The 115,343-nt window shown below is 50.5% G+C and carries 108 protein-coding genes, 1 tRNA gene and 1 pseudogene (2 of these 110 cut by a window edge); 25 read left to right on the forward strand and 85 right to left on the reverse strand.

Annotation, left to right across the window (positions count from 1 at the left end):
- The 4 genes from rfbB to cysD all read right to left on the reverse strand — a co-directional run.
- Positions 1 to 997 carry the 5' portion of a dTDP-glucose 4,6-dehydratase gene (gene rfbB, locus E1H14_RS08905; RefSeq protein WP_149391113.1) on the reverse strand. It extends 98 nt beyond the left edge of the window, so only the first 997 of its 1,095 coding nucleotides appear in the window; its start codon is at positions 995 to 997; its stop codon lies off the left edge, out of view.
- An 86-nt stretch (positions 998 to 1,083) separates the two neighbouring features.
- On the reverse strand, positions 1,084 to 1,929 hold the full coding sequence (cysQ, locus tag E1H14_RS08910; protein ID WP_149391114.1) for a 3'(2'),5'-bisphosphate nucleotidase CysQ: 846 nt from the start codon (positions 1,927 to 1,929) through the stop codon (positions 1,084 to 1,086).
- Positions 1,922 to 3,829 (reverse strand): sulfate adenylyltransferase subunit CysN, encoded by a 1,908-nt coding sequence (gene cysN / locus E1H14_RS08915; protein ID WP_149391115.1) that lies wholly within the window; start codon positions 3,827 to 3,829, stop codon positions 1,922 to 1,924. Before cysN ends, cysQ begins: the two co-directional genes overlap by 8 nt.
- Positions 3,830 to 3,831: 2 nt before the next feature.
- Positions 3,832 to 4,728 carry a sulfate adenylyltransferase subunit CysD gene (cysD, locus tag E1H14_RS08920; protein WP_149391116.1) on the reverse strand — a complete coding sequence of 299 codons (897 nt, stop codon included), beginning with the start codon at positions 4,726 to 4,728 and terminating at the stop codon, positions 3,832 to 3,834.
- Positions 4,729 to 4,928: 200 nt separating this feature from the next.
- Between cysD and E1H14_RS08925 the strand changes: the two genes are divergently transcribed.
- Entirely contained in the window at positions 4,929 to 6,701 is a 1,773-nt protein-coding gene (locus E1H14_RS08925) for an SLC13 family permease (protein WP_149391117.1), read from the forward strand.
- Here the strand turns inward: E1H14_RS08925 and E1H14_RS08930 are convergent.
- The 24 genes and pseudogenes from E1H14_RS08930 to E1H14_RS09040 form a co-directional block, all read right to left on the reverse strand.
- Entirely contained in the window at positions 6,685 to 7,794 is a 1,110-nt protein-coding gene (locus E1H14_RS08930; protein WP_149391118.1) for a type II secretion system protein GspK, read from the reverse strand. The two genes, E1H14_RS08925 and E1H14_RS08930, sit on opposite strands and share 17 nt — an antisense overlap.
- The gene (locus E1H14_RS08935; RefSeq protein ID WP_149391119.1) at positions 7,784 to 8,431 is read right to left on the reverse strand and encodes a prepilin-type N-terminal cleavage/methylation domain-containing protein; all 648 of its coding nucleotides are present in this window, start codon (positions 8,429 to 8,431) and stop codon (positions 7,784 to 7,786) included. Before E1H14_RS08935 ends, E1H14_RS08930 begins: the two co-directional genes overlap by 11 nt.
- Positions 8,415 to 8,834, reverse strand: coding sequence for a prepilin-type N-terminal cleavage/methylation domain-containing protein (locus E1H14_RS08940; RefSeq protein ID WP_149391120.1), 420 nt, complete (start codon positions 8,832 to 8,834; stop codon positions 8,415 to 8,417). Before E1H14_RS08940 ends, E1H14_RS08935 begins: the two co-directional genes overlap by 17 nt.
- Positions 8,827 to 9,129 (reverse strand): hypothetical protein, encoded by a 303-nt coding sequence (locus E1H14_RS08945; RefSeq protein WP_235017429.1) that lies wholly within the window; start codon positions 9,127 to 9,129, stop codon positions 8,827 to 8,829. The genes E1H14_RS08940 and E1H14_RS08945 overlap by 8 nt, the downstream gene beginning before the upstream one ends.
- Positions 9,130 to 9,165: 36 nt before the next feature.
- A pseudogene (locus E1H14_RS13445) lies at positions 9,166 to 9,270 on the reverse strand (prepilin-type N-terminal cleavage/methylation domain-containing protein); the annotation flags it as partial.
- The gene (gene gspG / locus E1H14_RS08950) at positions 9,239 to 9,697 is read right to left on the reverse strand and encodes a type II secretion system major pseudopilin GspG (RefSeq protein WP_149391122.1); all 459 of its coding nucleotides are present in this window, start codon (positions 9,695 to 9,697) and stop codon (positions 9,239 to 9,241) included. The pseudogene E1H14_RS13445 and the gene gspG, both read right to left, overlap by 32 nt.
- 21 nt (positions 9,698 to 9,718) lie before the next feature.
- Complete coding sequence (locus E1H14_RS08955; protein WP_149391123.1) at positions 9,719 to 10,924, reverse strand: type II secretion system F family protein; 1,206 nt, start codon at positions 10,922 to 10,924, stop codon at positions 9,719 to 9,721.
- Positions 10,924 to 12,612, reverse strand: a complete 1,689-nt coding sequence (locus E1H14_RS08960) for a GspE/PulE family protein (protein ID WP_149391124.1) — start codon at positions 12,610 to 12,612, stop codon at positions 10,924 to 10,926. Before E1H14_RS08960 ends, E1H14_RS08955 begins: the two co-directional genes overlap by 1 nt.
- A gap of 48 nt (positions 12,613 to 12,660) precedes the next feature.
- The gene (locus E1H14_RS08965; RefSeq protein ID WP_149391125.1) at positions 12,661 to 13,221 is read right to left on the reverse strand and encodes a sulfotransferase family protein; all 561 of its coding nucleotides are present in this window, start codon (positions 13,219 to 13,221) and stop codon (positions 12,661 to 12,663) included.
- Positions 13,208 to 14,881 (reverse strand): sulfotransferase, encoded by a 1,674-nt coding sequence (locus tag E1H14_RS08970; RefSeq protein WP_160142053.1) that lies wholly within the window; start codon positions 14,879 to 14,881, stop codon positions 13,208 to 13,210. Before E1H14_RS08970 ends, E1H14_RS08965 begins: the two co-directional genes overlap by 14 nt.
- 32 nt (positions 14,882 to 14,913) lie before the next feature.
- On the reverse strand, positions 14,914 to 15,549 hold the full coding sequence (locus tag E1H14_RS08975) for a DsbA family protein (RefSeq protein ID WP_149391127.1): 636 nt from the start codon (positions 15,547 to 15,549) through the stop codon (positions 14,914 to 14,916).
- Positions 15,550 to 15,728: 179 nt separating this feature from the next.
- Positions 15,729 to 17,369 (reverse strand): hypothetical protein, encoded by a 1,641-nt coding sequence (locus E1H14_RS08980; RefSeq protein ID WP_149391128.1) that lies wholly within the window; start codon positions 17,367 to 17,369, stop codon positions 15,729 to 15,731.
- 319 nt (positions 17,370 to 17,688) lie between these two features.
- On the reverse strand, positions 17,689 to 19,842 hold the full coding sequence (locus E1H14_RS08985) for a type II secretion system protein GspD (protein WP_149391129.1): 2,154 nt from the start codon (positions 19,840 to 19,842) through the stop codon (positions 17,689 to 17,691).
- A 3-nt stretch (positions 19,843 to 19,845) separates the two neighbouring features.
- Complete coding sequence (locus tag E1H14_RS08990; protein ID WP_149391130.1) at positions 19,846 to 20,382, reverse strand: hypothetical protein; 537 nt, start codon at positions 20,380 to 20,382, stop codon at positions 19,846 to 19,848.
- The gene (locus E1H14_RS08995; RefSeq protein WP_149391131.1) at positions 20,379 to 20,960 is read right to left on the reverse strand and encodes a hypothetical protein; all 582 of its coding nucleotides are present in this window, start codon (positions 20,958 to 20,960) and stop codon (positions 20,379 to 20,381) included. The genes E1H14_RS08990 and E1H14_RS08995 overlap by 4 nt, the downstream gene beginning before the upstream one ends.
- Positions 20,960 to 22,024 (reverse strand): hypothetical protein, encoded by a 1,065-nt coding sequence (locus E1H14_RS09000; RefSeq protein ID WP_149391132.1) that lies wholly within the window; start codon positions 22,022 to 22,024, stop codon positions 20,960 to 20,962. The genes E1H14_RS08995 and E1H14_RS09000 overlap by 1 nt, the downstream gene beginning before the upstream one ends.
- Before the next feature lie 129 nt (positions 22,025 to 22,153).
- Positions 22,154 to 22,828, reverse strand: a complete 675-nt coding sequence (locus E1H14_RS09005) for an HAD family hydrolase (RefSeq protein WP_149391133.1) — start codon at positions 22,826 to 22,828, stop codon at positions 22,154 to 22,156.
- Entirely contained in the window at positions 22,828 to 23,568 is a 741-nt protein-coding gene (locus E1H14_RS09010; RefSeq protein ID WP_149391134.1) for a 3-deoxy-manno-octulosonate cytidylyltransferase, read from the reverse strand. The genes E1H14_RS09005 and E1H14_RS09010 overlap by 1 nt, the downstream gene beginning before the upstream one ends.
- Positions 23,569 to 23,573: 5 nt before the next feature.
- Positions 23,574 to 25,190 (reverse strand): aldolase catalytic domain-containing protein, encoded by a 1,617-nt coding sequence (locus E1H14_RS09015; RefSeq protein ID WP_149391135.1) that lies wholly within the window; start codon positions 25,188 to 25,190, stop codon positions 23,574 to 23,576.
- Between the two features lie 30 nt (positions 25,191 to 25,220).
- Positions 25,221 to 27,602 (reverse strand): glycosyltransferase, encoded by a 2,382-nt coding sequence (locus tag E1H14_RS09020; protein ID WP_149391136.1) that lies wholly within the window; start codon positions 27,600 to 27,602, stop codon positions 25,221 to 25,223.
- A complete protein-coding gene (locus tag E1H14_RS09025) occupies positions 27,599 to 29,008 on the reverse strand; it encodes a sulfotransferase family protein (protein WP_149391137.1) in 1,410 nt (469 codons plus the stop codon). Before E1H14_RS09025 ends, E1H14_RS09020 begins: the two co-directional genes overlap by 4 nt.
- The gene (locus E1H14_RS09030) at positions 29,005 to 30,333 is read right to left on the reverse strand and encodes an ABC transporter ATP-binding protein (RefSeq protein WP_149391138.1); all 1,329 of its coding nucleotides are present in this window, start codon (positions 30,331 to 30,333) and stop codon (positions 29,005 to 29,007) included. The genes E1H14_RS09025 and E1H14_RS09030 overlap by 4 nt, the downstream gene beginning before the upstream one ends.
- Entirely contained in the window at positions 30,330 to 31,136 is an 807-nt protein-coding gene (locus E1H14_RS09035; RefSeq protein ID WP_149391139.1) for an ABC transporter permease, read from the reverse strand. The genes E1H14_RS09030 and E1H14_RS09035 overlap by 4 nt, the downstream gene beginning before the upstream one ends.
- Positions 31,137 to 31,189: 53 nt before the next feature.
- The gene (locus E1H14_RS09040) at positions 31,190 to 32,431 is read right to left on the reverse strand and encodes an EAL and HDOD domain-containing protein (RefSeq protein ID WP_235017430.1); all 1,242 of its coding nucleotides are present in this window, start codon (positions 32,429 to 32,431) and stop codon (positions 31,190 to 31,192) included.
- A 171-nt stretch (positions 32,432 to 32,602) separates the two neighbouring features.
- Here E1H14_RS09040 and E1H14_RS09045 point away from each other — a divergent pair, with 171 nt between their 5' ends.
- On the forward strand, positions 32,603 to 33,250 hold the full coding sequence (locus E1H14_RS09045) for a TetR/AcrR family transcriptional regulator (protein ID WP_149391141.1): 648 nt from the start codon (positions 32,603 to 32,605) through the stop codon (positions 33,248 to 33,250).
- Positions 33,251 to 33,284: 34 nt separating this feature from the next.
- On the opposite strand, the gene E1H14_RS09050 is transcribed toward E1H14_RS09045, so the two are convergent.
- From E1H14_RS09050 to xdhA, 6 genes are read right to left on the reverse strand one after another with little or no spacing between them, the layout of a single operon-like run.
- Positions 33,285 to 34,490: a urate hydroxylase PuuD gene (locus E1H14_RS09050; RefSeq protein ID WP_149391142.1), complete on the reverse strand. Its 1,206-nt coding sequence runs from the start codon at positions 34,488 to 34,490 to the stop codon at positions 33,285 to 33,287.
- A complete protein-coding gene (gene guaD / locus E1H14_RS09055; RefSeq protein ID WP_200834076.1) occupies positions 34,484 to 35,788 on the reverse strand; it encodes a guanine deaminase in 1,305 nt (434 codons plus the stop codon). Before guaD ends, E1H14_RS09050 begins: the two co-directional genes overlap by 7 nt.
- On the reverse strand, positions 35,788 to 36,645 hold the full coding sequence (gene uraD / locus E1H14_RS13280; RefSeq protein ID WP_149391144.1) for a 2-oxo-4-hydroxy-4-carboxy-5-ureidoimidazoline decarboxylase: 858 nt from the start codon (positions 36,643 to 36,645) through the stop codon (positions 35,788 to 35,790). The genes guaD and uraD overlap by 1 nt, the downstream gene beginning before the upstream one ends.
- Positions 36,642 to 37,502, reverse strand: coding sequence for a xanthine dehydrogenase accessory protein XdhC (gene xdhC, locus E1H14_RS09065; RefSeq protein ID WP_149391145.1), 861 nt, complete (start codon positions 37,500 to 37,502; stop codon positions 36,642 to 36,644). The genes uraD and xdhC overlap by 4 nt, the downstream gene beginning before the upstream one ends.
- Positions 37,499 to 39,841, reverse strand: a complete 2,343-nt coding sequence (gene xdhB / locus E1H14_RS09070) for a xanthine dehydrogenase molybdopterin binding subunit (protein WP_149391146.1) — start codon at positions 39,839 to 39,841, stop codon at positions 37,499 to 37,501. The genes xdhC and xdhB overlap by 4 nt, the downstream gene beginning before the upstream one ends.
- Entirely contained in the window at positions 39,825 to 41,291 is a 1,467-nt protein-coding gene (xdhA, locus tag E1H14_RS09075) for a xanthine dehydrogenase small subunit (RefSeq protein WP_149391147.1), read from the reverse strand. The genes xdhB and xdhA overlap by 17 nt, the downstream gene beginning before the upstream one ends.
- Before the next feature lie 127 nt (positions 41,292 to 41,418).
- On the opposite strand from xdhA, the gene puuE reads away from it, so the two are divergent.
- Both puuE and prmB read left to right on the forward strand, forming a co-directional pair.
- Positions 41,419 to 42,357, forward strand: coding sequence for an allantoinase PuuE (puuE, locus tag E1H14_RS09080; RefSeq protein WP_149391148.1), 939 nt, complete (start codon positions 41,419 to 41,421; stop codon positions 42,355 to 42,357).
- Positions 42,358 to 42,443: 86 nt separating this feature from the next.
- The gene (gene prmB, locus E1H14_RS09085) at positions 42,444 to 43,361 is read left to right on the forward strand and encodes a 50S ribosomal protein L3 N(5)-glutamine methyltransferase (RefSeq protein WP_149391149.1); all 918 of its coding nucleotides are present in this window, start codon (positions 42,444 to 42,446) and stop codon (positions 43,359 to 43,361) included.
- On the opposite strand, the gene E1H14_RS09090 is transcribed toward prmB, so the two are convergent.
- From E1H14_RS09090 to E1H14_RS09105, 4 genes are all read right to left on the reverse strand, one after another.
- Positions 43,315 to 44,661 carry a GIY-YIG nuclease family protein gene (locus E1H14_RS09090; protein WP_149391150.1) on the reverse strand — a complete coding sequence of 449 codons (1,347 nt, stop codon included), beginning with the start codon at positions 44,659 to 44,661 and terminating at the stop codon, positions 43,315 to 43,317. The two genes, prmB and E1H14_RS09090, sit on opposite strands and share 47 nt — an antisense overlap.
- 113 nt (positions 44,662 to 44,774) lie before the next feature.
- Complete coding sequence (locus E1H14_RS09095; RefSeq protein ID WP_149391151.1) at positions 44,775 to 45,269, reverse strand: tetratricopeptide repeat protein; 495 nt, start codon at positions 45,267 to 45,269, stop codon at positions 44,775 to 44,777.
- A 137-nt stretch (positions 45,270 to 45,406) separates the two neighbouring features.
- Complete coding sequence (locus E1H14_RS09100) at positions 45,407 to 47,179, reverse strand: SulP family inorganic anion transporter (RefSeq protein WP_149391152.1); 1,773 nt, start codon at positions 47,177 to 47,179, stop codon at positions 45,407 to 45,409.
- Between the two features lie 89 nt (positions 47,180 to 47,268).
- On the reverse strand, positions 47,269 to 48,156 hold the full coding sequence (locus tag E1H14_RS09105) for an MBL fold metallo-hydrolase (RefSeq protein WP_149391153.1): 888 nt from the start codon (positions 48,154 to 48,156) through the stop codon (positions 47,269 to 47,271).
- Positions 48,157 to 48,805: 649 nt separating this feature from the next.
- Between E1H14_RS09105 and E1H14_RS09110 the strand changes: the two genes are divergently transcribed.
- Both E1H14_RS09110 and E1H14_RS09115 read left to right on the forward strand, forming a co-directional pair.
- A complete protein-coding gene (locus tag E1H14_RS09110; RefSeq protein ID WP_149391154.1) occupies positions 48,806 to 49,345 on the forward strand; it encodes a heme NO-binding domain-containing protein in 540 nt (179 codons plus the stop codon).
- A gap of 13 nt (positions 49,346 to 49,358) precedes the next feature.
- Positions 49,359 to 50,705 (forward strand): response regulator, encoded by a 1,347-nt coding sequence (locus E1H14_RS09115; protein ID WP_149391155.1) that lies wholly within the window; start codon positions 49,359 to 49,361, stop codon positions 50,703 to 50,705.
- 55 nt (positions 50,706 to 50,760) lie between these two features.
- Here the strand turns inward: E1H14_RS09115 and E1H14_RS09120 are convergent, their stop codons facing one another.
- From E1H14_RS09120 to purU, 11 genes are all read right to left on the reverse strand, one after another.
- Complete coding sequence (locus tag E1H14_RS09120) at positions 50,761 to 52,020, reverse strand: ammonium transporter (RefSeq protein ID WP_149391156.1); 1,260 nt, start codon at positions 52,018 to 52,020, stop codon at positions 50,761 to 50,763.
- A 370-nt stretch (positions 52,021 to 52,390) separates the two neighbouring features.
- Positions 52,391 to 53,290 (reverse strand): bifunctional methylenetetrahydrofolate dehydrogenase/methenyltetrahydrofolate cyclohydrolase FolD, encoded by a 900-nt coding sequence (gene folD, locus E1H14_RS09125; RefSeq protein WP_149391157.1) that lies wholly within the window; start codon positions 53,288 to 53,290, stop codon positions 52,391 to 52,393.
- A 49-nt stretch (positions 53,291 to 53,339) separates the two neighbouring features.
- Positions 53,340 to 54,668, reverse strand: coding sequence for an FMN-binding glutamate synthase family protein (locus E1H14_RS09130; RefSeq protein WP_149391158.1), 1,329 nt, complete (start codon positions 54,666 to 54,668; stop codon positions 53,340 to 53,342).
- Positions 54,669 to 54,693: 25 nt separating this feature from the next.
- Positions 54,694 to 55,377: a GltB/FmdC/FwdC-like GXGXG domain-containing protein gene (locus E1H14_RS09135; RefSeq protein ID WP_149391159.1), complete on the reverse strand. Its 684-nt coding sequence runs from the start codon at positions 55,375 to 55,377 to the stop codon at positions 54,694 to 54,696.
- An 11-nt stretch (positions 55,378 to 55,388) separates the two neighbouring features.
- Complete coding sequence (locus tag E1H14_RS09140) at positions 55,389 to 56,291, reverse strand: class II glutamine amidotransferase (protein WP_149391160.1); 903 nt, start codon at positions 56,289 to 56,291, stop codon at positions 55,389 to 55,391.
- Between the two features lie 53 nt (positions 56,292 to 56,344).
- Entirely contained in the window at positions 56,345 to 57,679 is a 1,335-nt protein-coding gene (glnT, locus tag E1H14_RS09145; RefSeq protein WP_149391161.1) for a type III glutamate--ammonia ligase, read from the reverse strand.
- A complete protein-coding gene (locus tag E1H14_RS09150; protein ID WP_200834077.1) occupies positions 57,676 to 58,236 on the reverse strand; it encodes a hypothetical protein in 561 nt (186 codons plus the stop codon). Before E1H14_RS09150 ends, glnT begins: the two co-directional genes overlap by 4 nt.
- Positions 58,236 to 61,151: a 2Fe-2S iron-sulfur cluster-binding protein gene (locus E1H14_RS09155; protein WP_149391162.1), complete on the reverse strand. Its 2,916-nt coding sequence runs from the start codon at positions 61,149 to 61,151 to the stop codon at positions 58,236 to 58,238. Before E1H14_RS09155 ends, E1H14_RS09150 begins: the two co-directional genes overlap by 1 nt.
- A complete protein-coding gene (locus E1H14_RS09160) occupies positions 61,135 to 61,413 on the reverse strand; it encodes a sarcosine oxidase subunit delta (RefSeq protein WP_149391163.1) in 279 nt (92 codons plus the stop codon). The genes E1H14_RS09155 and E1H14_RS09160 overlap by 17 nt, the downstream gene beginning before the upstream one ends.
- 13 nt (positions 61,414 to 61,426) lie before the next feature.
- The gene (locus tag E1H14_RS09165) at positions 61,427 to 62,668 is read right to left on the reverse strand and encodes an FAD-dependent oxidoreductase (RefSeq protein ID WP_149391164.1); all 1,242 of its coding nucleotides are present in this window, start codon (positions 62,666 to 62,668) and stop codon (positions 61,427 to 61,429) included.
- A gap of 20 nt (positions 62,669 to 62,688) precedes the next feature.
- Positions 62,689 to 63,561, reverse strand: a complete 873-nt coding sequence (gene purU / locus E1H14_RS09170; protein ID WP_149391165.1) for a formyltetrahydrofolate deformylase — start codon at positions 63,559 to 63,561, stop codon at positions 62,689 to 62,691.
- Positions 63,562 to 63,751: 190 nt separating this feature from the next.
- Here purU and E1H14_RS09175 point away from each other — a divergent pair, with 190 nt between their 5' ends.
- Positions 63,752 to 64,405: a helix-turn-helix domain-containing protein gene (locus tag E1H14_RS09175; RefSeq protein WP_456093777.1), complete on the forward strand. Its 654-nt coding sequence runs from the start codon at positions 63,752 to 63,754 to the stop codon at positions 64,403 to 64,405.
- 73 nt (positions 64,406 to 64,478) lie between these two features.
- On the opposite strand, the gene E1H14_RS13180 is transcribed toward E1H14_RS09175, so the two are convergent.
- The 3 genes from E1H14_RS13180 to E1H14_RS09185 form a co-directional block, all read right to left on the reverse strand.
- Positions 64,479 to 64,649 (reverse strand): hypothetical protein, encoded by a 171-nt coding sequence (locus E1H14_RS13180; protein WP_200834078.1) that lies wholly within the window; start codon positions 64,647 to 64,649, stop codon positions 64,479 to 64,481.
- A 61-nt stretch (positions 64,650 to 64,710) separates the two neighbouring features.
- Positions 64,711 to 66,036 (reverse strand): ammonium transporter, encoded by a 1,326-nt coding sequence (locus E1H14_RS09180; protein WP_149391166.1) that lies wholly within the window; start codon positions 66,034 to 66,036, stop codon positions 64,711 to 64,713.
- Between the two features lie 342 nt (positions 66,037 to 66,378).
- Complete coding sequence (locus E1H14_RS09185) at positions 66,379 to 68,718, reverse strand: DUF1989 domain-containing protein (protein ID WP_149391167.1); 2,340 nt, start codon at positions 68,716 to 68,718, stop codon at positions 66,379 to 66,381.
- Between the two features lie 317 nt (positions 68,719 to 69,035).
- On the opposite strand from E1H14_RS09185, the gene E1H14_RS09190 reads away from it, so the two are divergent.
- From E1H14_RS09190 to E1H14_RS09205, 4 genes are all read left to right on the forward strand, one after another.
- Positions 69,036 to 70,253, forward strand: coding sequence for a sensor histidine kinase (locus E1H14_RS09190; protein WP_149391168.1), 1,218 nt, complete (start codon positions 69,036 to 69,038; stop codon positions 70,251 to 70,253).
- Entirely contained in the window at positions 70,253 to 70,984 is a 732-nt protein-coding gene (locus E1H14_RS09195; RefSeq protein ID WP_149391169.1) for a response regulator, read from the forward strand. Before E1H14_RS09190 ends, E1H14_RS09195 begins: the two co-directional genes overlap by 1 nt.
- The gene (locus E1H14_RS09200) at positions 70,960 to 71,733 is read left to right on the forward strand and encodes a PAS domain-containing protein (protein ID WP_149391170.1); all 774 of its coding nucleotides are present in this window, start codon (positions 70,960 to 70,962) and stop codon (positions 71,731 to 71,733) included. The genes E1H14_RS09195 and E1H14_RS09200 overlap by 25 nt, the downstream gene beginning before the upstream one ends.
- 132 nt (positions 71,734 to 71,865) lie before the next feature.
- Complete coding sequence (locus E1H14_RS09205) at positions 71,866 to 73,239, forward strand: NAD(P)-binding domain-containing protein (protein ID WP_149391171.1); 1,374 nt, start codon at positions 71,866 to 71,868, stop codon at positions 73,237 to 73,239.
- 41 nt (positions 73,240 to 73,280) lie between these two features.
- Here E1H14_RS09205 and E1H14_RS09210 read toward each other — a convergent pair whose 3' ends face one another.
- The 7 genes from E1H14_RS09210 to E1H14_RS09240 all read right to left on the reverse strand — a co-directional run bounded on the left by E1H14_RS09210 (position 73,281) and on the right by E1H14_RS09240 (position 78,139).
- On the reverse strand, positions 73,281 to 73,607 hold the full coding sequence (locus E1H14_RS09210) for a DMT family transporter (RefSeq protein ID WP_149391172.1): 327 nt from the start codon (positions 73,605 to 73,607) through the stop codon (positions 73,281 to 73,283).
- A 13-nt stretch (positions 73,608 to 73,620) separates the two neighbouring features.
- Positions 73,621 to 74,640 carry a heme-dependent oxidative N-demethylase family protein gene (locus E1H14_RS09215; protein WP_149391173.1) on the reverse strand — a complete coding sequence of 340 codons (1,020 nt, stop codon included), beginning with the start codon at positions 74,638 to 74,640 and terminating at the stop codon, positions 73,621 to 73,623.
- A gap of 9 nt (positions 74,641 to 74,649) precedes the next feature.
- Entirely contained in the window at positions 74,650 to 75,600 is a 951-nt protein-coding gene (locus E1H14_RS09220) for a PDR/VanB family oxidoreductase (RefSeq protein ID WP_149391174.1), read from the reverse strand.
- The gene (locus E1H14_RS09225; RefSeq protein ID WP_149391175.1) at positions 75,597 to 76,118 is read right to left on the reverse strand and encodes a dimethylamine monooxygenase subunit DmmA family protein; all 522 of its coding nucleotides are present in this window, start codon (positions 76,116 to 76,118) and stop codon (positions 75,597 to 75,599) included. Before E1H14_RS09225 ends, E1H14_RS09220 begins: the two co-directional genes overlap by 4 nt.
- 47 nt (positions 76,119 to 76,165) lie before the next feature.
- Positions 76,166 to 76,519, reverse strand: coding sequence for a cupin domain-containing protein (locus E1H14_RS09230; RefSeq protein ID WP_149391176.1), 354 nt, complete (start codon positions 76,517 to 76,519; stop codon positions 76,166 to 76,168).
- A 232-nt stretch (positions 76,520 to 76,751) separates the two neighbouring features.
- A complete protein-coding gene (locus E1H14_RS09235) occupies positions 76,752 to 77,279 on the reverse strand; it encodes a lipocalin family protein (protein WP_149391177.1) in 528 nt (175 codons plus the stop codon).
- Positions 77,280 to 77,398: 119 nt separating this feature from the next.
- A complete protein-coding gene (locus E1H14_RS09240) occupies positions 77,399 to 78,139 on the reverse strand; it encodes a YdcF family protein (protein ID WP_149391178.1) in 741 nt (246 codons plus the stop codon).
- Between the two features lie 148 nt (positions 78,140 to 78,287).
- Between E1H14_RS09240 and E1H14_RS09245 the strand changes: the two genes are divergently transcribed.
- Positions 78,288 to 79,514, forward strand: coding sequence for an MFS transporter (locus tag E1H14_RS09245; RefSeq protein WP_149391179.1), 1,227 nt, complete (start codon positions 78,288 to 78,290; stop codon positions 79,512 to 79,514).
- A gap of 26 nt (positions 79,515 to 79,540) precedes the next feature.
- Positions 79,541 to 80,386 (forward strand): PA4780 family RIO1-like protein kinase, encoded by an 846-nt coding sequence (locus E1H14_RS09250; protein WP_149391180.1) that lies wholly within the window; start codon positions 79,541 to 79,543, stop codon positions 80,384 to 80,386.
- A 9-nt stretch (positions 80,387 to 80,395) separates the two neighbouring features.
- On the opposite strand, the gene E1H14_RS09255 is transcribed toward E1H14_RS09250, so the two are convergent.
- The 3 genes from E1H14_RS09255 to E1H14_RS09265 form a co-directional block, all read right to left on the reverse strand.
- Positions 80,396 to 80,923 carry a M48 metallopeptidase family protein gene (locus tag E1H14_RS09255; RefSeq protein WP_149391181.1) on the reverse strand — a complete coding sequence of 176 codons (528 nt, stop codon included), beginning with the start codon at positions 80,921 to 80,923 and terminating at the stop codon, positions 80,396 to 80,398.
- Positions 80,924 to 81,147: 224 nt separating this feature from the next.
- Positions 81,148 to 81,456 carry a type II toxin-antitoxin system RelE/ParE family toxin gene (locus tag E1H14_RS09260; RefSeq protein WP_149391182.1) on the reverse strand — a complete coding sequence of 103 codons (309 nt, stop codon included), beginning with the start codon at positions 81,454 to 81,456 and terminating at the stop codon, positions 81,148 to 81,150.
- Complete coding sequence (locus tag E1H14_RS09265; protein ID WP_149391183.1) at positions 81,444 to 81,701, reverse strand: type II toxin-antitoxin system Phd/YefM family antitoxin; 258 nt, start codon at positions 81,699 to 81,701, stop codon at positions 81,444 to 81,446. The genes E1H14_RS09260 and E1H14_RS09265 overlap by 13 nt, the downstream gene beginning before the upstream one ends.
- 213 nt (positions 81,702 to 81,914) lie before the next feature.
- Between E1H14_RS09265 and E1H14_RS09270 the strand changes: the two genes are divergently transcribed.
- Together E1H14_RS09270 and vapC are read left to right on the forward strand one after the other, a co-directional pair.
- Complete coding sequence (locus E1H14_RS09270; RefSeq protein WP_093479021.1) at positions 81,915 to 82,109, forward strand: type II toxin-antitoxin system VapB family antitoxin; 195 nt, start codon at positions 81,915 to 81,917, stop codon at positions 82,107 to 82,109.
- The gene (vapC, locus tag E1H14_RS09275) at positions 82,106 to 82,507 is read left to right on the forward strand and encodes a type II toxin-antitoxin system VapC family toxin (RefSeq protein WP_149391184.1); all 402 of its coding nucleotides are present in this window, start codon (positions 82,106 to 82,108) and stop codon (positions 82,505 to 82,507) included. The genes E1H14_RS09270 and vapC overlap by 4 nt, the downstream gene beginning before the upstream one ends.
- A 305-nt stretch (positions 82,508 to 82,812) precedes the next feature.
- Here vapC and E1H14_RS09280 read toward each other — a convergent pair whose 3' ends face one another.
- From E1H14_RS09280 to E1H14_RS09300, 5 genes are all read right to left on the reverse strand, one after another.
- On the reverse strand, positions 82,813 to 85,974 hold the full coding sequence (locus E1H14_RS09280) for a type I restriction endonuclease subunit R (RefSeq protein ID WP_149391185.1): 3,162 nt from the start codon (positions 85,972 to 85,974) through the stop codon (positions 82,813 to 82,815).
- Between the two features lie 254 nt (positions 85,975 to 86,228).
- Complete coding sequence (locus E1H14_RS09285; protein ID WP_149391186.1) at positions 86,229 to 87,653, reverse strand: restriction endonuclease subunit S; 1,425 nt, start codon at positions 87,651 to 87,653, stop codon at positions 86,229 to 86,231.
- The gene (locus E1H14_RS09290) at positions 87,650 to 87,946 is read right to left on the reverse strand and encodes a hypothetical protein (RefSeq protein ID WP_149391187.1); all 297 of its coding nucleotides are present in this window, start codon (positions 87,944 to 87,946) and stop codon (positions 87,650 to 87,652) included. The genes E1H14_RS09285 and E1H14_RS09290 overlap by 4 nt, the downstream gene beginning before the upstream one ends.
- A 211-nt stretch (positions 87,947 to 88,157) precedes the next feature.
- Positions 88,158 to 89,129, reverse strand: a complete 972-nt coding sequence (locus E1H14_RS09295) for an Abi family protein (protein WP_200834079.1) — start codon at positions 89,127 to 89,129, stop codon at positions 88,158 to 88,160.
- Between the two features lie 145 nt (positions 89,130 to 89,274).
- Positions 89,275 to 91,290, reverse strand: coding sequence for a type I restriction-modification system subunit M (locus E1H14_RS09300; protein ID WP_235017431.1), 2,016 nt, complete (start codon positions 91,288 to 91,290; stop codon positions 89,275 to 89,277).
- 82 nt (positions 91,291 to 91,372) lie between these two features.
- On the opposite strand from E1H14_RS09300, the gene E1H14_RS09305 reads away from it, so the two are divergent.
- Positions 91,373 to 91,651 (forward strand): HNH endonuclease, encoded by a 279-nt coding sequence (locus E1H14_RS09305; RefSeq protein WP_327436780.1) that lies wholly within the window; start codon positions 91,373 to 91,375, stop codon positions 91,649 to 91,651.
- A 246-nt stretch (positions 91,652 to 91,897) separates the two neighbouring features.
- Here E1H14_RS09305 and E1H14_RS09310 read toward each other — a convergent pair whose 3' ends face one another.
- From E1H14_RS09310 to zapE, 4 genes are all read right to left on the reverse strand, one after another.
- Positions 91,898 to 92,308: a hypothetical protein gene (locus E1H14_RS09310; RefSeq protein ID WP_149391189.1), complete on the reverse strand. Its 411-nt coding sequence runs from the start codon at positions 92,306 to 92,308 to the stop codon at positions 91,898 to 91,900.
- Positions 92,305 to 92,838, reverse strand: a complete 534-nt coding sequence (locus E1H14_RS09315; protein WP_149391190.1) for a hypothetical protein — start codon at positions 92,836 to 92,838, stop codon at positions 92,305 to 92,307. Before E1H14_RS09315 ends, E1H14_RS09310 begins: the two co-directional genes overlap by 4 nt.
- 2 nt (positions 92,839 to 92,840) lie before the next feature.
- Complete coding sequence (locus E1H14_RS09320; protein WP_149391191.1) at positions 92,841 to 93,302, reverse strand: hypothetical protein; 462 nt, start codon at positions 93,300 to 93,302, stop codon at positions 92,841 to 92,843.
- Between the two features lie 406 nt (positions 93,303 to 93,708).
- Complete coding sequence (gene zapE, locus E1H14_RS09325; protein ID WP_149391192.1) at positions 93,709 to 95,187, reverse strand: cell division protein ZapE; 1,479 nt, start codon at positions 95,185 to 95,187, stop codon at positions 93,709 to 93,711.
- A gap of 298 nt (positions 95,188 to 95,485) precedes the next feature.
- Between zapE and E1H14_RS09330 the strand changes: the two genes are divergently transcribed.
- Positions 95,486 to 95,728: a site-specific integrase gene (locus E1H14_RS09330; protein WP_149391193.1), complete on the forward strand. Its 243-nt coding sequence runs from the start codon at positions 95,486 to 95,488 to the stop codon at positions 95,726 to 95,728.
- Between the two features lie 92 nt (positions 95,729 to 95,820).
- On the opposite strand, the gene E1H14_RS09335 is transcribed toward E1H14_RS09330, so the two are convergent.
- Positions 95,821 to 95,897: transfer RNA gene (locus E1H14_RS09335), tRNA-Arg, on the reverse strand.
- Positions 95,898 to 96,123: 226 nt separating this feature from the next.
- On the opposite strand from E1H14_RS09335, the gene E1H14_RS09340 reads away from it, so the two are divergent.
- The gene (locus E1H14_RS09340) at positions 96,124 to 96,555 is read left to right on the forward strand and encodes a c-type cytochrome (RefSeq protein WP_149391194.1); all 432 of its coding nucleotides are present in this window, start codon (positions 96,124 to 96,126) and stop codon (positions 96,553 to 96,555) included.
- A gap of 100 nt (positions 96,556 to 96,655) precedes the next feature.
- Here E1H14_RS09340 and rep read toward each other — a convergent pair whose 3' ends face one another.
- Positions 96,656 to 98,671 carry a DNA helicase Rep gene (gene rep / locus E1H14_RS09345; protein WP_149391195.1) on the reverse strand — a complete coding sequence of 672 codons (2,016 nt, stop codon included), beginning with the start codon at positions 98,669 to 98,671 and terminating at the stop codon, positions 96,656 to 96,658.
- A 159-nt stretch (positions 98,672 to 98,830) separates the two neighbouring features.
- Between rep and E1H14_RS09350 the strand changes: the two genes are divergently transcribed.
- Entirely contained in the window at positions 98,831 to 100,363 is a 1,533-nt protein-coding gene (locus E1H14_RS09350; protein WP_160142054.1) for a putative bifunctional diguanylate cyclase/phosphodiesterase, read from the forward strand.
- On the opposite strand, the gene E1H14_RS09355 is transcribed toward E1H14_RS09350, so the two are convergent.
- Positions 100,329 to 101,840, reverse strand: coding sequence for a YifB family Mg chelatase-like AAA ATPase (locus E1H14_RS09355; protein WP_149391197.1), 1,512 nt, complete (start codon positions 101,838 to 101,840; stop codon positions 100,329 to 100,331). The two genes, E1H14_RS09350 and E1H14_RS09355, sit on opposite strands and share 35 nt — an antisense overlap.
- Positions 101,841 to 101,901: 61 nt before the next feature.
- A complete protein-coding gene (locus tag E1H14_RS09360) occupies positions 101,902 to 102,183 on the reverse strand; it encodes an accessory factor UbiK family protein (RefSeq protein WP_149391198.1) in 282 nt (93 codons plus the stop codon).
- Between the two features lie 316 nt (positions 102,184 to 102,499).
- Between E1H14_RS09360 and glnK (E1H14_RS09365) the strand changes: the two genes are divergently transcribed.
- The 3 genes from glnK (E1H14_RS09365) (at position 102,500) to glnK (E1H14_RS09375) (ending at position 104,648) form a co-directional block, all read left to right on the forward strand.
- Positions 102,500 to 102,838 carry a P-II family nitrogen regulator gene (gene glnK, locus E1H14_RS09365; RefSeq protein ID WP_149391199.1) on the forward strand — a complete coding sequence of 113 codons (339 nt, stop codon included), beginning with the start codon at positions 102,500 to 102,502 and terminating at the stop codon, positions 102,836 to 102,838.
- A 40-nt stretch (positions 102,839 to 102,878) separates the two neighbouring features.
- The gene (locus E1H14_RS09370) at positions 102,879 to 104,153 is read left to right on the forward strand and encodes an ammonium transporter (RefSeq protein ID WP_149391200.1); all 1,275 of its coding nucleotides are present in this window, start codon (positions 102,879 to 102,881) and stop codon (positions 104,151 to 104,153) included.
- A gap of 156 nt (positions 104,154 to 104,309) precedes the next feature.
- Positions 104,310 to 104,648 (forward strand): P-II family nitrogen regulator, encoded by a 339-nt coding sequence (glnK, locus tag E1H14_RS09375; RefSeq protein WP_149391201.1) that lies wholly within the window; start codon positions 104,310 to 104,312, stop codon positions 104,646 to 104,648.
- A 42-nt stretch (positions 104,649 to 104,690) separates the two neighbouring features.
- Here the strand turns inward: glnK (E1H14_RS09375) and E1H14_RS09380 are convergent, their stop codons facing one another.
- Complete coding sequence (locus tag E1H14_RS09380; RefSeq protein WP_149391202.1) at positions 104,691 to 106,007, reverse strand: sensor histidine kinase; 1,317 nt, start codon at positions 106,005 to 106,007, stop codon at positions 104,691 to 104,693.
- Positions 106,004 to 106,705 carry a response regulator transcription factor gene (locus tag E1H14_RS09385; RefSeq protein WP_149391203.1) on the reverse strand — a complete coding sequence of 234 codons (702 nt, stop codon included), beginning with the start codon at positions 106,703 to 106,705 and terminating at the stop codon, positions 106,004 to 106,006. The genes E1H14_RS09380 and E1H14_RS09385 overlap by 4 nt, the downstream gene beginning before the upstream one ends.
- Positions 106,706 to 106,842: 137 nt before the next feature.
- On the opposite strand from E1H14_RS09385, the gene E1H14_RS09390 reads away from it, so the two are divergent.
- Positions 106,843 to 107,232: a hypothetical protein gene (locus tag E1H14_RS09390; RefSeq protein WP_149391204.1), complete on the forward strand. Its 390-nt coding sequence runs from the start codon at positions 106,843 to 106,845 to the stop codon at positions 107,230 to 107,232.
- Between the two features lie 38 nt (positions 107,233 to 107,270).
- On the opposite strand, the gene trmB is transcribed toward E1H14_RS09390, so the two are convergent.
- From trmB to ftsY, 8 genes are all read right to left on the reverse strand, one after another.
- Complete coding sequence (trmB, locus tag E1H14_RS09395) at positions 107,271 to 107,996, reverse strand: tRNA (guanosine(46)-N7)-methyltransferase TrmB (RefSeq protein ID WP_149391205.1); 726 nt, start codon at positions 107,994 to 107,996, stop codon at positions 107,271 to 107,273.
- An 8-nt stretch (positions 107,997 to 108,004) separates the two neighbouring features.
- On the reverse strand, positions 108,005 to 108,808 hold the full coding sequence (locus tag E1H14_RS09400) for a thiazole synthase (protein ID WP_149391206.1): 804 nt from the start codon (positions 108,806 to 108,808) through the stop codon (positions 108,005 to 108,007).
- Positions 108,809 to 108,881: 73 nt separating this feature from the next.
- Positions 108,882 to 109,082, reverse strand: a complete 201-nt coding sequence (gene thiS / locus E1H14_RS09405) for a sulfur carrier protein ThiS (RefSeq protein ID WP_149391207.1) — start codon at positions 109,080 to 109,082, stop codon at positions 108,882 to 108,884.
- A 1-nt stretch (position 109,083) separates the two neighbouring features.
- On the reverse strand, positions 109,084 to 109,458 hold the full coding sequence (locus E1H14_RS09410) for a DUF423 domain-containing protein (protein ID WP_149391208.1): 375 nt from the start codon (positions 109,456 to 109,458) through the stop codon (positions 109,084 to 109,086).
- Positions 109,459 to 109,556: 98 nt separating this feature from the next.
- A complete protein-coding gene (rpoH, locus tag E1H14_RS09415) occupies positions 109,557 to 110,417 on the reverse strand; it encodes an RNA polymerase sigma factor RpoH (RefSeq protein ID WP_149391209.1) in 861 nt (286 codons plus the stop codon).
- 139 nt (positions 110,418 to 110,556) lie between these two features.
- Positions 110,557 to 111,534 (reverse strand): permease-like cell division protein FtsX, encoded by a 978-nt coding sequence (gene ftsX / locus E1H14_RS09420; protein ID WP_149391210.1) that lies wholly within the window; start codon positions 111,532 to 111,534, stop codon positions 110,557 to 110,559.
- Positions 111,527 to 112,192: a cell division ATP-binding protein FtsE gene (ftsE, locus tag E1H14_RS09425; protein WP_149391211.1), complete on the reverse strand. Its 666-nt coding sequence runs from the start codon at positions 112,190 to 112,192 to the stop codon at positions 111,527 to 111,529. Before ftsE ends, ftsX begins: the two co-directional genes overlap by 8 nt.
- Before the next feature lie 23 nt (positions 112,193 to 112,215).
- Positions 112,216 to 113,724, reverse strand: a complete 1,509-nt coding sequence (gene ftsY, locus E1H14_RS09430; protein WP_235017432.1) for a signal recognition particle-docking protein FtsY — start codon at positions 113,722 to 113,724, stop codon at positions 112,216 to 112,218.
- A 96-nt stretch (positions 113,725 to 113,820) separates the two neighbouring features.
- On the opposite strand from ftsY, the gene E1H14_RS09435 reads away from it, so the two are divergent.
- Positions 113,821 to 114,975, forward strand: a complete 1,155-nt coding sequence (locus E1H14_RS09435) for a hypothetical protein (protein ID WP_149391212.1) — start codon at positions 113,821 to 113,823, stop codon at positions 114,973 to 114,975.
- A gap of 42 nt (positions 114,976 to 115,017) precedes the next feature.
- Positions 115,018 to 115,343, forward strand: partial view of a 16S rRNA (guanine(966)-N(2))-methyltransferase RsmD gene (gene rsmD, locus E1H14_RS09440; RefSeq protein WP_149391213.1) — the 5' end (the start) only. Its footprint extends 334 nt past the window's final position; the window shows 326 of its 660 coding nt (coding positions 1–326); its start codon is at positions 115,018 to 115,020; its stop codon lies beyond the right edge, outside the window.

Genomic DNA, 115,343 nt, shown 5'->3' on the forward strand with positions numbered 1-115,343 from the left:
ACCATTGGACAGTTTTAGCCATTCCAGATTCAAATGATTCTGTTGGAGCCCAACCTAAAGATTGCGCCATCTTACTCGCATCAATAGCATAACGACGATCATGTCCTGGGCGATCTGTAACATGCTGTATTAAAGTACGGTATCCACCCTCGCGTGGCATGAATTCTTGCAGACAATCGCACAAAGTATGGATCACATCGATGTTCTGCCGCTCATTATGACCACCTATATTATAGGTTTCGCCTATTGCTCCCTGAGTCACAACCAAATAAAGAGCCCGAGCATGGTCTTCGACATATAACCAATCGCGGATCTGATCACCTGCACCATATACAGGCAAAGGTTTACCCTGAAGGGCATTCAAGATTATATGTGGCACCAATTTTTCTGGGAAATGATAAGGGCCATAATTATTTGAACAATTGGTGATGAGTGTAGGCAACCCATAAGTACGCTGCCAAGCACGTACAAGGTGATCTGAGCTGGCTTTAGATGCAGAATAGGGACTGCTAGGAGCATAAGGTGTCGTTTCAGTGAATAAATGCTCTAAAGCATCTACCTGCTCATTGGGATGTGGCAAATCTCCATACACCTCATCCGTAGAAACGTGGTGAAAACGAAATTGCGTTTTACGTTCGCTCTCCAAGGCTTGCCAGTATTTTTTTGCAACTTCAAGCAACTGATAAGTTCCAACGATATTCGTTTCAATAAATGCCGCAGGCCCATCGATGGAACGATCCACATGGCTCTCAGCAGCCAAGTGCATCACAAGGTCTGGCTGATGGACTTCAAAGACACGCTCTAATTCAGCTCGGTCACAAATATCTACTTGCTCAAAAGCGTAGCGTGAAGAGTCACTCACTGATTCGAGGTTTTCCAAATTCCCCGCATAAGTCAGTTTATCAAGATTAACAACTTGATCTTCAGTATCATTGATGATGTGACGTATCACGGCAGACCCGATAAAGCCCGCACCACCAGTCACCAAAATCTTCATAACAGTCCTCGGTACCTATGAGTTAAGCCAGCATTCTACCCGAACTAGCTTAGCTATTCACAATATAGAAATCCGTGCTTAAGCCTTCAAAGATCTAGACAGTTTTGATCATGCTCGAGGGGAGGCCTAACAGCTGGATCACCATAGGCAACGAAAGAAGGATTTAGAAAATTCTCATCTTGACGCCCATAAGTAAGCTCCTCCCTCGTATCTAATCGAATCAAGAAGCCACCGGCAGCACGCAGTACAGCATGCGCTGCAGCAATATCCCATTCACTGGTATGTCCTAATCGTGGATAAATATCTGCGCTCCCCTCAGCAATCGCACAGATCTTCAATGAGCTACCCATTGGCTCTGCTGTATAAGATTCTAAATAGCTTAAAAACGAAACTTCCGACTGTGCATGAGAACGACTGACGACTGCTCTCCAAACACTTCCTAAATGATTATAGGAAACATGGATCTCTTCAGAGTAGCCATCGTCTCGCCACTTACGAGCAGAAGAACCGACAAGACCCGAATACCCCAGACTAAGAGCCGGTACATAAACCACACCTAATACTGGCTCGCCATCAACGATCAAAGCAATATTCAATGTGAACTGACCATTTTTATGAATAAATTCTTTCGTACCATCCAAGGGATCAACCAACCAGAAACAACCCTCACTCAAGCTCAGCGAAGAACATGTACAATCCTCCTCTGAAACGATTGGAATTGAGAGACCTAAACTGGCTAAACCTTCAACTATAATATGATGTGACGCTAAATCCGCCTGTGTCAGCGGAGAGCCATCTACCTTCTCCACCATACTGATGTCATGAGAATAAATTTTTTTCACCACACGACCAGCAGCTCTGATGACATCCTCAACCAGCTCAACAAGCTTTTCTTCAATTACAATCTTCCCTCCAGAAATAACATTATTCATCACTCAGCACTCCCTCAGAATATAGCATAGCCATAATCTTATTGACTGACTCATTGGGTGATAAAATCATGGTATTTAATGTCAAATCTGCACAAAGAGGTTTTTCATATATTGAATCTATACCTGTGAAATTTTTTAACTCCCCCAAACGAGCTTTTCTATATAAGCCTTTTGGATCTCGTCGTTCAGCTTCTGAGAGAGTCACATCTACAAAAATTTCAAAAAATTCTCCATGCTCAAACTTAGACCTCGCTACTTCACGCTCACTTTTGAATGGCGAGATAAATGAGGAGATCACAATCAAACCTGCATCAACCATAAGCCGGGATACCTCAATAGCACGCCTGATATTTTCCACCCGATCTTCATCAGTAAATCCCAAATCTCTATTTAAACCATGACGAAGATTATCTCCATCAAGTAGATAAGTATGATACCCTTCTTGATAAAGACGCTGCTCTAACGTATTCGCAATTGTTGATTTCCCAGCACCAGACAATCCGGTCAACCACAACACACATGGCTTTTGCTTTTTCAAAGTCGATCTAAGTTTTTTATCTATAGCTATATGCTGGAGATGGATATTACGGCTACGCCTTAATGCAAAATTAATTACACCTGCGCCTACAGTCTGGTTAGTTGAACGATCGATAAAGATAAAACCACCTAGGCTTCTATTACTGGAATAGGGCTCAAAAGGAACATTTCGATCCAAACTTAAATTACATACTGCAATCTCGTTTAACTCCAGAACTTTAGCGGAAAGTGTCGTAAGGGTATTGACATCGACCTTATGCTTAATCAAGGTAATCATGCCATTTACTGTTAAAGATCCGAATTTAATCAGGTAGTTACGTCCAGGCATCAATGCCTGTTCGGACATCCATGTAACATTCACTTCAAACTGATCAGAAGCCTCAACCGGTGTATTTATCTCACAGATCAGATCCCCTCTAGAAACATCAACATCCGTATTTAAAAGGAGTGTCACACTTTCATCACACTGAGCTTTTTGCTTATATCCATCAAAGGTATAAATTGCCTGTATACTTGACTCAACACCTGAAGGATAAATTCTAACTCTGTCCCCTACACTTACGCTCCCACTGATCAAGCTACCAGCATATCCACGAAAAGAAGAATTAGGCCGGTTCACCCACTGCACCGGCATTCTAAAAGGCTTTTTTAAGTCCTCGATAACCTTGGGTGAATAAGTATCCAATATATCCAATAAACTCAGGCCTTTATACCAAGGCATTTTATCACTAAGAGTCACTAAATTATCGCCATTCAGTGCTGAAATGGGCAAATAGTCCACCTGACTTATAGCGACTTTAGTGTGAAAGTTATTAAACTCCTCTCGAATAGAATCAAACACCTCTTCGCTATAGCCTACTAGATCCATCTTATTGATTGCCACAATGACACGATTAATACCCATCAACCCCATCAAATAACTGTGTCTTTTAGTTTGAGTTTTCAAACCTTTTGATGCATCTATGATGAGAACAGCCGTATCTGCGTTCGATGCTCCCGTAACCATATTACGAGTATATTGCTCATGCCCTGGTGTATCAGCAACTATATAATTTCTTTTCCTTGTTGAAAAATAAATATGAGCAACATCAATTGTAATTCCCTGCTCACGCTCAGATACTAAACCATCAACTAAAAGTGCAAAATCTAACTTAGCGCCTTGAGTCCCATAACGCTTAGATGCCTCTATACCAGCCTGAATCTGATCTTCATAAAGACTATCTGTTTCAAATAGCAATCGACCAATTAATGTACTTTTTCCGTCATCAACGCTACCACAAGTGATAAATCTAAGAATATCCTTAGCAGCATATTCTTGAACCACCTCAGTTGCACTAAGAGTTTTTTCAGCTATAAATTCCATCACTAGAAATAACCCTCTTGTTTTTTCTTTTCCATCGATCCCATATTATCATGATCGATCAAACGACCTTGTCGTTCGGAATGTCGAGTAGAAACCATCTCACATAAAATATCTTCCAACGACTCAGCATTAGACTCCACTGCAGCTGTAAGCGGGTAACAGCCTAATGTTCTGAAACGCACTTTTCTTAACATTGGTGTCTCACCAGATAACAATGGCATTCTATTATCATCCACCATAATTAACTGCCCTTTCCGTTCGACCACAGGTCTTTCAGAGGCAAAATACAGCGGTACAACCGCAATGGACTCTTGATGAATATAGGCCCAGATATCAAATTCAGTCCAGTTCGACAAAGGAAAAACGCGGATACTTTCTTTAGAGCTCACACGAGTATTATAAGTACGCCACAATTCAGGTCTCTGAGATTTTGGATCCCAGCGATGCAGACCATTTCGAAATGAGCAAATACGCTCCTTGGCTCTTGACTTTTCTTCATCCCTACGCGCACCACCGAGTATAATATCAAACTGATACTTATCTAAAGCCTGCTTCAATCCCTGGGTTTTCATAACATCTGTATGAACTTCAGAGCCATGATCAAACGGGTTGATATTATGAGCAACTCCTTCAGAATTTACATGAATAATTAAATCAACGCCCGCTTCTCTTGTCGTTCGATCTCTGAATTCATACATCTCACGAAACTTCCAGCCCGTATCAACATGTAGCAACGGGAAAGGAATGTTAGCAGGAGCAAAAGCCTTCCGAGCAAGGTGCAATAAAACACTACTATCTTTACCTACCGAGTATAGCATTACAGGTTTTTTTGCTTCAGCAATGACCTCTCGAATAATATAAATACTTTCTGCTTCTAATCGCTGAAGATGCGTTAACATATTTAGTCCTAATTACAATCATTTGCCTTTGTCGATTTATTCTGCGTGATTCCAATCACGAATAGCAATTTTACAACCCATTAACGTCAGGTACCGGTGGTCATAGTCGCCATTATCACGCATTCTCTTTATAATTCGTTTGTGACGTTAAAAACACTCATTAAAATTTGCGACAACACACCTTATGAGGTTCTGCTTAGATGACACAAGAAGCCTGGATAGCTATTGTCACCACCTTATCAGTTCTTGGTTTACTGGCAGCTACTCGAATCTCAGCCGATCTGATTCTTATGGCCGCTTTAACCGTCTTACTCATCACAGGCACACTCACTCCAACGGATGCCTTATCTGGCTTTAGCAATTCAGGCGTTCTGACCATCGCAGCGCTCTTAATCGTTTCAGCTGGGCTGAAACAAACAGGCTCTGTTCAGTTTATAACGACTTTCATACTAGGACGTAGCAATCATATACCAAATGCACGAATGCGGCTTGTCGCCAGCGCCTCTCTCCTGAGCGCATTCATGAACAACACAGCTGTTGTCGCCATGCTTATACCGACAGTCCAAGACTGGTGTCAACGCATGAAAATTCCCGTTTCTCAGCTCTTACTCCCTCTGAGCTATGCTGCCATCCTTGGGGGCACCGTCACCCTCATCGGTACGAGTACTAACTTAGTAGTATATGGACTATTACTTGAGAATGGTGAGGTATCGTTGAACATCTTCGATCTGGCTTGGGTAGGCATTCCTGTGCTCATATTAGGAGGTGGGTTTATGCTGCTTTTCTCAAACAAGCTTTTACCTCTCCGACAGGGCATGGTGGATCGTATTGATCAGGTTAGAGAATACGAGGTGGAAGTACTGATAGACGCCAATAGCCCCTTAATTGGAAAAACGATCGCGGAGGCAGGTTTGCGCAATCTACAATACACCTATCTTGCTGATATAGAGCGTCATGGGCGTATTCTGACAGCCGTGAGCCCAGACACAGAGCTGTTCGCTCAAGATCGTTTACACTTTATTGGCGCACCGGAAGGCGCGAAAGAATTAAGAGCCATCAAGGGATTACAGCCTGCTGAGCGCGACATTCTTAAACTTAATCTTGCTCATCATCAGCGCTGTTTGGTAGAAGCCATCGTTGGCTATGACTTCCCATCTCTCGGCAAGACTATCAAAGCCTCACGGTTTAGAACACGTTATAAAGCCGTTATTCTTTCCGTTTCACGCGAAGGCAATCGATTACCAGGCAAGCTTGGAAATATCACACTTCAAGTTGGAGACACTTTACTTTTAGAAACCAGCCAATCGTTTATCGAACACTATCAGTTTCGCAAAGATTTCTTATTAGTCAGCGCCATTAACGACTCAACACCTCCCGATTTTCAGAAAGCACCCAGAGCCATTTGCATTCTCACAATGATGGTCTTAGCCTCTGTTTCTGGATTACTGTCTATTATGGAAAGTGCTTTTTTGGCAGCAGGTACGATGATCGCTTTAAAGTGCATGACAGCCAGCCATGCTCGTCGGGCACTGGATCTTCAGGTTTTAGTCGTGATCGCTGCATCATTTGCACTTGGCAAAGCCATGCAAACGACAGGCGCCGCTGCAATTCTGGTCGAAACACTACTTAACCGCCCAGAGGAGATGATGGCACCCTGGATCGCTCTTGGAATAATTTATTTACTCACATCCATTTTTACGGAGCTGATTACAAATAATGCGGCTGCCGTATTAATGTTTCCGATCGCACAAGCGGTTGCCAGCCAGCTAGGGGTCGACTTACTTCCTTTTGCCATCACCATTATGTTTGCAGCATCTGCAAGTTTTGTCACTCCACTGGGCTACCAAACAAACATGATGGTGTATGGGCCGGGCGGATATCGATTCACAGACTATCTTAGACTTGGCCTCCCTGTGAACTTTATCACCGCGATAACTGCAATCGCACTGATTCCTCTCATTTGGGGCTTTTAACTTCTTTCACCCCTCCACGAAACTCGATAACCTCATCAAAAAAAGGATGCTCAACATAGATTGGCATCTTCTTTTTCATCTCATCAGGTACCGGAACGCGCAACTGCCAATTCAACTGCACAGCATGAGTTCCAGATGCTAATCCTTCAAAACTATAATCATATACATGCGCAGAATGAGCCCCCTCCTCCCACCACCAAATACGCACCCCGTCGCGGGGCACTATTCCCAAGGAGCTGTCTTCGCCGGTTCCTAGAAGATTACTCAACACAAAAACACTTTCAAACGGAGCGACGGTTCGCTCTTCAATCAATGTCCGAGCATGCTCCTGACCAACCACCAACTCCAAAGCACCATAGCTTGCCGTATTTACATTGATAAAAGCATTACCATCCACACGAAATCGTTGCAAAATCCAAGCATCTGAACGCTCTGCTAACACGTTATCCCAGGCCATCACGTCTCGTAACTGAAGCGGTGTTTTCAACGCACCATTCGCAGGAGGCAACCGCCCAATGAGCTCATATTCTGTCAGCTCAGCTCCCTGTAAGCGACGGAAGTGATCCTCATCTAAATAATCCATCAATGTATCTCTCAAACGCTGAGGACTCACACTATGGTCTGACTGTTGCGCCAAAGACTCAAAGACCGATGAATTGTTTAAATCGGTCAAACCGATCAAGCCCCCTCGGTCTTGGACAACCATACGGAGTTGACCCAATGCATGCACAGAATCATCTAAACGGAGAAAACCCGCCTCCGTTCGTGCTTTTTGTTTAGGGGGTGCTCCACTCAAAAAATCATCCAGGCTGTCAAACATTAATGACTCATCATCTTTAACGTCTCCCGCAGCCGGCCAAGGAACACCTTGAACACCTCCTGAAGCGGTAATTCGAGTAAAAAGAAGCGCCTGAATTTGAGAACGCGCTTGAATGGTTGTATTCAAAGACTCTTGCTGTGCCATAGCCTGACGCACAGAGTGCTCTACCCATGCAGAAAACAAAGTCGCCGCCATTGTCATAGCGACAAGTAACCAGAGAACAGAAACTAAAACAAAACCCTGCTCAGAGGGCCGAGGATATTTATTGTTCATCGGGTTTCGGTGCTTGATAAGGCAGAGAGTTGCTAGCGATATGCACAACCCAAGTCAGTGGAAAACGTCCGCCCTCCACCACCAATTTAACGGCATCTGGTAGCTGTAGATTAGACCCTAATGACAGCAAAGTTTGTTCTTCGGGAAAACGCTCTCGCCATTCACCTTGAGAAAAATAAGAAAAATATCCATGCGTTCCTTGCCATTCACCCACCTGGAACCAGGGCCCCGCTTCTCCTCCAATATGCAGCTCACGGTAATAAACGCGAACATTCCTTTCATCCTGTTCGATGCGCCAAACTACCTCCACAGGGCGCGCCACCCCCCCGCTATAACTGAGACCCGTAGCAGTCAAACCTTGAAAGGATTGGCGCTCTCCTCGAAACGTTCGTACCGAAAAGCCCTCTCCGTCCACACCGTTTACAAGACTACGAGCCGAATCTTGAAACCATCCTCGCTGCAACGCAATCTGCGCCAATGCTTTTTGACGTCGTTCAACACTACCAAAAACTCCTGCCATATACAGAAAACTCTGCATTAAAACTGCTGCGATCAGAGTCGTTAGCATCAAAACAACTAGCATTTCCAGTAAAGTAAAACCACGCGAACGGGGCTTGCAATCAATCAAACAAGACATCGGTCACACTGCGCTCCTGCGACAAAGCCAAATGCCACATCTGAAACTGAGCCAAAGGGCGCTCCCCCTGTGAGACCTGAATCTGCACCTGCATCAAGTGTGCATCATTCACTGATCGAGTCCCACCCTGACCTAACATAGGTGCTCGATACTCAGTAGGTACAAAGCTCCATTCAACCAAAGCTTCCCCTAGTTGGATTTCTCCTTTTGGAAATTGCCTAGGGTCCAGTGCACTCACCCACTCTACAGCGTTATCCACATTTACCACGGCGCGATTAATGGCATCCACACGCTGCAAGGTTAATAAGCCCGTGTTAATCCAGGCATAAATTGCCATCGCACCGATAGAGAGAATGGCCAAGGCAACAATCGCTTCCAGCAATGAAAATCCTTGCTCACGCATCAGGAAAGGACCATTGGAGTTGACACGCAGGAGGTGCTAAGTATGCCGAGTAGGTTCGCCCCTTTAACTCAATGACGATCTCACCCCCAAAAGGGCAAAAACCCGAAGCGCTAATAAAGACAGGTGGATCCGCTTGAACCTGGATATTCAGCTCATGTAATTGCTGCATCCAAGCGGTCGTATAGTTAGGATCTGGAAGTTGCTTCACTAAGAGCGGCTGCCCCTGATCACGCACGCTCAATGCCAAACCATTCATCAACAACTCCGCTTCACTTAGCTCAAGAGAGCGCTGCATACTGCCCCCCATTCGCTGTAAAGCAGGCCAAGCTAAAGCCGTAACCATACCTGTAATTAAAAGAACAACTATTAGCTCAAGCAAGGTGAAGCCACTTTGAGAGCTTTTATTATTGACCGGGCAGGTAACCGATATCGGCATCTAAACCCTCCCCACCACGCTGACCATCCGCGCCTAAGGAATACAAACTAAATCTTTCTGTGGCACTCGCTTGTAAACTGTATTCATAAGGACGATTCCAAGGGTCTAGTGGAACCGATCCATCTAGATAGGGGCCCTCCCAAAAAGCGGAAACTCTTTCATCCGAAGGTGCACGCACCAATGCATTCAACCCCTCTGCTTCTGTTGGAAAACGACCTACATCCAAACGAAACGCATGCAATGCTCCTCGGATCATACTAATTTGTGTTTCAGCCGTTTGAACCTTAGCTCGATCGGCCTGACGAAATAAATTAGGACCCACAAGACCCGCTAAAAGCCCAATGATCACTAGCACCACAATCATCTCAAGCAAAGTAAAACCGCTTGCTCGGAAAGGATGTTTAGCGGGTATGCGATGTACTTTCATGAGCGCTTTTTCCTCTTCAACTTAAAATGCTAAATCATTTGCACTGGTGATTGCCAAAATGATGGCAATAATGAGCGTACCGATAGCGCCCCCAATCGCCAAAATAGCAATCGGTTCAATTAACGCTAAGGCCTTTTTCATGCGTTGTTGCCCCTGACGCGTATATAACTCCGACAAAGATTGCAGCATTTTATCCAGAGCACCTGTTTTTTCACCCACACGAACTAAGTTATAGCCAGTCTCATTCAGGCAATGCTGCTGCTCCAATGCAATAGATAAATGCTCTCCCTGCTTCACCGCCTTTGCTGCGTTCAAAAGTCGCTGACGCCGCCCTGGTAAACGTACAACCGAAGCGGCTAAGTGCAGGGCTGTCATCAGTTCAACCCGATTACGCATCATAGACGCCATGATCGCAGCCCAAGCCGCAATATCGGCTTGTATCAACCAACTCCCAACTACAGGCACCTTCTCCAACAAGGTCATCACTGATAGACGCACAGAAGCCAATCGCCATAACGCAATCGGAACAACCAAAAACATGACAAATAAACCAATTAAGACGATCCAATGATCATTCGCCCAACGTCCAGCCGATAACACCGCCCAAGCTAGCCAAGGCAACTCATTCGACTGGTCCAGCAGATTCGTAAAGCTTGGTACCACATACACAAACATCATCACCACAGCTAAAATACCAGTTAACACCAGTATGGCTGGATAGATCAAAGCATTGCGAGCTTCAGCACGCATACGTAATGCATACTCCATCTGCTCACAAGCATCTGCTAAGGCCTCCCCGAGATTTCCCGTCATTTCGCCCGCCTTAACCAACGACACTACATACTCAGGTAGTTTCAACTCAGCGCTTTCTAAACCAGAAGAAAAGTTACCGCCATGACGCAGAGTTTTGAGCATCTGTTTAAAGGCACGCCGTAACTGTGGATGCGCTGCTGAAAGCGCTTGAGACTCAACAGCCTCCGCAGCACTCACACCTGCCACCAGCATCGATGCGAGTTCATAGAGCGCCGTTAATGTATCGCGCTCACTTAAACGCTTCGTATGACGATCACCACTTTCTAGCTCTTCTGCCTGGCCCTCCAATAGAGTTAAAGGGACTAGGTTACGCGCATGAAGCTCCCGTAATGCTTGGCGTCGGCTATTCGCTTCGAGCTGTCCAGATACAGATTTTGTATCCTGATCAAGCGCTGTGTAATTAAATTTAGCCATTACTCCCCTAAACTCGTAACACGCAGGACTTCATCCACACTCGTCAGCCCCATGCGAGCTTTGAGCAGGCCATCAATGTAAAGGTTCCTAAACCCATCCATACGTGCTTGGCGTTGCAACTCACCTACCGAGGCACCCGCCAATACCTTCTCACGCAAACCTTCAGAAACCTCGACTAATTCATAAATGCCAACACGACCGCTAAAGCCTGTATGTTGGCAAGCCGCGCAGCCCACAGCCTCACGCCAATCTTCTAGTGACTCTGCTTGAGAAGATTCTAACCACTGAGATACCAGCATTTGTATCTGTGCGCTCGGTGTAGCTGGAACACTACAACTTGGACATAAGCGCCGTACTAAACGCTGTGCCTGCACAGCTATCACCGGCGTCGCCGCTAAAAACGGCTCGATACCCATATCGATCAAACGCGTAAACGCACTGAGTGCATCATTGGTATGTAAAGTTGAAAGCACCAAGTGCCCAGTCAAAGCAGACTGAACAGCAATCTCAGCCGTTTCCAAATCACGAATCTCACCAATCATAATCACATCAGGATCTTGTCGTAAAATAGCACGAAGTGCGCGAGCAAACGTCATTCCTATATCCGAGTGCACTTGCACCTGCGTCACATGCGGTAATTGAAACTCAACCGGATCCTCAACAGTTATAATCTTGCGCTGGCCGTCATTAGTTTCATCAAGTGTCGAATACAGCGTAGTAGATTTACCCGAACCCGTCGGACCCGTTACTAACACAATACCATGTGGACGATGCGCCCAACTGCGGATCAACTGCAAGTGATCAGGCAAGAAGCCCAATCTATCCAACTGCAACTCTCGTCGCTCTTTAGGCAACAAACGCATCACAATTGATTCACCCTGAACCCCAGGCAAAGACGACACACGAATATCCATTTCCTGACCATTCACGCGCATACTAATACGTCCATCTTGTGGTAAACGGCGCTCAGCGATATCGATACCCGAAACTAACTTAAGGCGCGAAGCCACTGCATGATAGCGTGATTTAGGTAAAGTTCGACGCGTATAAAGCACCCCATCAATTCGATAGCGAATATCAAAGGTATCTTCCTCCGGTTCTATATGAATGTCGGATGCGCGCTGCTCCATCGCCAAAGAAAAAGTATTATTCACCAACTCCACCACAGGTGCTTCCTCAGCCAACTCACGGAGATGTTGAATATCGGCCTCTTCAAACGCAGTTGAATCCTCCGTACTCATCAACGTCCGCAAGACACCCAAACAGGTCTCAAGCAGCTGACGCCGGCCTAACACCTGAATAACAGGCTGAGAAAGATGATGTAACACTTCATTTAACAAGGGTGCGAAACAGTCTTGAGCAAAACAATACAGCTGATCATTATGCAGCCAAACAATCGCCTCCTCCTGCAGCCACCATCCCGGATCAAATGCAAAACATTCCAATCCTGAACGTATTTCGACATCCGTTGGAATAGGCAAATCCTGCTCAAGCAATGGCAAGCCCAGTTGCAACCTGAGGCCTTCTAAAAGCTGTGTCTCAGAAACGGCACCAGAACGTACCAGCAAGGTCCCCAAACGTCCGCCCATTTCACGCTGTGCGACTAATGCCTTATCTAGATCACGCATATTAATAGCGCCGGCCGCTAACAAGACCTCACCAATTAATGCACCACTGGCTGTACTCATGAAACACTCTGACTGGCTAAAGAATAGACATACACCCTAGCACGCAAATTAATCACCTTTATTCTTATGCGGAAAGGGCATCTTAGGTAGGGGTTTGTGGAGAAAATCACACAGAGCTTTCCAGCCCGCCTCCTGCTCAAAATTGAGCTCAAGAAAATTTTCGGCCCCCTTAAACGCGGCACGCACCGCATTATTGTGCGCAGAGTAGCGCTGCAAATAACGCTGCTCATACCCTATCGGACTCGCCGCATCCTCACCATAAATCAGTGCTCGCATCGGCGTTTTTTGATGGCCGAAATAACGCACTGCGCTTGAGAGCCAACGATCAGCTTCACGCCAAGTCAGGATAAAACGAGCCTTAGGATAGGATGCTCGCAAAGACTCCCAAAGTAAGGGCCAAGGATTATCTTGGAAGGCATCATAGGCCTCAATCACACTGAAAGCACGCTCTTGTAACTGATCAAGACTCCGGCATACCTGCTGATCCTGAGTCCAAGCGGGGCCATGCACTCGGTAACCCAACTCAGTTAATGCCGCCGCAAGTGACTTTGTCCCGGTTTTATGGAAACCGATACAAAATATCTTTTCTTCAGGCTCAATAGAGCTCATAGCCAAACGCCCTCATCTCTTCCTGGCATAAATCCCCTAACACCTCTCGCTCATCATCCTCCCACATATGTGCACTGACTTGACGAACACTCTCTTTAGTACACCACAGGCTACCGGGTGCTCGTAAAGACCAGCGTAACCGCCTGAGCATAGCGGAGGGATTCTCAAGTATATCTTCATACTTCCAGAGCTGAAGAGAAGCCTCATGCCACAGCAACGTCCTCGCCAACATCCGCCAGAAAAGCACTCGGCGCACATGCGCTTCCTTTTCAGCCAGCAACTCCTTGATCGATTCACGTTGCCAGCCCTGCCATCCCGAATATTCAGGATTCGCCACCGGCAAAGTGTCCAATGTCACCTCACGTAAGTGCGCAAACGAGCGCTTCCAAGATCGCAAGGTTGGTTGGGGATGACGGACAAGTGCCACAATAGGCCAACCCAGTTTAGATAACTCAGGCAAAGCAGCCATATACGCCAACGTATTTTTACTGCCTAATCTAAAGTTCGCTGAGTTGAGTTCTGGATGATAAAAACTCCGTCGATCATCTGCCGCTGTATCATTAATAACACGGCCAGCATCCACCTTATTTTCAATTTCATCACCACGCAACAAAGCTTCACGTACTTGGCGATGCAATAATGTGATACCGGTTGCATCTTTACGCTGTGTCAGCTGGGAAAAAACCTCTCTGGGTTCATTAAGCACCACCCAATTTTTTTGGGCATCCAGTAACTGAGCCACAAAACTGGTGCCGCTGCGTGGAATGCCTGTAATTAAAAAATCATGGCGCCCGCTCCTTCCTGGCATACCCCCCAAAGCAGGCTGTAGCAGAGGCTTCCAGTTTGGAAAGCTGTACGCTAAGCGTTCGATTTGAGGCAAGGCTCGGCAGGCTCTTACAAACACATCGCGTAAGCGCGGCTCACGCAAGATCACTCCTGGACTGTGATAATGGCAAAGATGCACCCCTTTTTCAGGCAACGCCTTAAGATGAGCTGGAAAATTCCAACCCTCATTTAACACTTGCAGCGGTCCTTGGCTCATCAAACAGGGCGCTAAGGCAATTTGATCTAACCAAGGATAGCGCTGACCAAGATCTAAATCAGGATCGGTCAGGGTTCGAGTAGCCGCCTCCCAACGCTGAGCAAAGACTTGTGGTTGCCGCACCGCGACCAACCCAGCATTAAAATAGGGGAGCATTAAGTCCCCACTGACCGTCGCACGCACTTTTCGGCCACGCAATGAAACCCCTAAACGCGCATACACCCGCTGCCACCGTTCTGGTGAACCCCAAGTCGCCAAGTCAGCCGGTTTTGCAGCCCCTGAAAAATCCTCGGGTAATAGATTAGATAAAGGCTCTGCAGTGAGGCAGAGCATATCAGAATCCAGAAAGACAGCCGCTTCCTCTGCAGGCAAGAGCCCTAAAACACGTACCTTATTTCCGATCGGATATTCCGGTGCAAAAGGCGGCTGAAATCCTAGCGTTTTAACCCCTAGAACCTGCAAAGCCGAGCGTACCTCTGCACTCAACTCACCCCAGTCTGAGTACTCGGGAATCGCCGCAAAAAGGCGAGCCTCAGGATGCCGCTGGCGTAAAGACCAGGCCAGCAGCAACCCTTTCAGAGCTAACTCACCCTTTTGAACCACAAACACCACATTCATCATACAACCTAGTGACCCCATACAACTCTGTACTAATCATCAGAAAGGGTCTTTTGATTCAAGTAACTTAATAAAGCAAAAAGTTCATCTACGCTTTCAATGACAGGCAACTCAACTTTATAACGGCCTTGCACTACAAAAGCCGGTGTCGATTGAATTGCGGCTAACTGTGTCAGCATGTACGAACCGATCAAGCGGCGCTCCACGGCTTCGCTACCCCAAGCCTCCCAAAAAGCTTGTGGATCCACGGCATATTGCTGCAAAAATGCATTGATGCGATCTGCGCCTTGTAGTGACGTATTTTGTGCCTGAAACATCTGATATCCGATGGAATACTTAGCCTGCTCACCAATAACCGCCAATGTGTGAAAAATACGCGCAGCATCGACTAAATCAGTTTGTGAGTGCACAGGCACCCGCCCCAGCGCCACAGCCTCCGATTGACTCCACTGCGTAATCGCGTCGGTCAACTGATAGCATGTCGTGCAACCGTAATAAAAATATTCCAATACCGGTGCAACGCCTTCTGGCAAAGGCTGCGCAAGCTGGGTGTAATGTTGGTTCTCTTCAAACACATACAGAGGTGCCTGTACTGGAGTGGTTTCTTGTCCGGCACAACCCACCAGCAAAATAAGGCTTAACAATCCAAGCCCAAGCTTTTTATGCATTCCGACTCTCCTGCATCGACAGCCTCAAGATTTGGCCTGTCGAATGAAATACTCAAAATCTTTATGATGAAACACGAATCGCGCAACAAAATCATATTTTTTAGTTAACAAAAAAGCTCCCGAAGGAGCTTTTTATAAAGCACTCAATTAGCGAGTGAGCAGTAACTCAACTCAAGCAATTAGTTGCTAGAGTTAGAAGTACCATTCGCACTACGGTTGATCAGGTCATTCGTAGTTACAGCACCGCTGTAAGTTGTGCTTGTTACGTTAACCAGTGTTCCGTTCGGGCTACGAACCAGACCCAGAGCTTCACAAGATGGGAAAGCACCGTTCAGGACGATACGTGCACGACCTTCAGTCAGAGCCGCTAATTCTGGCAACTGGCCTGGCAGGTAAACACGGTTTGCATTGTCAGCCAGGTTAGCATTGGTGTGCAGAATCGCTGTACCATGCGCTGGGATAGAGATACCCAGATCAACTTCAGCTGACTGGTTACCCGCCTCATCATAGATGAATGCGCTGACAGGGCCTGGCAGTTCAGAAATGTTGCTCAAACGGATGAAGGCCTGATCCTGTGCACTTGGGTTAGGCACGTTGAACAGTGTCACTTCACAGCCGTTACGCACTAACTGACCGAATGGGCCGGCATTACCCGTAGAGTCCAGGTAACGTGGGTTGAAGTAGTTAACCAACAAAGTAGCAGCGCCAACACTGAAGTTTGGCATCTGGTTTACACCATCAGCAGTGAAACACAGATCATAACCTGCCTGCAGAGCAGAAGTTGTCTGGCCCTGAAGGTTGAAGTTAACCGTTGTACCGTTCACAGTTGTTGCGCCCAGCGGCAATGCATTGTTAACACAGTTATCTTTAGACAGGTACAGAGAACCAAAGGCACTGATGTCTGTAGAAGTGGTCAGAGAAACATTGATTTCATCTGAACCCTGGAAATCAAACTCGTCACCATTTTCTTTACGAACGCGACGCCCATTTTCATCCTCTGTACGAACAACAGCCAGAGTACCCAATTTAACAGTATCGACGTTACCCGAGGCATCAAAATCAACGAATGCCAGATCACCCACATCGCTTGTGAAGCTCAACAGGTTGTCCGCTGAGTCGATTGCAGGACGAACGGCAGAAGAAGTCTGAGTAGAAGTTAAATCCACACCCTTCTGAGACTGCAACACAACCAGAGCCTGAACTGTGTCTGTTACATCCTGTGTTACGTTACGGAACTCACCACCGAGGCGCACCTGGCCGATAGAGCTGCCTGGCTCCAGAGCATCTTTCAGGTTGAATACACGGAACTGGCCTACAGTTGCAGAAGCAAAGTTACCCGCACCATCAAACTGAGTAGTGTCAATCTTGAAGGTCACAGTGTTGTCATTTACTGCTCCGCCCTGATCAACAGTAATTGCTTGGCCAAGGTTGTTGTTCAGACCAGCTGGGTCTTCAATAGTGTCACCATTGTTATCGATGACGTAAGTCAGTCCACCGATCACAAAACTCAAAGTAGTTCCAGCCTGGAACCATTTCTGGATATCTGAATAATCTTCAGAGAAAACGGCACCTGCATCCAGGGTATACTTAACAGTCAGAATATTACCGAGTGCGTAAGTATTGTTGGTAGTCGCTGTAAAGACAGTCGTTGGTACAGCAACAGCCGTAGCATTAGAGCCTGTACCAAAAACTTCGTGGGCCAGAGTGTTTACAAAAGAGCCTGGTGCAAAAACATGGGTAGCAGCTGTTGCGTAGCTAACAGAACCTGCTGTGATTGCTACTGCCAGAGCAGACTTCTTCATCATCGCATTAATTTTCATTCAGATTTCCTTCCGTTGTTCTTACGTAAGTTTTAACGTTTTTGGCTGCAAAGCCCCTAGGAAACGTTTGTTATCAAAAGCTCCAAAAGTAATGATAACTTTAGCATTATAGAATTGCCCAACCTGGCCAAGCAAGCCCTTAATGCAATCATTTACTTAGCTTTTTAACTTAACCCAAGGCTTAACTCTATACTTTAGTTTCAATTTCAGATAAGACGTCAGAAACTTCCAATCCCCATATCACCTAACTGTATAGTTTGTGAGCAATCTACTGTGCTTCTGACGCTTTTGTCAAACACTCTTTTATCATGGCCAAGGCTTATCTAGGACTATATTGACGCGAATCAGATTCAATGGGCTCAATAAAGCGCAAACGACTGCGAAAGCTCTCTGTCAACTGCTCAGCCTGACGGCCATCTCGCACTAAATAGGGTACGATCAGCACCATCAACTCTGTACGCCCACCCTGTGTACTATCTACCCGGAAAAGCTGGCCTACACCCGGCAGATCACCCAAAAGAGGCACTCGCGAATCCCCTTTCGTTTCACTCGACGAGATCAAGCCGCCCAAGAGCACCGAACTTCCATCCTGTAAACTTAAACGCGTGTTGACATTGCGAGTTAAGATTGTGGGCGAGTTAATGTTACTCGTTTGGGTGGGCACCGCTTCACTCACCTCTTGGCTGATTTCAATATCGATACGCCCATCGGAGAAGACGACAGGACGCACCTGCAGTTGCACCCCGGTTGAACGGAACTGGACATCCTGAATAATGGCGCTCGTGCCTTCGACAGTTTCATCACCGGTTGCCTGTCTCGTAATAATGGGGACCTCGCTTCCCACTCGTACCGAGGCCTCCTCACCGCTGCGCACCAGAATACGCGGGGTTTGTAAAATAGACACTCGATTACTACTCGCGAAAGCATTCAATGCCAAACGCGTATTACCAGAACCACTGATCGACGCCCAACTCAAACCCCCTGAATCTAAACCCGCACCCGGTGCACCGGATCCAAACACGCTGCTCAGGCTCCCTACGGCACCGGCTGCAGAGATTTCACGTAATGCCCATTCAATACCAAAGCGAAACTCATCACTCAGGGTGACTTCAGCCACAACCACTTCGATTAGCACTTGCTCTGGCGCCACATCCAGCTCGCGTATCAAGGGCAGCAACTGCTGCCAACGATCCGACTCCCCATGAAAGAGCAACATATTACGCGCCTCATTCACGACAAACTGTCCAGACTGAGCTGTCTGAGCACCCTCTGGAGAACGCCCCTGGAGTCGTCGATCCTCGTCTGTCTCTCGGACTCCACCCACCTGTCGACCGCTACTCATTCCATTCAGGGTTGCAGCTAAATCTGAAGCGGTTGTATTCCGAACTCGATACCAAAACAAACCCTCTTTGCCCTGCTCACCCGCACGCGCAACTTGATCAAGCTCGGGAATCCACTGACGGATCAGGCTCAATATGCTCTGGCTTGGTGCAAAAACAAAAAGTGCCCCTAAGGCTTCAATCGGCACTAATGCCGTGTTGTTCGCAGCCGTTCCGATATCATAACCCTGCGCCTTTAATGTGCTGCTGAGTCGTTCAGCCAAGAGTTCAGCACCGATAAACTGTGGCTCAATACGCAGAGTATGGCGGCCACGCATCAAGGGCTGATCGAGCATATCCAAGACTTCTGCCGCCTGCTGCACGACTTCAGGAGGCCCCTGAAACCGCACAGCATTACGTGCGTTATCGCGCTCTATGGTGATGCGTGAATCTCGCTCAAAAATCGAGCGCAACATTCCATAAGCCTCGGCGTTTGTAATCACCTCCAGTCCACGAATAAAGATCACCGGGCGGTGACTTTCCGGCACACTCGGTAGTGCAGCACCCGTAATGATTAAGGGAGGTTGCGACGTCGCTTCCGTTTTGCCTAAGACAAAACGCAGATAGTCGCCCTGCCGAACTAACAGCACGCCATAAGATTCAAGAACTCCACGCGCTAATTCATAAATACCCTGTCGATTACGCGGGTTCGTGATACGCACGGTGACTAAATCTGTGCGGTCTGAAACATCGGGAGCCATTTCAAAATCCAGCTCCAAAGCATTGCCAAACACCTCATTGATAAAGGTTGGCAGAGGCAAGTTATGGATACTCAAAACGATGTCTTCCACTTCATCCTGTGGAAAGATACTGACAGGGGCTTTGGCTATTTCTCGTGTAGCGACGGGGCTTGCCGGCATTGGCAAGCCTGTAATCCGCCGCTGACGGACAACAGGCTCTGTTTCCTGTTCAGCTTGCAAAGCACCGGTTTCTTCATCTTGAGCCGCGCCTGGAAGCGCCAGGGGTGGGGGGGGTGCCAGATCTTCAGCGGGGATTAAAGTACATCCCGACAAGCTAAACAGTACTGTTAAAGAAAGGATTCGCATAGGCCGCAGTAGGCTCAAACTTTGGTGCGTGCGCTGTTTAGCACCCATACATCAAGGCTCCGTAGGATCGAATTCAGCTGATGGAAAAAGATTAAGTGTAAAGTAGGCCTGAGCTTCAGGTGTATTAGAAGCGATTTCTAAAATCAATCGATCTGCTCGAATATCCTGTATACGCCAGTTACTTTCAGGTATCACATCACCGGGATACAAAACTTGCACAACACTTATCTCTGCCGCTTCAGATTGAGGGCTGAAGATCACTCGCCAGCCTTCTTGATAAATAATTGCTTTAAGCTGTTGACGCAACTGGGTGACTTGCTCCTGCGTCAGCGCCTCGGATGGCTGATCAACAGGTGTATGCTCGACAGTTTCGGATGTGGAGATTTCAACGATCTCACCCCATACGGAACTGGATAACACACGATCCAATGATCCGAAACGTTGCTCAGGCAGCCCTATCAATGACCAGGTGTCTTGGGTATTTTGATGCGATTCTGGAAAGGGGTGATACCGATGAGCGACCATTAAAGCCCCGTTCACCAGTAAAATAAACAGTGCCAAGAGTGATATTAAACGCGGCTTGCTCATTCAGGCACCCTCCCCAAATCAAACCACGCACTGACACCCAAGCGGTAAATAGGACGACGAGGATTATCCCGGTTAATCATTTCAAAATCGATCAAGACAGGTGGTCTATCTTGTGAAATGGCAGAGACAAATCGTTGCCAGTTCCCAGGCGAATAAGGGCCGCTGAACTCTGCTCTCACCTGTGTAAGCTCGATCACTGCATCATAATGCACACTTAAATTGATTCGATCGAAGGTGATCTGGTGTTCGCGGGCGTGGTTTTGCAGTTGATCACGGAGACGTGCTTGCGCAGCGCCCTCGCTCGGCGCCTGCCACAAATGGGCGCGTAGCGCTTGCAGCGTAGTTTCGAGCTCATCCCTGCGGGACTGCCACTCAGTCTCGGTCGCGAGCTGCTGGAGATCAACGAACCGAGCATGATGCTGTAAAGCGGCTTGCTTATGCTGAATACGCCAAGCACTCAGCCCCTGATAGAGAGCAATCAGCATAATAACGAGAACAGCGGCCACTAGTCTTCTGAGCCGGTGATTGGTTTGCCATTCACGCTGCCACTGTATGAGTTGCTCATTCGATACTCGCATCATTGCGCACCCAATACACCGGCGTTCAGAAGAGCCTGAGGATGAGTATTCAATTGAAATAAGATTCGATGATGATCTGCTCGCCGCCAGGGTTCAACATTTACATTTTCTATGCCTTGTCCACTTAGTGCTGTCACTAACGCGAACACCTCTGTGAGCTCTGCTCGAATCACCACTTCAACTCGGTTGCCTTGCCTCTCCCATAAAATGACTTCGTACTCTAATTCAGGTGGCATCTTTTCCATAAAAAGCTGCTGAGCGGCAATCGGATCTGGCTGATAAAGCCGCGGTAATAGCTGCTCAATATCACGACGCTGTCTGCGTGCTTCTCCACGCAGACTCTGTACATCCATTACCACACCCTGTAACTGCTGACTCTTGGCCTCCAACTGCTTTGCGTGAAGCATCCAACTAAAACCCAGAGTGGCTTGGCTCGTGAAAAGAAATACCGCAAACAAAGCTGCAACGATCACTAGGGTATTCTGTTGCGCCTGCAACCAGCCCAGTGCTGAAGGGCGCGCACCTAACCAAGGCTGAATTTTTGTAGGCAGCTCAATCAGTTGTGCTGTATCAATTGCCGCGATTCCTTGCGCCCGACAAAACCATTGCACATCGGGCATACTAGGCATATGTTCAAACCACCGACTAGCAAGCAAGATCCCTTTGTTCCAATATTGCAGGTCATATCCTCGTGCACACTCAGCAAGATAGACACCATCCTGATCAGGCTTTGCAAAAAACACCATTTCAGGCAGTAAGCGCGTTAAACTTTGCGTAGGTAACACTTTCAACAACTGCTTGATAACATCTTGATTCCAAAGCCATACCTGCGCGGTTGATCCTTGCCAAACCGCACAAAAGCCAACTTCAGACCAAGGGCTTTTACTTTCCACATAGTGCTTGAGCGCTTGCGAGCGTTTAGATGAGGGAACTTTCGCTAAGTCGACACTGATAAAATGACAAAGATCACGACCCACCACCCATTCTTTCAATAGGCTGCAAGAGGCATGCGTCGTGAGCTCCGAAGCAGTCATCAAGGTACGTGGCGCGGCAAATCGTGCCACAAACCTATCCCACCATTCTGTAAATCTAGAAAGTACCAATGCAGCTCTCGAACATTAAGGGACGCTATATAGAATGAATACACAAAACGTCGACGTTTAATGGCTACTATAACAGAGTCTATGCCCCTCCTAACAGAAGGGGCCAGGATTCGCTCGAACCAGTTGCTCTAGCGCTCTTATACAAGGAATTGATTGATCTCGGAAAAAATCCAAACCGCCCTCGAACTCAGACCATTGGCTGACAAAGACAAAATCCAGATCATATGCCTGAGCAACTTCGTAATCATATCGACTATCGCCGATGAAAAGAATCGAAGAGGCAGGAGAGCCTGCGCGTAACAATTGCGATAGGATCATCTCTTTGGTATCTGGACTGCCATAAATGCCGATCTGAAACCAGTCCGCTATGCCTTTTTCCCGAAACACCTGGCGAAGTTCATTTTGATCACCGCCTGAAACAACGCCCCAAGATGCATCGGGAAATGTGCAGCGTAAAGTTTCTAATGATGGCTCAACTTGTGCTTGAAGAAGCCCTTCCATCACATGCGCTGCATAGGTGTGGACCAAATCATTGAATAGATTTTCTGATGGTGGCTGGTTGAGTATGTCAGTTAAAAAATATTTGAGTTTGACATAACGTGAGATGCCACCATGACCCACATGATACTCGACTAAGCGTGTAGCGAACTCTTCACCATAGGGCAGGGCCGTTTGGTAAAATGCTTGTGTTTTGATGCGATTGGAGTCGAGTATGACGCCATCACAATCAAATAAAACCGTCTTGTACTGGGAAAAATCTAACATTATTGGCTACCTATTGCTGCTAAAGCTGACTCAACCAGAGAAATATCACCTGGCACATCTACTGCCAAGCTACCTTTGGAGACAGGTACCATTTTTATAGACTTCCCCAACTCTAGAAAGCGCAAAATCTCTATGTCTTCGCTAAACTCCAGTGTGCTTTTGCGCCCAAACGCTGAAAAAGCCAGAAGTTCTTCTTTGTTGAAAGCATAAATGCAAACCTGCTTATAATAAGCAGAAGGTGCGTTTTTTATGTCTTTAAAACCAGGCAACGCTTGTCTTGACATATAGACCAAATTTCCTAATTCGTTAAAAATAACTTTAGGTAAATTAGGATTGTGAGGATCTTCAGAAGAAGAGATGGGTGTATAAGCGTTAATGACTTGATCCGGCGACTGAATCTTCTCAGCAATCACCCGATGAATATCCGTAGGGTTGAGCATAGGCTCATCACCCTGTACGTTAACGTAAATATCAGCATGAATCTGGGCGGCCACTTCCGCTAAACGATCCGTTCCTGTCGCGGCAGTTGAAGAAGTCATCGCCACTGGATAGCCTGCACCTTCAACAATAGAGGCGATACGCCTATCATCTGTTGCGATACAGATATTTTCTAGACCTACCGCACGCGCAGCAAGCTCTGCCACCCAAAGAATCATTGGCTTACCCAGCAACAAAGCTAAAGGCTTACCCGGAAAACGTGAAGAAGCATAACGCGCAGGAATCACAACCAATACTTTCATATCATTTATAAGCCATAAACCGATTGAATAGATAAGTCAAAGCAAGTAGGTGTTAGAGACACCAATTCGGGAGCACCTGGAGTGGATTGGTATAGATGCAAAAGACGAGCGATTTCCGTTGTTCTAGGATCATTATTTCCATAGCCATCTAAACCAACTAGATAAACCTTAGAAGACTTAGCGCCCGCAGCAACAGCCAGAGCATAAATTAAAACCAGATTAGAAGGGAGTGTACAGTTTACTGATCTGAAATCAAACGTATTCTCTTTCAACTCTATGCCATAATCATAGACTTCTTTACGGCTCAATAGGCTTTTGATTTCAGGCGTCAACATCGAAACAGAAGTAATTAGCGGTTGCGAAAAGCTAAGATACTCTTTGAAATCTGCAAGTAATCTAATTGGATGACATGCTGCACGCGCATTGATTAAAGAATCATCTAACACTTTCTGAGTATTCAAACCAATTACATAAGGCTTATACTCACGAATAAATGCCTCAATGGCCAATTTATGTTGCAGCAGTCCAGGACCATTACCCAGTACTAATACCTCACGGCCATGAACCGTTTGTTGTGGTTGCCAAGCCCCACCTGCCTCTCCTTGAAGGCTTAAACGTGAGGCTTCTAAAGACTCAATACTGTATTTACGTCCACCTGTATTACGCAAATAGTTCAATGCTGCAAGAATATCATCATCTGAATAACGGCTATCAGATAGCATCTCTTGAACATAGGTTGGATGTATTTCATATTTACCACTTAGGTAATAGAATGGATTCGTCCCCCACTTATGCTGTAACTGCATGGGCTTAAAATATTTACGAATAGTATCCAAAAGTTTGGAAATATTTCCTTTTCGAGCTCTCAGATCACTAATTGCTTCGACTAAAAACTCAGTTTGTACATTACCCGGCCCTCGTCCCATACCTGTTACAGTTGAATCAACCCACTCTACGCCTGCATCAATAGCAGCAAGTGTGTTTGCCATACCTAAGCACATGTTATCATGAGTATGTATTCCCAAAGATCCTTGCCAGTAAGTACGCAACAGAGAGATAATTTCCTTGACCCCACAAGGATCTAAACTCCCCATACTATCCGCGAAGTACAACACATCAATAGGATAGTCATTAGCCATCTGTGCTAAATGTAAGATTTTATCTGCCGTTTGACTGGCTATCTGCATGAGATTGAAACCAACTAGGTAGCCCTTTTCATTAAGCCAACTTGCTGCAGGCAAACATTGCTCGAATTCATGGACATGACAAGCAATTCTAACTAGAGTCACCCTTGACTTATCCGCTGGTATAAATAATTTTTCTAGGATTTCATTCATCGAAACAGATGGGTGTAATAATTCAGCGCCATTTACCATCACAGCGAGTCTTTTTTCCAATACTTCTGGAACCTGTATCTGCTGCAAAAAACGCTCGGTAGAATAAGCACAACCGCCACGGAAACCCTCACCCACTCGTGGCATGGCTCTCAGTCCGATCTCAACAAAATCCACATTTAAAGCTGCCATAGATTGCAGATAGTTTTGAATTAGTTCATCAGGAAAATCCCAATTTGTATAATAACCACCATCACGCAAGGTGCAGTCTAAAATATACGCACTCATTTTTAATCAACCCTAAATAAATTATAAAAATCATCGTCTATAACGCGCTAATGGATCGTTGAGAGAAAACGATCTAATTTCCTTAAAGTAGTTCGGGTAGCGTTGAGCGATGATTTTTCTATTTCGGCTTTTTTGTTCAGACTGCTCATCAGCAAAACTGACCCCACCGATATGCCCAACAAAAACATTAGGCTGAACAACATGGATATAACCTTGCATTCGTGCCCTTAAGCAAAAGTCAACTTCTTCCGAGTAGCCACGTCCAAAACTCAATTCATCAAAAACACCGACTGATCTTAGAACATTTCGACGTATATACATACAAAAACCATGACCCACCGGAACCACAGGGAGTAAGGAAAATGATGTTTTATGAAGCACCGAAGTTTTTTGATCTACATAAGAAATAGCATCTTCAATCGCCAAACTTTCACCTGGAGGATTGGGTAATGAAAAAATACTTGCATTATTAGAAAAAGGCGTAACTGTTGCAATCTTTGGATGACTATAAGCTGCAAGGCAAAGTTGTTCAGCAAAATTTTCAGCTACTATCGCATCACTATTCAGAATAATAACATCATTCGCATCACTCAAGCCAAAACCAAAATTTACTGTACCCACAAAACCAATATTTTCCTTATTAACAAACACCTTTAAAAAATCACTAGCTCGCTCAGATAGTTCTTTTATAAAAGCTGTCACGTCCTCAAAAGGACTAGCATCGTTAATCACTATTAATCGCATACGTTTAGAATCAATCGAGCTTAACACAGCCTCAACGGCAATACGTGTTATTCCTGCATCAGCATAAACAGGCATGATGATATCGATCTTAGGGAGGCTACTGCTATCCAAATCCCACTCAGCCAATTTAATTTCTCGAAAGCAATATTCTGGAACCTTTCCATCAACATTAGCAATGGATGCATTATGATTATGTACTCGATTTGAAATCAACTTAGAGAGTTCCGGTATGCCTCTACCCTGATCAAAAGGAAAGATAGAAAACAAGACCGAACTAAATAAACTGAGAAGATACCGTTCTCCAAAGGCCAACCTTGAATCAAAATCCTCTTTACTTAGCGCACTTCTCAACGCAGGAATCAAACAGGAGCGTGAATGCGCCTGATATGCAAACCCCTTATCTGTTAAATCATTATAGGTAAGCGTGACAAGCGGGATTTTTGACAATACACATTGTGCAACTGCCGTAGTCGTCAGAGTTATACAGACATCAGCTGTCGCGATTAATGAATTAATTTTGCCATTTTGAGTCACTAAAATATCTTGATTTTTTAGACTATTATATGCACCAGTATCAGCCGGATGCGGCTTTATAATCAGCAAAATCTTGTCATCAAGCCTCTCAATGGCCTTACAAACATCTTTCACCGCATCATAAGAAGAACGATAGTAGGGTGAATGATATTCAAAAGTCGCTGAACCAGAAAAAGCCACACCTGAGCCATTATCATTTCCACCCACAAAAAGTAAAACCTTGCCACCTTTCTGCTGATGCTCAGAAATCTTACTTAAAATAGACTCATCTGTATTATACTCTGAATATGCCACATGATTTTGCTGTAATAGGTAAGAGCGTATGCTAGACAATTGCGCTTCACTGTGCTCTTGAGCATAAGCAACTTCTTTAGCATACTGAATAGCATGCGCACCATGATAAAACTGACCTACCAAATCAGCGTATAAGGTACCCGAAAAATGACCTCTTTCTAAAATAATATATGGAATATTGAGCTCTTTGGCTATATATATCTGCAGACGACTGACTGGGCAAGTCGAACCCCATACAATAATACAGCCGGGCTTATTTCGTAGAAACGCATCCTTCCAGTAGCTGTAAGCATTATTAATATTTGCCTCTGACTGGGAGTGAATACTTGGATTTGAGCTCCAGCGCTCGATTAGAAACTTAAGCTCACTCAATAGCAGAGCCGGAGGCCGATATGAAACATTCGCTTTAGGCACACCATGCAAATAAATATTGTATTTCAAAGCATGAACAAATTCATTTTCCAACAAATGCGATGACGAGGTAATAACAAGCGTCCTAAAACCCTCACATTTTAAATGTGCCACCAGTTCAAGAATTGCATCATAAATTGGCTCTTTTTGATTCAACCAGCAACATAAATAAACATCAACCCTATCAAGACCAATTGAAGCTGAAGCTATTGCTTTTGCCTTTCTAGCATTATCTTCAGCTGATTTACTGATAAATCGACCTTCGCGATGCCCATGTAACAAATAATGAAGAATCGGATCCTGATCTGACTTTCTTACATCGGCATATTTTGCGAGATAGTACCTTCTATCAAAGCGATTACTCTTAACCAAATCATAATATCGCTTTGCAAGCTTAAGAAACTTGATCACCTTGACCTTGACGTTCATTTGTGAAAAATCCTTTTGACTACCTTCACAACAATTCGAAACAATCTAGTATAGCGCCAACTACGAGTAGTATGGATAGAAACAATTTCGTGTATCAAGCTCGATATTTTCCTATCCTTTTCTGAATTCTTCTCTAATAAGTGGTTATTTTTTCTGTTCAACTCATCTATTTTATTTTTATTTTCTTTATATTTATCCAGCTCATTCTTTAAATCTTTATTACTTCTTTCCAGTGTATCAAGAGATCTCTTAAGCTGAAGATTCAACTCTCTTTCAGCTTCTAATGCATCCTGCCTACTTTTGCATTTTTCTTGAAGACTTCTAACATCATTTTTTAGCTCAGCGATTCTATTCTTATTACTGACTAGCTCAAGCTGACCAGATTTATATTTTTCTTGTAGCCTACGAATATCAGTTTTAATTTCACTGATAGTGTTTTTAGTCAAAATAAGAGCATCGTTTTTCTCTACCACAAGCTCTTTAAAGTTAAGATGTAACTTTTGTTCTTTGCTATATGCTTCTTTAAGCTCTGAAATTCTTGCGTTTTTTATATCAATTTGATTTTTCAATTCATCAACAAAACCAACGGTATCAGCTCCGTAGAAAAAAGAAGCATGCCTAATATAATCCGACCTTATTTCATCTATAACACCAGTATAAAAATTTCTATTATTTAACTCAATAAAGAGTTTTTTTGTGAACTCAGGCACCTCATTTGAATAATCAGATTTCTTATATGTATGATGTCTTAAGCCTGGATCAACAAAGGATTCAATGCATTCCCTTAAGCTATCCTTATTCACCGCCGTATCTATATATGGTGGCTCCAGCACTTTTGCTTCTTGTAGAACTTGTACGGGACTTGTAAGAAAATTCTCATACGGAAATATATATCTCTCCTCTCCACGCGTCTGAAATTCAGACTCCAATATACTTGAAGTCCAAAGCAAAATACTTTTTTCAGGAGAAAATCCATTTCTCTTACGCAAGGAGCTTGCAATCTCTAAAGGATGTCTATATGGGATAAGAATCTTAATTTTAATTGAGAGTTTTTTAAGCGCTCTCAAATACAATGGTAATAAGTGGCAAATTCTGGGTTCTTTAATGTAAAACGTGCGAACACCATAAAACTCTTCTCGAATCAACTGAATAAGCTCATCGATATATTTATCAAATAATATATCTCTCACACTCAGCATTGGGTCATCCCAGGTTGCACCCGACTCTTTAAGAACTTTTTCATTAAATCTTAGAACAGATAAATTTTCGAAATGCCCTTTTTTATTGTCATCACTTCCTGGAAGTAATTCATTTCCGCCATATACGCCAATTTCATTTAAACATCCAGCAACAGATGAAGTACCGCTCCGATGCATACCAAGTACTAAAATACAGGCCTGGTTCATGCGTTGTCCTTTTGTATTTCTTTTATATTCGCCTTTTTAAACAAAGAGGTCAGCCCTGTATTGTTCACCGACTGATAGGATGTTTTACATACGTATCCATCCAGCACTCTATGCAGAAACACTAACTGATCATCTACTATGGATCTTACTCCTGCCGATATAAAGATCATTTCTGTATTAAATAAGTTTTCAAATTCAAATTGAATTAAATATTCTATTTTTGGATCAATTTCTAAGAACTCTGTCGTAGCGGGTGTCACATAACCTGCAAGTGAATGACCTTTTTCATCACGAATTTGTGTTGCAAAACGAGCTTTTTCTACATGACCTTCGAACTTTACTTTGTATTCAATTAGATAACCTAATCCAGATTTCAGGATATTAACAACTCTTCCTGAATGATCTCTAACCTGCAGATCATATATTTCTGCACCAATATTCTGATATGAAATTGTTGATTTTGGTTTTAATTTTTTATCGTAATACCCTGGTGCTTTTACATTTAACGCTTCATTTTTTTGATCTTTAACATTCGAAAAAAGCGCTTTGTATAACTTATTCATCTTTTCGCAGCAAAGATCTTTATCATTTATGTGCTTAGAATAAAGCCCAACCACTTCTTTTGGCTGGCCATCCAACACATATTGTCCATTTGATAACCAAATAGCTCTATCACATAGACTGATAATGCTAGATTCGCTGTGAGATACAAACAAAATAGTCGTACCTTTTTGCTTCAACGCTTCAATTTTTGCAAAACACTTACGTCTAAATGAAATATCTCCCACACTTAAAGCTTCATCGACAATCAATATATCCGGATCAAAATTTATAGCGAGCGCGAATGCTAGTCTTGCTTTCATCCCACTACTGTAGGACTTTACTGGCTGATCTATATATTTCCCCAGATCTGAGAACTCCACAACTTTCTTCACAACATCATCTTTATCTGCCTTTTTTATACCATTTATAGTGTTGAACAAGTGTATATTTTTTAGACCTGACAACTCTTGATTTAACCCAGCGCCTAGTTCTAATATTGCTGAAACACGACCTTTGACCTGTATACTTCCTGATGAAGGCCGAACTACCTTTGCTATAATTTTAAGAATAGTTGATTTACCACAACCATTTTTTCCGATAATACCAACTGTTTGCCCTTTATACACTTTAAATGAAATATCATCTAAGGCTTTATGAATACGATGGTATTTTTTATTTGAAAGAGATAGGGATTCTTTTAATCTATCGTATGGACTCGCGTAGAGCTGATAGCTTTTCGATATATTATTAACACTTATAACAACCTCTGATTCTCTGTTCATAACATATCCGCAAAGTGTGCTTTCAAACGTCTAAATAGAAACAAACCCAATGACAGAACCAACAGCACCCACATCAAGAAAAATAGATTTTGCGTTACGTTCAGCAACACCCATTCATTTTTAAATATACTTGACCTATATCCATCAATGATATAATGAAACGGATTGATACTCAGCAATATTTTAAATCTCTCCGGAACTAAATCCGTGCTCCAAAATATTGGCGTTGTCCAAAACAAAAACTGCATGATGATAATAACTATATTACTTATATCTTTAACAAAAACTCTTAGCGCAGAGAGCAGAAAGACAAAACCGCTTACAAGCAAAACCCCAAGAATCATAAAGTATGGAATCTGCACCCAATATATTGTTGGGTATATATCATTTACCAAAAGGGCGAATATTAAAATTACAAACAAAACAATATGTGTCATGCTTGCTGCTATAACACTGATTATCGGTAAATACTCAATCGTAAAGCCTGGCTTTTTTACTAAATAAGAACTTCTAACGACGCACTCAGCTCCCTTTCGTATACTTTCAGAGATAAAAAACCACACTATAAGACCGAGTAGTAACCATAATGCAAAATTTTCATTATTCTGGGTCAAATTGGCTCGCATACCTAGGGTCAACACAAACATAATTACTAACATGTAAAAAATAGGCTGCAAAAAAACCCAAATAACTCCAACATAACTCCCTAGATATTGCTTTTTGAATTCATAAAACACTAAGCCAATCAGCGCCTCTTTATCATTTATTATTTTTTTCAAGTACTTTTGAACTTTATTTGGCATAAATCAATCGCTTTTTCAGTCGAGTTTTCTACCATTATACATGATGCATAATTTCAGTTACTCATCGCTTGCAGAACCTGCTCTGCCCATTTCAAACTGTGCCGATAGGCCACTTCGTAAAAAGGTTTTTCCACCAGATGGTGCAGGGATTCAAACTCGCCTCGCTCGTAAATCTCTACCTCTTTCAACAACTTACCATGCTCGCCTAAGCGTCCTAACAGCGCATCTTTGATCGGTTGCTGCAACGGCACCTGAGTCATCAGGGTTTCCATATCGGTGTCCATCAGTACATCTAACTGGGACAACAAACCCACGATAAAATAATCCAAAGGCTCGGAATGCTGAGTCAGTTCTGCCAGGATTTCACACATACGCCCACGCACCAGCATATTGCGTGTCAGCTCATCGGGTTTACCGTTGTCACTTTTGCTGAGAAACAGCATCACCCAACGTCGGATCTGATCCATACCCAAAAGCGCAATCGCATGGGATAAAGAGCTGATTTCGCGCTGCATATTAAACGCCGCAGAATTCACGACGCGCAGAATTTTATAGGTCAGTGCAGCATCCTTGAGGGCGATCTGCTGCACCGATTCTGCAGTCGCGTTCGGACGTTGCAACTCGGTTAGAAGCTCCAGCAAGATCAACTTATTCCCGGTGATTTTGCGACCACGCACCAGTGTCGGTTTACTCAGGAAGTAACCCATGTAGAGCGCAAATCCCATCTCCAAACACTGGCGAAACTCATCCTGCGTCTCCACCTTGTCGGCCAATAGCTCAAGGTTAAAAGGTTTCAGCTTCTGCACCAAGCCAGGGATACGCTCCAGGCCGATCAACTGGATATCCAGCTTCAACACGTGGATGATTTTTAACAGCGGGAAGAATTTATTATCGGCGGGGTCAAAACCCGAAAGCGCCAAACGATATCCCGCCTGAGCCAACTCTTGTAAACGCTTGATCAGTACCGGTGTGACCTCAGTATGCGAAAGGAGCTCGAGGACAAAGCGGTGACGCGGCAGATCTGGAATCGACTCACTCAGCAGCACCTGATCCGTCACTTTCAGAAAAAAGGGTACACTCTCAGGTTTACCCTCTTTACTGATACCTGAGTAGGTATTCAACAACACCTCTAGGGTGGCATCGTCATCTTTAAGACCTTGGACAAAATTTCCCTCTTCGTCACGGAACAACAGCTCGTAAGCAGCCACATCCTGACTTTTGGTGTAAATAGGTTGCCGTGCCATTAACACGGGCAGTTGAGTTGCTTCAGAGGTCTGTGATGCTGCGCTTGCCACGTTTAACTCCCTTGCTAAACCTTGCTGCGAATGAATACCCATGAGGTTTTTGTTGAGACAGTCGCCTAGCATAAACAAAAGAAACTGGATAAGTCATCCATCCCGTTCAGACCCTTGGGTGTTTTTTCGTTATACTTCTGCCCCTCCAGATCTCTCGCTTAGGAGTCGCCCGTGTTTTCGAGTCTTGAGTTTCAGCCTGCTGATAAACCCGCTGGACGCATTCGCCAACAAAATGAAGCCCTGATTCTAAGCGCCGCAGAAATCGAGTTTGCCACTTGTGGATTTAAAGGTGCGAGCATCGGCAAGATTGCTCTGCGCGCCGGCCTGCCAAAAGCCAATCTGCACTATTACTTCAAAAATAAAATCAGTCTCTACATTGCCGTACTCAGCAACATCTTTGAGCTTTGGGATTCCACCCTAAGTGAACTACGAGCCGAGGACGAGCCGGCAACGGCTCTGCGTGAATATCTGCGCCAAAAAATCGAATTCTCACGTTTACATCCGATCGCTTCACGCATTTTTGCCAGCGAGATTCTGGCCGGTGCACCGCATATGCAGCGCTATTTCCATGAAGACTTTCAGGCCTGGTTTGAATCCCATACTCAGGTGTTTAAGACCTGGATGGATCAAGGCAAGATGGATCGAGTGGACCCGGCACATCTGATGTTTTTGCTCTGGTCATCCACTCAGCACTATGCTGATTTTGCCGTACAAATCGCCGCAGCGCTGGGCAAAGAAACGTTGGAAGATGAAGATTATGAGCAGGCTCTCGAAACCTTAACCCAGGTCTTGCTTAAGGGATGTGGCCTCTCCCCCTAGAGCACCCATCCCGCCATCCATCGAATCGAGCCGTTTAAGGCGCATCACTGCGCCTTAGCTGTGCGATCCAGCCTGCCAAGAGTGCACGCTCAGCATCCGTCATGCCTGTCTTGTTTAAAAACGGCATATCCTGAGTATGAATGCTGCGTGCTTCAATTCGATCGATAAGGCGCAGAATCGATGCTTGATCATGTAGGAAAATACCACCCGGCGAGACTCGAAAAATATCATCCGAAGGCGTAGGGCTATGGCAGGTCGCGCAGCGCTCCTGCACGATAGCCACCGCTTGTTGATCACTGACATGCACCTCACCCAGATCCGGCAGCTGTATCGGTGCCGGTTTTGCCCACCAGGCCAAAGCCATAAAAGCGCAGAACGCTGAGATCAGTATCCAGGGTTTGACGATGCCATGATGACGTAGATTAAAGAAATGCCGTGCCCAGGCACCGATCAACATTAAAGCCCCTAGAATAGCCCAGCCGTCTGGATGGGCATAGGTCATCGGAAAGTGGTTACTGAGCATGATCAGCAAAACAGGGAGGGTGGCATAGTTGTTATGAGTGGAGCGGCGTTTGGCTTCCAAACCATAGCGGGGATCCGGCGCTTCACCACGCGCCACCGCCGCCACCAGCGCACGCTGAGCCGGCATGATAGACCGCCAAACATTGCCCGCCATACAGGTTCCAATCAAAGCCCCGATATGGATATACGCAGCACGATCCCCCATCACTTGGCTTAAAGCCCAAGCCAAAGCGGTCAATAAACCCACGCAGACCAGCCCCAATTGCCAGCCCCGATGCGCCAGAGGCGTTCGACACAGGCCTTCATAGACACCCCAGCCTCCCAGAATCGACAAGACACCGATCAGGATCACCGCGCTTGTCCCAAGATCGGTTTTACTTGGATCAATCAGGTAACTACTGGCACCGACATAATACATCAGCGTCAGCAGCAACATGCCGGTGATCCAGGTGGAATAGGCCTCCCATTTGAACCAGTGTAGATGCTTCGGCATCTGCTTCGGCGCTAATTGATACTTGGCCACTTCATAAAAACCGCCGCCGTGAATCGCCCAAAGATCACCTTTAATCCCTTTTTTCTGTTTCCAGGCGGGAGGCGTTTCGAGCGAGTTATCCAACCAGACAAAATAAAAGGAGGCACCTATCCAGGCGATGGCCGTAATCACATGCAATAAGCGCAGTAAAAGATGTAACCATTCACTCCAATAAGGATCTAGCATGTAACCGCCCTCTTCCAAGCCAGCTCACCCAAAATATAAGTGGCGGCAATCACTCGATCATCACCGAGCAGATTCAACATAAAAAGTGTATCGGCTATCGATTGGCTCTGTGCATAACGCTGCGCCAACAAGGGCGTTGCTTGCGGATCCAGAAGAATAAAATCAGCTTCTTGCCCCGGTTGTAAACTGCCCAACTGCTGCTCCAGTGCTAGGGCGCGGGCACCGCCGAGCGTGGCCAGATAAAAGGCCTGCATCGGCTCTAACAACTCACCCTGCAACTGCTGCACTCGATAGGCATCCCCTTGTGTTTTTAACATGGAAAAACTGGTGCCCGCGCCCACATCGGTGCCAAGACTGATGCGAATACCCTGCTCCTGATAACGTCGCATCGGGAATAAGCCCGAACCCAAAAACAGGTTCGAGCTGGGGCAGTGCGCCAGCACCGAAGAGGTACGAGAAAGTTGTTGGCAGGCGCCCTCACAGAGATGAATGCCATGAGCCAAAACACTGCGCGCCCCGAGCAGACCAGCACGTTCATACACATCCAGATAATGCTGAGCCCCTGGGAACAACTCAGCGACCCAGCGCACTTCAGCTGTGCTCTCCGCCAAATGGGTATGTAAATAAAGACTGCTGTCGGCCTGTAATAAGCTTCCCGCCACGTCTAGGAGTTCCGGGGAGCAACTGGGCGCGAAGCGTGGTGTAACGGCATAGGCTAAACGGGCTTGGCCATGCCAACGCTGAATTAAATCCTGTGAGGTGTGATAGGCGGTTTCAGGCTCTTCACACAAGCCCGCTGGGGCGTGTCGATCCATCAAAACCTTACCGGCGATCATGCGTAACTTGCGTGCCTGTGCCGCGGTAAAAAAAGCCTCGACCGAAGCCGGATGGACGGTCGCAAAGACTAAAGCGCTGGTGGTGCCGTTGCGTAACAGCTCATCTAAAAAAGCCTCAGCGATCTGCAAAGCATAGTCATACTCGGCAAAGCCTAGCTCGGTGGGAAAGGTATAGGTCTCTAGCCAATCCAGCAGTTGTGCACCATAGGAGGCGATCATCGGTAACTGAGGATAATGCACATGGGTATCAATAAATCCGGGCGTCAGGAGATAACCCGAATAATCAATGATCTCCACACTCGTTGGCAGCGTCGGTGCCAGCTGCGCATAATCACCGACCTGCCGTACCCGACCGTTCTCGACCCAGAGTAGCCCCTCTTCATGGTACCGATAGGCCGCCGCCCCGACACGTGCCGGTTCATCTAGACAATACAAGATGGATGCTCGATACGCTTGAGTCATCATGATCCCCGATAGGTCGAGTAACCAAAGGGACTGAGTAACAGCGGAATGTGGTAATGCGCGCCGCTTTCCTCAACACAAAACTCTATCTCCACCTGTGGATAAAAAGTCCTCTGCTGCTGCGCCTGCCAATAAGGACTTAATTCAAAGCGCATCCGGTAACGTCCTGCAGGCAAACGCTGTTCTGGCAGTAACAGATCCATTACCCGACCATCGGTATTAGTGATGCCCAGCGCCAAAGGATGCCAAGCCTGCTCTCGGTGTTGCAAGAGATGCAAAAGAATACCCTGGGCAGGCACGCCGCGGGCGGTATCCAAGACGTGGGTGGTGATCTGGCCGGGCGCACTACGCGCTGAAGCCAAGGCCTGCAACAGGCGTAAGCGTGTAATTTTGCTTTGCTCTGCCGCTGCCAATCTCAATTCATCTTCACTCGAATGCAACAGGCGTGCACGCAACAAGGTCAACATCTCCAGCGCACTTTTTCCCTGCGCACAGACAATAAAGATGTAACCAAATCGATCCAAATACTCAGCATTGGCAGCGGCTAGAGCCTGCAACACTTCAGGACCGGCACTTTGCACAGCGCTCTGTTCAGCCGCAGCCAAGGCTTGGGTCTGTGCATAACGGGCCTGTAAAGAAGCCAAATCTCCGATCTGTGGATGCCCGGTAAAGGCTTCGAGATAGTCGGAAGCCTCCAGCTGCAACCAGATCTCTGCGGCTTTGACCAACAAATCATCTACATTCACAAAGGGTCGGCAAGCCAACATCGTTTGAATCCAGGCACGACTGACACAGCAGTTCGCCAGCAGCTCACGGGCTGAATCGGTCTCTGCTTGATTAAATTCGGCTAAGGTCATTTTGTTTCCCAATCCAGTAAAGAGGTGTGTTGTAGCTGCGTCCAGAGTGCTAAGTCCGCCGCCTCTAACCCCGCATGGCGGGGTTTCTCTGCCGCTGCGCTTTGGTAGTTCTGAATCAATTGACCGGCTATCGAGACCGCCACCTCCATCGGACGTTTACCGGCCACCTCAGGCAAGCCCACCGGACATTGCCAAGAAGCCAGCTGCTGCGTCTGGATACCGGCATGCCGAAAACGATGCCGAAAACGTGCCGCTTTTGTGCGTGAACCGATCAAACCGATCCAGCCCGGATGTGAGCGCTTTAAGAGCTGCAAGCACAGGTCATAATCCAAGTCATGGCGATGTGTCATCACCAAAACCGAATCCTGGGCGTTTATCTGATCCAGCAGATCCAATACCCGTTCCGGACAATGTACCTGCACTCCAGCAGGCAGCACCGCTGGAAACTCGGCAGCACGACTGTCGACCCAATGCAGACACACCGGCAACTCCGACAAGATCACAGACAAGGCACGCCCCACATGCCCCGCACCAAATAACCAAAGCTTGGCCTCAGCCGGAAAGACTTCAAACAAAAGTGTGGCTTGTCCACCGCAACACTGGCCTAAGCTGGCGGCCAGTGGGAACTGCTGTAAGCGCTGACACGCCTGTCCCGCTTGTAACAAAGTGCGGGCATAGGCCAAAGCACGGTATTCAAGATGTCCCCCGCCAATCGTATCCACCGCTTCATCGCGACTGACCAACATCTTGCTACCCGGCTCGCGTGGCACAGAACCATCACGGCTGATGACGCTGATCAGTACATGCGCCTGGCCCAACTGCTGATACCTAGCTAACGCCTCACTCCAAGGCTTCATGCGACACCGCCTAAGCGCCGCTGCAGATCTTCAATCGCCCAAAGGACTTTTTCCGGGGTCGCGGGAGGATCAAGCTCCGGGCTAAGGCGATAATCACTCAGGCTGCTGATGGCATCACGCAAGGCACTCCAAACCGAAATCGCTAACATCAATGGCGGTTCACCCACCGCTTTTGAGTGATAAATGCTGGCCTCGGGATTCGGACAGGGATAGAGGGCGACCTTAAAAATCGGCGGGGTATCCGAGATGGTGGGAATCTTATAGGTCGCCGGTGTATCACTGAGTAAACGCCCCTGGTCATTCCACACCAGCTCTTCAGATGTCAGCCAACCCATACCTTGAATAAAGCCTCCTTCGATCTGCCCGATATCCAAGGCCGGATTCAGACTTTCACCCACATCCTGCAAAATATCCGTGCGCAAAACACGATACTCTCCGGTGAGCCGGTCAACCAAAACTTCCGATACCGCAGCGCCCAAAGCAAAGTAGAAAAAAGGGCGGCCTTGAGCCTGAGCCCGGTTGTAATAGATTTTCGGAGTACGGTAATAACCGGTGGCAGACAGGGAGATGCGTGCCTGGTAAGCCGCCTGAACCAGCTCGGTAAAGGAGAGAGCTTGATCTTCGCCCCAAAATACCTGGCCCTGACTCCACTGGATCGATGTCTCAGGCACGCCTTGCGCCTCTGCCCAAAACTCGGTCAGGCGTTGTTTCAACGTCAGTGCTGCCGCTTGTGCCGCTTTCCCATTTAGATCGGCACCACTGGAGGCTGCAGTCGGGGAGGTATTCGGCACCTTATCGGTACGCGTTGCGGTGATCTGTATGCGTGATAAAGGTATGCCAAGCGTGCTGGCCACCACCTGCGCAACCTTGGTATGCAGTCCCTGCCCCATCTCTGTACCGCCGTGGTTCAGCTGCACACTGCCATCGGTATAGAGATGCAGCAAAGCACCCGCTTGATTCAGATGCTGCAGAGTGAAAGAGATACCAAACTTCACCGGTGTCAGCGCTAAACCTCGGCATAAACAAGGATGGGCTTGATTCCAACGCCTGATCTCCTGACGCCGCGCACGGTAATCACTGCTCTGCTCCAGTGCCTCGATCAAGGGCAGTATGGGCTGTTCGACCTTTTGGCCATAGGGCGTAATCTCACCTCGAACACCATAGAGATTACGCTTGCGTACATCGAGGGGATCCAGCGCAAGATGCCGGGCGATATCATCCATCGCACGTTCGATGATCAGCATTCCTTGAGGGCCCCCAAAACCTCGAAAGGCGGTATGCGACACACAAGCGGTGCGCACTCTATGGCCACGTATGCGGACCTGAGGCAAGTAATAAGCGTTGTCGGCATGAAACATCGCACGATCGACAATCGCATCGGTCAAATCCGGTGAATGCCCGCCATCTCCGATCACTTCAATATCGGCCGCCTGAATCTGTCCTGCGTGATCCATCGCCACGTGATAACGATTGATAAAAGGATGGCGTTTACCGGTCATGCGCATATCCTGCTGACGCGGTAGCCTCAGTTTCACCGCTCGGCCTGTTTTCTGTGCCATTAAAGCCGCCAAACAGGCCCAAGAGGCCGCTTGCGTCTCTTTTCCGCCAAAGCCTCCCCCCATACGTCGCACCTCAACCGTGACCTGACTAAAGGGGATCGCCAACACCTGAGCGACCAGCATTTGTACCTCAGTCGGATGCTGGCTGGAGGTAAAAATCAACATCCCACCCTCTTCGGTGGGTTGCGCTAAAGAGACCTGCCCTTCCAAATAAAAATGCTCTTGGCCACCTGCGTGCATCTCGGCCTGGAGTTGCCGCTCACTCTGCGCCAACACTGAATCTAGGTCTCCGCGTTGCATCTGATGACTCGGGCGTAATAACGCCTCTTGTGCCAGCGCCTCAAGCGGATCGAGCAAGGGTGTCTCGGGAGCATAGTCGATACGTGCCAATTGCGCGGCCTGGCGTGCCCGCCATTCAGACCGTGCGGCAACCAACGCAATGGGTTGAGCGTAATAGGCGATCTGATCAGATGTCAGCAGAGGATCACCGGGAAAGACCGGGCCAATATCATTCTCTCCAGGCACATCGGCCAGGGTTAGCAGAGCCTCCACATCCGGCGCTTGGCGCACAGCGTCCAAGTCCATCGACATGATCCGACCCTGCGCAATCTCACTGCAGATCACGGCCGCATAGAGTGTACCGCGCGGTTCAGGCAGATCATCCACATAGAGTGCTTGGCCGGTGACATGGCGCTGGGCACTGTCATGTGCGACCGCCTCCCCGACCTGCCCCTGCGGCTCATCAAGTGCTGTGTTGGCGGGTTTAGTCAACTGTCGCATATTGATCCACCTCCATAGAGTGGCCCTGCTCATACTCCAGCAACGCACGCTGCAAAAGATTTTGTACCAGTCGCAAACGATACGCCGCTGAAGCACGGACATCACTCAAGGGCTCACAGCTTTCCGCCAAGGCCTGCTGTGCCGCTTGCACCGCTGCCTGATCAAACACTTGCCCTTGCAGCGCAGACTCCGCGGCATAAGCACGAATAGGGGTTGCCGCCATGCCCCCCAAGCCGATTCGAACCGCAAGAATACGCCCCGATTCCAGGGTCAAATTCAGCGCCAGACAGACAGCAGATATATCATCATCCCGGCGTTTAGAAACCTTATACACGCGTTGAAACTGGCTCTGTCCAGGTGCCAGTCGGGGACGTGGAATTTCGATCCGCAGCAACAGCGCCGAAGGGGGTAAAGCGGTGCGCCGATAGGCCACAAAAAAGTCTGTCATCTGACAAGAAGCTTCTTGCCCCTGATGCCAAAACACCAATTTTGCCTCTAAGGCCAGCAGCACCGGAGGCGTATCTCCGATCGGGGAGGCATTCACGATATTGCCGCCAAACGTCCCGGCATTCCGTATCTGGCGAGAGCCCAAGCGTGGCATCAGCTTGGCCAGCAGAGGCAGGTGTTGCGTCAAAAAGGCATGCGCTTGCTGGTAGGTGACGGCGGCTCCGATCAAGAAATACGCCTCATCACAGCGCAGTTGCTGCAGGAGGGCTAAACGTGAGAGGTCGATCAGAGAAAAGGCGCGTAATGCTTGGGTTGTTTCCAAAGCCAGATCCGTTCCTCCGGCCAAAAAGCGGGCGTCTGGATGAGCCTGGCAACTCTGCTGCCACTCCTCCCAATCACGTGGCTGCAAGAAGGCCCGATCCTCCTGGTGTAGAGCGCCCATATGTTGCTGACGCCAATGCCACAAATGTTCGGCCACCTGGGCCTCTGCCTGGGTGAAGTGATCGGGTTGTTGCGTTAATCCCTGTGCCGCCGCCAGAATCGGGCGATAACCGGTACAGCGACAGAGGTTGCCAGATAAGGCTTCTTCCACCTCAAGGCGACTCGGTTTCGCCTTTTCTTTATCCAACGCAAACAAAGACATGACAAAACCCGGCGTACAAAAACCGCACTGCGACGCATGCTGCTCCACCATCTGTTGCTGGACCGGATGTAACCGACCATCCGGGGCTTGTAAGCCCTCAACCGTGATCACCTGGCAACCATTCACCTGCCCTAGATAGGTGATACAACTGTTAAGACTGCGATAGTCTAAACGCCATCCTCCTTGCCCCTTTTTTACAGGCTCAGCTAAAACCAGCGTACAAGCGCCACAATCACCGGATGCACACCCTTCTTTGCTACCTCGATGCATAAGATGAGTGCGTAAAAATTGCAGCAGTGTCATCTCCGGTGCAACATCATCCACTTCGATCCATCGCTGATTGAGAAAAAAACCGATCATGCGCGTCGCCTCTCCTTGAGATCAGGGCTGCTCAGCGGGGTGTGCTGGCAAGGACTCAGTGTTATGTTATGCAGTATAGTTGCCAAGATGTCGAATCCGAGCGGATGCTTGCAGGAAAATCAACACCATGAGTGATACAGCTTACCCACGTGATCTGGTCGGTTATGCCGGTCAACCGCCTCACGCCCAATGGCCTGGTCAGGCGCGTCTTGCGCTCAACTTTGTTCTGAATTATGAAGAAGGCGGTGAAATGTCGGTGCTGCATGGCGATGCCCATGCCGAAACCTTCCTTTCCGAAATGGCTTCACCCACGCCTTACCCTGATCGTCATCTGAGCATGGAGTCTATCTATGAATACGGTTCGCGAGCCGGGGTGTGGCGCATTCTGGCCGAATTTGAACGCCGTCAACTGCCCTTAACCATCTTTGCGGTGGCCATGGCGATGCAACGCCATCCTTCTCTGGTGGCAGAGTTTCAGCGCCTAAACTGTGACATCGTCTGTCATGGTCTACGTTGGATTCACTACCAGCAGATGCCGGAAGCACAGGAGCGTGCGCATATGCAAGAAGCCGTGCGTATTCTGACCGAACTGACCGGCCACAGCCCGCTGGGCTGGTACACTGGACGAGACTCCCCCAACACACGGCGCTTACTGGTTGAGCAAGGTGGTTTTCTCTATGACTCGGATTATTACGGCGATGATCTGCCCTTCTGGACAGAGGTCAGCCTGAGTGATGGTTCTCAGAAACCTCACCTCATCCTGCCCTACACGCTGGACTGCAATGATATGCGTTTTTCCTCTTCACAAGGTTTTGCCGAGGGTGATGAGTTTTTCCGCTACTTAAAAGACAGTTTTGATGTGCTCTATGCAGAAGGGGCAGAGCGCCCCAAGATGATGTCTGTCGGCTTGCATTGTCGTTTGATCGGTCGCCCTGGACGTTTCCGAGCCTTGCAACGCTTCCTCGACTATGTGCAATCGCATGATCAAGTGTGGGTGACGCGCCGTCTTGAGATTGCCCAACACTGGCAGCAGACCCATCCCTACACCGGCACAGAAGCCGGTTGATTGACACCCTGAGCATGGCTGCCTAGTATGCAGCCACACTCAGCTTGCGCTTGAGTCTCCACCTCCAGCTCTAAGGATTGCCCGCCATGACCGCTTCCGATCAAGACCTCAGCCAAGAACTGCAGAGCCTCCGCGATTACATCCGTTGGGCGATGAGTTGTTTCCAACAACATGGGATCTATTATGGTCATGGCACCGACAATCCTTGGGATGAAGCAGTCCAGCTTGTGCTGAATGCAGTGCATCTGCCCTGGGATGCCAATCCGGGCGTGTTAGATGCGCGTTTGACCCAAGCCGAGCGTTTACGTGTGCTGGAGTTTATCCGCCGCCGTACCGAAGAGCGTTTACCTCTGCCTTACATCACCGGCGAAGCCTGGTATCTGGGCATGCCCTTTTATGTGGATTCGCGGGTGCTGATTCCACGCTCACCCATTGCCGAACTGATTCAGAACGAGTTCAGCCCCTGGTTGCGCCCCGGTGATGTGACACGCATTCTGGATCTGTGTACCGGTAGTGGCTGTATCGGTATAGGCTGTGCGTATGCGTTTCCAGAAGCAAAGGTCGATCTTGTGGATATCTCCCCAGAAGCCTTGGACGTGGCTGAGCGCAACATTCAGCGCCATGAACTTGGCCAGCGTGTAGTCGCTATCAAAAGTGATCTGTTCCAGGCTCTCAAAGGCCGCCGCTACGATCTGATCGTCAGCAATCCGCCCTATGTGGATGCCAAAGATTTTGCTGAGATGCCAAAAGAGTATGGCCATGAACCGACACTGGCTCTGACCTCCGGTGAAGATGGTTTGGAATTAACCCGCCAGCTTCTGCGCGAAGCCTCCGACTATTTAGAAGAAGATGGATTGCTGGTTGTGGAAGTGGGCAACAGTGAAGCTCATCTGCGTGAAGCCTATCCTGAAGTGCCTTTTATTTGGGCGGAGTTTGAGCAGGGTGGCAACGGTGTGTTTATGCTGGAAGCCCAGACACTGCTGGCCTATCGCCATCTTTTTTAAGCACACGCTGCGAGATATCCACCCATTCTGTCGAGTCTTGTAAAGCGCGACGCAAAATAGCGTAGAGATCGAGATCGAGGCGCACAGCCGCCTCAAGAGGGATTTGCTCTGGCAGCTGCTCCGCCTCAATACGCCCCAGGTAACACCATTGATCTACCAGGTGCCAATGATAAGGCCCCTGACCTTCACGCCAGGCAATCGCGCCCGGATAGGGCCAGACCGCTAACTGCAGACTGGCCAGGGCCTGCGCTAAGCGCTGTTGATGACTGGCCAGGCTTTCCTGCTGGCAACAAGCCCCTCGGCAACGGCCTAAAGCATAGGCAAAACAAGCACCACGGCTGTGCTCCAAACCACAAAGCTTAGGGCAGAGCTGATCAGCTTCGATACGCTGACGCAATGCAGCTTCTGCCTGCTGCGGTCGGCGGAAGAGACCAAAGTGCTGACCGGCATGCTCGATATAGGCCTGTGTCAGTTCAACCAATTTTGGCGGTGCATCGACCTCGGCTGACCAATAATAGGTGTAGAGACGCGAAGTGCGGCGTAAGCGTCGGTTGAACAGCGGCATCCGTGCTTTCACCAGTTGCGCTTCACGAATCAAGGCACCCACCTCACCCGCCGTCTCTTCCCACTCGATATGCTGTACCTGCTGCGCTAAACGCATCTCCTTGTCATGGCGAAAATCATCGGCAAAATGTGACAGAATACGCGCCCGCAGGTTGATACTCTTGCCGACATAAAGAAGTGCCGAGTGCTCACCGTAAAAAAGATAAACACCCGGTGTTTCCGGTAGGGCTGAATACAACTCGCGCTTGAGCTGAGCAGGCCAACTGGGTAAACGTCTTTGTTTATCCAAAGCGGCTTGCCACATCTCTGGCGCAGCCTGTTGGCGTAAACTCTGCCAGTCGTGGAAAAGTGCCAAGGCCGCGGCGTCTGTCCCCGGCGCTTCAAACATCGTAGTGGTGGGAGACCGCACCACAGAGGTGAGATTTAGCTGGTTTTTTAAACGCGTGTAACAGAGGATATCGCGAGCCTTAAGATCATCACCACGTAGGCGCAGTGCATTACGCAGAAACGCTAAAGTCAAACGTGCATTGCGCGCCACCAAACGCCGCCCCAATAAACGCACCATCAGCTCATGCGCTTGCTCCCCGGATAAGGCGCTCGACGCATGCAGATCCAGCTGCCATTGCGCGACCCGCTGATCATCATCGACCAGCACCAGCGCCAGAGAGCGGATGCGATCACGTGTCGGCCTTGGCCCAGAAAGGGCCAAACTGATAAAGGCAAAACGCTCTTGCATCCCTCTCCTACTCGCCCCTTACGCCTGTTATCAGAGCAGGTTTATCTAGACAGTTACATAGAAAGTTACGTAGAAACTCACTCGGCAAGCTACGTAGAAAAGCAGGACTCAGATTAGGGCTCTTCACCCTCTTGTTCAGGATTCAGCGCTGGAAGTGCCAAACCCCGCTCGCTGAGATAGACACGCGCAGCGGTGAAGCCTTCCGCAGCAGCTTGTTGCATCCAGTGCTGTCCCGCCATCTGATCCACTTCCACCCCTTTGCCTTCGAATAAGGCCAAAGCATAGTGATAACGTGCCAAAGAGGTGTAAGGCCCCTCTTGCTCCGCACCTCGGCGCATCAGTTCGGTTGCATACACAAGATCCTGGGGTACACCGACTCCGGACTCATAAATCTGAGCTAACCAGATCATCGAATACACGTCGTCCCAACGCGCAATACAATCTTCAAAGATTTGGATTGCCGTGGCGTGGTCACCCGTTTTTCCTGCGACGTAACCATAGAGACACTTAATCCGTTTATCCGAATCGATATACTGACTGTACTGTGAGTCCGCCTGAGCTTGAACCGCACCTAGGCCGCACAGCATCAGCAAAATAAGCAAGCGCATCCTCATCACCTCATGGAAAATCTATGATGAGTTCTAGTTGGCTGGCACTCAAGACGCAAGTGCCAGCCCAGAGAATAGGCGGGATTCAGTACCTTTTCAGCACCTTTTCAGTAGCTACTCAGTACCAACGAAGGAGCCTAGTGCGTGGGTTGTGGCTGGGTAGGCTGAGTACCGGAAGAGGACTGTGCAGGCTCCAGTGCGGACAGCTGATGTAACGCTTCCCAAGCCGCAAAAGTACTGATAAACACCTGCCCTTGCAGCGAGGGTAACAGCTCGGTATGTTGTAGACGATCCATCACCGGCCCCTTCACCTCGGCCAGATGCAGCACCACACCGGCATCTTTTAGGCGTGCATTGATGGTTTCCAAGCTATCCAGAGCCGAAGCATCAATATGATTGATCGCCTGACAGGCCAGTACCAGATGTTTTAATTGTGGCTGCTGCGCCACCAGATCCATGACACGATCCTCAAGATAACGCGCATTAGCGAAATACAGGCTCTCATCGATGCGTAAAATCGCTAGATGAGACTCCGTTTCCACCTCATGGCGCTCAATGTTACGAAAGTGTTCACTGCCCGGCACACGCCCAATCACAGCACTGTGTGGCTGGCTGGTGCGGTACAGATGCATCAACAGAGAGAGTGTCACACCGACCAAAATACCCGCCTCAACCCCTTCGATCAGCGTCACCAGAATCGTTGCCAGCATGGAGGCAAAATCACTGCGTGAATAATGGAAGGTATGCTGCACCGCTTTAAAGTCCACCAAGGACAACACGGCCACAATAATGGTGGCGGCCAAGGTCGCAATCGGTAAGTAAGCGATTAAAGGCGTCAGAAAAAGCGCCGCCAACAAAATCCCCACAGCGGTAAATGCACCGGCTAAGGGGGTTTCGGCACCGGCATCAAAATTGACGACTGAACGTGAAAAACCGCCGGTCACAGGCATACCACCGGTGAAAGCCGCACCGATATTGGAAGCCCCCAAACCGGTCAGTTCCTGATTTGGATCGATGCGCTGCCGACGCTTTGCCGCCAGCGTCTGGCCGACAGAAACCGACTCCACAAAGCCCACAATGCTGATCAACAACGCCGCTAAAAACAACTGCTGCCACAAGCCCCACTCCAAACTGGGCAGAGTCAAAGGCGGCAAACCCGATGGGATCTCACCCACCACCGCCACCCCCTGTAGATCCAAACGCAAGGCATAGGTCAGCCAGGTCGTGACCGCCACCGCTAGAATCGGTGCCGCTTTGGTTAGGAGATCCGCCAAGCGAGCACCCAAACCGAGCTTTAAGAGTGCGGGTTTGAGCCCTAAACGTGCGGCATAAAGAAACACCAGGCTACCCAGCCCCAACACCAGTGTGGGCGCGTTCACCTGGTCTAAAACCGCAAACAAGCTCAGCAACAGCTCCAACAGATTATGGCCATTCGCTGAGACCCCCAAAAGATGTTTGAGCTGACTGGCGGCAATAATTAAACCCGAAGCGGTAATAAAACCTGAAATCACCGGATGGCTCAGAAAATTGGCCAGAAACCCTAAGCGTGCTAACCCCATAAGGGTCAGCATTAGGCCCGACATCAGGGTTAACACTAGGACAACACCGATATACTCACTGCTGCCTTGTACCGCCAGATTTCCGGCCGCCACAGCCGTCATCAATGAGATGACCGCCACCGGCCCCACCGCCAGAGTTCGGCTGCTGCCAAAAATCGCATAGAGAAACAGCGGCGTGATGCTGGCGTAGAGGCCGACTTCAGGCGGTAACCCGGCCAGCATCGCATAGGCGAGAGACTGTGGAATCAGCATGATGGTCACGATCACCGCAGCCAGCAGATCGCTGCTGAAGGTGGTGCGCTGGTATTCGGGCAGCCACTGTAGAATGGGTAGATGGCGCTTCCAATTCATCTGCGATGTCTCCAACCTAAAAAGCCTAGAGTCTGGCCACCCTGGCCAGACCGGATTCTGATCTCTCGATAGACTGAGTCGACAAGGGCTTAAAACAGATTGATCGGTACTTTTAAGTACACCTGACCATTCTCTTCTGCCGGAGGCATCTCACCCGCGCGCATGTTGACCTGCACCGAAGGCAGAATCAGACGTGGCATGTCGAGAGTGGCATCACGTTCCGTGCGCATCCGCACAAACTCCTCTTCACTAATGCCTTGGTGCACATGGATATTCTGTGCACGCTGCTCTGCAACGGTCGTTTCATAATGGTACTCATCGCGCCCCGGCGCTTTATAGTCATGGCACAGAAACAAACGTGTCGTGTCTGGCAAAGACAACACCTTCTGAATGGAGCGATAGAGCACACGTGCATCCCCACCTGGGAAATCACAACGTGCCGTACCATAGTCCGGCATAAACAGGGTATCCCCGACAAAAGCAGCATCCCCGATCACATAGGTCAAGCAGGCCGGTGTATGGCCCGGGGTATGCAGCACATCGCCTTGCAACTGCCCAATCTGAAAACGATCACCTTCAACAAAAAGACGATCAAACTGGCTACCGTCACGAGCGAACTCCGTGCCGGCGTTAAAGGCTTTGCCAAAGATTTCCTGTACGGCCACGATCTGTGCACCTATGCCGGTTTGACCGCCGAGGTGCTGATGCAGATAAGGTGCGGCTGACAGATGGTCAGCATGCACATGGGTTTCCAGAATCCACTCCACTTCGAGCCCTTCTGCGCGTACAAACGCGATGATGGCATCGGCTGAACGCACATCCGTGCGCCCAGAGGCATAATCAAAATCCAGTACCGAGTCGATGATGGCACAGGCCTGAGAGTTCGGATCTCGCACAACATAACTGAAGGTATTGGTTGGCTCATCAAAAAAAGCCGTCACCTGTGGGCGGCTTGAAGATGCTTGGCTCGGGTTCATAGGACCTCCCTACAGATTAAGTTTGAGTTATAAGATTATTTCTAATAGATATATGATGCCAATTGCCATTTCTTATATCAAGCATAGTGTTCATAAATGCACCGCATCGATCGACCGCCTCATCCACCGCATCTTTTCGCTCACCCCTTTTCTTTAAGACGTCACTTCTCTTTAAGACATCACCTCTTCCAAGACCAATCACTAAACCTGCTAGATGTTGACATGGCTGCTGTTTTCCCTAAAAAAACACAGTTTATGCACATTCTCCACAAGGCTTACACACAGCTTCATCCGCTTGACACCTGAGGTATTACGCCTGCTGCCCGCATTAAGACTGAAATTTTACATTTTTGGTCCGATCAAAGATGTGGATAAGTGTTTATGCACAAATTCACTGCATAATCCTGTGAATAAAGCGGGGACAGCTCGGGGGAAAAGAGGCCTAAGCCCGACTCAGGCTTGGCTGTGGGAAGTTGTTTAAATTTTAACCAACTCTCTCTTCATCTCGCGCACTCATCGGTCGCTTGGTTAACGTCTCGATTCCACTTCACTTGGCCTACCTTCCTCATCGGTGCGTCTAATGAAAAACCTTGCAATTACACAGGGCTAAGGCGAGACTTTTTCAAAATAATAAATCGAGGGGGTTGCGATGAAAGGTATGGTCTTCACTGAGTTTTTAGAGATGGTCGAAACCACCTTCTCGGCCGATATGGTGGATGACATCCTTGAGGATGCCGATCCTGCATCAGGGGGGGCTTATACGGCGGTGGGCATTTACGATCATCAAGAGCTCGTGGATATGGTGTTGGCTTTGGCAAAGCGCACCGGCAACGCACCGACTGAATTGGTTCAGGCTTTTGGTCGCCATCTCTTTTCTGTTTTTTATCAACGTTACCCTACTTTTTTTGACGGTGTGGAAGATGCTTTTAGCTTTCTTGCCCAGGTGGAAGACTTCATTCATCCAGAAGTCCTGAAACTCTACCCCGATGCGCAACTGCCACGCTTTGATTGCCAGCGTGACGGCGATCAGTTGGAGATGATCTACCACTCATCGCGCCATTTTGCCGACCTGGCAGAAGGGTTAATTGCAGGCTGCGCTCAGCACTTTAAAGAACAGATCCTGATTCAACGTGAAGAACTCAGTGCCGATTCCACACGCTTCCTATTAACTCGCCCATCTACCCCCTGAGTTTTACAGTCTGATGCTGGATTTCAATACGGAACTAGAAAAGCTGGAAAATCGCTGGGCCAAGCGATTAGAGCGCGAGCGTCGTGCACGTAAAGAAGCCGAACAACTACTGGAAGCCAAAAGCCTAGAGCTGTTTCAAGCCAATCAGCGTTTACAACACCTGGCTCAAGAGTTGGAAGTCCGTATTGCCGAGCGTACCGAAGAGCTCTCTACGGCTTTGAGCCGTGCTCAACAAGCAACTCAAGCGAAAAGTGAATTTCTCGCCACCATGAGCCATGAAATCCGCACACCGCTTAACGGTGTGCTAGGTATGACCGAACTGCTCAAGTCCACCCCGCTCAATTCTGAGCAACACCATTATCTGGACACACTGACCAGCTGCGGCCAAACGTTACTGTCCTTAATCAGCGATATTCTGGATGTCTCCAAAATAGAAGCCGGCAAGCTGGAACTGGAACAGATCCCCTTCCGTCCTGGGCAGCTCATTCAAGAATTGCAGGCAATTTTTTCCACGCAGATCAAGCAGAAAAATCTCCGCTTTACATTAGATCTCAGCCCCAATTTACCTGAGTGGTTACTAGGTGATCCTACCCGCCTGCGGCAGATTTTTTTTAATCTGCTGTCGAATGCGATCAAGTTTACTCATCGTGGTGAAATTACGCTGGGTTGGCATCCCGATCATCATTCACCCCAGTTTTGGCAGGCCTATGTGCGAGATACGGGCATCGGCATCGCACCCGCTCAACGAGAGCGACTCTTCCAAGCCTTTAGTCAGGTCGACAGTTCTATTTCACGCCGTTATGGGGGGAGCGGCCTAGGTTTGGTCATTTGCCGCCACCTGGCTGAAGCCATGCAGGGGGAGCTGGGCTTACACAGCCAGGCCGGTGAAGGCAGTACCTTCTTTTTTTCTTTTCAAGCAGCCCAAGTACAACCGCATTCCGACAACCAAGATTCCGCACAAACCTCCACACCTAATCTCGATCAACTGCGTGTCCTCCTCGTCGAAGACAACCCTGTGAACCAAATGCTGACATTAAAGTTATTGGAGAAGATGGGGATTCAGGCCCGGCTCGCTGAAAACGGTTCAGAAGCTATCGATCAGATACAATCACATTTTTTTGATCTGATTCTGATGGATATGCAAATGCCGGTCATGGATGGCTTGGCCGCCACCTATGTGATTCGCCGTCTTGAGGATATTCATCAGCCAATTATTCTCGCCTTAACGGCGAATGCATTTGCCGAAGACCGTGAAAAATGCCAGCAAGCGGGTATGAACGGTTTTCTCACCAAACCGATCAATTTAAAAAGCTTACAACAGGAAATTCTTCAGCATTTTCCAGCGGCAACCCAGGGATAGGCCGCTACAGAAAAAGGCCCCGTAGGGCCTTTGATGGAGGGCAAGGGTTACAAACTTATTTCTTTACATGCTCAGGGCCAAACTCTGGATAGGCGTGCATACCACACTCATGCAGATCCATACCGTCGGCTTCTTCTTCATCGCTCACTCTCAGTCCCATGACTGCCTTAATCACCAAGAGTACAACAAAGCTCATGCCGAACATCCAAGCAAAGGTGACCAGGGTGCCAATCAGCTGTGCCATAAAGGTGGCATCTGGGTGGGTTAAAAGCACCGCAAAAATCCCCCAGATCCCAGCACTACCATGCACTGAAATCGCCCCTACCGGATCATCCAAACGTAGCTTATCCAGCGCCAACACTGAGCAGACCACAACCAGTCCGCCGACAGCACCGATCAGGGTCGCCAGTCCAGCAGAAGGCAACAAAGGCTCAGCCGTGATCGCTACCAGACCTGCAAGGGCGCCGTTGATGGTCATGGTCAGATCCGTTTTACCAAACAGAATGCGAGCAAAGATAGCCGCCGTCACCATCCCGGCTGCAGCCGCCGCATTCGTATTCACAAAGATTCTAGCGACCGCATTGGCTTCTTCCAGATTCGCGATTTTGAGTTCCGAACCGCCATTAAAACCAAACCATCCCATCCAGAGGATAAACATCCCCAGCGTCGCCATAGGTAAGTTGGCTCCGGGAATCGCGCGCACTTCTCCATTCGGGCCATATTTGCCCTTACGCGCACCCACGAGTATCACCGCAGCCAAGGCCGCCGCGGCACCCGCCATGTGTACAACCACGGATCCGGCAAAATCTTGGAAGCCCATTTCATCGAGGAAACCACCCCCCCATTTCCAGTAACCTTCCACAGGGTAGATAAAGGCCACCATAAAGACGGCAAAGACTAGGAAGGGCCAGAGACGCATTCTTTCAGCCACGGCACCGGAGACGATCGACATGGTTGCGGCAGCAAACACGGCTTGGAATATAAAGTCCGCCATGTTGGAGTAATAAGGTGCATCTTCACCGGCCATGATGTCCTCAAGGCTGTTGTCTTCACCTAAAAGGAATCCCCAACCCGGAATCACCGAGCTGATCGGATTTTCTGGATACATCACGTTGTAACCCACCGCGAGATAGACCATACAGGCCACACCGTAGAGCAGCGCATTTTTGTTCAGAATTTCGACTGTATTCTTGGCCCGCACCAGACCGGATTCGAGCATGGCAAAACCTGCTGCCATCCACATCACCAGTGCCGTACACATCAAGAAATAAAAGGTATCGAGGGCATAACCCAACTCCAGTACCATGCTTTCCATCGTTCACTTACTCCTGGTTAAGAGAGCTTTCAGCACCCAAAAGAGGGGTTAGCACCTCTTTTATTTTTACTGAAAGGATATTTAATTTCCTTTAGGGAATAAGCAAAGAGCAAGCCAGATTATACTTGTTATTGTTTTTTATAGGATTTTTATAAGAATCTTGATTTTTGGTGCCAAAAGAGAGCAGAAGAGGTGCATGCGCGAGAGCAGCAAGCACCTGATTGGCGCAAACGCTCATTTGATGGGCTCGAAAATAAAGATATTGGTGATTGAAAAAAGTTTGTGACCAATAGGAACGATGATTTGAAAATACAGGAAGGAAGTTGAGTGACTCAGCAGTCTATTGAGCCACTCGAAGAGGAGGGTTCACCTAGACTGCTTCCAGCGCAGCGCAGGCCTCTAGCGTATTCTGCAGCAAACAGGCAATCGTCATGGGGCCGACTCCACCGGGAACGGGGGTGATCGCGGCGGCGGTTTGACGTGCACCGGCAAACTCCACATCCCCGACCAAAGCTCCAGAAGGCAAACGGTTGATGCCAACATCGATCACCACGGCGCCGGATTTTAACCACGTCCCTTGAATGAATTCAGGAATGCCAACGGCGGCAATTACAATATCCGCCTGTGCCAATTCGGCAGGCAAATTTTGTGTTTTCGAATGGCAGATGGTGACGGTCGCTCCCGCCATCAACAACTCTAGCGCCACGGGGCGGCCAACGATATTGGATGCACCCACCACCACCGCTTTTTTGCCCGTCGGATCGATACCATACGCCTGCAAGAGCCGCATACAACCATAAGGCGTACAGGGTCTTAAGGTCGGGGATTTCGCTGCTAAACGCCCCAGGTTATAGGGATGAAAACCATCCACATCTTTTCTGGGATCGATCTTTTCCACCACAGCATTCACCGAAATCTGCTCAGGCAGCGGCAACTGCACCAGAATGCCATGTATCTCTGGGTCTTGGTTCAGTTGTTCGATCAAGGCCAATAAGGAGGCTTGATCGGTATTTTTCGGCAGGCTGAAGTTACGCGATAAAAAGCCCACTTCTTCACAAGCACGTACCTTACTGCCGACATAGACTCTGGAAGCGGGATCTTCTCCGACTAACACCACTGCTAATCCTGGGACACTAGCCCCGCGCTCTACCCGCTCGGCCACCTGCTGCGCGATGCTGGCACGTAAACGTGCAGCCACCGCCTTACCATCAATGATTTGGCTGTCCAAAAGTGTCTCCTCTCCTACTCGATTCGCGAGACGGCGGCTCATGGAATCTCCTCCCGAGCCACCGCAACCTGGACTTATAAGTCTGGACTTCTTAAAAACCCTGACCTGGAATCCATTGCGTGCCAGCCAAAGGTACGCGCGCCATAGCCGCCGACTCCACGGTGAGTGCCACCAGATCTTCCGGCTCCAGGTTACGCAAGTCATTTTTGCCGCAGGCACGTGCTAAGGTCTGAGCTTCCAATGTCAGTACTCGCAGATAGTTGGCCAGCTTGCGTCCCCCTTCAACAGGATCCAGACGCTGGGACAACTCTGGATCTTGGGTCGAGATACCCGCAGGGTCTTTACCCTCCTGATAATCATCATAGAAGCCTGCTGCTGAGCCGATTTTGCGGAACTCTTCGTCATATTTCGGATGATTACAGCCCAGTGCAATCAGCGCCGCGGTGCCGATTGCCACCGCATCCGCACCCAAGGCCATGCACTTAGCCACATCCGCGCCGTTACGTATGCCGCCCGAGACGATCAGCTGCACCTTACGATGCATGCCCATCTCCTGCAGTGCCTGCACCGCCTGTGGAATCGCGGCGAGAGTCGGAATCCCCACATGCTCGATGAAAACATCCTGCGTGGCGGCCGTTCCGCCCTGCATACCATCCACCACGATCACATCCGCGCCAGCCTTCACCGCTAGTTTGACGTCATAATAGGTGCGGGTAGCGCCCACTTTAATGTAGATAGGCACCTGCCAATCGGTGATTTCACGCAGCTCCAGAATCTTGATCGCCAGATCATCTGGGCCAGTCCAGTCCGGGTGACGGCAAGCTGAACGCTGATCGATCCCCTTAGGTAGATTACGCATCTGCGCGACACGATCGGTGATCTTCTGGCCCAGTAACATACCGCCACCGCCAGGCTTGGCGCCCTGCCCCAGTACCACTTCGATGGCATCCGCTTTGCGCAGATCATCGGGATTCATGCCGTAACGTGAAGGTAGGTATTGATACACCAGCGTTTTCGACTGGCCGCGCTCCTCTGGCGTCATGCCCCCATCCCCCGTAGTGGTTGAGGTGCCGGCAATCGATGCACCACGCCCTAAGGCTTCTTTCGCATTCGCCGACAGGGCACCAAAACTCATCCCCGCGATGGTGACGGGGATATCCAGCACCACCGGTTTTTTGGCAAAGCGTGTACCCAGGGTGACCGAAGTGTTGCACTTCTCGCGATAACCTTCCAGGGGATAGCGTGACATGCTCGCCCCGAGAAACAGCAGATCATCAAAATGCGGCAGCTTACGTTTTGCACCAAAACCACGAATATCATAGATACCGGTTTCCGCAGCCCGACGTATCTCCGCCATGGTGTTGCGATCAAAGGTGGCCGATTCACGCAGCCCAGAAGTCCAGTTAGTCTCATTGCTCATGATCTTTTCCTCTTGCTAGCGCGGCTTAATAAGCAGACACATTGTCGACTTTGAAGTTATACAGCTGGCGAGCCGAACCGTAGCGTTTAAACTGCGCCGGATCTTCATCGATCCCAGCACGATTGAGTAACTCAGCCAGTTCTTCCAAATGCTCAGGACGCATCTCCTTGGCGATACAATCTGCACCCAAGGATTTCACCTCCCCTTTGACATAGATGCGTACTTCATACAGTGAATCGCCCAGCGCTTCTCCGGCATCACCACACACCACCAAACGTCCGGACTGCCCCATAAAGCAGCTCATGTGACCGACACTGCCTTTCACCACTATGTCCACCCCTTTCATCGAAATACCGCAACGGGCACCGGCATTCCCTTCGATGACCAGCAGCCCGCCTTGTGCGGTCGCACCGGCGGCTTGTGAAGCATCCCCCTTGATGCGCACAGTGCCGGACATCATGTTCTCCGCCACCCCCTGACCGGCATTACCATGCACCGTGATATGGGCCTTTTTGTTCATCCCGGCGCAGAAATAACCGGCATGTCCACGCACCTCGACCGACAAATTCTGATCGATACCCACCGCCAGGTTATGCTGACCCTTAGGGTTTAAGACCTCCCACTCACGCTCCAGACATTCACTCGCCTGATCATGCAGGGCTTGGTTCAGTTCACGTACCTCAGCAACAGCTAAATCTATGCTTTTCATCAGATAACTCCTTAGGCATCCCTTTCCCAGATGTAGAAAGTAGCGGGTTCAGGTTCCCAAACTTTGGCATTTTCAATCCCAGGCAGGGTGGTTAACGCCTGATACTCAGACGCCATGGCCACATAATCTTCTGTTTCCGCCAGGACGGCGGGTTTGCACGCAATCGGATCCCGCATCACCGCAAAACCATTACGGGTGCCGATGGTGAAGGTGAAGAAACCATCAAGATCCTGTAGAGCGTGTTCCAGTGCGGTTTGCAGACTGTCGCCCTGGCGTAAACGCCAGGTCAGATAACCGGCCGCTACTTCTGAATCGTTCTCGGTTTCAAAACGTATGCCTTCACGCTTAAGGTTTTCACGCAGGCGGTTATGGTTCGACAGCGAACCGTTGTGGACTAAACAAAGATCCATACCGGTTGAGAAGGGATGACTGCCCTCCATGGTGACCGCCGACTCGGTGGCCATACGCGTGTGGCCAATGATGTGGCTGCCCTTCATCTTGCGCAGTTGAAAAGTTTCCGCAATCTGCTCGGGCAGGCCCACTTCTTTCAGAATTTCGATCGACTGGCCGACACTCAGAATCAGCACACTTGGAGCCTGCTCCGACAAATACGCACGCAGGCTTGCTTCATCACTGGACACTTTAAAGACACTGACATTGGCATTTTGGAACCAGTCCAGCTCCACACCCAGATCCGCTTGCATGCGTGCCGCTAAGCCCGCCCAATCAAAGCTGGCCTGTGGATGCCGCAGCGTCAGTTTGGTCCAACCCTCACCCACTTCATCCCCGTAGATGGCAAATCCGGCACTGTCTGGCCCACGATCGGTCATCGCGATCAGCATGGGTTCAAAGAGTTCACCGAGACGGCTCTCTAACGCCGGGTTCTTTAAATACAATCCAACAATTCCACACATAATTTTGATCCTCTTCTCACCCGCGCAACACGCGGGTGATCAACGCTCCAGGCTTAGAAAAATTCCGCGTAATGCTTGAGTTCCCAATCGGAAACATGGCGGCTGTATTCAATCCATTCCGTGCGCTTTACCTTCAAAAACTCTGAGACTATCTCTGTCCCTAATTTCTGAGTGATGAGGGTGTCGGCTTCCAAAGCATCCAATGCCTCATTGAGGTTTTGTGGCAGAATACGCACACCCTTCTCTTTGATTTCAGCCAAGGAAAGGTTGTAAAGGTTGAGATTCACCGGATCACCCGGGTCCAGCTCACGCTCAATGCCATCCATCCCAGCGGCAATCAACGCAGCGTGCACCAAATAGGGGTTACAACCGGAATCCGGCAAACGGAACTCCAAACGTCCGTAAGGGATACGCACCATCGCAGAACGGTTGTTATCGCCGTAACAGATATAAGCAGGTGCCCAGGTGGCACCTGAGGAGTTACCCCCCACGACTAAACGCTTGTAGGAGTTGACCGTCGGTGCCGAGAATGCACAAAGTGCCTGCGCATGTTCCAAAATCCCGGCGATGAAGTGATAGGCCATTTTTGACAGCCCCATACCGTTCACATCACTGGGGTCATGGAACAGGTTAGTGCCCTGCTCATCGGTGATGGAAAGATGGAAGTGCATACCATTCCCGGTCCGATCTGAAGCGGGTTTGGGCATAAAGGAGCAAACCATGCCCAGCTTGTTGGCGATCTCACCGGCGGCCATGCGCACAAAAGTGAAACGATCCGCCGAGGTCAGGGCATCACTGTAGGTGTAGTTGATCTCGAACTGGCCATTGGCATCTTCATGATCGATCTGATAGACATCAAAATCGACCTGTTGCAGAGCATCCACCAACTGCTCGAGAAACTCGCGTGAGCGCGACAGGCCTTTATAGTCATAACAAGGTTTGGCCAGCACATCGCTTTCATCTACCGGCGTCAGGGTGCCATCGTCAGCACGATTGAACAGAGAGAACTCTGGCTCCAATCCTGAATTCAACGTCCAGCCCTGCTGTTCAAGTTGCGCCAGCTGTCTTTTCAGGACGACTCGGGAGCAGTAAGGATGGGGTTTGCCACTGACATAACCATCACACGCGATACGCGCATAACCCGGCTGCCAAGGCACAGGGCTAAAGGTGCTGAGATCACCTCGTGCCATAAAGTCTGGACCATGTGGCTCCATCCCTAAGCCCCAGACGGCAAAACCGGCAAAACCTGCGCCCTTCTCCACCACGTCCATCAGACAGTTGGCAGGGACAGATTTGGTTTTGGCGACACCGTGAATATCCACAAACTGCGCCAACACATATTTGATCTGTTTCTCTTTCATCACGCGATCGATTTCGGCAGGTATCATGCTGCACCTCCTGTTAAAACATCTGATGGGTTCACGCACGCTGCAGACTGGGTTTTGCCTGCAGGCGATAAACCTGCATTCAAATCAGCCACTACCTGCTGCAGCGTCGAATGCAGGTAATGTTGATAACTTTGATCAAAGCCGATCAGGAGTGCGGCGCTGTCGGCTTCGTAGTAGAGCCAGCAACCGACACCTCCGACCTGAGCCATCAGCCATTGTCCGGGCTGGAGTTGGCGAAAGTCGTAAGCACACACCTGTGCCATCACCTCGATCCAATCCGGCCCCGACAGGCGCAACAGCGTTTCCGTGCGGGGGAAACACCAGTGTCCATGCAAACTTGGGCAGTGCGGCGGCTGAATCACCATGTATTCATCGCGCCCGCTGCGCGCCACCAGCACACCGTCTTGGCACACAGCACTCATTAAGTCTTGTGCGGGTGTTAAGCCAGCGGCGATCAGATCGGCTTGGCTGCGCGGCCCGGTCAGGAGATACACCTGCCAACCTTGCAGGAGGCTCAGCTGTAGAAAATCTCCGGGTTCATGTACTGGGGTCGACATCAGACCACCTCCGTCAAATCAGCGGTTTGCCGAAGACCTTCGGCGTCATAGAAGGGTAAAGAGCAGACTTCGATCTCAACGAGCGCGCCCCCATCCACCCGCACCTGTAGAAACTTGCTGCTGTTTGCCCAGGGTAGATCCACCATCGCCAGACCGATCACGCGGCCCAGTGCCGGGCTAGGCGCAATACTGGTGATGCGACCGATGATCTCGCCCTGTTCGATCAGAAGATGGCACTCTTTGGGGATAGGGCCCTGGTAGTGTGGCGGCAAGCAGAAGCCAATCAGTTGGCGCTGGCATAAGCCCTGTAAACGCGCCAAAGACGCCTTGCCGGTAAACCAGGCTTTGCTCTTTAAGGGCACTGCCCAGGCCATATTGGCTTCATAAGGATGGGTCAAACCATCGGTATCCTGGCCGACGATGATGTGGCCTTTTTCCAAGCGCAGCACCCTTTGTGCCTCGACACCAAAAGGACGGATACCGGCAGGCGCACCGGCCTGCATCAAGGCATTCCATACCTCCAGTGCGGCCTGAGCAGAAAGGTGAATCTCATAACCCAGTTCCCCGACAAATCCGACGCGAATCAGACGGACCGGATGCCCGAGCAACTGCCCTTCACGAATACCTAAGTAGGGAAAGGCCGCTTCACTCAGATCGATATCCGTGATACCACTCAAAAGCTGGCGTGCGGCACGGCCGGCTAGATTCATGGCGGCCAGAGAGCCGGTGCGATTGACCAGGCGTACCTCTAAGCCCAGCTCAACCAGCAGGCGTGACAGGGTCTTAAACGTCGCATCGGCATGGCTGGTCGTAGCGGTGACGTAGAATTGATCTTCAGCCAAACGCCCGACAATACCGTCATCCACAATGACACCACTCTGATCCACCATCAGCGCATAACGTGTCATGCCGATTTTCAGCGTCGACATCTTCATGGTGTAGACCAGATCGAGCAGTCGTGCGGCATCCGGCCCCAACACCTCGATTTTTCCGAGCGTCGAGACATCGATCAGACCCAACTGCTTACGCACCGCTTCGACTTCTTGGAAAATCGCTTCTTCACGCGATAAGCCAGGGCGCGCGTAATACTCAGGACGCAACCAAACACCGGCTTCCATCATTTTGGCCTGGTGTTCCAGATGCCAAGCATGCATCGCCGTGCAGCGCTCAGGGCGGAAACGTCGACCCGCCAAGGCAGAGATGGGCACCGGATGAAACATAGGACGTGCTGTGGTCGATCCGGTGGCATCAATCGATTGCCCACGAATCTGAGCCAGGATACGAATGCCATTCATATTGGCGTGTTTACCCTGACTTGGTCCCATGCCGTTGGTTGAGAAGCGTTTGATCAACTCAATGTTGTCAAAGCCCTCTTTTGCCGCGTTATACAGATCCTTAAGCTGGAGATCCTCGTCAAAATCGACAAAGTTCTTACCCTTAGGGTGTGCCACGATTGGCCAGGGATGACTGTGTGCTTGGCTATCCCGATAGGTTGCCAAGGCGTCTGTTTCCAGGCGCTCACCGCGCAGCTCTGCCACCGCCGCTTGCGCTGCGCGTTTGGCATCGGCTAAGCGCTGGGCCAGGGTGAACGCACCGTTGACACGACCACAGACTTGAATCCCAGAGGGAAGGCTTACCGGTAGCAACTGCTCTAGTGTCGTGTCATAGGCTAACTGAGCTTTGGCCTGGTAAAGCAACTGTGCTGTGGGTGCCCAACCGACACTGGTCAGCAGCAGATCACAGTCTAGGGTTTGGGTCAGGCCGCTATCACAGTTGCGACCATCAAACGGCGCCACTACCACGGCCTGCAGAGATTTTTTGCCACAGGCTTCATACACCGCAGAATGATCCAAGATCTTCACGCCACGGTGACGCAGATCTTCTGCCACTTCACCCCGTGTCTGACTGGACGCCAGATCAACAATCGCCGCAATCTCTACCCCGGCGCGTAACAGATCCAAGGCCGCGCTATAGGCTTCCGCATTCCCGGCAAGAATCACCGCTTTTTTGCCCGGTTTGATCGCATAACGTGTGATCAAACGCTGTGCAGCGGAAGCCAACATCACACCCGGCAGATCGTTATTACGGAAGACCGCAGGCTGTTCCATCACGCCAGTCGCAAAAATGACCCCCTGCGCGCGCAGTTTGGTGATGCCCTGAGGCCCAACCAAAGGCAGGTAGTGATCGGTGTACCAACCACACACCATATGCTCACTGAACACCCGGATACGCGGATGTTGATACACCTGCTGCTTGAGCTGATCGCGCAGAGACGCCGCCTGTGCATCCTGGGCATATTGATAGTCGAGGCTGCCGCCAAGGTGAGGATTTTCATCCGCCAAGACCACATCAGCACCCGCCTCAGCCGCCGTTAAAGCCGCTTGCAAGCCACTGGCACCCGCACCGATCACTAACAGATCACAGAAGGCATATTGTTTCGCCTGACGCTCAACACTCCAGGCGGTACTGATGCGCCCTAAGCCGGCTTTCTGACGAATTATCTTTTCCCAGAAGGGAAAAAACTTCTTGGGCTTATGGAAAGTTTTGTAATAAAAACCCACCGGCAAGAAGCGCGAGAAGGCGCCCAACCAAGCATCTTTATCTTGCTCCAGACTGCCATTGGCATGACAGGCACGCAGATTCATACCGGCCTGAAGTGGCACCACATCGCCCCGAATATTGGTTGCTTCAGCGCTTTCGAAGAGTGCATTCACATCATGATTGGCCAGGGATAGGACCGAACGTGGCCGATGGTATTTGAAACTACGCCCTAACAGGGTTTGCCCTGAGGCCAGGAGTGCAGAGGTGATGCAGTCGCCTGCAAAACCCTGCACGGCACGCCCTTCAAACTGGAAATTAAGGGTTTCGGAACGGTTAATCCATTCCAAGGGTTGAGGATCAAGCCGGCAGCTCATAACGCACCTCTTGAATATCGATAAAACGCAGAACTTCATCCTTAAGCGTGTCACGCTCCATCACATACCAACGTCCTGTTGGGCGGTGATACCACCATTCACGCAACACTCCGGGTGCACCGGCACGGTTGAAGACAAAATCACTCCACACGTCTGGCGCAACACTGCCATCGGCCTGGACTGGAGGGCGGCGCACCTCACCGAAGTAATCAAACTCACTGATCGGGCGGCGGCCAATGACGGGGCAATCAAATAGTTTCATAGGTGAGACTCCCTTAATGCCCAACCGAAGCTGCGCCCTTCTCGCCGACTAGATCAAAGTCGGCAAAACGGCTGTAGCGGAAAGGTTGAATCAATTCATGCATCTGATCATTGGCGACTGTCCAGGCCATGGTTTTGCCGCTGATGGGTGTGGCCTTAAAGCCCCAGGTGCCCCAACCGGCATCCAGATAAAAACCTTCGACGGGGGTTTTACCCATGATCGGTGCGAAATCTGGGGTGATATCACTCATCCCCGCCCATTGACGCATCACTTTCATGCGGCTCATGAAGGGGAAAAGATCCAGCATCTTGTCGGCCAGACCTTCGACAAAATCGAAACTGGAACGGGTAGAATGCAGGACCGATGGATCCACTGAAGCGCCCATCACCAGCTCACCGCGTGAGGACTGACTGACGTAAACGTGCAAACTGCCGGAAACCACGATGGTGTCCATAAAAGGCTTCACCGGCTCAGACACACAGGCTTGCAACGGGAAGATCTCAATTGGGGTGCGCAAGCCGAGCATTTCGGTGATGCGCGGGGTGGAACCGGCGACCATTGAGATAACTTTCTGGCATTGAATCGGGCCACGATCGGTGTCTACCCCCACCACACGACCTCCTTGCGTGCGTATCGCGGTGACACGCGTTTTCTGATGGATCTCCACACCACGCTGATAAGCACCGCGTGCATAACCCCAAGCCACCGCATCATGGCGCGCGACGGCACCGGGCGCGTGGTAAAGCGCCCCCATCACCGGACTGTGGCCAGCACAATCCAGATCCATATAGGGCACTTCTTGGGCGATGATCTGACGATCCACCACTTCACTGTCGATGCCATAGTGTTTATTCACTTCGGCACGCCAGCGCATGGTGCGTAGAGCACTGTCGGTGTGCGCTAGGGTGAAATGGCCACGCGTTGAGTAAAAGATATTAAGATCAAAGTCATCCGCCAGATCTTCAAACAACTTAACGCTGGCATCGTAGAATTTGACGCCTTCAGGGGTGAGATAATTGGAGCGTACGATGGTGGTGTTACGACCGGTATTGCCCCCCCCTATATATCCCTGTTCCAACACCGCGACATTGGTGATGCCATGCTCCTTGGCCAGGTAATAAGCACAGGCCATTCCATGCCCGCCGCCGCCAATAATGACCACATCGTAATGGGACTTCAGCGGCTTACTTTCTGGGAAAAAGCGCGGCTCGTGATGACCGCTTTGTAAACCGTATTTCAATAAACGCCAGGGCATGCTGCTCTCCCCTTGCCGGATCAGGCAAAAACCACAGTTTTATTGCCATGCACCAACACCCGGTCTTCCAGATGACAGCGCAGACCGCGAGCCAACACCGCTTTTTCCACATCCTTACCGATGCGTACCATGTCGGTGGTGGTGTTGTGATGCGTGACACGATGAACGTCCTGCTCAATGATCGGGCCGGCATCCAGCTCGGAGGTGACATAGTGGCAGGTGGCTCCAATCTGCTTCACCCCCCGGACAGCCGCCTGGTGATAAGGACGAGCGCCTATAAACGAAGGTAGGAAGCTGTGATGGATATTGATGATGCGTGATGGGTAGAGATCACAGAGCTCTTCCGGCAAAATCTGCATATAGCGAGCCAGCACGATGGCATCCGCTTGAGCGGCAGCGATCTGTTCACGCACCGCACGGAAATGCGGCTCCTTGTCGGCTTGATCCACCGGCAGGTAGATAAACGGAATACCATGCCATTCCACATAACTGCGCAGATCTTCATGGTTAGAGAGAACACAAGGAATCTCGAAGTCCATATCTCCGCTGCGCCAGCGATAGAGTAGATCCGACAAACAATGAGCTTCTTTCGACACCATCAGCACCACGCGCTTTTTCACCGAGGCATCGGTGATCTGCCAGGTCATGTTGAATGCTTCCGCGATGGGTTCGAATTTATTTTTCAGCACATCCAGATCAAACGGCAGGGAATCTGCAAGGATTTCGTAACGCATAAAGAACGTGCAGGTTTCCGGATCCGCGAATTGATGCGCTTCGCTGATCCAGCCACGATGTGTGGCCAGGAATTGGGTCACGGCCGCTACGATTCCGTAGGTGTCCGGACAAGAGACCGTAAGTCGGTATTTACGCGCATTCTGAGTTTCAATTGCCATAACCTTGAGCCCTATTTTCTCTTCAGGAAAATTAATTTCACTAAGGTAAAGCAATCTCTTTGCCAACTTCATCGTTGGCGTGAATTTTTAGTAAGTGCTCAGGCTAATTCTTTGATTTTAACGAGATTAAGAAATAAAGTTTCCTTACAGGAAACTACGCTGAGCCACCGCCAGAGCAAGGGAGAAGGCTATGCCGCCTAAAAATGCACCATCCAGACACATCAGCGCACTGAAAAAAGGCGAGATCAGCATGGATCGGGATATCGATACCAAGCTGAAACTGGAGCAATACATTGCGATGCGCGTCAAAACCCGGCGTACCGAACAAGCGCTGAAGATCACCGATGTCGCGCGTATCGCCGGTCTGAGCCAGGGTATGGTGAGCAAAATTGAGAACGCTCAGGTCTCTACCAGCCTGGATACACTGGGGCGCTTGTGTGATGCGATTGGCCTGCCGATTTCACAGCTCTTTAGTGACTATGACCGACCCACCGGCAGCGCACAGCTCACCAAAGCGGGACAAGGGATGGAAGTGGTGCGGCGCGGCACCGAGAAGGGCCACACCTATCAGTTACTCAGTTATCACCGTGGCAAAAAAACCACCTTGGAGCCTTTCTTGATCACCATGGATGATGCATCGGAAGTGTTTCCTACCTTTTCGCACCCAGGTGAAGAGTTCATCTATCTCTTAAAGGGTCGCATTCTCTATCGCCACGGCAATCACCTGTATGAGATGGAACCGGGTGATTCCCTCTCGTTTGATGCGGAGATCCCCCACGGGCCGGAGCAGCTCTTGGAGGTGCCGATCCAGCTTCTCTCGGTGATCCATTACGACGATCATTAAACCCGCTGTGGGGCTCTGATCAGACACAAAAAAGGGTGGCACCTGGCCACCCTGTTTGCAAGATTCCCGAATCTTAGTCGGATAGATGTTTATCAAACACCGCCTTTTCGTGACGGATAATGGATACGTTGAGGTACACAAACACCCCGACTGCGGCGGCTAAACACACCGCCATCGCCAGAGGATTATCGGCAAAGGTAAAGTAGGTGGTGGCACCTTCCCAGCTCGTAATTGGACTGCTCATCTTCGACTCCCGTGTGTGAAAAAATAGATCAGATCAAGCGGGAGGCTAGGCCTCCCCTGTGTTACACCAATTTTTCTTGGCCCGGTTCCAGGGTGTTTTCCACCACCTTGTAAGCCGGAACCGTTTCTGGATAGGGCTTGGCCGGTATTTCCACCAGATCCAGACCCAGAACCTCCACCTGAGGTGGTACGCGCAGAGCATTAAACTTCTTCAACAGATACGAAATGCCATAACCCGGGATAAAGCCGACCAGAGCCATGACAATCGCACCCAGCAACTGTCCAGTGAAGGTGATGTTTGGCAGATCAGCCACGTTCGGATAACCGGACGCGATGACACCCACCAGAACCACACCATAGAAACCACAGAAGCCATGCACCGCAACAGCCCCTACGGCGTCATCAACCCCCAGTTTCTCCAGCTGACGTCCCACCAGCGGCATCAAGGCGCCACCACTGGCCGCCAGAGCAAAGGTTAAGCCTGGGTAATAGAGATCAAGACCGGCAGCAACGGTAATGATGCCGGCTAATCCGCCCGACATGGTCCAGAAGGGTTCACGCGATGTTAGATAAGCGCCGATCACACCGCCGGCAAAGCCCATCAGTGTATTGAATCCGAACGCGGATAGGTTTGTCGGATTACCATAGATGGTGGTCCAGCCGGTTTCCCCTCCATTGAAAATGATACAGCCGCCGAGAAAGCCAAAGAAACCGACGATAATCATCATCAAACCGATCAAAGACATGGGCAGGTTATGAGGCGGAATGTACATAGCCACCCCATCTTTGTATTTACCCACACGCGCGCCAAGATTCATCAGCACCCCTAAGGCAAAGAACCCGGCCACCGCATGCACCACACCGGAAGCCCCCACATCGTGATAACCGAGTTTGGTCAAGAGCCAACCTTCTGGATGCCAACCCCAAGCACCGGCCAGAATCCAAACACCCGAGCCCAGAATCACGGCCAGAATTAAAAAGGCACTTAAACGAATACGCTCAATCACGGCACCGGATAGAATCGAACCGGTGGTCGCCCCAAAGAGCGCAAAGGCCGCAAAGAAGATACCGGTGCCCATGTCTTCAACATCCGGCCCCATGCTGAGACTCCAAGGCAAGGCCTCAGAGGCATCGATCGGAATCAAACCATTCGGGAAGGCGTTGTAGATCCACCAACCAAAAAAGTAAAAGGTGGGAATAATCACCGATAGGGTCAGGATGTTTTTCATCCCAGAAGTGAGAGCGTTCTTAACGCGTGATGCGCCAATTTCATAGGCTAAAAAGCCAGTGTGAATCATGAACATGATGGCTGTACACCACCAATAAAACACTTCGACATTCATCGCCTGATGCATCTCGAAGGTGCTTTGCAGCGTTTCTATAGTCATCCGCTTATCCTCGTGTATCCAGCGTTATATCAGGGTCAGAACCGACTGTTCAGGCAAGTGTGAGCCGGTTTTTTAGGGGCGATCTTATTATTAATGAAAGGAAATTATCTTTCCCTAAGAGAATGCAACCTATATGCCAGACCTTCCGCAGAATCGGCTTCAAAACCGCGTATTGCTTGGCTTTTGTGGCTATCTCTCTGTTTTTTCTTATGTTTAAAAATTGATCAAATTTCAAGCGGGGCATGGCTTCTATTAGCGCAACCCGAAGAGGCTTGCTGCAGCGCACAATAACGATCATTTGGCACCTGCACATGCACTCAAAGTGTTCGTTTTTTAACCGCATCAGCTGCGCACTCTGAGGCGTTCAGGATCATGGAAGGGCAGATTCACCAGCTCACCAGGCAAACGCTTTTGCAGACCGTCCAACTGCCCGACCTCAAGACGCTGCCCCGCCTGTGCATACTCCGGTTGCACTCGAACCAGCGCCAGGGTTTTACCCAACAAGGGTGAGCGCGTCGCACTGGTAACTTGACCGACGGGAAAGCGTCCGGCGTAGAGTCCATCCCCGCTGTGCACAAGATCCTCACTCTCCAGAATCAAGCCCATCAACTGTGGACGCGCACTGGCGGGAATACGCTCTAAAGCGGCACGCCCGATAAAGTCCTCCTCCTTGGTTTTCAAGGGAACCGTGAAGCCGATCCCTGCGGCATAGGGGTCTGTCTCTGGACAAAACTCATAACCGGCAAAAATCAGCCCCGCTTCGATGCGCAACATATCCAAGGCTTCCAGCCCAACGGGCGCCATGCCGAGAGGTTCACCGGCCTGCCAGATCGCATCCCAAACGGCTAAGGCATGATCAGGATGGCACCAAACCTCAAAACCCAGCTCGCCGGTGTAACCCGTGCGTGAAATCATCAAAGGAATGCCCGCCGGGCCCTGTAAGCGCCCGAGCGTGAAGTGGAACCAGGCCAGATTGGCGATCGAGGTCTGACACTCTGGTGTCCAGATTAATGTCTCCAAAAGTGCCCGGCTCTTTGGCCCCTGCACGGCCAAATTGTGTAACTGGTCGGTGGATTCGGAGATACGCACGCGCAAGCCCTCACGCAGGGCTAATTCGCGCAACCAGATGCCGCTGTAAGCATCCCCACAGATCCAACGGAAGGTTTGCTCCCCAAGGCGAAACAAGGTGCCATCATCAATCATGCCGCCGGTGGGCTGGCACATGGCGGAATAGACCACCGCTCCGACAGCCAAACGCCGTACATTACGCGTTAGGGCTTTTTGCAGCAGGGCTTCCGCATCCGGGCCGGTCACTTCAAACTTGCGTAACGGAGAAAGGTCCATCACCGCCACACGCTCACGGCAGGCGAGGTATTCGGCACGTGCCCCCCAACCGGCATATTCGGTGGCCAGCCAGTAACCTCGATATTCACTAAAATGCTGGGTTAAGGCGGAAGTCCGTGGATGAAAGGCCGTAGGTTGTGTCATACGTGCAGGCTCCTGGGGTAAATTGCGATAGGCAAGCGCGCGCGGAAATTCGGCCTGCGCAGGAAAAATACGGAGATGTATTTCAGTCGGGGTCCAGCCATTGGCCGGATCGATATCATCAGGGCAAGCGGACGAGACACAGAGCAGATCTCGACTGGCGCGTAACAACACATAATCCCCCGGACGCGACCAGGGTTCATCCATGCCGATCTGTCCACAGGGCTCAGCGTAGGTGTTAAAAAAGAAATTAATCGCCGGCCAGCCTGCGCGGGGCGCGATGCCATACTCCGCCAAGGCATGGTTAAAATTGGTGGTGCAGCTGATATGCCCAAAATAACCGGCATCATCGTAGTACTTCGGCGTACAGGCGAGCATAAAGCTATCATGGCGACCGACGGTGTCCTGCACCAATTCCAGCAGCGTTTGCATCTTCTGATCCGCAAAACGTGAATAGAGCCCAGGCTGCGGCAGGGCATGGCCAGCGAGTGTCCGTGTCGCCGCCGCATCCAGTGTCAGCTCTTCTCCGGCTTGTAAAGCTTGCCAATCAAAAGCAATAAAGTCGGAGCACTGTTTACCCTGCACATCACTGATCTGAATCCACTCACCGGCCTTGACCTGATAGGCTCGTGCACTGGAGTGAGGGATACGTATCTCAAGGCGCGGCTCAGGCATTTGCGGCTTAGGTGAGTAAGGTAGCGGTAAAGGTAATTCCTGCGCCGATTCATGCGTTACCAACAGCTCACCCGCAGCAAAGGACTCATCCACCGCCATATCCAAACCGGCCGCAATCAGAAGCAAAGTCACCGCTTCCCCCTGCACGGGGCACTGCCAACGCCAGGGTAAGGCGGCGGCAGGAAGCTGAGTCGTCAGCCCCTCACCCTGCCATCCCCAAAGCGCCAGCCTATCGGCTAGGCGTTGCGCACTGCCCGAGCCGCTGTGTAGCTGTTGTGCATAGACTTCGGCCAGAGGCCAAGCCTTAACCGCCTTTTGCCAAGCATCGCTTGGCTGCGAACAGAGAATCTCACAGATCTGCTCTGCGCCTGGGGATTCGATAGACAGCCAATCTCCAGGACGTAAGCACACCTGTATCGCCTGCTGCGCGCGAACCGGATACTGGCGCTGGTAGGTCAGCGCCGCTTGAGGGTCGGGCGTAAGCATTTCCCGAGCCGCTAAGCCCTGTGCGATCGCCTGCATCTTCTATCTCCTCTGGAAATGGGTTGGAGAGGGAAAGCGTCCTCTGCGTGCCGAGCACAAGCCTCATCTAAGGGCAAAAGAGCACTGCTCGTACAGAAGACGTACCAGACTGGTGCAACCTCAAACCAACACCTCTTGCCGACTTCAGCCGCCGACAAGAATTACTATTGAGAAAAAATCTTTACTTACAGGAGATAAGTAAACAATGCGCCCAAGGGGTTATCTCTTTCGAGGTAGGCGCTGAAGGCTGGCACGCTTACTGCTTTACTACCGCTATCTTTTACGCGTTTGCGTGGCCAGAAAAACAGGAGATTCTCGTGACTCAACCCAGTTTAGAGCAGGCCAACTCTCGATTTTTTTCCGATCTACTGCTGTGGATGCGCAAACTGCATCCACTGGCCGGCACGAGCCTCGACACCCCAACTCGGGTTGCAAGCCAGAAAGCTCGGCCTCACAGCTCTCCACTCTTCAGCTTAGAAATTGCCCGCTGTGAACACTGGCAAGTTGAACTCGCCGCTTGTTTAGCGCCCTGGTGGCACCATCTTTCGCTGCCGGATACCAGCCAAGCCTGGCTAGGCTTACCCTCTTCCCCCTGTGCCCAGGTTGGATCCAGCCTGCTGCCCTTGCTCACAGCGGCCCCTGAAGCCAAGCTGCCGCTTCCTGCGAGCTGGTTAGAGGGTTTGCAAAGCGTCCCTGCCGAGCAGCAGCGCGTGGAAGCTTGCTTTGAGACCAGTACGAACACAGGCAAGGCCCTATGGGTACAAGCGCAGGCGCTCGATCTGCCACAAGGGCGACACTGGTGGCTGTTAATCACCCCCCAACCGCTCAGTCAGAGTACTCAGCTCGCTCTGCACAACTTTCTGGATAATCTCGAAACCGGGTTGCATCTATGCCAGCTGCAAGAGTTGCGCCTGCAAGCCGCTCGTGATGAAGAGCGGCGCTGTCATGCGGCGGAACTACATGACTCTTTGGCCCAGATGCTGGCCTATCTGCGTTTACGCACCAGCCGTCTGCAAAATCAGCGCCCAACCTGCCCGGTTGCAGAGCAGGCGCTGGTTGACGATATTGCGCAACATACACGCCACGCTTACCGCCTCACTCGTGAGTTGATCAGCCAAACACGCATCGGCTTGGAATGTCCGTCTTTACATGCGGCGCTGATGGAGTTGGTGGCCGAATTCGAAAATCAAAGCGCTCTGGTGTTTGAACTGGATGACCGCGCTTTAACCCAACATCCCGATGCCCGAATCACACGCCATCTGCTAATGATTGCCCGTGAAGCACTCTACAACACGCTGCGCCATGCCCAGGCCAGCCATGTCCGCATTCAGCTCTTACCCTTAGCGCCACAAGGCTTGCATCTGAGCATTGAAGACAACGGCCAAGGCCTGCACGCCCGTGAACCGCGTGCCGACAGTTTTGGTTTACAAATCATGCGTGAGCGAGCGGAAAAAATTGGCGCTCAATTGCATCTAGGAGCTGGACAGTCCGGCGGGACACGCCTGGATCTTTATCTGAATAGGCTGGATCTGTGATGACCAAGAACACACTCTTCCCAGACGTAGCACGCGTGATTCTGGTGGATGACCACCCCTTGTTTCGCCGCGGTGTCGCGGAGCTGTTAAATGACAGCGGTTGTTTTCAGGTGCTTGCGGATTTTGATTCGGCTGCCGCTCTGCTGGAGGTCTTACCCGATCTGGAAGCGGACCTGGCGCTGCTGGATCTACAAATGCCCGGTGAAGATGGTCTATCTCTACTCAAGCGCTTGAAGCAGATGCGGCCTGACTGGCGCGTGGTGATGCTCAGTGCCTCGGATGATCATCACCATCTGGTGCAAGCGATGGAATCCGGTGCCGATGGTTATCTGTTAAAAGAAACCGATGCACAGGAGATCTTGCGCCGTTTAGAGGCGGTTTTAGCGGGCAAAATCGCTCTGGATGATGAAGCCTTGCTGCGCCTGACCCAAGGGCTACGCCAACGCCAAACCTCGCCTTCTAGCGCTTTAGAAGCACACCCTCTGCACAATGAGATGACGCAGCGTGAAAACCAAACCCTGCAGTTGATCGCACGTGGGAAAAGTAACAAGTTAATTGCGCGTGAACTGGGCATCAGCGATGGCACCGTCAAGGTCTATGTCAAAAGCCTGCTGCGCAAACTCAATCTACACTCTCGCCTGGAGTTAGCGGCTTGGGTACATGCCCATCCTGAATTTCAATCGACAGGATTATCGGAGGAAGCCACATGCGCCGACTCTGGGCAGGTTTAAGCACTGCGGCGACGACGCCGCACGAGGATCTTCCTCTGCAATTGCTCGACAGCCTCGATGAAAGTGTGTTGCTGCTGGATGCTCAAGGGCAGATACGTTTTTGTAATCAGCGCTGGTGTGAGTGGATTCAGCAACCGCCGCAAGCCCAGCAACGCTTGAGTGACTTTTTGCACCCCGCCGACCTCGCGCGTTGGCGTGAGATGCTGGCCGAACATGCCGCAGGCAAACGCCAGACTCCAGTCTGGCTGCGCATGGTATCGGGCCCCCAACTCTACTGGTGTGAACTGAGGATGCAGGCGCTCTACCCTGAATCGCTCTGGCCAATCAGTGTCAGCCTCTGTGATATCACCTCTCAGGTGCAAGCCGATCAACAACGTGCCGCCCAGCATCGTGGCCTGCATCAGCTGGTGAATAATCTTCCGATGATGCTGTACCGAGCACGCAACAATCTGAGTTGGAGCATGGAATATGTCAGCGAGGGTTGCCTAGATCTGACCGGCTACTCCGCCGATGCTTTGGTGAATCAGCCTCATCTCAGCTATGGAGAGCTGATTCACGCCGAAGATCGTGATGGCGTCTGGCAAGCGGTACAAGATGCTCTGCAGCAGCAACAATCTTTTCAACTGCGTTATCGCATTCATCATGCCAGCGGTACTTTACGCTGGGTCAGTGAGAAGGGCTGTGGTCTCTTCTCTTCAACCGGCACGATTCTCGGTGTAGAAGGCGCGATTCTCAGCTTCAGCGAATAAATCTCCCGCGTTTTCTACCTCTTTTTACCTACCCTCAACGAGGAATTATCCCCAGAGTTTAAAGGCCTTAATTTAAGTCTCAGAGCCCTGCTCCAACGCAGGCCGCTTGCATCTTAATGACGGGAGAGACTTATGACCCAACGTGTTGCGATTATTGGCGCGGGCCCAAGCGGGCTAGCACAGCTACGTGCGTTTCAATCGGCTCAGGCCAAGGGCGCGGAAATACCGGAACTGGTCTGCTTTGAAAAACAAAGTGACTGGGGCGGACTCTGGAACTACACCTGGCGCACAGGCCTAGATGAGCATGGTGAGCCGGTGCATGGCAGCATGTACCGCTATCTCTGGTCGAATGGGCCCAAGGAGTGTTTGGAGTTTGCGGACTACACCTTTGAGGAACATTTTGGCAAGCCCATTGCGTCCTACCCCCCACGCGAAGTGCTCTGGGATTACATTAAAGGGCGTGTCGAAAAAGCCGGAGTACGTGATTACATCCGCTTTAACTGCCCGGTCCGCCAAGTCACCTATGATGCCAACAGCGGACAGTTTAATGTCACCGCACATGACCATAACACCGACACCCTAACGACCGAGGTATTTGATTATGTTATCTGTGCCAGCGGCCACTTCTCTACCCCCAACGTCCCCGAGTTTCCGGGCTTTGATCATTTCGGAGGGCGTATTCTGCATGCACATGATTTCCGGGATGCTCTGGAGTTCAAAGACAAGGATATCTTAATTGTCGGCGCCAGCTACTCCGCAGAGGATATCGGCTCCCAGTGTTACAAATACGGTGCACGTTCGATTACCAGCTGTTATCGCAGTGCCCCCATGAACTACAAATGGCCGAAGAACTGGGAAGAAAAACCGGCGCTAGAAAGCGTCGATGTCGATCACGCCTATTTTGCAGATGGCAGCCATAAAAAGATTGATGCAATTATTCTCTGTACCGGTTATCTGCACCACTTTCCGTTTCTCGAAGAATCCTTACGCCTAAAAACCAATAACCGTCTGTGGCCGTTAAATTTATATAAAGGTGTGGTTTGGGAAGATAACCCGAAACTCTTTTATCTCGGCATGCAGGATCAGTGGTACACCTTTAACATGTTTGATGCTCAAGCCTGGTATGTGCGCGACATCCTACTCGGGCGCATCCCCCTGCCAGATCAAGCCAGCATGCGAGCCGATAGCCAAGCCTGGCGCGAGCGCGAACTGCAACTGACGCATGCCAAAGAGATGTACGAATACCAAGGCGCTTACATTCAGGAACTGATCGAGGCGACCGATTACCCGACCTTTGATATCGCCGGCGTCAACCGTACCTTCTTGGAGTGGAAACATCACAAGAAAGAAAACATCATGACCTTCCGCGATTACTCTTACACCTCCTTAATGACGGGTACCCCTTCACCTGCTCATCATACCCCTTGGCTGGATGCACTCGATGATTCGATGGAAGCCTACCTAGCGGACACCCCCTTAAACACAAAAACTCGCAAAGCGAGTTAAAGGTTCAAGGTGCCGGTTTTGCCGGCACCGCTTTTTTGACCTTAAGCCATCCCTTCACCAAAGAGTTTCAGCCCCACCACGCCGGCGATAATCATACCGATGCAAGCAATACGCAAAAAACCGCCGGGCTCTTGCATAAACAAAATGCCCACTGTGGCCAAAGCTGTTGCCCCTATCCCCGACCAGACCGCATAGGCGGTGCCCACCGGAATGGTGCGCATCGCCAAGGACAGGAGCAGCAAGCTGATGACGATGAGCAGAGCCGTAATCAGTGATGGCCACAAACGCGTAAAACCATCACTGTACTTCAGGCCTAAAGCCCATAGACACTCCAACACGCCGGCAATAATCAAATAGACCCATCCCATTCCCATAAGCACCTCAATTTGCTGGATCGAATTGAGCCAACCACTGCACCAGTGTCGGATGAAAACGGCTCAAGCCTTTGTATTCCACCAGTTCAGGTGGCAGGGTTTTCATCACACGATGCAAACGCTTAGCCCAGTCAGGACGTGTCACCAGATCCTGCATGCTGATCAAATAGGTGCGAATGCTGAACATCAAAGCGTTGCTACGCGGCATCCGATCCAGCACCTGTAGCTCAACCCGCAGATAGACCTTCTCACCCACATTGTCGGGGGTGACACTCGCACGATCCATGCCCCAAGCGGGATAGGTTTCTGGCGAGGTGTCCATACGAGCATTAATCGTCAGCGTCCAGTTCAAACGCCGCACCGGACGCCCTACCGGTATTGCCACCAGATACTTCAACGCCCGATCAAACACACCCATTTCATGCGCCAGCGGCACCGGACCATGCCATTCCGAGAAACTCATACCGGCATCAAAAGCCAGTGACCAGTCCGCCGGACAGGTCACGATCCCGGCATCCATAAACAGATCACCTTCGCGCTGATCGAGCAGGGCAAAATCTCCCTGCACCTGCCGACCGATATATTCCATCGGCGGCAGAGGCAAAGTCGAGCTGTCGCCAAAGGTGAACTCATCACGTTGATTTAAAAGTTTGTTCTCCCAGATCCAGTGATTCCCTTCACGAGTCAGGGCAAAGTACTCTGGATAGTCAGTCGCAAACGCCACCATGACACGTTCGATCATGTCCCAACAGGCCAGATCCATATGCGGCATTGCCAGGCAACGTTTCGGATTCTCCTGCAACACCAGGTTACGCTCCGCCATCTCCGATAGATAATGTTCATCTATATCGAATAGATGCTCATAGACTGAGCCTTCAGGGCCGGGCGTGAGATGAGGTTCGATATTCACCGAATAACGGTACTCATCTTCAGGAAAGGGAAAGGGAAAACGCGCGATGGCACCGGGGCTGTTGCTGTAGGTGAAATCATCACGAAAGGTTTGGATAGCTTTGGGGGCAATACGCATGCTCAGCTCCTAGAGATCCAGTTTAAGATGGTGCCCCTGGGCACGAGAGACACAGGGCATGATGCAATCCTGACGCGATTTTTCCTCTGCGGATAAGAAGGCATCTCGATGCTCCACAGCACCTTCCAGCACCCTCGTCACACACTGACCACAGACACCGCCTCGACACAGATTGGGCAGATCAACGCCCGCACCCTCCAAGGCTTCGAGCAGGCTTTCTTCCGGCTCTACCGCTAGGGTTTGCCCGGAGCGGGCCAATTCCACGGAAAATGCCTGGCCGGGTTGCGCGGCAGTAAAGGTCTCAAAATGTACACAACTGCGCGGCCAACCCAGTTCTTGAGCTAAAAAGGTCACGGTATCAATCAAACTCTGTGGGCCACAGATATACACATGAGTGCCTGGGCTTTGCCGGGCTAAAAGCGCGTGAAGATCACAGCGCTGCCCCTGAGATGAATCATAGAGATGCAGAGCCTGGCCTAGGCCTTGACGTAAGCTGTCACGGTAAGCGCCGGTTTGTTGGCTGCGAAACAGATAATGCAGCTCAAAATTTTGTTGGCGACGCACAAACTCCGGCAAAAACGAAAGAAACGGCGTAATGCCTACCCCTCCGGCAATCAGCAGATGTTTTTTAGCCGGCCAGTAGGGTGCAAAAAGATTGGCAGGCGCTGAGATGCGCAGGTTATCGCCGCACTGCACCTGTTCATGCATAAAACGTGAGCCCCCTCGTGAGCGCTCCTGGAGGCGCACAGCAATACGATAATGACGGGCATCACGCGGATCACTCAGCAGAGAGTAGGCATTACGATAAGGCCGAGGCCGTGCCGGCATCTCAACTAGGATATGGCTACCGGGTGAAAAGCTGGGAAGACTTCCCTGTACCGGCTCAAAACAGAACTCTCGAATCATCGGGGCGACTTCTTCTATCGCCGCAACCCGAACCTCAAACATGGAGTGGCTCATGTCAGCGGCTCCTCTTCTGGTAAATCGGCAGGGTCTTCCACATTAATCTGTACCCCGACATAGGCACCGTGCAGTCGGGAGAAATGATCACGCACCAACAGAGGACGCGCGCATCCCGTACAAATCACGGGCGAAAAACGCACCCCTTCCATCAAGCTGTAGCAGTGGGTACAAAAGACCCGACGTTGTCCCTGCAAAGGTGGGGCAAGATGGATCTGCTCATCCACCCAGCCCTGTTGTCTGGCCAGGTTTCGTACATCCCAAAGGAAGGCCTCCTCACCCGCGACATACAGAGCGCTGGCCAAGGGCAAGCGCGCCAATTCCGACTCAAGCAACGACCTCTCCTCTGTTGAAGCTAAACAACAAAGTGCACGCTCGCTTTCAGCCAATGCCTGATAAAGCGCATCTAAGCGCGCATCGATCGTGCCTTGATGCACAAATAGATGCATTTTCGCACGCTCATCACGCCTAGGTTGCGCATAGATCGGTCGGCTTTTAATCATCGCCATCGCGGACATGGTCACCTCCTCTGGGTTAGTGGAAACCGCTCAGAACGCGGACGGAATCAGGCATCACCCTGCAGACGCTGGCCGCAGAAGAAACCTAAACCATAACTGTCTGTTTGGAAGGTAATGGTGCTGCCTTGCTCGAAATAGAACACATCTCCGACCTTAGCCTGCGCCACATTACCCGCCTCATCGGAAATGGTCAGCTCACCTTCAACGATGATTTTCATCTCGTGATAGTGGTAGTAGTACTCCAGAGGCTTGTCTGATTTCTCCATGCGAAAGAAACCCGACACGATGGTTTTCTCCGCATCGGTAGACGCAACAAGATCATCTAGGAAGGCATTACTGCCGGGTTTATTCATACTGGGCAGTGGCATTTTGGTGGCCTGCTCGAAGTATTTCATCGCCATTTTGTCTCTCTCCTGATCGGATTTTAATTTACTTAAAGGATATTTAATTTCCCTTCAGGAAAAGCAAATGACGCGCCAAAAAATGCAAGCGGTTGATTTTTAAACAATCAACGCGTTAATCGCAGAAAATGAAATGTTCAGATGTACCAGAGATGTGCATCCCCGGCATAAGGCGGGCTGAATTGAGGCACGACGCTTCAATTCAGACAACAGGCTCAGCACACTCTGCGCTCTAGGGCGTGGATGGCTGCGAGTGCTCGACAAAAATCAACGACTCTGTTGCAAAACCTAAGGTTTGAGCTTTTGTCACAAAATCCTCAAGAATTTCAGGATCAACCTGTGGTGTTCTCGATAACAGCCAGAGATATTTGTGACTGGGGCCTGAAATGTAGGCATGTTGATACTCAGGATCGAGATCAAAAATGACATACGAGCCATAAAAAGGGCCAAAGAAAGAGACTTTTAAGTAAGCCTTATCCCTGTCACCCACAAAGTAGGCACGACCTTCCGCTTCCTTCCAACGCTGCTCAGCTTCAGAAAAACCACGATTTAAAACCCGCACCCCGCCGTCACTGCGCATTGAATATTCTGCTGTGACTTGGCTTAATCCTCGTTCAAACGAATGATCTAAGCGGGCAATTTCATACCAGGTACCAAGATAACGTTGTAACTCAAACTCCGCGACAGGTTGAACCGACTTCGGCATCCCGGAGCAGCCCAAAAGAAAAAGCAGACTTAAGCCTAAGAGTAGATGTTTCATTGTGAACTCCAGACAGATGATGAATGCACTCTAGACGACGAAATAAGAGGATTGGATCTTAAAACAGCAGGAACTAGCCTCTTCGCCGGGTCACTCCAATGTTATTGCCTTTCTTCCTCTCACCTCATTCTCAACCGATACACCCAAAACCCCAGCCACTCATGTATCGCCTGAGCACTCTGGCGCGCATGATAGGCCGTGGGGATCCAGCCGATCCAACCCTTAGGTGGCGGTGTGGTGAATTGTATGGGCGCGGGGATGACCTCTAAACCCTGATGCTCAAACACCGGCACAGCACGATGCAGATGCCAAGCTTGGCTGACCAGAAGGACAGTTTGAATCTCTTCGGCTTTAAGCATTTGCGCCGTGTAAAGCGCATTCTCATAGGTGGTTCGGCTGCGATCCTCCAGCCAAGCTACCGGTAGATCAAAGCTGGCCTGCAACAACTGTTGCATTAACTCCGCTTCACTCTGTGCCTCGTTATGCACACGACCACCGGATACCAGAAGTGGCAAGCCCGTCTGTCGATGTAAAAAAGCACCGTAGGTTAAACGGCTCAGGGTTTGCTCACTCGGGGCATCGGGCCATCCAAACTCGGCGCCATCAAACGCACGTCCACCCCCGAGTACCACGATCGCCTGCGCCTCCACTGAATCCAGATTGAGTGCCGGATAGATCTCCAATGAGCGTTGCAACGGATGGCTGACCAAAGGCAAACCGAGAAGCCAAAGTGAAGCTGCACATAACAGCAGAAGCAGGAAGGCACTGATACGACGCCCAAGGCTCAGAAGCAACAGCGCCAATACCAGCATGAGCGCCTGAACCGCTGGGGGTAAAAATAGATACTTGAGTAGACTCATATGCAGGCCTCCCAACCGTCAGACACTCTCTTCGCACTCACCCATAAGTTTTACTTATTAGTTCATACATCACTTCTGACATCCTACCTGCTAGCTCTAGGCGAACTCAACGCGTAGAGTCGGCTGTTTGTTGAACGGATAGTATTGGATGTCTTGCTGCACGCGCCCAACGGCTTCTTGGTTGATCATTTTTTTACCCTTTGCCTTGGGTTATTACCTATCTTACCTGCTGCGCACCGTCAATGCGGTGATCTCTCCTGATCTGACCAGCGAACTGGGGCTGTCTGCAGCAGATTTAGGCCTACTCACCAGTGTTTACTTTCTGACATTTGGCCTCGCACAAATTCCATTGGGCATCGCCTTGGATCGTTATGGTCCTAAACGTGTGCTAGGCAGCTTACTCTTGCTGGCCGGCATCGGTTCTATCGCATTTGCACTGGGCGATACGCGCCAGCATCTCACTCTCGCCCGAGGGCTGATTGGACTGGGGGTTTCGGCCTGTTTGATGGCAAGCCTTAAAGGATTCGCCCTCTGGTATCCGCCCGAGCGCCAAAGTTCCATGACAGGTTTTATCATGGCCGCGGGGGCTTTAGGCGCGCTCACCGCGAGCACGCCAATGGAGGCTCTCCTGCCTCACTTAGGTTGGCGCGGTGTGTTTGGGTTAATTGCCGGATTATCCTTTGCTTTGTCTATCACTGTTTTTATCACGCTACCGGGCGATGCCGAGCACCGATCCCATGACACACTCAAACAAACTTTACGCTCAATCGGGACGATTTTTTGTTCCCCCACTTTTTTGCGCTTTGCCGGTTCCGCCACGTTTTTCACCGGTGGATTTATGGCGCTGCAAAGCCTCTGGGCCGTGCCCTGGTTAATGCAGGTCAATGGCCTCTCTCTCAATCAAGCCGCCTATTATTTGATGACGTTGAATCTGGGCATGCTTCTTGGCCAACTGAGCATCGGATTCTTTGGCACACGACTTAGCCAAGGTGGTGTCACGCCCTTAAATCTGATGCAGTTTGGTTACGCCGCGATGCTCGGCGTGCAATTGCTGATACTCATCCAAATCGGCCCCACCCTTCTGCTCTGGTTTCTCCTCGGCATACTGTCCGCCGCCAACGCACAAACCTACATTGCTACCGCTGTTCATTTCCCGAAATCTGCTTTTGGGCGTGTCAGCACCGCAATTAATTTGATGGCATTTGCCGGTGCGTTCATTGTTCAGTGGGGATTAGGTATCGCATTGGATACCTTACAATCGATGGAGTATTCGATGAGCCTAGCCCTCAAGATCGCTTTTGCCGGATTGATGCTGATCCAAGCTCTGTGCTTGGTGCCTCTTTGGGTGCGGAGTGCTCAAGCAAAACAGCAATAGATAAACAAGGTTAGGTGATACGTTTTATGAGAGTACCCAAAAGATTACAGCCATTAGTGGATGATGGCATGATCGATGAAGTGATCAGCCAGCTCATGAGCGGTAAAGAGGCCGACGTCTATGTCGTGCGCTGTGGTGATGATGTGCGCTGTGCCAAAGTATTTAAAGAAGCCAGTCAGCGCAGCTTCAAGCAAGCAGTGCAATACCAGGAAGGTCGCAAGGTTCGAAATAGCCGCCGCGCTCGCGCCATGTCGAAAAAAACGCAGTATGGGCAAAAAGAACAGGAAAGCGCCTGGTTAAACGCCGAAGTAGAGGCACTTTACCAGCTGGCTGCAGCCGGAGTACGGGTACCTAAACCCTATGGGTTTATTGATGGTGTCCTGTTGATGGAGCTGATCACAGATGCCGAGGGCTTTGTGGCTCCACGCCTTGACGATGTAACACTGAGCGCAGAAGAAGCCAAAATCTGGCACCAGCAGGTGATTGAAGAAATTGTTCGCATGCTCTGTGCCGGGCTGGTACACGGCGATCTTTCCGAGTTTAACGTACTGCTGGATGCACACGGGCCGGTGATTATCGATTTGCCTCAAGCCGTCAATGCTGCGGGTAATAACAGCGCCAGCATGATGCTTGAGCGGGACGTCAATACTATGCGTGCCTACTTTGGACGCTTTGCCCCCGAACTCTTGAAGACCGAATTTGCCCGTGAAATGTGGTCACTCTACGAAACCGGCAAACTCCACGCCGACAGCCAACTCACTGGCACCTACGCCTACAGTGATACCAACACTGACGTAAATGAGCTGATGGCCGTCATCGATGCCGCCAGCGAAGAAGAGCGTGAGCGCTTAGAACGCCTGCGCGCTGAATGATGGGTATGCTCAATCAGTTGACCTCCCCCATAAGTCACCAAAACGCTCTCGATGGCACAGGTACAAGCGCAGCTCGAATTCAAGTTGATGGTACTCGGGTTCCATGTAACAACAGAGCTTGTAAAACGCTTTGTCATGCTCTTTTTCACGTAGGTGCGCAAGCTCATGGACGAGTATCATTCGTAAGAACGCCTCTGGAACCTTGCGAAATAACGATGATATACGAATCTCGTTTTTCTTCTTCAACTTAGCGCCCTGCACCCGCGACACATAGGTGTGAAGGCCTAACGCATTATTAATAATGTGAATTTTATCATCGTACACCACCTTGCTGATCGGTGATGAGCTGCGCATATACTGGTTCTTGATGCCCTGAGCATAGTCATACAAGGCTTTTTCTGACACCAGCTCATGCGCTTGAGGATATTTTTTCTGTAGCCAAATGCCCGACTGGTTGCTCTCTAACAACGCCAGCACCTGCTGCTGAACCTGTGGGCTGTAACCACTGAGGTAATTGACGATTTTTGGCTGACTCATAACCGGTGTATTACCACCCTAAAAAGAGAGATTGAGGTCAAAGGGGTTAGACGCTGAAGCAATTCACGCTCGATGTCACAGAAGTCTACGACCTTCTTGTTACGTTGAGTATCTATATTCTTCTGTTCAGCGATCACGTCCGGCGCAAGCGCCGATTTGTAGCTGCGAAAGCGGCGGAAAAGCGATCGCGATGCAGCCGATTGTTATCTTCAGACCGTATGCTTTCAGCCGTTAGTATTCTCAAGCATATAAGTACGCAGTTGCCGTTCTTCTCTCATTACATAGAGGATTAGGGCTTGTTTGCCATCTTCTCGATAAAAAATCCGGCAAGGTGGGGCTACTAATTCTCTATAGATAGAGTTGGGAAGTTCAGATGGAGTACGACCGGATTTAGGAAAGCCTTCGAGACGTTGGGTTATTTTGAAAATGGTACTGACCAAATTACGTGCTGCTGCGGGATTATCTAAGGCAATGTACTCAGCGATGGCCTCCAGTTCCTGGAGGGCTGGCTCCGTCCAGACTATTTCAGCCATTTACTCATCTTCTCCTTGGCCTCACTCTGGCTGTACGTTCTTCCCTCAAGTACAGCACGCTCTCCCCGTGAGAGCCCCTCAAGCAGCTCAAGCCGACGCTGCATGAATTCGTAATCTTGCACATCAACAAGATAAGCTGATGGCTGACCATGCTCTGTGATCAGTACCGGCTCTTTGGACAAGCGCAGGTCTGCCAGAATCTTTGTGGCCTGGAGCTTAAGGTTCGTAACAAGCTCAACTTTCATGGACTAACCCTGAATCAGACTAATAGTGACACTATAGTATCACTTTCCGATTGGGGCAATCACAGCTAATGCCCGGCACAAGGGCGGCCAAATAAGCGCAGCGTTTTGGCTGTCCCAGCGACCAACGGGAGCGATTGCTGCGCATTGTTATGTTTTTTTACCCATGCTAGAGTGTGTATAAACAACCTATCAATACACACCAACAGGTGATTTATGAGAACCAACATAGTAATAGACGACAACTTGATGGAGGCGGCCCTCAAAGCATCCGGGTACAGCACTAAAAAAGAAGCCGTAGAACAAGGGCTTAAGCTACTTGTCTTACGAAGCCAGCAACAGGAAATTCGCAAGCTGCGTGGCCGAGTGAAATGGGAAGGAGACTTGGAAGAAATGCGAGGCGGCAAGTGATTCTGGTCGATACCAGTGTTTGGATCGACTACCTTAACGGAGTTCAGAGCCAGCATACCGATGCCCTGGATGCGGGAATTGTCGCGGGTACCGTCGCCATGGGTGATTTGATTTTCTTGGAAATCCTTCAAGGCATCCGGAACGACAGCGAATATCGCCTGACCAAGCAGACATTGATGACCTTGGACAGGCTTGAGTTGTTTAGCGAAGGCATGCCTGAAAAATGTGCTGAGAATTATCGTGCGCTCCGTAAAAAAGGAATCACCGTCCGCAAAACCACTGACGTCATTATTGCGACTTTCTGCATCGAACGACGAATGCCGCTGCTATTTATTGATCGAGACTTCATTCCGTTCGTTGACCACCTTGGTTTGATCTCGGCGCTGCCGGAAACATAACAGTCTGTCAATAAGGTCTTCGACCTCATAATAATTATTAGCGGGTATACCTTTTAACCCCACTCTTCCGCCCACAGCCTTTTATTCTAAATAAGATTTTTATCCCGACAGCAACATAAACAGGTAACCGAACCCTCAAACCATGCCGCAATCGGGTAAACACCTTACGAACATAGAGGAGGCACTTGCAGGGAAGGAAATGGCGTACTGATGAGGGTACACGAAACCGCTACTTGTGCCCTCACCCCGTCCAAGCGCTGGAAAGTACTTCAGCCTGTTTAAGGATCAGCTCGATCACGCAAGTATTAATTGCTAGCGCTCATCAACATCTGTTGCCTTAACCACGCCAGCATCAGTCCCTGCAGTTCATTGGCGATCTCGGGCTTGGACAGATAATCCATTGCCATGCCCTGCTGTGTATCCATACGCGCGATTACGGCAGCGTCCATGGCCCTGGGGAAGTCGCCGTTCATCACATAAGTATCGTCGGGGTTATATCGGATCTGGTCCATAACACTTTCATTTTCGCTCAGCTTGCTGGCTAGGCCCTGTACAAAGTCGAGTTTGTCGCCATCGGTGGTTTCGGTGCCGAACAGTTCGTTCATCTTCTCGACGATGTGTGACAGCAGGTCGTATTCGCCTTCCTTTGGCTTGCCGGTGCCCACGGCGGTGGTGCCGGTGATGTATTGGCCTTCACCGTCCTTTAGCTTGAGGTCCTGAGTGCGTTTCTGCTTCAGGTTGTAATGACTCAATGCCACGGCGGTGAGATCGATTTCGTCCTCTTCGATCACTTCCTGACGCAGCAGCGGCAGCAGGTGGCGGCTGTAAACGTTGAGCTGTTCCAGAGCCGGGTCTTCAAACGGGGTGATCTGGCTGATGAACTCGTAAAAGCGGATATAGCTGTTCACGTCTTTCTTGAACAGGTCCAGACTGTCGCGGGTTTCCTCTGCGGCTTTTACCGAGCGTTCGGCGTTCGCCCGCTCGCTGTCGCTGCCGGATTCGATCAAGCGCTTGAGCTGTATGCGGGCATCGCGCAGCACTTCGTTGGCGTGGCGGTAGCGCTGGATAATGCGATCCACGGCAGGTTTGATGTAGCCGGTCAGCGCCTCGGCGCCGCGCTTGGGGTCGAAGTAGGCATCGGCAAAGGCTTCCACTTCATGCCACTGCAGGATGCTGTTCTCCAGCAGCTTGTGCTGCAGGTCGTAGACCAGATTCGGGTCCGAGGTCTGATCGAGCTGAGCGGTTTCAAAGTATTTCTGGAATTCGGCCAGCACCTCCTGCGGGTCGTTGGTGAAGTCCAGCACATAGGTGGTGTCCTTACCCGGATAGGTGCGGTTGAGCCTTGACAGGGTCTGGATGCAGTCTACGCCGGTCAGTTTCTTGTCCACGTACATGGCGCAGAGTTTGGGCTGGTCGAAACCGGTCTGGAACTTGTTCGCCACCAGCATCACCTGATAGTCGTCGGTATCGAACGCCTTGCGCATATCACGCCCCTTGAGGTCGGGGTTCATATTGCGCTCGGTGAAGGGCTCGGGGCCGCTTTCCAGATCGTTGACCTCACCGGAGAAGGCCACCATCGCCTGTATCCGTTCATAGCCCTGATCCCGAACGTATTTATCGAACGCCAGCTTGTAGCGCACCGCTTCCATGCGGCTGCCGGTGACCACCATCGCCTTGGCTTCACCCGCCAACAGGTGCATCACATTCTCGCGGAAGTGCTCGATGATCACCTGTACCTTCTGACCGATGTTGTGCGGATGCAGGCGCACCCAGCGTGACAGACGGGTTTTGGCTTTCTTGCTGTCCACCTCCTGATCGGCTTCCTGCTGCATCGCCAGCTTGTAGGCCAGCGCGTAACTGGTGTAGTTGCGCAGCACATCGAGGATAAAGCCCTCTTCAATCGCCTGACGCATGGAGTACACATGGAAGGGATGGGGCGGGTTGTCGTCGCTGATCGGCATGCTTGGGTCTTCGGGGCGACCAAACAGCTCCAGCGTTTTGGCCTTGGGCGTGGCGGTAAAGGCGAAATAGCTGATCTTGTCGGAACCGCCACGGGCCGCCAGCGTGGCATTCATCACGTCTTCGGCAGACAGTTCCTCCTCGTCCTTCAGCTGCTCGGCCATCAACACCTCACGCAGCTGGCGCGCGGTGCTGCCGGTCTGGCTGGAGTGGGCTTCGTCGGCGATGACGGCGAAGGTGCGATCCTGCAGGCCGGTGCTTTCTTGTATCGCCTTGAGCACATGGGGGAAGGTCTGGATGGTGACGATGATAATCGGCGTGCCCCGGCTCAGGGCATCGGCCAGCTGGGCCGACTTGCTGCCGTCGCCTTCCTCGCGGTTGATGCGGCTGACCACGCCGGATTTATGCTCGAACTGGGAGATGGTTTCCTGCAACTGGCTGTCCAGCACGGTGCGGTCGGTAATCACGATCACCGAGTTGAACACCTTGTTGCCCTCGGCATTGCACAGGCTGGAGGCCTGATGCGCCAGCCAGGCGATGGAGTTGGACTTGCCGGAGCCTGCCGAGTGCTGAATCAGGTACTTGTGGCCGGTGCCTTCCACGCGCACGGTATTGAGCAGTTCCTGCACCACCGCCCACTGGTGGTAACGCGGGAAGATCATGGTCTCTTTGGTATGGAGATGGCCCAGCTCGTCGAACACCTCTTTCGACTCCAGGTGCACAAAGCGATGCAGCAACTTGAGCCAGTTGTCGGGCTGGAACACCTCGTTCCACAGATACTCGGTGGCGTAGCCCTGTTTGCCATTAACACAGTCAGGCTGATCGTTACCGGCACCCCCCGCCGCCGTGCCCCGGTTGAAGGGCAGGAAGAAGGTATCCTTGCCCGCCAGTTTAGTAGTCATCGCCACTTCAAACTGGTTCACGGCAAAGTGAACCAGGGCGCCGCGCTTGAACTTCAGCAGCGGCTCGTCCTTGCCGTTGGTTTTCGGCTTGCGGTCGTAGCGGTACTGCTTCTTGGCGTTCTCCAGGCTTTGCTTGAAGCAGGATTTCAGCTCCAGCGTGGCTACCGGCAGGCCGTTGACGAACAGCGTGAGATCGATGCGGCCATCGTAGCCGTGGTGGCTGTAGATCAGCTCCGGCACCACGCGCAGACGGTTGGCGGCATAGCGCTGTTCCAGCTCGGGGTTGAGGCTGTTGTCGGGCTTGAAAGTGGCGACCTTGAGGCGCACACCGCGATCTTCAATCTGATTACGCAGCAGCCAGAGGGTGCCCTTGCGGCTCAGACTGCGCTCGGCAGCGTTGAGCAGGTGATGCTCCGGCTCGCGGCCATAGATCTTGCAGAACTTGGCCCAGGCATCGGGCTGAGTTTCCTGCACATAGGCGATCAGATCTTCGGGATAGAGAGCACGCTCGCGGTCGTAATGGCTCGACTGCCCCACCTGCCAGCCCTGCGCCTGCAGCGCGGCGATGATATCGTTCTGAAATGCCAGTTCGCGGCTGTCAGCCATGACGGTTCCTCTTCCATGTATCGTTTTTTGATTGTTTTTTATTACTCTGTACTGATCATCACAATGGCTTCAGCCAGCTTTGCGATGGCGCGTCTGCCCGGATTCCGGCCCGGATTCCGTGTGCCGACACGCCGTAAATCCGTCCCTGGAGGCTCCACGGCGCCATCCATGGCGCCGAGGGTCGGCCCCCGGAACACCGTGCAGGCGCTGATGTTTGGGTGCCGCCCTTTGGATGCATCGACTGAATGCCTTGGTTAAACATGGTAGCGCCCGGCTTGCTCGGCGGCCATAGGTAGATCGGGTTCATCGGATTGGGTGCTGGTGTTTGGCTGCCAGTTGCGTACATCGATCTTGCCGGTGACTGCGGCGGAGATTAGGGCGGTGCGGCGTTCTTTCATCAAGGCTATTGCTTGCTGGGCAGACTTTTCTACCTGACCAATACGCAACATTTGAGCTTCGATCATTTCGACTATTCGAAGCTGCTCTTTCCAAGGTGGAACAAGCTGTTTTAGGTACACCAATCGTTCAGCTTTGATGCCAAGCGCTGTTGATCCTGTAGCATATGTCTTGAGCCCTTGCTGAAACGCCTCAGATTGGATGAAGTATTTCAAGAAAGCGTTGCTGAGTACTTCAGTCTGGCCCCGGAACTTGATGATACGCTGTGCAAGTGCAACTGAAACATCATCTACTTGAGCAACCTCACCCAGTGGGGCTTCTGTTGTGAAGAGCACATCACCAACCTCTGGCTTTCCTCTTCTCATCACTTCTTCATACTCATCTTCAGATATGAATTCCTGCGATAAGCTATAATTCACAATGCCATTTTTGATATTGCGCGCAGTTACCAAGAAAACGCCAGACTCTGTTTTGTTAGGAGTTTTACCACGGTAATCCACGATTGATGCCAGATACTTTTTAAAGCCTGCAACTACCCAATGCTCCGGCACCTGCCCCAGCCACTCTACGCCGGAATCTTTCATCGGCACATTGGGATCAAGGCCCTTTGTGACGGCATGAGAGATCACCGCCTGCCGCTTCTCCTTCAGCAACTCGATCAGCCGCTGCTGCTTTTCGATCAGCCGGTTGATACGGGCGGTTTCGTGGTCCAGGAAGGCGGCGATGGTGCGTTGTTCTATACCACTTGGCAGCAAGAGCGTGACATTTTTTAAAATTTCTTGCGTAATACTAAAAACCTTTACCCCTTTAACTGCGAGCCTAATCTGGTTTCTGCTTTCAGGAGCATCGAAAGCATACGCTAGAAATCGAGGGTCATGCTGCACTTTGGGCCTCAGGATGACAGTATGGTAGCCAGCAAAAAGCTGTCCTTCGCCAATAAACTGAGTGAAATTTCCTGCACCATCAATGTCTTCTGAAGTATCAGCGAATACAAAGTCACCTGTGGTCAATAAAGAACGTTGAGAAGTACGGAGATAATCACTGCTGACACATTTCAGCGCATGCTGGCTTGGATTAGCCTCAAACCCAAACTTAGAGTGAACCTCCCCGTAACTCAAACACCCGACGCCAGTATCTTCAAGATCTGCTTTTGTGATGTTGAGGCCACGCCCAAAAGAAAAAAGATAGTTAACTTTCTTAGTTGACCAGTGGCTCGGAATTGCGCCGAAGCTACTGTCTCCCGAGTCCTTATAGTCCGGATACGCCTGATATTTGCCGCTCATGCCCAACCTCCTTTCAGTGCGTTCAGGGTATAAAAATCCTGACCTGATGGGCGTTTGCTTCGGATGGAAATTACCTGATGTGCTTTGGGCAGATGTGACAGCAGCACTGTAGAAATGAAAAACCCGCACGATTTGAGCATACCAACCGGGGAGGGCATAGGCTTGGCGGGTGTATTAACCGGGAAAGAGTAACCCGCCGGTTTGAGGATGCTGCGGGCAGCATAGCCTTGGCGGGTGTTGTTGTAGAGCATTTTGGCCTGCAAGGCGCGGAAAGTAAACGGTCGAGTAGTCATCACGGGCGCACCTCATTCAATAGGTCCAGTCCCTTTTCGCTAATACGGTAAGCCTGATGTTTGTGAAACCTTACGGGACTGGACAGCGCCGCAATCAGGCTTTTCGGTAGCAGAGCAGTTGGCTGTTCTCTATCCTGCTCCAACTTATCCGTATCCGGCACCAGCCTGTCCGCATTCCCGCCCAGCCTATCCGAATTTGCCTGTATAAGTATCATTCGATGCCCTCCATGGAGCCAAACGCCTGCTGCCAAAAGCTCAACTTCTGCCATTCATCAGGGAAGCCCATATGCGTGCGGGATACATTGGGAAAACGCTCCATCAACTGCTGCAGCTTCACCGCCCAGAGGCTCTGCGGGCTTACCACCTGCAACAGAGCTTCGATCACCACAACCTGCGCATATAAACGCCGCCGTGGGTCAATCTGCTGTTCAGGATGATAGCTGGAGTGCACAGGGATCGAGCTGGGTATCCCCGGCCATGGCCGATTTACCTTGCGCGGAATTTCTGGGCGGCTGCCAAATTCACGATTCCACACGCGGGCATGGTGGGCACATGAGTTCCTCAAGTCTGACAGGCTGCGAAACCAGGACTTGAGCACTGGATGCTTCCAACCGAAATGTGCTTCTATTCGTTGCCTGTCATCCGGTTTGCGCAGGTTCGCAAACAGAATTGATACTTCCTTGAATGACAATATCTCGACTGCCATCCAAATCGGTGGTTGAGCCGGCGCCGCTTTGTAGCGGGTTCTGTAATGGGTAAGGAAGGTTTCAGCCAAGGGTCCGTCAGCAGGCTGGGCCAGCTTTTGATACAGCCAGGTGTAGTTGTAACGATCATTGAATACGCCTTCCTGCAGATAGCCATGGGCGCCATGATGTTCTGCCAGAGTGTTTGCCAACTGACTCCGCAGAGCAACTTCTATGCGTTCTATCGCGTCCAGCAGTAACAGTCTAAGTTCTCGGTCGAAGATGTAGAGATCCAGAATGTCGTCAAAGCAGGTACCGGGACGAAATTGATGGCTACCACCCGACCGGTAATATGCACGGGTATAGGCCGATAGCCTGAAATAACTGATATTGGAGAGGTAATGACGAGCGAGGGATTCATCAGGAATATGCAAACCCCGCTCACTCAGCAAGTGAAGATGCTGATCTTGGGTCAGGGCCGCTTTGTCATAGGTTGTCATTACTGACCACCAAAAACAAAAAACCCGCCAAAGTGTGCTTCAATGAGAGGCATGGCGGGTGTGTTACGGGCAATGCTAGGCAGAGATCCTGCCCCTGTCAAGCTCACACTTGTCTTCACCGTATCAAAAAAAGCTTGAGTGACCATCACGAATGCACCTCCGCCAGTAGTTCCATGATCTCGCGGCTCACCTTGTCCAGATCGGCGTCGATCTCTTCCAGTGAGCGCGGTGGCTGGTACTGGTAGAAGTGGCGGTTGAACGGGATCTCATAGCCGACAATACCCACCTGGCCATCCTTCTCGTCGCATTTGCTCTCGTCGATCCAGGCATCCGGCACGTGGGGCAGCACTTCGCGGGCAAAGTAGTCGTGAATGTCTTCGCCCAGCGGTACGTTTTCGTTGTCGCGCAGGTTCGGGTTGGGTTCGGGTTCACCTTTTGTTTTGCAGACTTCCGCTTCGTCGTCCTGCTCGCCGATCTGCTTGCACAGCAGCTTAAACGCGGGTGCGGGCAGTTTGATTTCACCCAGCAGCGCGGTGAGCTGCTTTTTGAACTGGGTGCGTGACAGCAACCGGTCCTGATCGAATCGGCTCAGGGCGTCCAGAATCGCACTCTGCAGGCTGGCGTCCAGCTTCTCCCAGGCTTTGTCGGCCTGCAGGGCGGCGATGCGCTCGGCATCTTTCGGGTAGAAGGCCAGTTTCAGCGGGCGCTCGACGGTGATACGGCGGTAGCCGAAGTCGGTGGTGTTGAACACCTTGGCAATGCCGGAGGCTTCCAGCTCGGCGCTGTCGTAACGGCTGTAGAGGCCGACGATCTTTTCCAGTGCTTCGTCGTTGAGCTGTTTGCGTTTGGAGCCCAGCGACTTGCGCATGGGGCTGTGCAGGTCGGTGGCATTGATCAGCAGCACCTTGCCCTTGCGCTCCACCGGTTTGTGATTGGACAGGACCCAGATATAGGTGGCAATACCGGTGTTGTAGAACATATCCGTGGGCAGGGCGACGATGGCATCGAGCAGGTCATGCTCCAGCACGTAGCGGCGGATCTCGCTTTCACCACTGCCCGCACCGCCGGTAAACAGCGGCGAGCCGTTGAGGATAATGCCGATACGGCCACCGGGGTTGGTCTCAGTCTTGGGTGCCATCTTGCTGATCAGGTGCAGCAGGAACAACAGCGAGCCATCGGACACACGGGGCAGACCCGGACCAAAGCGGCCGTTGAAGCCCTGCAGTTTGTTCTCGTCCTTGATCGCCTTCTCCACCTTCTTCCAGTCCACGCCGAACGGCGGGTTGGAAAGGCAGTAATCGAAGGTATGGCCGCGCAACTGATCGTTGGAGAGGGTGTTGCCGAGCTTGATGTTGTCGATCTCCTGACCCTTGATCAGCATGTCCGCCTTGCAGATGGCGTAAGACTCGGGGTTCAGCTCCTGACCGAAGGTTTTGAGGCTGGCGCGTTCGTTCAGCTCCAACAGATACTCCATGCCGCTGGAGAGGAAGCCGCCCGTTCCTGCTGTCGGGTCGTAGATCGTTTTGATGATGCCCGGCTTTGTCAGCGCCTCATCGTCACCGCTGAATACCAGCGAGGTGGTCAGGCGTACGATATCACGCGGGGTAAAGTGCTCACCGGCGGTGTCGTTGGCGCTTTCTGCAAATCGGCGGATCAGGTCTTCAAACACCAGACCCATCTGGTAGTTGCTCACCGCCTCCGGCGACAGGTCGAAGTGGGCGAACTCCTGCACCACGCGGTACAGCAGGTCGGCTTCATCCAGCTTGTCGAGGCTGCTTTCGAAACTGAAGTGCTCGAAGATCTCCCGCGCATCCTTGGAGAAGGCGCGCACGTAGCTGTCCAGATTGTCGAAAACATGGGTTTCGCCCAGATGCGCCAGATCCAGTTTGGAGGTGTTGTAAAACGCCTTGTCGGCGGCATGGAGCAGCACTTTATGGCGAGCTTCATCCGGCATCGCTTTGCTGCTTTCGGCCAGCGCCAGCACTTTGTCCTTGGTCGGCGCCAGCACGCACTCCAGGCGGCGCAGTACAGTAAACGGCAGGATGATGCGGCCATACTGCGACTGCTTGAAGTCACCACGCAGCAGATCGGCTACCGACCAGATCAGGCTTGCCAGCGAGGCGGTGGAGGTGTTCATGGAAGCAGGGTCTTTGGGCAACATGCGGCGATCCTTGCAACAGGCCGGGGCGGCCCGCTCGGTTAACGGTTGAAAACAATGCCACGCATCATACCAAATTGGATGGATGAGGGAGGTATTAGATGGGTATCAGCGTAGTGGGCTAATACGACAGGTTTTGTCGTGTGTATGGGTATTTCGATGGATTAATGGCTTGTTGCTACGTGCTGATATTCATGCCTTATGGAACCTTGGCATGATCACAGTCAATCCTGATACTGGCAAGGTTATGATTGCTGAAGAGGTACTGAGAAGCTGCTTTGAGCTGGAAGGGATTGCACCAGCGACACCTATCGCCGGATTCTCACACCCATCAAAAGAAGCACATCAGCCAAATTTTGAATAGACGAGACTCAATATTCCAAAGCCTGTGTGATCAGATTGTGACCAGACTGGATTTTAATGGATTGCGGGTGCTGATTTAACAAAGGGAAACCAGCATGGTAACTGGATTCCCTTCAAGGTTTGATGCTGGATGAACAACAGTGTTCGACGCTGTTGCTCAGGTAAAGCATATCAAGCTAAATGATATGATCAAAGGTAGGGCTATATCAATATGATAAAAAGCCCTTTAGTATCAGATAAAAATTTATCAATCAACAGCATTAGCTGTTAAGAATAAAGATTTCTCCAATGATGTAAAAAAATCCTGATAATGCTTTGGATCTTCAATTGGCGTAACGTTGAATTGCGCATTTGCCCTAACAAGGGTCTGTGTCTCGCCTCGAGGGCGAAGAGATACTGTAATTCTGATTTGATAACCATCCAATTTTAACGCCGTTACTGTGCCTAGAACAGCATCAGCTCTTTCAATAACAAAACCCAAATCCTGCAGGGTAGATAAAGTTGCCCTCATCACCATTTCTTGACTATTCGTATCAAAGACACGTGACTGATAGCTTCTTGTTTCCAGTTGGGAAGCACTACTATCAAGAACCCTCTGATTACCAGCAACACACCCAGTAAGAAAAAACATCAATAACAATATAGAAATATATTTCATACTTTTTGTGCCTCAAGAAATACTGATTTAGACAGCTGTTCAAAGAACTCTGTATATAGCTCGGGATCATCTAAGGTTTGCGCAATCGCTGAACCATCAGACCTTCTAATTACTCGCTGAAAAGTAACTCGAACTAGATGCCTATCTTCAGCAAGAACACCTCCCTCATATAACTCTGGACGGACAACAAGAGACACTCGTATTGTTTGATCTTTACTAATGGCCATATTACCGCCACCTAATGCAGCCACAAGAATTGCAACCGCAATTTCTCCAGCATTAGTTGCATCACGATCTTTTCTTGCTGTTAACAACCCAACCTTAGATTCAGAATTCTCAAGATTGAAACCAAGATCTTGTAGAACATTAGAACTTGCAATCAATATATCTGTTTCTGAAATACCTTCAAATCGTCTTGTCGACAACTGTCGTTGCTCTAACTGAGCAGATGTTACAGAAAATGTATTTTCTGGAACCGTTACACAACCAGATAATGCCAATACAAAAACAAGTGCTATTAATTTACGCATTATTAAAACCTTGATGTATGATATGCAAAATCACGGACAAGCTTATTCTCGTCAAAACGAATAATAACCGTAAGAGTCCTCTGACTAGTTGATGATGCGCCAGCTGATGAACGCGTTCCGAAACCCGATCCTCCAACAGCACCAGAACCAAAACCAAGTATCAAAGCATCAACACCACCACTGCTTGTAGAGTAAGCTTTATCTGTTGCAATCTTGTCGTAAATCCAAACCTCTCGACGCAACTCGTCTGTTGAGACAATATTTGGCGAGCCTAATGCTTGCGCCACATCAGCTCCACTCATACCAATTTTAATTTCTTTTTGAACAGTTCCGACTGTTACACGGTCAGAACTATCATCTTGGACGTTAGCTCTATGCTGCGCTGCAGTTTGGCAACCAGAAAGCACAACAAACGAACTAAACAGCAAGGAGAGTGCTAAGGACTTGCTCCATGTATTTTTCATACACCACCTCGTTGATTTCCCTATAGAATTCTTTTTTACTGCCTGTAGGGGATTTAGAATTAAACCGTCGCGTGATTATGCAGTTTGCTCAAGGAATGTCTAGAGCTCTTAAGCAACCTGAACCAAAAACTCTCCTCCGGTCCCTTTCCACCCTCCACTGTGACCAGATTGTGCCACTTTTCTACCCTGAACCGGAGAAGAATAATACAACTATGTTGTCACAACAGCTTAAAATTCAATAAATCATAACCAATTGATATTAAATGATTTACGACCTATCCATGTTGTAAAAAGGTTGTACTTTTGTTGTATGAAGAATCACACTCTGAAAACGCTCTAAAAAGCATAAATTCCCTAGGTAAAAATCTGCCATAGGTTCAATGGATTGCAAGGTAAAGAGCTTTCGTCATTGCCGTCCCCATTCCTTTCCACCCATTTCTACCAACCGAGACGCGGCTCGTCGAAAGGAAAAGGCGAGATCATTGGCGGCCGATAATTGTGCCAGTGACACGCCACTTCGACCCGTCGCAGACCACTCAAATTCTTCACCCTCTTTGGTGCGAATCATGGTCGTCGCAAAGGAACTCGAGTTTCCCCCCTTCTCACTGACAAACAACTCTTCATTTCCATCACTGCTTTCAACTTGCGCTTCAAACTCGACAAATAATTCATCGAGCGGGACTTTTGCCGCTAGCACCAAGCGGGTGCGAGATTCATAACACACGTCAATGAGGGTCACGAATCGTCGCGCTTCGTCGAGGTGATTGGCGTCTAATTGCGGCACCCGGTCCATGATGAGGACCTGAAATCGGTCGCAGAGGGAAATATAATCGGCCGCGCCGAGTGGTTGGTAGCATAACTCGGAAAAGTCAAACCAGGCGCATCGGTCATTCAATCGGGCGACCTGGACGGTGCGACCGAAGGGTACGTGAATGGCCTCGGCCTCAGTTCCGGATGCAGTGCCACCAAATATTTCTTTCAACTGCGCCTGCATGTTGTTATCACTATTATTATCGCCGTGAACATCCTTGTTTGACCAAAAATAGGATTGACCATCAGCTCGAGTTTCGAGTCGATAATCCTTGGCGGAATCCTCCATGGAGATAATGTCGAACGTGTGTTTTAACATGTCTATGAATGGCAAAAAGAGGGATCGGTTAATGCCTCCCTCATACAAGGCATCGGGGGAGCGATTCGAGGTGGCCACCACCACGACATTCCAATCCAATAATAATAAAAAAAGTCGTTTCAAAATCATGGCATCGGCAACGTCTGTTACTTGAAATTCATCGAAACAAAGGAGTTGGGCTTCCTGTGCCAATTGCTGCGCAATGATGGGTATCGCATCATCTCGTGGGTGCTTCTGTTTGTAGACAAAGATTCGATGATGGACGTCTAGCATGAATTCATGAAAGTGGACGCGGCGTTTGGTAATTTTTACGTGTTTGAAGCTGTGGCTGTCATTATTACAGCAAGAATCATCAGGAACATTAACCGACGCGTAAAAGAGATCCATTAGAAAGCTCTTGCCGGCCCCGACCGGTCCATGAATGTACATGCCTCGCGGTGGTGGAGCAAAAGACCACAAATGGAATTTCTTTCGAAGAAAGGACTGAACGGATGCCAAGGATCGCGTCAGTAACAGCGGACTGCTGCTTGTAGAGCTGCTCTCTGTCGGTCTGTCGGTGCGCACGGGTACTGGTGGGAGCGAGGTAAGAGACTCGTGCAGGGCATCGAGTTTTGCCGCCAGAGCGACTTGCGCGTCATCTCGTCGCACCTCCCCCGCATCCACCTTGCGTTCATACGCCGCTGTCACGGGGCCTGTCGGGAGGGATCGCCGAGCGACGCGATGTTGTGCTGCCATATTCTTCATCACCGTCTTCATCATCAACCTGATGAGTTTATCAACATGGTAAGGAAAGTACGATCAAGTCGGCTTCTTCCCGCTTTTTTCGATTGTCTCAGGTCTAGGGATTTATTCGCAATTTACTTAGTAAAAATCCATTGTAAGATCCTAGGGTCAATATGAAGGGTAGCAATGCCAATAGATCAATTATTGATCAAATGCTAAGGGACCAGCGATTAAAACATCTAAATTTTTAAAACAACTTAAAAGAGATCACCCCGATTTTGCGCTCAAAGAATTTGTACCAAGAGATATTCGAAGAACGGTCAAGACTCTTATGGGTAAAGCTGGGCTTGGTATTGAAATTAGGAATCGCCTTCAGAACCATGCGTTAACTGATGTAGCCTCTGTACGTTATGATCTCTTCCATTATTGGAAACAGAAGAAAGAGGCCTCTGCAATTTGGGAAGACTGGCTTATCAAAAATGTTGTCGAGCCATCGACCAAGCTACCCGAACCTGTTAAGAATGGACAGCCAATGTCTTTCGGTTTGCGTGATGACGCGTTTGATAAAGGATAGGAGTAGTTTTCCTCAAAGGGGACTCATGAGGGGACTAAATTCTGGGGAGGGAAATTCCCCAAAAAAAATACACCTTTGAAAACAATAATTTATGGCGCGCCCGGAGGGATTCGAACCCCCGACCAACAGGATCGGAACCTGCTACTCTATCCAGCTGAGCTACGGGCGCATAAGGTGGGTGACACTGGGCGCACAGTTTACGCATTCACCCCGATCTTGCCAAGACCTACGCCCTAAGAACTATTTACTACGCATTTCCGTAAGGGCATTTTGTCGGTATAATCCGCAGTTGATTTTTTAAGCAGTCCTGTCTCACCCTTACACGGCATTCAGCTCAGGGGACTCTGACAGACACCGCTGCAACCCCATTTATTACGAGTGATGAGGTCTAAAACGTGAACACTTTCGCTGCTAAAGCTGCTTCTGCGCTATGCACTCTGGGATTGAGCGTGGTTCTGGCCACCTCTGTATATGCGGCCGTTGACCGTGATGCCATGATTGAGCGCATCAAACCTCACGGGCAGGTCTGTGTTCAGGGTGATGACACCTGTGGTACAGCCTCTGCTGCGGCACCTGCTGCGGCGGCCGGTCGTTCTGCTGCCGATATCTACAACCGCTCCTGTGCGGCGTGCCATGCATCCGGCATTCTCGGATCCCCTAAGTTTGGTGACGGTGAAATGACCACCCGCTTGAACGAAAAAGGCATGGATACACTGTTGGCGCATGCGATTGAAGGTTTTAACGCTATGCCACCACGCGGAACCTGTGCAGACTGTTCAGACGACGAAATCAAAGATACGGTTCAGTACATGCTGGATAACGATTAATTCGTATCCTGGTACTGCAAGAGGCGGCCCAACTAGATGGCCGCCTTTTTTATGTCTCACGTTAAGAGTTTACGCCGCATGAAGCTGCAAATCACCGCGCTCAGAAGTCGTCTAACAGGCTTTTCAAACTATTGAGGGTGGCACGTCCGCGCACGCGGTTACTTTCTGCAGATCCTTGGCCGCGCCCTTCATGTTCCAGATCTTCGGCAGGCAGCTCATCCAGAAAACGGCTCGGTGTACACTCGATCGCTTCACCAAACTGGCGGCGCTTTCGGGCTAAGGTCAAGGCCAGAGTTTGCTGAGCGCGCGTAATCCCCACATAGGCTAAACGCCTTTCCTCTTCAATGGTGTCCGCCTCGATACTGTTGCGATGCGGCAGCAGATCCTCTTCCACTCCCATCAAGTAGACATGCGGGAACTCCAGCCCTTTTGAAGCGTGTAATGTCATCAACTGGACTCGATCTGAATCATCTTCCTCTTCTTGGCGATCCAGCAGATCTAACAGAATTAAGCGTGCGATGGTTTCTTCAATACCCGCGTCTGAGTTCTCTTCTTGCAGGCGCTCCAGTGTGGATTTTAAGGAATCGACCAGAAACCAAACGTTCTGAATACGCTTTTCCGCCGTGGTTTCACTGGCACTGTTCTGACGTATCCAGCCTTCATAATCGATGTCTGAAATCATCTGCCGTATGGCTTCGATGGGATCACCCTGCTGACAGGTTTGATACAAGGCTTGCATCCAACCACAAAAACGCTGCACCCGCTCCAGAGCCTGACCACTCAGGACTTGCGCCAAGCCCAGCTCTAATCCGGCATCAAACAAAGCCAAGTTGCGAGAGGAGGCATACTCACCCAATTTCTCCAAAGTGGCCGGACCAATTTCACGACGCGGCAGGTTAATAATGCGTAGGAAAGCGTTGTCATCTGCGGGATTGACCAACAACCGCAGATACGCCATAAGATCCTTGATCTCGGCACGCGCAAAAAAGGAGGTCCCCCCACTGAGTTTATAAGGAACTTGGTAACTCTGGAGCTTCATTTCTAAAAGTCGTGATTGATGGTTGCCACGGTACAGCACCGCAAAATCACGAAAGGGGATGCGTTGGCGCAGATGGCGATCCAGGATATCGGTCGCAATACGATCCGTTTCGGCCTCCTCACTGGCCGTATGAAGAACGCGGATCGGCTCTCCAAAGCCTTTGTCACTCCACAGCGTTTTTTCAAATACATGCGGGTTATGGTTGATCAAGATGTTCGCGACCTTCAGGATGCGGCCGGTGGAGCGATAGTTTTGCTCTAACTTCACCAGATGTAAGCTAGGGAAATCCTGTTGCAGCTGTGCCAGATTCTCAGGACGCGCTCCGCGCCAGGCATAAATCGACTGATCATCATCCCCCACGACCGTGAGCGCACCGCGCCAACCCACCAATTGGTGGACTAAACGATATTGGGAAAGATTAGTGTCCTGGTACTCATCCACTAGAAGATAACGGATACGTCGTTGCCATCGCTCCAAGACTTCGGGCTGTGTGGCAAAGACTCGCACGGGGAGCAAAATCAAATCATCAAAATCCACTGCATTATAGGCACGCAGATGGCGCTCATAGGCTTCGTAAGCCCGTGCTGCCAAAATCTCATTTGGCATACGTGCCTGCTCCAGCGCTTGCAGGGGTGTCCACATCTCATTTTTCCAATTGGAGATCTGGTGCTGCACCGCGCCGACTTGATCCGTGTCCTCGTTATGATGCATCAACAGATCACGTAACAACGCCTTGGAATCCTGATCATCAAAGATAGAGAAGGTCGCACGTAAGCCTAAACTCTTGTGCTCTTTACGCAGGATGTTGAGCCCCAAATTATGGAAAGTCGAAACCGTTAAGCCACGCCCTTCACGCCCTTGTAACAATTGCATGACACGCTCTTTCATCTCGCGAGCGGCCTTGTTGGTAAAGGTCACCGCTGCGATATGGCGGGCTTCATAACCACACTCTTTAATGAGATAAGCGATTTTTCGGGTAATCACGCTGGTTTTGCCTGAACCCGCCCCCGCGAGCACCAGCATGGGGCCGCCAATGTAATGCACTGCTTCTGTTTGCCGAGCGTTCAGTTGGGTCATGAGTTTTTAGAAAAGCTAAAACAAAACAAGTGTTTGAATTGAGAGGACTGCATGGTAATCTCAGCCGTATCAACCTTTAGTCGTGATTATGACACGGACTTTGCACCCAGCGGAGTGTGGCTGCACAGGATGCGCAGACAGTACAGGGGTATCAGGCCTATGCCTAGTGAAATTGTGCCGGATGAAGATATACCGCAGCTACATCTCATTTTGGTCGATCCGCGCAACCATCAACGCTCGCTGGAAGATGTCTCCGCACATCTACCTCTCGGCCTCGCACTCAGAGGCTGTCACTCCTTAGCGGCTGCCGAAACCTACCTAGCTCCGTCTGGACAAAACTACCTGCTTTTGCCGGTGAATAAAAATGTTTTTAGTACCCTGCATCAGCTACAAACACACGATCCTTTAACCGGTGTCGGCAATCGACAATTTTTTTATAACCACCTGCAACAGGAACTGCGCCAGCTCGACATTCAACACTCCCTGGCCCTGATTAGCCTCGATATTGATAACTTCTCATCGCTCAATCATCAATATGGCCATGATGCCGGGGATCGCTTGGTCGCCGCCCTAGCAAAGCGTTTGCGTAAATGTAAAAACGGTCTTTACCTCTCCCGCATCGGTGGGGATGAATTTGCCCTGCTGCTGAAAACACCCGCAGGTGATCTGGCGCGCCGCAGCGTCAAAACCTTTATCGAAGAGATCATCAGTCGTCTGTTGCCAGCCTTTCAATTAGATGAACGGGAAATCCCCCTCTTCTGCAGTATTGGCGTGGCCCTGGCTCCGCAACAACAAACGGAATTTGATGCACTGATTCGCTGTTCCAGCCTGGCACGCAAACGCGCCAAACGTTTGCGCGGCCACAGTTATGCCATTTTTGATGACCGTCAGGATCATACCAGCCATCATCTGATCGACCTCGAACCCGAACTCTGGAAAGCCTTGCAACAACAGGAGTTCACCCTGTTCTACCAACCTCGGGTCTGTCTGCGTAGTGGTGAAATTTGTGGTGCAGAAGCCCTCATTCGCTGGCAACATCCGGAACGCGGCCTCATCACGCCCGACACCTTTATTCCGATTGCTGAGCGTAGTGGTTTAATCGTGCCGATCGGTTATTGGGTGATTGAACGCGCCGGACGCGACTTAAAGCGCTTAACGGCTGCCGGGTTACAAGGCCATCTCGGTGTGAACCTCTCTTTCCGACAGTTCCAAGATGGTTATCTCGCGAATACGATCGAACGCCTGATTCAGCAACAAGACATTAATACGAGTATGCTCGAATTTGAGCTGACCGAAACCGCGCTGTTTAGTGATGAACATCATGTTCGCCAATGTATGGAAACCCTAGGCGCACTCGGCGTGGAGTTTTCTCTGGATGATTTTGGAACAGGTTACTCCTCATTTTCCATGCTGCAGAAGCTGCCGATTAGCACCTTAAAAATCGATAAGTCCTTTGTGGCGGGCATTGGACAAAACTCTGATGATGAAGAGATCGTGCGAACCATCATCAGCCTGGCCAAGAATCTGCAAAAAAAGGTGATTGCCGAGGGTGTCGAAACGCCTCAACAACTGGCCTTTCTACAACACCTTAACTGCCCCTTGGCACAGGGTTATGCCTTTAGCCCTCCCGTGGATCTCGACACCTTCCTTGAACTACTCAACCAGCCGAACCTCCTGGCGCAGTGCCTCTAAAAGCCAAAGCCTCAAGCAGGTGGTGGCGTTGAATCTCGGCCGCAGCCTCTAGATCGGCTAGTGTTCGTGCCACGCGTAAAATTCGATGGCAAGCACGTGCCGACAAGCCTAAACGTTCAGCCGCCTGAGCCAGCAACAAGGCCTCGGTGGCTGCTAGCGCAGCATGCTGATATAAGTCAGCACCCTGTAAACCGCGGTTACTGTAACCCTGGCGCTGCAGCTGCCGAGACCAAGCCGCGACCACGCGCGCTCGCACCTGAGTGCTCGATTCCTGACCTGCCGCCGCCTGTAACAAACTCTTCGCCGGTAAAGCGTTGACCTGGATTTGTAGATCAATCCGATCCAATAAAGGCCCAGAAAGACGACCCTGATAACGCCGAATCTGCTCCGGTGAACAGCGACAGCGGCCTGTGCCATCTTGAAAATAACCACAGGGACAAGGATTCATCGCCGCTAACAACTGAAAATGTGCCGGAAAGGTCACCTGACGTTTAGCTCGGGAGATTAAAATATCCCCCGTTTCCAAAGGCTGACGCAACACATCTAAAACTCGGCGCGGAAACTCGGGTAACTCATCCAAAAATAAGACGCCCAAATGGGCTAAGCTGATCTCGCCTGGGCGAGGAATGCCCCCACCGCCCACTAGAGAGATGGCGGATGCGGTGTGATGCGGCGCGCGGTAAGGACGTACACCCGCGCAGACGGCACTCACGGGCAACCCGGCAATGGAATGCAGACTGGCAACCTGTAAGCGCTCGGCGGGTGTCAGCTCTGGCAAGATACCGGGCAAACAGGAGGCCAATAAACTCTTACCACTGCCAGGCGGTCCGCTCATCAGAAGATTATGCTGTCCAGCCGCAGCGACTTCGAGAGCACGCCGAGCCTGCTGCTGACCACGCACCTGCTCCATATCTGCACCAACATGCCTGACACATCCCATTACCGGCTCGATGGTGGTTAAGCGCTGACGTCCTTGTAGGTGATCACAGACCTGCAGGAGATGGGAAGCAGCCAGCACGGAGGTGTCCTGCACACAACCGGCTTCCTGTGCATTATCTTGTGCCACAAGCAGCTGCCGACCCGCCTTTTGCGCCGCCAACATCGCGGGCAAAACTCCGGTTACACCACGCAGTTCACCGGATAAGGCTAACTCCGCCAACCATTCATATTCGTGTACAGGCACTTTTTTCAGTTGTTGTGACGCACAGAGAATACCTAAAGCGATCGCCAGATCATAACGTCCCCCCTCTTTGGGCAGATCTGCTGGAGCAAGATTAATGGTGATACGCCTTTGTGGAAATTCAAAACCTGCCGTTAATAAGGCACTACGCACCCGATCTTTGCTTTCACGCACCGCCGTTTCGGGTAAACCTACGATAGATAAAGACGGTAAACCGCCGGAGAGATGAACTTCGACCGTCACCAAGGGTGATTCCGTGCCTAAAACCGCACGGCTATAGAGAATGGCAAGTGACATAGTTTTCTTCCCTGATTTGAGGGCATTCGATCCTTAAATGCCCTGTGTTATGCCGCAACCCTCAGTCTGACGCCGGTTCCTGAGCCGATCTTTCTACCTGCAACTCAGCCTCCAGTTGCGCCACAGTTTCTTCCAATGCTTCTAATTTTTCACGCGTTCTCAGCAAAACAGCTTTTTGCGCTTCAAACTCTTCACGCGTGACCAAATCCAAACGATCAAAGGTTTGCTGCAACAAGGCTTGCACCTGATGCTGGAGGGCCTTCTGGCCTGGTAACTCAGGTGCTTTACTCAATAACTGGTTGAATTGCTGAGATAAACCCTCGGCAAGCTTATGGGGAATCATGCTTATCTCCATCTCTTAAATTGACTTGCTTAAAAGCTTAACCCATCGCCGTCTGGCCTGCATCTCAGAAATAGCGCGAATCTTCGCACCATAATAGTGCGTGCACATTTTTTGTGCACTAAAAGCGCGGCACTCCCCTTTGGTGCACTGCGATGATCGCCTGACCAAAGCGTCAGATTTTATGTAAGTCAATGTTTTATATTGGTTTGTTGTTTTTGGCACAGCTTTCGCTTTAATCCGACCAAGCGATCCCAAGTTGGTGCCAATACTGACCCAACCTGGAATCAGCCTTTTTCTATCTTAGGGAGACATACAGATGAAACTGGTTTCAGCAATCATCAAGCCGTTCAAGTTGGACGATGTGCGCGAAGCACTCTCCGATATCGGTATTCAAGGTATCACCGTGACCGAAGTAAAAGGTTTCGGTCGTCAGAAAGGCCACACTGAGCTCTATCGTGGAGCTGAGTATGTCGTGGATTTCCTGCCTAAAGTCCGTATCGATGCAGCCGTCGCTGACGATGTTGTGGATCAGGTTGTGGAAGCCATCAGCAAAGCCGCCCAGACCGGAAAAATCGGTGACGGCAAGATCTTTGTGATGCCTTTGGAACAAGTGATCCGCATTCGTACCGGCGAATCGGGCCACGACGCTCTTTGATCTTTACGCTTTAGAATTACGCCTGATGGAGGGCTGAATAATGGAAGATTTAATTCTTACCACCGCTGAAGAGGTTAAACACCTCGCGTATGCGATAGATACCTTCTACTTCCTGATCTGTGGTGCACTGGTCATGTGGATGGCTGCAGGTTTCGCGATGCTCGAAGCCGGTATGGTGCGTGCTAAAAACACCACTGAAATCCTGACCAAAAACGTCGCACTCTTTGCCATCGCAGGTACCATGTACCTGCTGTGTGGTTACTATCTGATGTACAGCTCGGATGAAGCCGGCATCATTCCAAGCTTCGGTGCTCTGATCGGCGATGAAAACAGCCTCGCGGATGTACTCTCCGGTGATGAAGATGCGCCTTATTATTCTATGCGCTCTGACTTCTTCTTCCAGGTTGTGTTCGTAGCGACCTGTATGTCCATCGTTTCGGGTGCGGTTGCTGAGCGTATGAAACTCTGGGCGTTCCTGGCCTTTGCGGTTGTCATGACAGGCTTCATCTACCCAACCAGCGGATACTGGACTTGGGGCGGTGGTTTCCTGGATGACGCAGGTTTCTCTGACTTCGCAGGTTCCGCTATCGTTCACATGGCAGGTGCTTCTGCTGCTCTGGCCGGTGTTCTGGTACTGGGTGCACGTAAAGGCAAATATGGCAAAGACGGCCAGATCAATGCGATCCCAGGTGCGAACATGCCACTGGCTACTCTGGGTACCTTCATCCTATGGATGGGTTGGTTCGGCTTCAACGGTGGTTCTGAGCTGAAAATGTCTGACTTTGACTCTGCCAACAACGTGGCTCAGGTGTTCGTGAACACGAACGCTGCGGCAGCAGGTGGTGTCATTGCGGCTCTGATCTTTGCTCGCCTGTGGTTCAAAAAAGCGGATCTGACGATGGCGCTGAACGGTGCACTGGCAGGTCTGGTATCGATCACTGCGGAACCTCTGGCGCCAACGGCTCTGGGTGCTACCATCATCGGTGCCATCGGTGGTCTGATTGTTGTCGCCTCTATCGTGACTCTGGATAAACTGAAAATCGACGATCCAGTCGGTGCTATCTCGGTTCACGGTATCGCAGGTATCTGGGGTGTTCTGGCTGTGCCTTTCACCAACGAAGACGCTACTTTCGGTGCTCAGATCCTGGGTATCGTTGCCATCTTCCTGTGGGTGTTCATCGCAAGCTTGGTGGTGTGGTACATCATCAAAGCCATCATGGGTATCCGTGTCAGCGAAGAGGAAGAGTACGAAGGTGTGGATATCACAGAATGTGGTATGGAAGCTTACCCAGAGTTTGTTTCTACTAAGAAATAAGACTCTCGCTTCCTGCAACACCCCATAAAAAAGAAGAGGAGCCCAAGTGGCTCCTCTTCTCTTTTGTGCGTATGGCCAGGTTTACAGGTATACTTTAGTTTTTAGACTTAACTGAACACTGCTGCTCTATCTCAGCAGTTATCTGAGGAGTTTTCCATGAAGCTGATCTCTGCTGTCATTAAACCGTTTAAACTGGATGATGTGCGTGAAGCACTCTCCGATATTGGCATTCAGGGTGTCACCGTCACTGAAGTGAAAGGCTTTGGCCGCCAGAAGGGTCATACCGAACTTTATCGTGGTGCGGAATATGTCGTGGACTTCTTACCGAAGGTCAAAATTGAAGTGGCTGTGGATGATGATATGCAGGAGCAAGTCATCGAAGCCATCAGCAAAACGGCCAATACGGGTAAGATCGGCGACGGTAAAATCTTTGTCACCCCTCTTGAGCAGGTCGTGCGTATTCGTACTGGCGAAACCGGTCCCGACGCACTCTAAGTGTTCGCGACAGAGGCCGCAATCTAGCTCGGCCTCTGTTCATCAACGGATTGAGTCTTTTAAATCCGGCAGATACAAAATCACACGCAACCCACCCTCCTGCGGATTCTCTAATCGAATCTCTCCGCCTAAGGCTAGGACGGCACGCTTCACAATACTCAACCCTAAACCATAACCTTCACCCGTTGAAGCGGCCCCCCGAACAAAGGGCTGAAACAGCTGCTCTAACTGCGCTTCGTCAACACCGGGCCCCGTATCTGTCATCGTGACTTGGCAACCTGCTTGTGATGGCAGTGCCTGGATCTGGATCTGCGTGCCCGCTGGAGTATGTTTTAAAGCATTATTCAACAGATTGCTCAAAATGCGCTTGAGTAGCAGGGGCGAAGTGTAGCTGTTTAAAGTTTTTGGCTGCACCTGAATACTCAGGTGGTGCTGAGGATGTGTGAGCGCAGCATCCTCTTGTAACTCACTCAATAACTCAAACAATGAACAGGACGCACGCTCTTGCGCTTGCTGCTCCAATCGTGACCAAGACAAAAGCTCATCAATCAACTGGGTTAAGACCTGACATTCACGATTGATCTTATCGACCCAAGGGTTAGCCTCGGCGCGCTGCTCCAACAAACCGGCCGCCAGTTGTAAGCGTGTCATGGGTGCGCGTAATTCATGCGAAACGTCCTGTAACAAGCGTTGCTGTGACGTTAAGGTGCGCTCAACATAGTCAGCCATCCGATTGAATTCACGCGCCAATTCTCCAATTTCATCTTGGCGCTGACTCAGGTGTCCCTGGGCGCGACTGCTGAGATTTTGTTGATCGTAGAGATTCCGGGCGTGGCGGCGCAGTTGATTCACGGGGCGTACAATTAAAATACTGACCAAAAACGCCATCAAGGCGGCGACCAGCAACACCCAAAGCATCTGCAAAGATAGGGCAAAACGCATCATCTGCTCCATCTGAATGCGTTCAGGTGGAATACGTAGCTCAACGAGGTAGCTTTGCCCCGAATCCGATTCCAAAGCAAAACTGCGGAGTGCAGGCACGGCATCTAGGCCGCGCAAGGGCTGGATCACTTCACCGGAATCCAGATGGGTAATTTGCATGGCGAGACGTTGCCGCATCATTTCTCGATCCTGGCGCTCACGCTCATGGCGCATCTCGATTCCCGAACCTCGGACACCACGCTCATACCGCTCGATAAACAACTGCGCCTGATGCGCTGCGCGTGCATCCAACATATCTCGCGAATGCTGATTGGCATTGCTTGCCAGCAATAGCCAAAACAAACCGCCCATCAATAAACTGGAGAGCAACCAAGCAGATAAAAAAATCTTCCAGAAAAGATGCTGATACCATTTCATGTGCCGGACTCCAACACCCAAAGATAGCCCTGACCACGTACCGTTTTGATCAGTTCGGCCGCTGGTATGCCCGCCTGATCCAACTTCTGGCGCAGACGACTGACATGCACATCCAAGGCTCGATCATAAGCGGTCAACTTCCGATGCAAAACACGCTCCGTAAGCAACTCTTTGCTCAAAACCTGGCCCGGATGACGCATAAACTCATGCAACACATTAAACTCAGCGCTCGTCAATTCCAGCACCTGGCCATGACACAAGACTTCACGACGCCCTGCATCTAACGCGATACCGTGACTGCACAGCACCGAATTCTCCTGAACGGCCGGCTGGCTCCGGCGCAACACAGCACGCACTCGGGCTAACAGCTCACGTGGATTACAAGGCTTCGGCAGATAATCATCCGCGCCCATTTCCAGCCCAAGAATACGATCTATCTCTTCCCCTCGCCCCGTGAGCATAATCACTGGCGTTTGGATGCTGGGACGTAAGCGCTGCAAGAGTTCTAGACCACTCATGCCGGGCATCATGATATCCAAAATCAGCAAGTCATAACTTTCGCCCTGCTGTAAGCGCTCTAACGCCGCCTGACCACTCTGCACCGCAGCGACTTGATAGCCTTCATGTCGCAAGTATTCGCTCAACAGCTCACCTAACGCCAAATCATCATCAACGAGTAACAGTTGTTCTGGTTTCATCTACAGCACCTCTCTAAAGACATGATATAGCGAAATCTGTAGCGCCTCAGGTTCTTTACTCAACTTTACGCTTTGCTAACCCTACTTTGCAGGCGGACTCTGCATACTTAATCCATCAAAACACAGGAGAAAACACCATGAAAAAGTTACTGATGACCACCACCGCCCTGCTGTTGAGCGGATTGATCTTGAGCCCTTTAAGTTTTGCCGAGAGCACTCAAGACACACGCCAGCAAAAACATCTAGAGCAGATGCAAGAGCGTTTACAGTTAAGCGCAGAGCAGACCGGCAAGATCCAGGCGCTTTGGCAGAGCAAGCAGGCTGAGCGCGAAGCTCATCGCCAGCAGATGCAAAACAAAATGGCTGAGATCCTGACCCCTGAGCAGATGGAAAAAATGCAAAATTGGCGTGAATCCGGCTATTCAGGTATGGACGGAAAAGGTGGCAAAAAAGGCAAGATGATGCGCGGTGACTGTGACGGTGAACGCCCACAGATGCGCCAGCGCATGGGAAGAAGTGCTGAGTAATCGCACTGAATCGGGAGGCTTAAGCCTCCCGATGGGTATTAAGCGATACGCGTAAAGATCAAATCCCAAACACCGTGGCCCAGTTTTTCACCACGCGCTTGGAATTTTGTCACAGGCCGCCAATCAGGCTGAGGTGAATACTCTCCACTTCCCGCAGCATTAGTGTAACCCTCAGCCGCACTCATCACCTCCATCATATGCTCGGCATACGGCTGCCAATCAGTCGCCATATGAAAGTGTCCACCGACTGCCAATTTCTGACGAATACGCTGGGCAAATTCAGGCTGAACAATCCGGCGCTTATGATGGCGCTTTTTCGGCCAAGGATCGGGGAAGAAGAGCTGAAGCCCCTGCAGACTGGCATCGGGAATACACCGCTGCAAGACCTCAATCGCATCCTCGCAGTAAACACGTAGATTCGTGATACCCTCTTCACCGGCACGCGCAAGTAAACGTCCAACCCCTGGGGGATGCACCTCGATGCCAATAAAATCTTTTTCAGGCATCTGTCGTGCCATTTCCAGCAAAGAGTCTCCCATACCAAAACCGATTTCGATCACCACTGGAGCTTGGCGTCCAAACACCTGGGAAAAATCCAACATCCCTTGTTCCAGGGTCAGCCCATATTGCGACCAATAGAGCTGCATCCCGCGCTCCTGACCTTCCGTCATGCGCCCCGCACGCACCACAAAGCTGCGCACACTTCGGCGTTTAGGTTCAGTCGCTTCTGCGTTGGGCGTATGGGTTTCTATCTCTGTATTCATCTGGCTACTCATGCACGCGTGATCAGACTACTGTCCAAGGGAGAAGAGGCACTGGCATAACGCTTACGCGGCATACGCCCAGCCAAATAGGCTTCACGTCCCGCTTCAATCGCTTTGCGCATCGCCTGAGCCATGAGCACAGGTTTTTGTGCCGCCGCAATGGCGGTATTCATCAACACTCCAGCACAGCCCATTTCCATCGCAATCGCGGCATCGGATGCGGTGCCCACACCGGCATCGACAATAATCGGCACCTGTGCATTTTCTAGGATGATTTGAATATTATGTGGATTCAAAATACCCAAACCAGAACCAATCAGTGATCCCAGTGGCATCACCGCAACACAGCCCATCGCTTCCAGCGTCTGTGCCACTATCGGGTCATCGTTGGTATAGACCATCACTTTAAAGCCATCAGCCACCAGGGTTTCAGCTGCTTTGAGCGTTTCCACTATATTGGGATAGAGAGTTTTGTCATCGCCCAAAACCTCAAGCTTCACCAGATCATGGCCATCCAACAGCTCTCGTGCCAAACGGCAGGTTCTCACGGCATCAGCGGCGGTATAGCAGCCGGCGGTGTTCGGCAAAAGCGTGTACACATCCGGTGAAATGACATCTAAAAGATTCGGCTCACCTGGATTCTGGCCAATATTGGTACGACGCACCGCAACGGTGACGATCTCAGCGCCACTGGCCGCAATGGCCGCACCGGTTTCTGCTAAATCTTTATACTTTCCCGTACCCACCAACAAGCGTGATTGGTATTCGCGGCCGGCAATCACCAGCGCATCGGACTGCTCTAATTCTGTCATTTGATTATCCTGTTGGTTGTTCTGTGAGGGGCTTTAGTTAGAAGAGCACAAAATTGTCGTGCCCGCACCCACCTTAACCGCCGCCAATTGCCTGCACGACTTCGACCTGGTCGCCCGGCTGTAACCGAGTGGTCGCATGCTGGCTACGTGGAACTATCTCTAGATTCAGCTCAACCGCTACACGTTTCCCTGCTAATCCCATGCTTTCCAGCAGAGTGCTCAGACTCGTGTCTGCCGCTAACTCATGATCCTGTCCATTTAAATAGATCTGCATCCTAGTGCTCCTGTCGCCACTGAGAGAGTGCAAGGAACACCCAGCCCAGAATAAAGGCTAGGCCTCCAAAAGGCGTAATGATACCGAGCTGACGCCAACCTGTCAGCGTCATTGCATAGAGACTGCCGCAGAAGAGCAGCACACCCAGTAGAAAACTGATACCGCTCCAGAGCAACCACCGGTTCGCTTGACGCTGAGCCAAAAGCGCAACGGCCAGCAGCGCCAATGCGTGCCAGAACTGATAACTGACAGCCGTTTGGTAGACCGTTAATTGCCGTGCATCTAGCACCGCAGCCAGGGCATGGGCACCAAAAGCACCCAAAATGACCGCGAGCATCCCCAGTAACGCTGCGATGATTAGAAAACCTCGTGCCATCTTTTTCCCCTCAAAAATCGAGATTATGCGACTCGAAAAACAGGCCTCTAGAAAAAAAGAAAGCCGCTCGATGGCGGCTTCTGAGGCGGGTTACAGCGTCAAGCGATGAGCGTAATCGCCTCACGTACCTTTTTCATCGCGTTTTTTTCGAGCTGACGAATACGTTCGGCCGACACATCATACTTGGCTGCCAGGTCATGTAGTGTTGCCTTCTCATCTGCCAACCAACGCTGTGCCAAAATGTCTCGGCTACGTTCATCCAAAGCAGAAAGTGCCTGATGCAGCTGACGCTGTGCACTCTCTTCCCAGTTACTGGCTTCCAGTTGAAGTGCCGGATCGGCCTCTTCATCTTCTAAATACTGCGAGGGTGACCAGCTGCTCAGCTCTTCGTCTTCACCCAAGGGCGCATCGAAGGCCGTATCAGTTGCCGCCATACGGCCTTCCATCTGACGTACAACTGCACTATCAACCCCTAAATCCTTGGCGACGGCATCGACCTCATCATTGCTCATCCAACTCAAGCCTTTTTTCTGCGAACGCAGATTAAAGAACAGCTTACGCTGGGCTTTAGTGGTCGCCACCTTGACGATACGCCAGTTGCGCAGAATGAACTCGTGCATTTCTGCTTTAATCCAGTGCACAGCAAAAGACACCAGACGCACACCCACCGTTGGATCAAAGCGTTTCACCGCTTTCATTAAACCGACATTACCTTCTTGGATCAGATCACTCAGTGGCAATCCATAACCTGAATAAGACTTGGCGATGTGCACAACAAAACGCAGGTGGGACAAAACCAACTGACGTGCCGCCTCCAAGTCATTCTGGTAAAACAACCGCTCTGCCAGCGCTCGTTCCTCTTCTGCATTCAGAATCGGAATAGTGCCCACAGTCTGAACATAAGCATTCACGTTGCCACCCGGTGACAGTTGTTCTACAACACGCAAGCTTGTGCTCATGAATTATGTAACCTCATTTAATATTCAGTTTTACCGCCGCTTCAGACCACAAAAATCTGAGAAAAGTTCCCCAGATGTATCGGATCGCGTTTTAAGCTGACGCTGAAAAATAGCGGCCTCGTTGCGGAAATGCAAGCCCTTAAGAGGGCTCGATTTCGCGTAGATGGCGTCCTGTCGAAACAAACGCACCTAACCAACCCAAGGCAACACCTATAGCGATGAGTGTTGTCAAACCTTGAGCGCCCAAACCTTGTAAGCTGAAGCTGCTCATGTACAACTGCGCTAAACGATCCACAGGCGCTCGAATCATTTCCATCGCTAAAAACACCAGCACAGACGCCAGTATCGCTCCACACAGGCCTAACCAGAAGCCCGTATAGAGAAACGGACGCCGCACCCAAGCATCGGTTGCGCCCACCAGTTTGGTCACGATAATTTCATCTCGGCGGCTTTCTAAGGTCATACGCAGTGTATTGCCGACAATCAACAAGACCGCTAAGGCCAAGAGACCACTCACCACCCAGGTAAAACGTTCCAAGACATTGAGATAGGCTCCTAAGCGCTGCAACCACTCTAAATCGAGTTGCGCCTCTTGCACTTCAGGCAAGACGGACAGTTCCTGTTGCAAACCCTGTAAGGCCAAAAGCGTGTGATCTGTCGGCAGCACCAGAATCACAGCCGGTAAAGGGTTACGTTCAAACAGGCTGATCAGATTGGCAAATTCGGAATAGCGTGCAAAGTCTTGTAACCCCTTATCACGATCGATCAGCTCGACACCGGATAAACCCGGGTGCAACATCAGCTCCAAGCTCATCTGCTCGGCACGCTCATCACTTACCTGCTGATGGAGATACAGGCTAATCCGTGGATGCGTATCCCAGCCTGCGGCAAACTGTTGCACATTATGCACCACCGTCCACATAAAACTGGGTAAGGCCAGAGCTATGGCCAACACCGCCAACGTCATAAAGGACGCTAAAGGGGTTCGTAGAATACGTTGCAAGGACGTCAGGGCGACGGACAGATGGTGACGTAACCAACTGCTGAGACGATTGCGCTGACTGACGCGATGTACTTGAGCACCCCGCCGCGCGACGGTATTGGATTTCTCAGCCACCCGACACCAACCTTCCGCCACGTAGAACCAGAGTTCGGCGCTGCATGCGGTTAATTAAAGACAAATCATGGCTGGCAATTAATACCGTCGTCCCGATCCGATTGAACTGTTCAAACAGACGCATCACATCTTCCGAAAGCTGAGGATCCAGGTTACCGGTTGGCTCATCCGCGAGTAGCAATTTGGGCTTGTGCACTATGGCACGGGCAATCCCAACGCGCTGCTGTTCACCACTGGACAGGGTGATCGGATTTTGCTTCTCCCGCATCAACAACCCGACTTTATCCAAGGCGGCACGCACACGACGCGCCGCATCTTGTGGATCATAACCCGCGATCTGCAAAGGCAGGGCAACATTGTCAAAGACACTGCGGTCGAACAGCAGCTGATGGTTCTGGAACACCACGCCGATACGCCGTCTGTGCCAAGCGATCTGATGCCGGGGCAGCACATTCAACTCTTGATCTCCGACCCAGACCTGCCCACGCGAAGGGCGCTCCATCAGCATGATCAACTTTAGAAGCGTACTTTTGCCGGCACCTGAATGTCCGGTCAAGAAAGCCATTTCACCCGACTCTAGGGTGAAATCCACGCCGATCAAGGCATCATGCCCCTCAGCATAACGTTTGCCGACATTGGTAAAGCGTATTTCGGCCATAGATTCGCCGCTCCTACTGCGGTTTAGTCGAACAGCGCTTGCACAAACTCATCGGCGGAAAAGGGACGCAAATCATCGATCTGCTCACCCACCCCGATAAATCGGATTGGCAATTCAAACTGTTTGGCAATGGCGAAAATAATGCCGCCCTTCGCCGTACCATCAAGCTTAGTCAGAGTAATGCCCGTCACCCCTACAGCTTCACGGAACTGTTTAGCCTGGCTGATCGCATTTTGACCAGTCCCGGCATCCAACACCAACATCACTTCATGAGGCGCCTGTGGATCGAGCTTTTTCATCACCCTAACCACTTTCGACAGCTCGTTCATGAGATTGTCTTTGTTTTGTAAACGACCGGCAGTATCGGCGATCAGCACATCAATGCCTTTGGCCTGAGCAGACTGCAACGCATCAAAGATTACGGATGCGGAATCGGCTCCGGTATGCTGTGCCACCACGGGCACCTGATTACGCTCACCCCAAACCTGCAACTGCTCAACCGCCGCCGCACGGAAAGTGTCTCCAGCCGCCAGCATCACTGACTTGCCTTCAGCCTGCAAACGCTTAGCCAGCTTACCTATGGTTGTGGTTTTACCCACACCATTCACACCTACCACTAAAATGACCTGAGTCCCTTGACCGCTGACTAGGTTCAGCGGCTGCTGTACCGGCTGCAGTAAAACAGACAACTCACGTTTCAGAGCCTGCTGCAAAGCGGCAGGGTCTTTTAATTCGTTTTTCTCAACGGCTTCGTTCAAGCGCCCGATAATTGCCGTGGTGGCCTCTACCCCCACATCTGCCATCAACAGCAATGTTTCCAGCTCTTCCAGCAGATCTTCATCAATACTTTGACTGCTGCCGAACAACTCCCCGATTTGAGTTGTGAGGCTGGCTTTCGTACGGCTCAAACCGGAACGAATACGCTCAAACAACCGCTGCTTACGCTGCTCCGGTGCTTCGCTCGGTGCGGCAGTCACCACAGGGGCCGCCACCGCTGGCTCTACAGGTGCTTCCGGTGCCGAAGGCACTGGTGTAGCGGGTTCGAACTGTTTCGTTTCAGAGGGTGCTTCAGCCACCTCAGTTTCAACCGCAGGGATTTCAAGCTCTCGTGCCGGTGCCACGGCAGCAGAGGTTTCCAGGGTAGCCGAATCGGCAAACGCTGCATCAGTCGCTGTGACGTCTTGGCGTACTTCTGTGACAGGCGTGGCGGGGATTACAACCTCTACTTCCGCAAGCCTAGACGTGCTTTCCGCAGCCACTTCGGCCTGAACACTGGTCTCTGGCTCAAGAGGTGCCGCTGCTATCTTCTCCTGGCTGACAAGGTCTTGCACCTCTGGCAGCGTCTCAGCTTCCTCAGCGGGGCGCGCGGGCGGCACCACCGACTCATCTTGCGTCTGTGCATCCGCCTGAGGACTCGGCTTTAAGAAAACATAAAGCGCGATCACTAAAACCAACGCCAGACCACCGGCGATATAAGGCAAAAGGGCAGGATCTAAGCCCATACCCAGCATCCAGTTATACAAAGATTCCATAGACTTTAAAGGCTCGTCAGTTGCAGAGTAGATAGTGTTAATTCATTTCGGCTATCTTAACACAGAGCGCGCGCCATCAACCAAACGGGAAACGTTATGTCTGTATCGGATTACAAACCTCTATTCAATCGCCGTTATCTCTATTGGTTGATGTGGATTGTGGCCATTGCCATCGTGCTACTCAACATTCCAACCGCTGAGAAAGAAGATGCGGGCTTTACCTTCTACTATCTCCAGGAAGCCGATCTCTATGGCATGCAAACGCCTGCAAGCGACACCGTACAGATGGAGTGGCTGCTACAACTCCCTCCGGCTTTTAATCGCGAACAACGCTTATTACACGCCGAGCTGCAGGCTAAATTACAACAGATCGAAGCAGATTGGCTGATCCGTTATAACGCCCTATCGGGCCACTGGGAAAAAATTCAACGTGCTGAGACCTTAGGCCTACGTTGGCGAGGCAATGTTTCGCTCAGCCCTGAACGGCTCCAAGAACTCAGTGATGAGCTGGCGGAATCCTTTCAAAGTCAATCCATTCAAGATGAACGTTGGTATGCGCAAGCCGCCGCGCACATACATCTAGATCTGCAAAGCCCGGAAAATCGTCTATTAGCCGAGCTGGGCAACTGGCTCCAACCGGCTTGGCAGGATCAAGATTTGCAATGGTTACGTCTATACAGCGCGGCAGAACGCCCCGCTGCAGCTGAAGCCCTTCCAGCACCACAGACCCACTCAACACCCCACACGCTTGCCCCGCATTCAGGTGAGATGCAGGGTTATCAAAATCAACGCTGGTGGCTAATAGCCTGGCCCTTAGCGACCCATCCTAGCCCACAAGAACTGGCTCTCAGCCGTCTCGCTGCGAGCCGACTTCAGCGCTATTTGGAGCAGGAAACAGAGATTCAGCACTACCGTCTACTCTGGCAACCCAATCAACGCCAAGGCTATCTGGCCTTGATCTTAAGCTTGCCGGAAAGCAGTGATCTCTCGACAGAGGAATGGCTTGAGCAGCTCAGACACAAGATTGCTGATAGCCGTCTCGATGAACACTCTGCTCGCCTAGGCGGCTTAGAGGAAGCCACGGCAGCACGCCAAGCGCTGGAATTAACTGCTCGATTTCGCTGGAGTCTCGACAGCTACCCTCTGTTTCAGGATACTTTGCGCACCCATTCATCGGATGAGATACAGGCTTGGCTAGAAGCGTTGCTCACTACGCCTGCCGCGGTGCATTGGGTACTGAACCCCTATTAAGCTCAATTCGAGTTGAGCACAGCGCACAGGATTTTGCATTTCATGAGTCGCCACAATCGTGCTGCACGCCCTCGCCCCCAAGCAGCGGCGGCAGAAACGTCGAGCTTAAGAATCATTGGTGGCCTCTGGCGCAGTCAGAAACTACCCTTCCCCGAAATTGAAGGCCTACGCCCAACACCGGATCGTGTGCGTGAAACCCTATTCAACTGGCTGCAAACTCTGACGCCTGGTGCACAGTGCCTCGATCTTTTTTGTGGTAGTGGTGCCCTGGGGTTTGAGGCGCTATCGCGTGGCGCAGCATCGGCTACCTTTGTGGATGCCTCACCTGAGGTGATTGCTCAGATTCGCCGCAATCTACAGCGCTTAAA

It is taken from the genome of Nitrincola tapanii (assembly GCF_008368715.1).
GTDB lineage: Bacteria > Pseudomonadota > Gammaproteobacteria > Pseudomonadales > Balneatricaceae > Nitrincola > Nitrincola tapanii.

Coding starts and splice junctions, on each gene's coding strand:
- E1H14_RS09225 (WP_149391175.1), bottom strand. CDS start 76,118: ATGTCCGCGATGGCGATGATTAAAAGCCGACCGATCTATGCGCAACCT.
- E1H14_RS09030 (WP_149391138.1), bottom strand. CDS start 30,333: ATGAACAGAGAATCAGAGGTTGTTATAAGTGTTAATAATATATCGAAA.
- glnK (WP_149391199.1), top strand. CDS start 102,500: ATGAAACTGGTTTCAGCAATCATCAAGCCGTTCAAGTTGGACGATGTG.
- E1H14_RS08930 (WP_149391118.1), bottom strand. CDS start 7,794: ATGAACAATAAATATCCTCGGCCCTCTGAGCAGGGTTTTGTTTTAGTT.
- zapE (WP_149391192.1), bottom strand. CDS start 95,187: ATGAAGACGGTGATGAAGAATATGGCAGCACAACATCGCGTCGCTCGG.
- E1H14_RS08995 (WP_149391131.1), bottom strand. CDS start 20,960: ATGCGAGTATCGAATGAGCAACTCATACAGTGGCAGCGTGAATGGCAA.
- E1H14_RS09350 (WP_160142054.1), top strand. CDS start 98,831: ATGCCTAGTGAAATTGTGCCGGATGAAGATATACCGCAGCTACATCTC.
- E1H14_RS09240 (WP_149391178.1), bottom strand. CDS start 78,139: ATGAGTCTACTCAAGTATCTATTTTTACCCCCAGCGGTTCAGGCGCTC.
- E1H14_RS09110 (WP_149391154.1), top strand. CDS start 48,806: ATGAAAGGTATGGTCTTCACTGAGTTTTTAGAGATGGTCGAAACCACC.
- glnK (WP_149391201.1), top strand. CDS start 104,310: ATGAAGCTGATCTCTGCTGTCATTAAACCGTTTAAACTGGATGATGTG.
- E1H14_RS08935 (WP_149391119.1), bottom strand. CDS start 8,431: ATGTCTTGTTTGATTGATTGCAAGCCCCGTTCGCGTGGTTTTACTTTA.
- purU (WP_149391165.1), bottom strand. CDS start 63,561: ATGGCAATTGAAACTCAGAATGCGCGTAAATACCGACTTACGGTCTCT.
- E1H14_RS09160 (WP_149391163.1), bottom strand. CDS start 61,413: ATGAAACTATTTGATTGCCCCGTCATTGGCCGCCGCCCGATCAGTGAG.
- folD (WP_149391157.1), bottom strand. CDS start 53,290: ATGAGCCGCCGTCTCGCGAATCGAGTAGGAGAGGAGACACTTTTGGAC.
- E1H14_RS08965 (WP_149391125.1), bottom strand. CDS start 13,221: ATGAGCTCTATTGAGCCTGAAGAAAAGATATTTTGTATCGGTTTCCAT.
- ftsY (WP_235017432.1), bottom strand. CDS start 113,724: ATGGAATCTTTGTATAACTGGATGCTGGGTATGGGCTTAGATCCTGCC.
- E1H14_RS09195 (WP_149391169.1), top strand. CDS start 70,253: ATGACCAAGAACACACTCTTCCCAGACGTAGCACGCGTGATTCTGGTG.
- E1H14_RS09300 (WP_235017431.1), bottom strand. CDS start 91,290: ATGTTGCCCAAAGACCCTGCTTCCATGAACACCTCCACCGCCTCGCTG.
- E1H14_RS09205 (WP_149391171.1), top strand. CDS start 71,866: ATGACCCAACGTGTTGCGATTATTGGCGCGGGCCCAAGCGGGCTAGCA.
- E1H14_RS09290 (WP_149391187.1), bottom strand. CDS start 87,946: ATGACTACTCGACCGTTTACTTTCCGCGCCTTGCAGGCCAAAATGCTC.
- E1H14_RS09315 (WP_149391190.1), bottom strand. CDS start 92,838: ATGCGTAAATTAATAGCACTTGTTTTTGTATTGGCATTATCTGGTTGT.
- E1H14_RS09130 (WP_149391158.1), bottom strand. CDS start 54,668: ATGAGCAATGAGACTAACTGGACTTCTGGGCTGCGTGAATCGGCCACC.
- E1H14_RS09215 (WP_149391173.1), bottom strand. CDS start 74,640: ATGCGTATTGCCCCCAAAGCTATCCAAACCTTTCGTGATGATTTCACC.
- E1H14_RS09095 (WP_149391151.1), bottom strand. CDS start 45,269: ATGCGCTTGCTTATTTTGCTGATGCTGTGCGGCCTAGGTGCGGTTCAA.
- E1H14_RS08925 (WP_149391117.1), top strand. CDS start 4,929: ATGACACAAGAAGCCTGGATAGCTATTGTCACCACCTTATCAGTTCTT.
- E1H14_RS08945 (WP_235017429.1), bottom strand. CDS start 9,129: ATGCAGCGCTCTCTTGAGCTAAGTGAAGCGGAGTTGTTGATGAATGGT.
- E1H14_RS09120 (WP_149391156.1), bottom strand. CDS start 52,020: ATGGAAAGCATGGTACTGGAGTTGGGTTATGCCCTCGATACCTTTTAT.
- xdhB (WP_149391146.1), bottom strand. CDS start 39,841: ATGCGACAGTTGACTAAACCCGCCAACACAGCACTTGATGAGCCGCAG.
- E1H14_RS09355 (WP_149391197.1), bottom strand. CDS start 101,840: ATGTCACTTGCCATTCTCTATAGCCGTGCGGTTTTAGGCACGGAATCA.
- E1H14_RS09090 (WP_149391150.1), bottom strand. CDS start 44,661: ATGCAAGAGCGTTTTGCCTTTATCAGTTTGGCCCTTTCTGGGCCAAGG.
- E1H14_RS09390 (WP_149391204.1), top strand. CDS start 106,843: ATGAAAAAGTTACTGATGACCACCACCGCCCTGCTGTTGAGCGGATTG.
- E1H14_RS09155 (WP_149391162.1), bottom strand. CDS start 61,151: ATGAGCTGCCGGCTTGATCCTCAACCCTTGGAATGGATTAACCGTTCC.
- ftsE (WP_149391211.1), bottom strand. CDS start 112,192: ATGGCCGAAATACGCTTTACCAATGTCGGCAAACGTTATGCTGAGGGG.
- E1H14_RS13180 (WP_200834078.1), bottom strand. CDS start 64,649: ATGAGCAGTCCAATTACGAGCTGGGAAGGTGCCACCACCTACTTTACC.
- E1H14_RS09410 (WP_149391208.1), bottom strand. CDS start 109,458: ATGGCACGAGGTTTTCTAATCATCGCAGCGTTACTGGGGATGCTCGCG.
- E1H14_RS09115 (WP_149391155.1), top strand. CDS start 49,359: ATGCTGGATTTCAATACGGAACTAGAAAAGCTGGAAAATCGCTGGGCC.
- E1H14_RS09135 (WP_149391159.1), bottom strand. CDS start 55,377: ATGAAAAGCATAGATTTAGCTGTTGCTGAGGTACGTGAACTGAACCAA.
- E1H14_RS09210 (WP_149391172.1), bottom strand. CDS start 73,607: ATGGGATGGGTCTATTTGATTATTGCCGGCGTGTTGGAGTGTCTATGG.
- E1H14_RS09150 (WP_200834077.1), bottom strand. CDS start 58,236: ATGTCGACCCCAGTACATGAACCCGGAGATTTTCTACAGCTGAGCCTC.
- E1H14_RS09265 (WP_149391183.1), bottom strand. CDS start 81,701: ATGAAAGTTGAGCTTGTTACGAACCTTAAGCTCCAGGCCACAAAGATT.
- E1H14_RS09165 (WP_149391164.1), bottom strand. CDS start 62,668: ATGCCCTGGCGTTTATTGAAATACGGTTTACAAAGCGGTCATCACGAG.
- E1H14_RS08975 (WP_149391127.1), bottom strand. CDS start 15,549: ATGCATAAAAAGCTTGGGCTTGGATTGTTAAGCCTTATTTTGCTGGTG.
- E1H14_RS09015 (WP_149391135.1), bottom strand. CDS start 25,190: ATGAGTGCGTATATTTTAGACTGCACCTTGCGTGATGGTGGTTATTAT.
- guaD (WP_200834076.1), bottom strand. CDS start 35,788: ATGACTCAAGCGTATCGAGCATCCATCTTGTATTGTCTAGATGAACCG.
- E1H14_RS09235 (WP_149391177.1), bottom strand. CDS start 77,279: ATGAAACATCTACTCTTAGGCTTAAGTCTGCTTTTTCTTTTGGGCTGC.
- rep (WP_149391195.1), bottom strand. CDS start 98,671: ATGACCCAACTGAACGCTCGGCAAACAGAAGCAGTGCATTACATTGGC.
- E1H14_RS08960 (WP_149391124.1), bottom strand. CDS start 12,612: ATGAGTACAGCCAGTGGTGCATTAATTGGTGAGGTCTTGTTAGCGGCC.
- rpoH (WP_149391209.1), bottom strand. CDS start 110,417: ATGAGCACAAGCTTGCGTGTTGTAGAACAACTGTCACCGGGTGGCAAC.
- cysN (WP_149391115.1), bottom strand. CDS start 3,829: ATGGAATTTATAGCTGAAAAAACTCTTAGTGCAACTGAGGTGGTTCAA.
- xdhA (WP_149391147.1), bottom strand. CDS start 41,291: ATGATCGGTTTTTTTCTCAATCAGCGATGGATCGAAGTGGATGATGTT.
- E1H14_RS08990 (WP_149391130.1), bottom strand. CDS start 20,382: ATGAGCAAGCCGCGTTTAATATCACTCTTGGCACTGTTTATTTTACTG.
- E1H14_RS09105 (WP_149391153.1), bottom strand. CDS start 48,156: ATGAACCCGAGCCAAGCATCTTCAAGCCGCCCACAGGTGACGGCTTTT.
- E1H14_RS09025 (WP_149391137.1), bottom strand. CDS start 29,008: ATGAACCAGGCCTGTATTTTAGTACTTGGTATGCATCGGAGCGGTACT.
- E1H14_RS09200 (WP_149391170.1), top strand. CDS start 70,960: ATGCGCCGACTCTGGGCAGGTTTAAGCACTGCGGCGACGACGCCGCAC.
- glnT (WP_149391161.1), bottom strand. CDS start 57,679: ATGATACCTGCCGAAATCGATCGCGTGATGAAAGAGAAACAGATCAAA.
- gspG (WP_149391122.1), bottom strand. CDS start 9,697: ATGAAAGTACATCGCATACCCGCTAAACATCCTTTCCGAGCAAGCGGT.
- E1H14_RS08980 (WP_149391128.1), bottom strand. CDS start 17,369: ATGAAAATTAATGCGATGATGAAGAAGTCTGCTCTGGCAGTAGCAATC.
- E1H14_RS09435 (WP_149391212.1), top strand. CDS start 113,821: ATGTCTGTATCGGATTACAAACCTCTATTCAATCGCCGTTATCTCTAT.
- E1H14_RS09270 (WP_093479021.1), top strand. CDS start 81,915: ATGAGAACCAACATAGTAATAGACGACAACTTGATGGAGGCGGCCCTC.
- E1H14_RS09230 (WP_149391176.1), bottom strand. CDS start 76,519: ATGGCGATGAAATACTTCGAGCAGGCCACCAAAATGCCACTGCCCAGT.
- thiS (WP_149391207.1), bottom strand. CDS start 109,082: ATGCAGATCTATTTAAATGGACAGGATCATGAGTTAGCGGCAGACACG.
- E1H14_RS09285 (WP_149391186.1), bottom strand. CDS start 87,653: ATGAGCGGCAAATATCAGGCGTATCCGGACTATAAGGACTCGGGAGAC.
- E1H14_RS09180 (WP_149391166.1), bottom strand. CDS start 66,036: ATGACTATAGAAACGCTGCAAAGCACCTTCGAGATGCATCAGGCGATG.
- E1H14_RS09385 (WP_149391203.1), bottom strand. CDS start 106,705: ATGAAACCAGAACAACTGTTACTCGTTGATGATGATTTGGCGTTAGGT.
- E1H14_RS09380 (WP_149391202.1), bottom strand. CDS start 106,007: ATGAAATGGTATCAGCATCTTTTCTGGAAGATTTTTTTATCTGCTTGG.
- E1H14_RS08940 (WP_149391120.1), bottom strand. CDS start 8,834: ATGCGTGAGCAAGGATTTTCATTGCTGGAAGCGATTGTTGCCTTGGCC.
- E1H14_RS08985 (WP_149391129.1), bottom strand. CDS start 19,842: ATGGGTGCTAAACAGCGCACGCACCAAAGTTTGAGCCTACTGCGGCCT.
- xdhC (WP_149391145.1), bottom strand. CDS start 37,502: ATGAAGCCTTGGAGTGAGGCGTTAGCTAGGTATCAGCAGTTGGGCCAG.
- E1H14_RS09020 (WP_149391136.1), bottom strand. CDS start 27,602: ATGAACGTCAAGGTCAAGGTGATCAAGTTTCTTAAGCTTGCAAAGCGA.
- E1H14_RS09320 (WP_149391191.1), bottom strand. CDS start 93,302: ATGAAAAATACATGGAGCAAGTCCTTAGCACTCTCCTTGCTGTTTAGT.
- puuE (WP_149391148.1), top strand. CDS start 41,419: ATGAGTGATACAGCTTACCCACGTGATCTGGTCGGTTATGCCGGTCAA.
- E1H14_RS09370 (WP_149391200.1), top strand. CDS start 102,879: ATGGAAGATTTAATTCTTACCACCGCTGAAGAGGTTAAACACCTCGCG.
- trmB (WP_149391205.1), bottom strand. CDS start 107,996: ATGAATACAGAGATAGAAACCCATACGCCCAACGCAGAAGCGACTGAA.
- E1H14_RS09360 (WP_149391198.1), bottom strand. CDS start 102,183: ATGATTCCCCATAAGCTTGCCGAGGGTTTATCTCAGCAATTCAACCAG.
- E1H14_RS09185 (WP_149391167.1), bottom strand. CDS start 68,718: ATGCAGGCGATCGCACAGGGCTTAGCGGCTCGGGAAATGCTTACGCCC.
- E1H14_RS09010 (WP_149391134.1), bottom strand. CDS start 23,568: ATGAAAGTATTGGTTGTGATTCCTGCGCGTTATGCTTCTTCACGTTTT.
- uraD (WP_149391144.1), bottom strand. CDS start 36,645: ATGACCTTAGCCGAATTTAATCAAGCAGAGACCGATTCAGCCCGTGAG.
- cysQ (WP_149391114.1), bottom strand. CDS start 1,929: ATGAATAATGTTATTTCTGGAGGGAAGATTGTAATTGAAGAAAAGCTT.
- E1H14_RS09260 (WP_149391182.1), bottom strand. CDS start 81,456: ATGGCTGAAATAGTCTGGACGGAGCCAGCCCTCCAGGAACTGGAGGCC.
- E1H14_RS09050 (WP_149391142.1), bottom strand. CDS start 34,490: ATGCTAGATCCTTATTGGAGTGAATGGTTACATCTTTTACTGCGCTTA.
- E1H14_RS09245 (WP_149391179.1), top strand. CDS start 78,288: ATGTCTTGCTGCACGCGCCCAACGGCTTCTTGGTTGATCATTTTTTTA.
- E1H14_RS08955 (WP_149391123.1), bottom strand. CDS start 10,924: ATGGCTAAATTTAATTACACAGCGCTTGATCAGGATACAAAATCTGTA.
- E1H14_RS09305 (WP_327436780.1), top strand. CDS start 91,373: ATGAGGGAGGTATTAGATGGGTATCAGCGTAGTGGGCTAATACGACAG.
- E1H14_RS09330 (WP_149391193.1), top strand. CDS start 95,486: ATGGGTAAAGCTGGGCTTGGTATTGAAATTAGGAATCGCCTTCAGAAC.
- E1H14_RS09220 (WP_149391174.1), bottom strand. CDS start 75,600: ATGAGCCACTCCATGTTTGAGGTTCGGGTTGCGGCGATAGAAGAAGTC.
- E1H14_RS09400 (WP_149391206.1), bottom strand. CDS start 108,808: ATGACAGAATTAGAGCAGTCCGATGCGCTGGTGATTGCCGGCCGCGAA.
- E1H14_RS09100 (WP_149391152.1), bottom strand. CDS start 47,179: ATGAATTGGAAGCGCCATCTACCCATTCTACAGTGGCTGCCCGAATAC.
- E1H14_RS09295 (WP_200834079.1), bottom strand. CDS start 89,129: ATGACAACCTATGACAAAGCGGCCCTGACCCAAGATCAGCATCTTCAC.
- E1H14_RS09035 (WP_149391139.1), bottom strand. CDS start 31,136: ATGCCAAATAAAGTTCAAAAGTACTTGAAAAAAATAATAAATGATAAA.
- E1H14_RS09250 (WP_149391180.1), top strand. CDS start 79,541: ATGAGAGTACCCAAAAGATTACAGCCATTAGTGGATGATGGCATGATC.
- E1H14_RS09280 (WP_149391185.1), bottom strand. CDS start 85,974: ATGGCTGACAGCCGCGAACTGGCATTTCAGAACGATATCATCGCCGCG.
- E1H14_RS09310 (WP_149391189.1), bottom strand. CDS start 92,308: ATGAAATATATTTCTATATTGTTATTGATGTTTTTTCTTACTGGGTGT.
- E1H14_RS09005 (WP_149391133.1), bottom strand. CDS start 22,828: ATGTTAGATTTTTCCCAGTACAAGACGGTTTTATTTGATTGTGATGGC.
- cysD (WP_149391116.1), bottom strand. CDS start 4,728: ATGTTAACGCATCTTCAGCGATTAGAAGCAGAAAGTATTTATATTATT.
- E1H14_RS09140 (WP_149391160.1), bottom strand. CDS start 56,291: ATGTGTGGAATTGTTGGATTGTATTTAAAGAACCCGGCGTTAGAGAGC.
- prmB (WP_149391149.1), top strand. CDS start 42,444: ATGACCGCTTCCGATCAAGACCTCAGCCAAGAACTGCAGAGCCTCCGC.
- E1H14_RS08970 (WP_160142053.1), bottom strand. CDS start 14,881: ATGAATGTGGTGTTTGTGGTTCAAAAGGGTGAGTTAGCTCTGAAAGGG.
- E1H14_RS09255 (WP_149391181.1), bottom strand. CDS start 80,923: ATGAGTCAGCCAAAAATCGTCAATTACCTCAGTGGTTACAGCCCACAG.
- E1H14_RS09175 (WP_456093777.1), top strand. CDS start 63,752: ATGCCGCCTAAAAATGCACCATCCAGACACATCAGCGCACTGAAAAAA.